Source organism: Knoellia sinensis KCTC 19936 (assembly GCF_000768705.1).
GTDB classification, from domain to species: domain Bacteria; phylum Actinomycetota; class Actinomycetes; order Actinomycetales; family Dermatophilaceae; genus Knoellia; species Knoellia sinensis.
Genome location: NZ_AVPJ01000003.1, coordinates 56329 through 167992 on the forward strand (window position 1 = coordinate 56329; position 111664 = coordinate 167992).

General features: G+C 67.5%; 120 protein-coding genes (1 of these 120 cut by a window edge). 38 read left to right on the forward strand and 82 right to left on the reverse strand.

From position 1 onward, the window contains the following. The first annotated feature begins 30 nt into the window (after positions 1-30). The 8 genes from N802_RS04900 (at position 31) to N802_RS04935 (ending at position 7823) form a co-directional block, all read left to right on the forward strand. Complete coding sequence (locus N802_RS04900) at positions 31-1698, forward strand: ABC transporter substrate-binding protein (protein WP_035913143.1); 1668 nt, start codon at positions 31-33, stop codon at positions 1696-1698. Between the two features lie 87 nt (positions 1699-1785). Next, positions 1786-2796: an ABC transporter permease gene (locus N802_RS04905; RefSeq protein ID WP_035913144.1), complete on the forward strand. Its 1011-nt coding sequence runs from the start codon at positions 1786-1788 to the stop codon at positions 2794-2796. A 5-nt stretch (positions 2797-2801) separates the two neighbouring features. Beyond that, a complete protein-coding gene (locus N802_RS04910; protein WP_052109449.1) occupies positions 2802-3806 on the forward strand; it encodes an ABC transporter permease in 1005 nt (334 codons plus the stop codon). A 7-nt stretch (positions 3807-3813) separates the two neighbouring features. Further along, positions 3814-4896 (forward strand): ABC transporter ATP-binding protein, encoded by a 1083-nt coding sequence (locus tag N802_RS04915; protein WP_245613838.1) that lies wholly within the window; start codon positions 3814-3816, stop codon positions 4894-4896. Then, positions 4893-6017 carry an ABC transporter ATP-binding protein gene (locus N802_RS04920; RefSeq protein WP_035913148.1) on the forward strand — a complete coding sequence of 375 codons (1125 nt, stop codon included), beginning with the start codon at positions 4893-4895 and terminating at the stop codon, positions 6015-6017. Before N802_RS04915 ends, N802_RS04920 begins: the two co-directional genes overlap by 4 nt. A gap of 78 nt (positions 6018-6095) precedes the next feature. Beyond that, positions 6096-6404 carry a 4a-hydroxytetrahydrobiopterin dehydratase gene (locus tag N802_RS04925; protein WP_035913150.1) on the forward strand — a complete coding sequence of 103 codons (309 nt, stop codon included), beginning with the start codon at positions 6096-6098 and terminating at the stop codon, positions 6402-6404. Beyond that, positions 6397-7128, forward strand: a complete 732-nt coding sequence (locus N802_RS04930) for a VIT1/CCC1 transporter family protein (protein ID WP_052109450.1) — start codon at positions 6397-6399, stop codon at positions 7126-7128. Before N802_RS04925 ends, N802_RS04930 begins: the two co-directional genes overlap by 8 nt. Further along, positions 7128-7823, forward strand: coding sequence for a type 1 glutamine amidotransferase (locus tag N802_RS04935; protein WP_035913151.1), 696 nt, complete (start codon positions 7128-7130; stop codon positions 7821-7823). Before N802_RS04930 ends, N802_RS04935 begins: the two co-directional genes overlap by 1 nt. A gap of 178 nt (positions 7824-8001) precedes the next feature. Here the strand turns inward: N802_RS04935 and malQ are convergent, their stop codons facing one another. The 3 genes from malQ to N802_RS19855 all read right to left on the reverse strand — a co-directional run bounded on the left by malQ (position 8002) and on the right by N802_RS19855 (position 12243). Further along, the gene (gene malQ, locus N802_RS04940; protein ID WP_035913153.1) at positions 8002-10134 is read right to left on the reverse strand and encodes a 4-alpha-glucanotransferase; all 2133 of its coding nucleotides are present in this window, start codon (positions 10132-10134) and stop codon (positions 8002-8004) included. A gap of 88 nt (positions 10135-10222) precedes the next feature. Further along, complete coding sequence (gene mctP, locus N802_RS04945) at positions 10223-11869, reverse strand: monocarboxylate uptake permease MctP (protein ID WP_035913156.1); 1647 nt, start codon at positions 11867-11869, stop codon at positions 10223-10225. Beyond that, entirely contained in the window at positions 11866-12243 is a 378-nt protein-coding gene (locus tag N802_RS19855; RefSeq protein WP_211254343.1) for a DUF3311 domain-containing protein, read from the reverse strand. Before N802_RS19855 ends, mctP begins: the two co-directional genes overlap by 4 nt. A 156-nt stretch (positions 12244-12399) precedes the next feature. Here N802_RS19855 and N802_RS04955 point away from each other — a divergent pair, with 156 nt between their 5' ends. Next, on the forward strand, positions 12400-12630 hold the full coding sequence (locus N802_RS04955; protein ID WP_035913158.1) for a hypothetical protein: 231 nt from the start codon (positions 12400-12402) through the stop codon (positions 12628-12630). 29 nt (positions 12631-12659) lie between these two features. On the opposite strand, the gene N802_RS04960 is transcribed toward N802_RS04955, so the two are convergent. Then, entirely contained in the window at positions 12660-13106 is a 447-nt protein-coding gene (locus N802_RS04960; RefSeq protein ID WP_035913803.1) for a CHRD domain-containing protein, read from the reverse strand. A 118-nt stretch (positions 13107-13224) separates the two neighbouring features. Here N802_RS04960 and N802_RS04965 point away from each other — a divergent pair, with 118 nt between their 5' ends. After that, entirely contained in the window at positions 13225-13569 is a 345-nt protein-coding gene (locus tag N802_RS04965; RefSeq protein ID WP_035913161.1) for a VOC family protein, read from the forward strand. A gap of 39 nt (positions 13570-13608) precedes the next feature. Here N802_RS04965 and N802_RS04970 read toward each other — a convergent pair whose 3' ends face one another. The 4 genes from N802_RS04970 to N802_RS04985 form a co-directional block, all read right to left on the reverse strand. After that, positions 13609-15240 (reverse strand): WXG100 family type VII secretion target, encoded by a 1632-nt coding sequence (locus tag N802_RS04970; RefSeq protein WP_035913163.1) that lies wholly within the window; start codon positions 15238-15240, stop codon positions 13609-13611. Positions 15241-15374: 134 nt separating this feature from the next. Further along, complete coding sequence (ychF, locus tag N802_RS04975; RefSeq protein ID WP_035913168.1) at positions 15375-16466, reverse strand: redox-regulated ATPase YchF; 1092 nt, start codon at positions 16464-16466, stop codon at positions 15375-15377. A 12-nt stretch (positions 16467-16478) separates the two neighbouring features. Then, complete coding sequence (locus N802_RS04980; RefSeq protein ID WP_035913171.1) at positions 16479-16703, reverse strand: hypothetical protein; 225 nt, start codon at positions 16701-16703, stop codon at positions 16479-16481. Then, a complete protein-coding gene (locus N802_RS04985; RefSeq protein ID WP_035913174.1) occupies positions 16700-17233 on the reverse strand; it encodes an NUDIX domain-containing protein in 534 nt (177 codons plus the stop codon). The genes N802_RS04980 and N802_RS04985 overlap by 4 nt, the downstream gene beginning before the upstream one ends. Positions 17234-17287: 54 nt before the next feature. Between N802_RS04985 and N802_RS04990 the strand changes: the two genes are divergently transcribed. The 3 genes from N802_RS04990 to N802_RS05000 are packed head-to-tail and all read left to right on the forward strand — an operon-like array spanning position 17288 to position 19165. Then, entirely contained in the window at positions 17288-18493 is a 1206-nt protein-coding gene (locus N802_RS04990) for a DNA recombination protein RmuC (protein WP_035913177.1), read from the forward strand. Positions 18494-18524: 31 nt separating this feature from the next. Continuing rightward, the gene (locus N802_RS04995; RefSeq protein WP_035913804.1) at positions 18525-18752 is read left to right on the forward strand and encodes a hypothetical protein; all 228 of its coding nucleotides are present in this window, start codon (positions 18525-18527) and stop codon (positions 18750-18752) included. Beyond that, positions 18749-19165: a type II toxin-antitoxin system VapC family toxin gene (locus tag N802_RS05000; RefSeq protein ID WP_035913180.1), complete on the forward strand. Its 417-nt coding sequence runs from the start codon at positions 18749-18751 to the stop codon at positions 19163-19165. Before N802_RS04995 ends, N802_RS05000 begins: the two co-directional genes overlap by 4 nt. A gap of 74 nt (positions 19166-19239) precedes the next feature. Here N802_RS05000 and N802_RS05005 read toward each other — a convergent pair whose 3' ends face one another. Next, entirely contained in the window at positions 19240-19650 is a 411-nt protein-coding gene (locus N802_RS05005; protein WP_035913183.1) for a VOC family protein, read from the reverse strand. 73 nt (positions 19651-19723) lie between these two features. Between N802_RS05005 and N802_RS05010 the strand changes: the two genes are divergently transcribed. Together N802_RS05010 and N802_RS05015 are read left to right on the forward strand one after the other, a co-directional pair. Next, positions 19724-20509 (forward strand): TetR/AcrR family transcriptional regulator, encoded by a 786-nt coding sequence (locus tag N802_RS05010; protein ID WP_245613839.1) that lies wholly within the window; start codon positions 19724-19726, stop codon positions 20507-20509. Positions 20510-20659: 150 nt separating this feature from the next. Next, positions 20660-21376: a DsbA family oxidoreductase gene (locus N802_RS05015; RefSeq protein ID WP_035913185.1), complete on the forward strand. Its 717-nt coding sequence runs from the start codon at positions 20660-20662 to the stop codon at positions 21374-21376. 63 nt (positions 21377-21439) lie between these two features. On the opposite strand, the gene N802_RS05020 is transcribed toward N802_RS05015, so the two are convergent. Further along, positions 21440-22483, reverse strand: a complete 1044-nt coding sequence (locus N802_RS05020) for a 4-hydroxy-3-methylbut-2-enyl diphosphate reductase (RefSeq protein ID WP_052109452.1) — start codon at positions 22481-22483, stop codon at positions 21440-21442. 73 nt (positions 22484-22556) lie between these two features. On the opposite strand from N802_RS05020, the gene xseA reads away from it, so the two are divergent. Both xseA and N802_RS21000 read left to right on the forward strand, forming a co-directional pair. After that, positions 22557-23789, forward strand: a complete 1233-nt coding sequence (xseA, locus tag N802_RS05025) for an exodeoxyribonuclease VII large subunit (protein WP_035913188.1) — start codon at positions 22557-22559, stop codon at positions 23787-23789. Positions 23790-23798: 9 nt separating this feature from the next. Next, positions 23799-24056 carry an exodeoxyribonuclease VII small subunit gene (locus tag N802_RS21000; RefSeq protein WP_052109453.1) on the forward strand — a complete coding sequence of 86 codons (258 nt, stop codon included), beginning with the start codon at positions 23799-23801 and terminating at the stop codon, positions 24054-24056. Positions 24057-24068: 12 nt separating this feature from the next. On the opposite strand, the gene N802_RS05035 is transcribed toward N802_RS21000, so the two are convergent. After that, a complete protein-coding gene (locus N802_RS05035; protein ID WP_035913191.1) occupies positions 24069-24653 on the reverse strand; it encodes a DUF4245 domain-containing protein in 585 nt (194 codons plus the stop codon). Between the two features lie 156 nt (positions 24654-24809). Between N802_RS05035 and glpX the strand changes: the two genes are divergently transcribed. From glpX to N802_RS05060, 5 genes are all read left to right on the forward strand, one after another. Continuing rightward, a complete protein-coding gene (glpX, locus tag N802_RS05040; RefSeq protein ID WP_035913195.1) occupies positions 24810-25808 on the forward strand; it encodes a class II fructose-bisphosphatase in 999 nt (332 codons plus the stop codon). Between the two features lies 1 nt (position 25809). Continuing rightward, positions 25810-26760 (forward strand): PfkB family carbohydrate kinase, encoded by a 951-nt coding sequence (locus N802_RS05045; protein ID WP_035913199.1) that lies wholly within the window; start codon positions 25810-25812, stop codon positions 26758-26760. Beyond that, complete coding sequence (locus tag N802_RS05050; RefSeq protein WP_035913202.1) at positions 26753-28480, forward strand: fumarate hydratase; 1728 nt, start codon at positions 26753-26755, stop codon at positions 28478-28480. The genes N802_RS05045 and N802_RS05050 overlap by 8 nt, the downstream gene beginning before the upstream one ends. Continuing rightward, the gene (locus tag N802_RS05055) at positions 28477-28992 is read left to right on the forward strand and encodes a beta-class carbonic anhydrase (RefSeq protein WP_035913207.1); all 516 of its coding nucleotides are present in this window, start codon (positions 28477-28479) and stop codon (positions 28990-28992) included. The genes N802_RS05050 and N802_RS05055 overlap by 4 nt, the downstream gene beginning before the upstream one ends. 119 nt (positions 28993-29111) lie before the next feature. Then, positions 29112-29960, forward strand: a complete 849-nt coding sequence (locus N802_RS05060; RefSeq protein ID WP_035913210.1) for an MOSC domain-containing protein — start codon at positions 29112-29114, stop codon at positions 29958-29960. A 6-nt stretch (positions 29961-29966) separates the two neighbouring features. Here N802_RS05060 and N802_RS05065 read toward each other — a convergent pair whose 3' ends face one another. Both N802_RS05065 and N802_RS05070 read right to left on the reverse strand, forming a co-directional pair. Then, on the reverse strand, positions 29967-30629 hold the full coding sequence (locus N802_RS05065; protein ID WP_035913211.1) for an SDR family oxidoreductase: 663 nt from the start codon (positions 30627-30629) through the stop codon (positions 29967-29969). 2 nt (positions 30630-30631) lie between these two features. Next, positions 30632-31060 (reverse strand): Ohr family peroxiredoxin, encoded by a 429-nt coding sequence (locus N802_RS05070; protein ID WP_035913808.1) that lies wholly within the window; start codon positions 31058-31060, stop codon positions 30632-30634. Between the two features lie 46 nt (positions 31061-31106). On the opposite strand from N802_RS05070, the gene N802_RS05075 reads away from it, so the two are divergent. The 4 genes from N802_RS05075 (at position 31107) to N802_RS05090 (ending at position 35270) form a co-directional block, all read left to right on the forward strand. Then, positions 31107-32474 carry a GH1 family beta-glucosidase gene (locus N802_RS05075; protein WP_035913214.1) on the forward strand — a complete coding sequence of 456 codons (1368 nt, stop codon included), beginning with the start codon at positions 31107-31109 and terminating at the stop codon, positions 32472-32474. Positions 32475-32633: 159 nt separating this feature from the next. Further along, complete coding sequence (locus N802_RS05080; protein ID WP_052109454.1) at positions 32634-33467, forward strand: ABC transporter substrate-binding protein; 834 nt, start codon at positions 32634-32636, stop codon at positions 33465-33467. Between the two features lie 97 nt (positions 33468-33564). Next, positions 33565-34392: an amino acid ABC transporter permease gene (locus N802_RS05085; RefSeq protein WP_035913217.1), complete on the forward strand. Its 828-nt coding sequence runs from the start codon at positions 33565-33567 to the stop codon at positions 34390-34392. A 2-nt stretch (positions 34393-34394) separates the two neighbouring features. Further along, entirely contained in the window at positions 34395-35270 is an 876-nt protein-coding gene (locus N802_RS05090) for an amino acid ABC transporter ATP-binding protein (RefSeq protein ID WP_052109455.1), read from the forward strand. A gap of 77 nt (positions 35271-35347) precedes the next feature. On the opposite strand, the gene glmM is transcribed toward N802_RS05090, so the two are convergent. From glmM to rplM, 3 genes are all read right to left on the reverse strand, one after another. Beyond that, positions 35348-36697 (reverse strand): phosphoglucosamine mutase, encoded by a 1350-nt coding sequence (gene glmM, locus N802_RS05095; protein WP_035913220.1) that lies wholly within the window; start codon positions 36695-36697, stop codon positions 35348-35350. A 191-nt stretch (positions 36698-36888) separates the two neighbouring features. After that, positions 36889-37410 carry a 30S ribosomal protein S9 gene (gene rpsI / locus N802_RS05100; protein WP_035913223.1) on the reverse strand — a complete coding sequence of 174 codons (522 nt, stop codon included), beginning with the start codon at positions 37408-37410 and terminating at the stop codon, positions 36889-36891. Next, positions 37410-37853: a 50S ribosomal protein L13 gene (gene rplM, locus N802_RS05105; protein ID WP_035913226.1), complete on the reverse strand. Its 444-nt coding sequence runs from the start codon at positions 37851-37853 to the stop codon at positions 37410-37412. Before rplM ends, rpsI begins: the two co-directional genes overlap by 1 nt. A 294-nt stretch (positions 37854-38147) precedes the next feature. Here rplM and N802_RS05110 point away from each other — a divergent pair, with 294 nt between their 5' ends. From N802_RS05110 to N802_RS05125, 4 genes are read left to right on the forward strand one after another with little or no spacing between them, the layout of a single operon-like run. After that, positions 38148-38759 (forward strand): ArsR/SmtB family transcription factor, encoded by a 612-nt coding sequence (locus tag N802_RS05110; RefSeq protein ID WP_035913229.1) that lies wholly within the window; start codon positions 38148-38150, stop codon positions 38757-38759. Next, entirely contained in the window at positions 38756-40045 is a 1290-nt protein-coding gene (locus N802_RS05115; protein WP_035913231.1) for an MFS transporter, read from the forward strand. The genes N802_RS05110 and N802_RS05115 overlap by 4 nt, the downstream gene beginning before the upstream one ends. A gap of 44 nt (positions 40046-40089) precedes the next feature. Then, complete coding sequence (locus tag N802_RS05120) at positions 40090-40686, forward strand: dihydrofolate reductase family protein (protein WP_035913233.1); 597 nt, start codon at positions 40090-40092, stop codon at positions 40684-40686. A 55-nt stretch (positions 40687-40741) separates the two neighbouring features. Beyond that, the gene (locus N802_RS05125) at positions 40742-42115 is read left to right on the forward strand and encodes an NAD(P)-binding protein (RefSeq protein WP_035913812.1); all 1374 of its coding nucleotides are present in this window, start codon (positions 40742-40744) and stop codon (positions 42113-42115) included. Positions 42116-42131: 16 nt separating this feature from the next. Here the strand turns inward: N802_RS05125 and N802_RS05130 are convergent, their stop codons facing one another. Next, positions 42132-45224: a pullulanase X25 domain-containing protein gene (locus N802_RS05130; protein ID WP_035913813.1), complete on the reverse strand. Its 3093-nt coding sequence runs from the start codon at positions 45222-45224 to the stop codon at positions 42132-42134. Between the two features lie 193 nt (positions 45225-45417). On the opposite strand from N802_RS05130, the gene N802_RS05135 reads away from it, so the two are divergent. Together N802_RS05135 and N802_RS19335 are read left to right on the forward strand one after the other, a co-directional pair. Continuing rightward, the gene (locus tag N802_RS05135) at positions 45418-46080 is read left to right on the forward strand and encodes an LmeA family phospholipid-binding protein (RefSeq protein ID WP_052109456.1); all 663 of its coding nucleotides are present in this window, start codon (positions 45418-45420) and stop codon (positions 46078-46080) included. Positions 46081-46219: 139 nt separating this feature from the next. Further along, positions 46220-48163 (forward strand): cell wall-binding repeat-containing protein, encoded by a 1944-nt coding sequence (locus N802_RS19335; protein ID WP_084071892.1) that lies wholly within the window; start codon positions 46220-46222, stop codon positions 48161-48163. Between the two features lie 43 nt (positions 48164-48206). Here the strand turns inward: N802_RS19335 and truA are convergent, their stop codons facing one another. Further along, on the reverse strand, positions 48207-49052 hold the full coding sequence (truA, locus tag N802_RS05145) for a tRNA pseudouridine(38-40) synthase TruA (protein ID WP_035913238.1): 846 nt from the start codon (positions 49050-49052) through the stop codon (positions 48207-48209). An 80-nt stretch (positions 49053-49132) separates the two neighbouring features. Between truA and N802_RS05150 the strand changes: the two genes are divergently transcribed. Further along, the gene (locus N802_RS05150; protein ID WP_035913240.1) at positions 49133-49435 is read left to right on the forward strand and encodes a DUF2087 domain-containing protein; all 303 of its coding nucleotides are present in this window, start codon (positions 49133-49135) and stop codon (positions 49433-49435) included. Here N802_RS05150 and N802_RS05155 read toward each other — a convergent pair. The 11 genes from N802_RS05155 to infA all read right to left on the reverse strand — a co-directional run bounded on the left by N802_RS05155 (position 49399) and on the right by infA (position 58503). Continuing rightward, on the reverse strand, positions 49399-51951 hold the full coding sequence (locus N802_RS05155; protein WP_052109458.1) for a glycoside hydrolase family 65 protein: 2553 nt from the start codon (positions 51949-51951) through the stop codon (positions 49399-49401). The genes N802_RS05150 and N802_RS05155 overlap by 37 nt on opposite strands. Further along, positions 51948-52661 carry an HAD family hydrolase gene (locus N802_RS05160; protein WP_035913242.1) on the reverse strand — a complete coding sequence of 238 codons (714 nt, stop codon included), beginning with the start codon at positions 52659-52661 and terminating at the stop codon, positions 51948-51950. The genes N802_RS05155 and N802_RS05160 overlap by 4 nt, the downstream gene beginning before the upstream one ends. A gap of 87 nt (positions 52662-52748) precedes the next feature. Further along, a complete protein-coding gene (locus N802_RS05165; RefSeq protein ID WP_035913246.1) occupies positions 52749-53486 on the reverse strand; it encodes a hypothetical protein in 738 nt (245 codons plus the stop codon). Further along, complete coding sequence (locus tag N802_RS05170) at positions 53483-54178, reverse strand: excisionase family DNA-binding protein (protein WP_035913247.1); 696 nt, start codon at positions 54176-54178, stop codon at positions 53483-53485. Before N802_RS05170 ends, N802_RS05165 begins: the two co-directional genes overlap by 4 nt. Before the next feature lie 277 nt (positions 54179-54455). Further along, complete coding sequence (gene rplQ / locus N802_RS05175; RefSeq protein WP_035913250.1) at positions 54456-55205, reverse strand: 50S ribosomal protein L17, sunset domain variant; 750 nt, start codon at positions 55203-55205, stop codon at positions 54456-54458. A 27-nt stretch (positions 55206-55232) separates the two neighbouring features. After that, positions 55233-56273: a DNA-directed RNA polymerase subunit alpha gene (locus N802_RS05180; protein WP_035913252.1), complete on the reverse strand. Its 1041-nt coding sequence runs from the start codon at positions 56271-56273 to the stop codon at positions 55233-55235. A 155-nt stretch (positions 56274-56428) separates the two neighbouring features. Next, on the reverse strand, positions 56429-57037 hold the full coding sequence (gene rpsD / locus N802_RS05185) for a 30S ribosomal protein S4 (protein WP_035913254.1): 609 nt from the start codon (positions 57035-57037) through the stop codon (positions 56429-56431). A 32-nt stretch (positions 57038-57069) separates the two neighbouring features. Further along, positions 57070-57474: a 30S ribosomal protein S11 gene (gene rpsK / locus N802_RS05190; RefSeq protein WP_035902483.1), complete on the reverse strand. Its 405-nt coding sequence runs from the start codon at positions 57472-57474 to the stop codon at positions 57070-57072. After that, positions 57474-57851, reverse strand: coding sequence for a 30S ribosomal protein S13 (rpsM, locus tag N802_RS05195; RefSeq protein ID WP_035913820.1), 378 nt, complete (start codon positions 57849-57851; stop codon positions 57474-57476). Before rpsM ends, rpsK begins: the two co-directional genes overlap by 1 nt. Positions 57852-58073: 222 nt before the next feature. After that, on the reverse strand, positions 58074-58187 hold the full coding sequence (gene rpmJ, locus N802_RS05200; RefSeq protein WP_009775928.1) for a 50S ribosomal protein L36: 114 nt from the start codon (positions 58185-58187) through the stop codon (positions 58074-58076). Between the two features lie 94 nt (positions 58188-58281). Then, positions 58282-58503, reverse strand: a complete 222-nt coding sequence (gene infA / locus N802_RS05205; RefSeq protein WP_006946284.1) for a translation initiation factor IF-1 — start codon at positions 58501-58503, stop codon at positions 58282-58284. A gap of 296 nt (positions 58504-58799) precedes the next feature. Here infA and N802_RS20590 point away from each other — a divergent pair, with 296 nt between their 5' ends. Both N802_RS20590 and N802_RS05215 read left to right on the forward strand, forming a co-directional pair. Further along, positions 58800-59072 (forward strand): hypothetical protein, encoded by a 273-nt coding sequence (locus tag N802_RS20590; RefSeq protein ID WP_052109459.1) that lies wholly within the window; start codon positions 58800-58802, stop codon positions 59070-59072. After that, positions 59069-59482, forward strand: coding sequence for a type II toxin-antitoxin system VapC family toxin (locus N802_RS05215; protein ID WP_035913257.1), 414 nt, complete (start codon positions 59069-59071; stop codon positions 59480-59482). Before N802_RS20590 ends, N802_RS05215 begins: the two co-directional genes overlap by 4 nt. A 24-nt stretch (positions 59483-59506) precedes the next feature. Here the strand turns inward: N802_RS05215 and N802_RS05220 are convergent, their stop codons facing one another. Further along, complete coding sequence (locus N802_RS05220; RefSeq protein WP_035913261.1) at positions 59507-59713, reverse strand: hypothetical protein; 207 nt, start codon at positions 59711-59713, stop codon at positions 59507-59509. Between the two features lie 175 nt (positions 59714-59888). Here N802_RS05220 and N802_RS05225 point away from each other — a divergent pair, with 175 nt between their 5' ends. After that, the gene (locus tag N802_RS05225) at positions 59889-61142 is read left to right on the forward strand and encodes a CPBP family intramembrane glutamic endopeptidase (RefSeq protein ID WP_052109460.1); all 1254 of its coding nucleotides are present in this window, start codon (positions 59889-59891) and stop codon (positions 61140-61142) included. Positions 61143-61214: 72 nt separating this feature from the next. Here the strand turns inward: N802_RS05225 and meaB are convergent, their stop codons facing one another. Genes meaB through N802_RS05240 form a run of 3 tightly spaced genes read right to left on the reverse strand, consistent with a single transcriptional unit; the run spans position 61215 to position 66138 of the window. Next, positions 61215-62192 (reverse strand): methylmalonyl Co-A mutase-associated GTPase MeaB, encoded by a 978-nt coding sequence (gene meaB / locus N802_RS05230; RefSeq protein ID WP_035913264.1) that lies wholly within the window; start codon positions 62190-62192, stop codon positions 61215-61217. Further along, on the reverse strand, positions 62189-64423 hold the full coding sequence (gene scpA / locus N802_RS05235) for a methylmalonyl-CoA mutase (protein WP_035913267.1): 2235 nt from the start codon (positions 64421-64423) through the stop codon (positions 62189-62191). The genes meaB and scpA overlap by 4 nt, the downstream gene beginning before the upstream one ends. Continuing rightward, the gene (locus N802_RS05240; protein ID WP_035913269.1) at positions 64420-66138 is read right to left on the reverse strand and encodes a methylmalonyl-CoA mutase subunit beta; all 1719 of its coding nucleotides are present in this window, start codon (positions 66136-66138) and stop codon (positions 64420-64422) included. Before N802_RS05240 ends, scpA begins: the two co-directional genes overlap by 4 nt. 246 nt (positions 66139-66384) lie before the next feature. Here N802_RS05240 and N802_RS05245 point away from each other — a divergent pair, with 246 nt between their 5' ends. Together N802_RS05245 and N802_RS05250 are read left to right on the forward strand one after the other, a co-directional pair. Next, a complete protein-coding gene (locus N802_RS05245; protein WP_035913272.1) occupies positions 66385-67032 on the forward strand; it encodes a dihydrofolate reductase family protein in 648 nt (215 codons plus the stop codon). Further along, complete coding sequence (locus N802_RS05250; RefSeq protein WP_035913276.1) at positions 67032-67595, forward strand: dihydrofolate reductase family protein; 564 nt, start codon at positions 67032-67034, stop codon at positions 67593-67595. The genes N802_RS05245 and N802_RS05250 overlap by 1 nt, the downstream gene beginning before the upstream one ends. 19 nt (positions 67596-67614) lie before the next feature. Here the strand turns inward: N802_RS05250 and N802_RS05255 are convergent, their stop codons facing one another. The 49 genes from N802_RS05255 to N802_RS05495 form a co-directional block, all read right to left on the reverse strand. Continuing rightward, the gene (locus N802_RS05255) at positions 67615-68637 is read right to left on the reverse strand and encodes an LLM class flavin-dependent oxidoreductase (protein WP_035913280.1); all 1023 of its coding nucleotides are present in this window, start codon (positions 68635-68637) and stop codon (positions 67615-67617) included. 72 nt (positions 68638-68709) lie between these two features. After that, positions 68710-69558, reverse strand: a complete 849-nt coding sequence (gene map / locus N802_RS05260; protein WP_035913284.1) for a type I methionyl aminopeptidase — start codon at positions 69556-69558, stop codon at positions 68710-68712. Positions 69559-69688: 130 nt separating this feature from the next. Further along, a complete protein-coding gene (locus N802_RS05265; RefSeq protein ID WP_035913285.1) occupies positions 69689-70246 on the reverse strand; it encodes an NADPH-dependent FMN reductase in 558 nt (185 codons plus the stop codon). Positions 70247-70412: 166 nt separating this feature from the next. Further along, on the reverse strand, positions 70413-71387 hold the full coding sequence (locus tag N802_RS19340; RefSeq protein ID WP_052109461.1) for a hypothetical protein: 975 nt from the start codon (positions 71385-71387) through the stop codon (positions 70413-70415). Between the two features lie 134 nt (positions 71388-71521). Beyond that, complete coding sequence (locus N802_RS05275; protein ID WP_035913286.1) at positions 71522-72082, reverse strand: adenylate kinase; 561 nt, start codon at positions 72080-72082, stop codon at positions 71522-71524. 1 nt (position 72083) lies between these two features. Further along, entirely contained in the window at positions 72084-73400 is a 1317-nt protein-coding gene (secY, locus tag N802_RS05280) for a preprotein translocase subunit SecY (protein ID WP_035913288.1), read from the reverse strand. 193 nt (positions 73401-73593) lie between these two features. After that, on the reverse strand, positions 73594-74070 hold the full coding sequence (gene rplO / locus N802_RS05285) for a 50S ribosomal protein L15 (RefSeq protein ID WP_035913290.1): 477 nt from the start codon (positions 74068-74070) through the stop codon (positions 73594-73596). A gap of 2 nt (positions 74071-74072) precedes the next feature. Then, entirely contained in the window at positions 74073-74255 is a 183-nt protein-coding gene (rpmD, locus tag N802_RS05290) for a 50S ribosomal protein L30 (RefSeq protein ID WP_035902503.1), read from the reverse strand. Further along, positions 74255-74929 (reverse strand): 30S ribosomal protein S5, encoded by a 675-nt coding sequence (rpsE, locus tag N802_RS05295; RefSeq protein WP_035913293.1) that lies wholly within the window; start codon positions 74927-74929, stop codon positions 74255-74257. The genes rpmD and rpsE overlap by 1 nt, the downstream gene beginning before the upstream one ends. Before the next feature lie 43 nt (positions 74930-74972). Continuing rightward, positions 74973-75347: a 50S ribosomal protein L18 gene (gene rplR, locus N802_RS05300; RefSeq protein WP_035913295.1), complete on the reverse strand. Its 375-nt coding sequence runs from the start codon at positions 75345-75347 to the stop codon at positions 74973-74975. Positions 75348-75350: 3 nt separating this feature from the next. Beyond that, positions 75351-75887 carry a 50S ribosomal protein L6 gene (gene rplF / locus N802_RS05305; protein WP_035913300.1) on the reverse strand — a complete coding sequence of 179 codons (537 nt, stop codon included), beginning with the start codon at positions 75885-75887 and terminating at the stop codon, positions 75351-75353. Between the two features lie 11 nt (positions 75888-75898). Next, positions 75899-76297 carry a 30S ribosomal protein S8 gene (rpsH, locus tag N802_RS05310; RefSeq protein WP_035913303.1) on the reverse strand — a complete coding sequence of 133 codons (399 nt, stop codon included), beginning with the start codon at positions 76295-76297 and terminating at the stop codon, positions 75899-75901. A 162-nt stretch (positions 76298-76459) separates the two neighbouring features. After that, the gene (locus N802_RS05315) at positions 76460-76645 is read right to left on the reverse strand and encodes a type Z 30S ribosomal protein S14 (protein WP_035902511.1); all 186 of its coding nucleotides are present in this window, start codon (positions 76643-76645) and stop codon (positions 76460-76462) included. Position 76646: 1 nt separating this feature from the next. Further along, positions 76647-77210 carry a 50S ribosomal protein L5 gene (gene rplE, locus N802_RS05320; RefSeq protein ID WP_035913307.1) on the reverse strand — a complete coding sequence of 188 codons (564 nt, stop codon included), beginning with the start codon at positions 77208-77210 and terminating at the stop codon, positions 76647-76649. 5 nt (positions 77211-77215) lie between these two features. Further along, positions 77216-77563, reverse strand: a complete 348-nt coding sequence (rplX, locus tag N802_RS05325; RefSeq protein ID WP_035913310.1) for a 50S ribosomal protein L24 — start codon at positions 77561-77563, stop codon at positions 77216-77218. 2 nt (positions 77564-77565) lie between these two features. Then, positions 77566-77934, reverse strand: coding sequence for a 50S ribosomal protein L14 (rplN, locus tag N802_RS05330; RefSeq protein WP_035913313.1), 369 nt, complete (start codon positions 77932-77934; stop codon positions 77566-77568). A gap of 104 nt (positions 77935-78038) precedes the next feature. Then, positions 78039-78329, reverse strand: coding sequence for a 30S ribosomal protein S17 (gene rpsQ / locus N802_RS05335; RefSeq protein ID WP_035913317.1), 291 nt, complete (start codon positions 78327-78329; stop codon positions 78039-78041). Further along, positions 78326-78583: a 50S ribosomal protein L29 gene (rpmC, locus tag N802_RS05340; RefSeq protein ID WP_035913320.1), complete on the reverse strand. Its 258-nt coding sequence runs from the start codon at positions 78581-78583 to the stop codon at positions 78326-78328. The genes rpsQ and rpmC overlap by 4 nt, the downstream gene beginning before the upstream one ends. Next, positions 78583-79002: a 50S ribosomal protein L16 gene (gene rplP, locus N802_RS05345; RefSeq protein WP_009775958.1), complete on the reverse strand. Its 420-nt coding sequence runs from the start codon at positions 79000-79002 to the stop codon at positions 78583-78585. Before rplP ends, rpmC begins: the two co-directional genes overlap by 1 nt. Then, on the reverse strand, positions 79002-79811 hold the full coding sequence (gene rpsC / locus N802_RS05350) for a 30S ribosomal protein S3 (RefSeq protein ID WP_035913324.1): 810 nt from the start codon (positions 79809-79811) through the stop codon (positions 79002-79004). Before rpsC ends, rplP begins: the two co-directional genes overlap by 1 nt. Next, positions 79811-80179 (reverse strand): 50S ribosomal protein L22, encoded by a 369-nt coding sequence (gene rplV / locus N802_RS05355; protein WP_035913830.1) that lies wholly within the window; start codon positions 80177-80179, stop codon positions 79811-79813. Before rplV ends, rpsC begins: the two co-directional genes overlap by 1 nt. 29 nt (positions 80180-80208) lie before the next feature. Continuing rightward, positions 80209-80490, reverse strand: coding sequence for a 30S ribosomal protein S19 (rpsS, locus tag N802_RS05360; RefSeq protein WP_009775961.1), 282 nt, complete (start codon positions 80488-80490; stop codon positions 80209-80211). Positions 80491-80508: 18 nt separating this feature from the next. Next, positions 80509-81345, reverse strand: a complete 837-nt coding sequence (gene rplB, locus N802_RS05365) for a 50S ribosomal protein L2 (protein ID WP_035913329.1) — start codon at positions 81343-81345, stop codon at positions 80509-80511. Positions 81346-81376: 31 nt separating this feature from the next. After that, entirely contained in the window at positions 81377-81685 is a 309-nt protein-coding gene (gene rplW, locus N802_RS05370; RefSeq protein ID WP_035913332.1) for a 50S ribosomal protein L23, read from the reverse strand. After that, complete coding sequence (gene rplD, locus N802_RS05375) at positions 81682-82698, reverse strand: 50S ribosomal protein L4, sunset domain variant (RefSeq protein ID WP_035913831.1); 1017 nt, start codon at positions 82696-82698, stop codon at positions 81682-81684. The genes rplW and rplD overlap by 4 nt, the downstream gene beginning before the upstream one ends. Positions 82699-82703: 5 nt before the next feature. After that, on the reverse strand, positions 82704-83360 hold the full coding sequence (gene rplC / locus N802_RS05380) for a 50S ribosomal protein L3 (RefSeq protein WP_035913333.1): 657 nt from the start codon (positions 83358-83360) through the stop codon (positions 82704-82706). Between the two features lie 10 nt (positions 83361-83370). Further along, on the reverse strand, positions 83371-83679 hold the full coding sequence (rpsJ, locus tag N802_RS05385; RefSeq protein ID WP_009775966.1) for a 30S ribosomal protein S10: 309 nt from the start codon (positions 83677-83679) through the stop codon (positions 83371-83373). Positions 83680-84162: 483 nt separating this feature from the next. Continuing rightward, a complete protein-coding gene (locus N802_RS05390) occupies positions 84163-84489 on the reverse strand; it encodes a hypothetical protein (protein ID WP_035913336.1) in 327 nt (108 codons plus the stop codon). Positions 84490-84968: 479 nt separating this feature from the next. After that, positions 84969-86165, reverse strand: a complete 1197-nt coding sequence (tuf, locus tag N802_RS05395) for an elongation factor Tu (protein ID WP_035913337.1) — start codon at positions 86163-86165, stop codon at positions 84969-84971. 137 nt (positions 86166-86302) lie between these two features. Next, positions 86303-88420 carry an elongation factor G gene (gene fusA / locus N802_RS05400; protein WP_035913338.1) on the reverse strand — a complete coding sequence of 706 codons (2118 nt, stop codon included), beginning with the start codon at positions 88418-88420 and terminating at the stop codon, positions 86303-86305. Between the two features lie 153 nt (positions 88421-88573). Continuing rightward, complete coding sequence (gene rpsG / locus N802_RS05405) at positions 88574-89044, reverse strand: 30S ribosomal protein S7 (RefSeq protein ID WP_035913340.1); 471 nt, start codon at positions 89042-89044, stop codon at positions 88574-88576. Next, positions 89044-89418, reverse strand: coding sequence for a 30S ribosomal protein S12 (gene rpsL / locus N802_RS05410; RefSeq protein ID WP_035913344.1), 375 nt, complete (start codon positions 89416-89418; stop codon positions 89044-89046). Before rpsL ends, rpsG begins: the two co-directional genes overlap by 1 nt. Positions 89419-89816: 398 nt before the next feature. Then, the gene (locus tag N802_RS05415) at positions 89817-90350 is read right to left on the reverse strand and encodes a GNAT family N-acetyltransferase (protein ID WP_156971293.1); all 534 of its coding nucleotides are present in this window, start codon (positions 90348-90350) and stop codon (positions 89817-89819) included. 166 nt (positions 90351-90516) lie between these two features. Continuing rightward, on the reverse strand, positions 90517-94407 hold the full coding sequence (locus N802_RS05420) for a DNA-directed RNA polymerase subunit beta' (RefSeq protein WP_035913346.1): 3891 nt from the start codon (positions 94405-94407) through the stop codon (positions 90517-90519). A 113-nt stretch (positions 94408-94520) separates the two neighbouring features. After that, positions 94521-98009 (reverse strand): DNA-directed RNA polymerase subunit beta, encoded by a 3489-nt coding sequence (gene rpoB, locus N802_RS05425; RefSeq protein ID WP_035913349.1) that lies wholly within the window; start codon positions 98007-98009, stop codon positions 94521-94523. Between the two features lie 529 nt (positions 98010-98538). After that, complete coding sequence (gene rplL, locus N802_RS05430) at positions 98539-98928, reverse strand: 50S ribosomal protein L7/L12 (RefSeq protein ID WP_035913351.1); 390 nt, start codon at positions 98926-98928, stop codon at positions 98539-98541. Between the two features lie 74 nt (positions 98929-99002). After that, a complete protein-coding gene (rplJ, locus tag N802_RS05435) occupies positions 99003-99629 on the reverse strand; it encodes a 50S ribosomal protein L10 (protein ID WP_035913354.1) in 627 nt (208 codons plus the stop codon). A 316-nt stretch (positions 99630-99945) separates the two neighbouring features. Beyond that, entirely contained in the window at positions 99946-100728 is a 783-nt protein-coding gene (locus tag N802_RS05440) for a hypothetical protein (RefSeq protein ID WP_035913357.1), read from the reverse strand. A 111-nt stretch (positions 100729-100839) separates the two neighbouring features. Continuing rightward, positions 100840-101331 (reverse strand): hypothetical protein, encoded by a 492-nt coding sequence (locus N802_RS05445; protein WP_156971294.1) that lies wholly within the window; start codon positions 101329-101331, stop codon positions 100840-100842. Positions 101332-101572: 241 nt separating this feature from the next. Next, a complete protein-coding gene (locus N802_RS05450; protein WP_035913361.1) occupies positions 101573-102064 on the reverse strand; it encodes a hypothetical protein in 492 nt (163 codons plus the stop codon). After that, positions 102061-103332, reverse strand: coding sequence for an MCE family protein (locus tag N802_RS05455; protein ID WP_035913364.1), 1272 nt, complete (start codon positions 103330-103332; stop codon positions 102061-102063). Before N802_RS05455 ends, N802_RS05450 begins: the two co-directional genes overlap by 4 nt. Continuing rightward, entirely contained in the window at positions 103329-104558 is a 1230-nt protein-coding gene (locus N802_RS05460) for an MCE family protein (protein ID WP_035913368.1), read from the reverse strand. The genes N802_RS05455 and N802_RS05460 overlap by 4 nt, the downstream gene beginning before the upstream one ends. Continuing rightward, positions 104555-105823 carry an MCE family protein gene (locus tag N802_RS05465; protein ID WP_035913371.1) on the reverse strand — a complete coding sequence of 423 codons (1269 nt, stop codon included), beginning with the start codon at positions 105821-105823 and terminating at the stop codon, positions 104555-104557. The genes N802_RS05460 and N802_RS05465 overlap by 4 nt, the downstream gene beginning before the upstream one ends. Beyond that, the gene (locus N802_RS05470) at positions 105820-106791 is read right to left on the reverse strand and encodes an MCE family protein (RefSeq protein ID WP_035913373.1); all 972 of its coding nucleotides are present in this window, start codon (positions 106789-106791) and stop codon (positions 105820-105822) included. The genes N802_RS05465 and N802_RS05470 overlap by 4 nt, the downstream gene beginning before the upstream one ends. After that, positions 106788-107816, reverse strand: coding sequence for an MCE family protein (locus N802_RS05475; protein WP_035913376.1), 1029 nt, complete (start codon positions 107814-107816; stop codon positions 106788-106790). The genes N802_RS05470 and N802_RS05475 overlap by 4 nt, the downstream gene beginning before the upstream one ends. After that, positions 107813-109123 (reverse strand): MCE family protein, encoded by a 1311-nt coding sequence (locus tag N802_RS05480; RefSeq protein WP_035913379.1) that lies wholly within the window; start codon positions 109121-109123, stop codon positions 107813-107815. Before N802_RS05480 ends, N802_RS05475 begins: the two co-directional genes overlap by 4 nt. Positions 109124-109125: 2 nt before the next feature. Further along, the gene (locus N802_RS05485; protein ID WP_035913384.1) at positions 109126-109953 is read right to left on the reverse strand and encodes an MlaE family ABC transporter permease; all 828 of its coding nucleotides are present in this window, start codon (positions 109951-109953) and stop codon (positions 109126-109128) included. 14 nt (positions 109954-109967) lie between these two features. Further along, positions 109968-110735, reverse strand: a complete 768-nt coding sequence (locus N802_RS05490; RefSeq protein WP_035913387.1) for an MlaE family ABC transporter permease — start codon at positions 110733-110735, stop codon at positions 109968-109970. Then, on the reverse strand, positions 110732-111664 hold the 3' portion of the coding sequence (locus tag N802_RS05495; protein WP_035913390.1) for an ABC transporter ATP-binding protein. It continues 63 nt past the right edge of the window; the window shows 933 of its 996 coding nt (coding positions 64-996); the start codon falls outside the window, past its right edge; its stop codon occupies positions 110732-110734. Before N802_RS05495 ends, N802_RS05490 begins: the two co-directional genes overlap by 4 nt.

Genomic DNA, 111664 nt, shown 5'->3' on the forward strand with positions numbered 1-111664 from the left:
CGAGGTTCGCACTTCCAAGCGAGGTTTTCGATGACGTTCAAGCGCAAGGCGACGCCGCTCGCCGTGCTCACGGTTGCCGCGCTGGCCCTCACGGCCTGCGCGCAGTCCGATCGTGACGACTCCGGGTCAGACACTGGCTCGGCCGCCGGCACGTCCACCTTCACCTTCGGCGCCGCCGGCGCTCCCAAGGTGATGGACCCCTTCTACGCCACCGACGGTGAGACGTTCCGCGTCACGCGTCAGATGTTCGAGGGCCTTGTCGGCATCAAGGCCGGCACCGCCGAGATCGAGCCTGAGCTCGCCGAGTCGTGGGAGCCCGACGCCTCCGGCACCAACTGGACGTTCAACCTCAAGACCGGGGTGAAGTTCCACGACGGCGAGCCGTTCAACGCCGAGGCCGTCTGCAAGAACTTCGAGCGCATGTTCGACCAGAACAAGGACGGCCAGGTCGCCGCCGAGTACTGGGCGGGCACGTTCGGCGCGTTCAAGGACAAGGCCGCGACGTCGCTCTACAAGGGCTGCGAGGCCAAGGACGAGAAGACCGTGGTCCTCTCGGTGAACCGTCCGACCTCGGGCTTCCCGACGTTCCTCTCGCTCGACGCGCTGTCGATGCAGTCGCCGAAGGCCATGGAGACCGGCAAGGCCAACGAGGTCAAGGCTCAGGGTGAGGGCTTCATCTACCCCGAGTATTCCAAGGCTGGCGTCGGCACGGGCCCCTACAAGCTCGAGAAGTACGACGAGGCCAACAAGACGGTCACGCTCGTCCGCAACGACGACTACTGGGGCGAGAAGGCCAAGAACGCCAAGGTCGTCTTCAAGATCGTCCCCGACGAGACCACCCGCCGCCAGGAGCTCGAGGCCAAGAGCATCAACGGCTACGACCTCCCGAACCCGGCCGACTGGAAGGGCCTCGAGAGCGCGGGCAACAAGGTCGAGATCCGACCGGCGTTCAACGTGTTCTACCTGGGCCTCAACCCCATCAAGAACCCGAAGCTCGCCGACGTCAAGATCCGCAAGGCCATCTACCAGGCCCTCAACCGCGAGGAGCTCGTCAAGACCCAGCTCCCCGAGGGCGCCAAGGTCGCGACGCAGATGATGCCCGACACCGTGAGCGGCTACAACAAGTCGCTCGAGGCCGTGAAGTACGACCCCGCAGCGGCCAAGGCGGCCATCGCGGCAGCCGGTGGGCTGACGCTCGAGTTCGCGTACCCGTCCGAGGTCACGCGTCCGTACATGCCGAACCCGCAGAAGCTGCACCAGGCGATGGCGGCTGACCTCGAGGCCGCTGGCATCACGGTCAAGGTCACGACGAAGCCGTGGAACGGTGGCTACCTCGACGGAGTCGACGCCAACGCGTTCGACGCCTTCCTCCTTGGTTGGACCGGCGACTACGACTCGGCGCACAACTTCATCGGCACCTTCTTCGGCAGCCTTGACGCCAACAACTTCGGTCTCACGAAGCACTCGTTCGGTGCCACCCTCGCGGGTGACCTGGCGAAGGCGGACGCGATCGTCGACGAGGCGCAGCGCACGGCGGCCTACGAGAAGATCAACCAGCAGATCCAGGAGGAGTACCTCCCGGCTCTCGCGATCAGCCACTCCCCGCCGGCGCTCGTCGTCGGTGAGGGCGTCGAGGGTGTCGTTGCCTCGCCGCTCACCGCGGAGGAGTTCAGTGGCGTGACCGTCGGCGGCAAGTGACCCCACTGGTTCACAACCGTTGACGCAGGTGGCCGTCCCGGCGAAGGATCGCCGGGGCGGCCACCGCCATGATCGAAGGAGGTTCGCGTGCTGAGGTTCATCGTCAGGCGCTTGGTACAGATGGTCGGCGTGATGGTCGTCCTGTCGTTGTTGTTGTTCCTGTGGCTGCGTGCCCTCCCCGGCGGGACCGTCTCGGCGATCCTGGGTGAGCGGGCGACTCCCGCATCGCGGGCCGCCATGGAGGAGGCCTTCGGCCTGGACCAGCCGGTCCACATCCAGTACTTCAAGTTCGTCGGTCGCGTCCTCCAGGGCGACTTCGGCCCGTCCACGAGCGTGCTCCCCGGCACGGATGCGCTGGACATCTTCCTCCAGCGCTTCCCCGCGACGATCGAGCTCAGCTTCTTTGCCATGGTCATCGCCATCGCCCTCGGCATCCCGCTCGGCTACTTCGCGGCACGCCGCCGGGCCACGTTCTTCGACAACGCGTCGGTGATCGTCTCGCTCGTGGGCGTTGCCGTTCCCGTCTTCTTCCTCGGGTTCCTCCTCAAGTACATCTTCGCGATCAAGCTCGGATGGCTCCCCGTCTCGGGGCGTCAGGACGGACAGCTCGAAGCGACTCGCGTCACCGGGTTCTTCGTCCTCGACGGGCTTCTCACGCGGGAGTTCGACGCCTCCTGGGACGCGCTCAAGCACCTCGTCCTCCCCTCGATCACGCTCGCGAGCGTCCCGTTTGCGGTGATCTTCCGGATCACCCGTGCAGCGGTTCTCGAGGTGCTCGACGAGGACTACATCCGCACCGCGGAGTCCAAGGGGCTCACCGCCAAGGTCATCCGCGGACGCCACATCCTGCGCAACGCCATGCTGCCCGTCACGACGACGATCGGTCTCCAGCTCGGGGCCCTGCTCGCCGGAGCCGTCCTCACCGAGCGAGTCTTCTCGTGGGGTGGTCTGGGCGAGGCGTTGGCGCTGTCGTTCGAGCGTCGCGACTACCCCGTGCTCCAAGTGGTCATCCTCGCCGCCGCAATGATCTATGTCATCGTCAACCTGCTGGTCGACATCATGTACGCCGTGATCGACCCCCGAGTCCGGACGAGGTGAGCGCGATGACCCCCTCCCCCATGGATCCGCGGCCGAGCTCCAAGAAGGACCGCATCGACGCGCTCGCGAGCACTGCCGGTACCGGCACCGCCGTGGCGGACGTCCACGTCAGTGCTGCCGGCAAGGTCAAGGACACCGGTGGCGTCTCGCTCATCGCGAGCGCCTGGGCCCGGCTGCGCCGCGACCCGGTGTTCCTCCTCGGTGCCGTCATCACGATCCTGTTCGTCGTCCTCGCCCTCCTGTCGCCGTGGATCGCCCCGAACGACCCCACCAAGCGGATGCCCGAACTGCTCAAGGACCTCACCCCCGGCAACATCCCGGGCGCGGCCCCGGGCTTCCCGCTCGGGTCCGACGAGTTCGGACGCGACCTCCTGTCACGACTGATCGGCGGCGCGCGCCAGACGCTCATCGTCGGTGTCTTCGCCACCCTCTTCGGCCTCGCCGGGGGGATCACCCTCGGCACCCTGGCCGGCGCCTTCGGCGGCTGGATCGACTCGCTCGTGATGCGCATCGTCGACGTCATGCTCTCGATCCCCTCGCTGCTGCTCGCCGTGTCGATCGCGGCGCTGGCACCGGAGCCGTCCCAATGGACCGTCATCATCGCCATCGCCACCGTGCAGGTGCCGATCTTCGCCCGACTCCTGCGTGGGTCGATGCTGGCCCAGCGGGCGAGCGACCACGTTCTCGCGGCGCGTGCCCTCGGCGTGACGCAGGGCGCGATCGTCTTCCGTCACATGCTGCCGAACTCGCTCGGCCCGGTCATCGTCCAGTCCACGCTCGTCCTCGCGACCTCGATCCTCGACGCAGCCGCCCTGTCGTTCCTCGGCCTCGGCAACCCGGATGACCGGCAGCCCGAGTGGGGCGCCATGCTCGGTACCGCCACGCGCTACATCCAGGACTATCCCCACCTCGCGTTCTATCCGGCGGCGTGCATCATCGTCGTCGCCCTCGGGTTCACCCTCATGGGTGAGTCCCTGCGCGAGGCCCTCGACCCCAAGAGCCGGAGGTGACCCGCTCATGACCACCACCACTCCCAGGGACACGAACCCCATGGATGCGACCCCCACGGACACGAGCAACGTCGCGGACCGCGACAAGGCGAGGCGCTGGCAACAGGGCGGCAGCGAGCCGCTCCTCAAGGTCCGCGACCTGCGCGTCACGTTCCAGCGACAGGGCCAGGAGCCCTTCGAGGCCGTGCAGGGCGTGTCCTTCGACGTCCACCCCGGCCAGACCGTCGGGCTCGTCGGGGAGTCCGGGTGCGGCAAGTCGGTGACCTCGCTCGCGATCATGGGCCTGCTCCCTGCGCGCGGCAACAAGGTCACCGGCACGGTCGACTACGAGGGCACGAACCTGCTCGACCTGTCCGACCAGCAGATGCGCGACAAGCGGGGCAAGGACATCGCGATGGTCTTCCAGGACCCGCTGTCCTCGCTCAACCCGGTCATCCCCATCGGCCTCCAGGTCACCGAGGTCCTCGAGCGGCACCGCGGCATGTCCCGCAAGGCCGCCACCCCCGTGGCCCGCGACCTGCTCGACCGGGTCGGGATCCCCGACCCGGACCGTCGGCTCAAGGACTACCCGCACCAGCTGTCCGGTGGCATGCGCCAGCGCGCTCTGATCGCGATCGCCCTCGCCTGCCAGCCACGACTCCTCATCGCCGACGAGCCGACGACTGCTCTCGACGTGACGATCCAGGCGCAGATCCTCGCGCTGCTCAAGGAACTCGTCGAGGACACAGGCACGGCGCTCGTCATGATCACGCACGACCTCGGCGTCGTCGCCGGGCTCTGCGACGAGGTCAATGTCCTCTACGGCGGTCGGATCGTCGAGCGTGGCGAACGGCACGACCTCTTCGCGCAGCCGCGTCACCCCTACACGCACGGCCTGCTCGCGTCGATCCCCCGCCTCGATGCTCCCAGGGGTCAGCGGCTCAACCCGATCCCCGGCTCGGTGTCCGACAATCTGCCCTGGACCAGCGCGTGCGCCTTCGCACCGCGCTGCTCGCAGCCGATCGAGGTCTGCACCCAGAAGATGCCCGAACTCGTCGAGCAGCACCAGCGAGCCCTGCGCTGCTTCAACCCCGTGGAGGCCAACCGATGACCGACAACACTGACGTCCTCGTCGACGCTCAGGGCGTCAAGGTCCACTTTCCGATCCGACGGGGCGTGATCTTCGACAAGACGATCGGGCATGTCTACGCCGTCGACGGCGTGGACCTGCAGATCCGGCGCGGCGAGACCTACGGCCTCGTGGGTGAATCCGGGTGCGGCAAGTCGACGCTCGGACGCGCCATCCTCAACCTCGAGCCCCCGACCGAGGGTTCGGTGACCTTCGACGGGGTGGACATCGCCGCGCTCAAGGGCGAGGCGCTGCGCAAGAAGCGCCAGGACATCCAGATGGTCTTCCAGGACCCGCTGTCGAGCCTCGACCCGCGCCAGTCGGTGGAGTCACTGCTCTTCGAGGGCATGAAGGCTCACGGTCTGGCCAAGAACGCCAAGGAAGCACGGCCGCGCCTCGTGGAACTGCTCAACGCGGTGGGCCTCCCCGAGGCGGCACTCCTGAAATACCCGCACGAGTTCTCCGGCGGCCAGCGGCAGCGCATCGGCATCGCCCGAGCCCTCTCGGTCAACCCCAAGCTCATCGTCGCCGACGAGCCCGTCTCCGCCCTGGACGTGTCGGTGCAGGCGCAGGTGGTCAACCTCCTCGAGGACCTCCAGGAGGAGTTCGGCCTGACCTACCTCGTCGTCGCCCACGACCTCGCCGTGGTCCGGCACATCAGTGATCGGATCGGTGTGATGTACCTCGGGGCGATCGCCGAGGAGGCAGCCGCCGACGACCTCTACGCCACTCCTCTCCACCCCTACACGCGGGCACTCATGTCCGCTGTCCCGGTGCCGGACCCCGTCGTCGAGGACCGGCGCGAGCAGATCCTGCTCACCGGAGACCTGCCCTCACCGTCGCGGCCTCCCGCGGGGTGCCGCTTCCACACCCGGTGCCCGTGGCGTCAGGAGACGAAGTGCGACACCGAGCGCCCGGTGCTGCGGATCCCCGAGATCCCGGGTGTTGGGGAGGGCCACCGAGTGGCATGCCACTGGACCGAACAGATCCAGTCCGGCGAGATCCAGCCGCACGAGGTGGCGCCGACGATCACCGACGCCTCGGACCTCGGCGCGGTCGACGAATCACTCATGGGTCCGGCCTCGATCTCCGAGGCTCTCTGACCCCGTATGCCGGGTGCGCACCCGTCCAGTAGGCACGCCTTGCTGGACGGGTCGCCGCCGCATTGGGAGGCTGGGGGCATGAGCCGACAGTTGACTGATGAGGAGATCGAGCGCCAGCTCGCCGAACTGACGTTGTGGACGCGCGAAGGTGACGCCATCGTCGCGGACATCGAGGCACCGGACTTCCCCTCGGCGATCCGCATCGTCGCCGAGGCGGCCGAGGTCGCCGAGGAGATGAACCACCATCCCGACATCGACATCCGCTGGCGCAAGACGCACTGGCTGCTGACGACGCACGATGCAGGCGGCCTCACCCAGCTCGACATCGAGCAGGCACACCGGATCACCGAGATCGCGAAACGCCACGGGGTCGTCGTCGATGGCTGAGGCCGCAGACCCCGCTGACCTCCTGGATCAGCACGACGAGCCACACACCGGCGGCTTCTACGAGCGGCTGAACTGGCTTCGAGCAGCGGTTCTGGGTGCCAACGACGGCATCATCTCGACGGCAGGAATCGTCATCGGTGTAGCAGCCGCGACGACCAGTCGCGCGAACATCGCGACCGCCGGATTCGCCGGACTGGCAGCCGGAGCGATGAGCATGGCCGTCGGTGAGTACGTATCCGTCAGCACCCAACGGGATGCCGAGGTAGCCCTGCTCGCGAAGGAAAAGCAGGAACTGGAGGAGGATCCCGTCGCCGAGCTCGAGGAACTCACTCAGCTCCTGGCCGACAAGGGCATCTCGGACGACCTCGCCCGGCAAGTGGCCGTCGAGCTCACTGAGAACGACCCCCTCACAGCCCATGCCGAGGTGGAGCTCGGCATCGACCCCGAGGCCCTGACGAAGCCGTGGCACGCGGCGTGGGCGTCGTTCTTCGCCTTCACGGCCGGAGCGATCCTGCCGCTCGTGGCAATCCTCCTCGTGGGAGTCACCGCCCGAGTCCCCGTGACCGTGGCCGCCGTCGTCCTCGCACTCATCGCCACCGGATGGATCAGCGCTCGCCTCGGCTCGGCTGAGATCTGGCCTGCGGTCCGTCGCAACGTCGTGGGTGGCCTGCTGGCGATGACGGTCACCTATGCGATCGGTTCCCTCGTCGGAACCCAGGTGTGATGCCGCGCTACCTCGTCATCCAGCACGAACCCGCAGCACCCGGCGGCTGGCTCGTCGAGCGCTGGTCCGAGCTCGGCAGCGCTGTCGAGACGATCCGCGGCGATCTCGGCGAGCCGATCCCGGCGCGTCTCACGCATGACGCCCTCGTGGTCCTCGGAGGGGCGATGAATGCCAACGAGGACGACCGCTACGCATGGCTCGCACCCACGAAGTCTCTGTTGCGCGCGGCGGTGGCGGACGGCATACCGACGCTTGGAGTCTGTCTCGGCCACCAGCTCCTCGCCGTCGCCCTCGGTGGCGAAGTCATCCGCAACCCGCACGGGCGCACGAGCGGACTGATTCCGTTGTCCCTCAACGCTGCTGGCGAGGCCGACCCATTGCTGAGCGGACTCTCAGGTCGCGAGGTCGTGCAATACAACGGCGACATCGTGAGTCGTCTGCCGGAGGGCGCCGAGTCGCTCGCGACCGCTCCAGACAGCTCTGTCCAGGCCGCCCGCTTCGGCCCCCGGGCGTGGGGCGTCCAGTTCCACCCGGAGACGACGCCCGAGATCTTCAAGGAATGGATGGCCAACTTCTCACCCGAGCCTCACGAGGCCGCCGACTCCCCCGCCCGCTGGCTCGCCGAGATGGAGTCCCGTCGCGACGTGGTCCGCTCCACCGGGTATGCCGTCGCCGACGCCTTCGCCCGCGCCTGACCCTCCCCAGCGGGTCGCCCGCGGGTGACCGTCGCCGCCCTCGCGTTGCACGGGACGCGCTAGCGATCCTCCAGCCTTCGCGCGCCCGTTCCGTCGTCGACGCGCCTCCCCGGTTTGGCGCGCTACGGCTTCGGACCGACGCACGTCCCGCACAACGCCACGTGCGCTCCTGCTTCCGTCAGTCGCCGGCGGTGGCGCGGAACAGGACTTCGGCGAGTTCGGACTTGGTCGCTTCCTCCAGGGAGAGCGGCGTGCCATCGGGTCCGGAGAGCGGGAGCCGCCAGTTCGGGTACTCGTCGTCGGTGCCCGGCTGGTTGATCGCGCGGCGATCGCCGACGACGTCGGACAGCGAGATCGCGCGCAGCACGCTGGGGGTGTGGCCCAACCACCGGTGCATCGCCTCGATGACCGAGGGGATGCCCGCGCCGGGCTCGAGCCAGCCGCGGCCGACGAGGGCGTCACGGACCTTGGCGATCGACTGCTCCTCGTGGGCGCGTTCCTCCTCGACCGGGCGGGTGAGCAGGTCGAGGCGTTCGCGGATGGCGACGTGCTCGAGCGAGAGGAAGCCCGCGGTCGGCGGCAGGTCGTGCGTCGTCACCGATGACAGGCAGAGTTCGCGATAGTTCTCGGGGGGCGTGGGTGCGTCGTCGGTGTTCTCGAACCACATGATGCTCGTGCCGAGGATGCCGCGCTCGAGGAGGTACTCACGAGCGATCTCGGGGACGACACCGAGGTCCTCGCCGATGACGACGGCGCCGGCGCGGTGGGCCTCGAGGCACAGGATGCCGATGAGCGCTTCGTGGTCATAGCGGACGTAGGTGCCGTCGGCGGGCGTGAGCCCCACCGGGATCCACCACAGGCGGAAGAGTCCGATGACGTGGTCGACGCGGATGCCTCCCGAGTCGCGCAGCACCGTGCGCACCATGTCGCGGAAGGGCTCGTAGCCACGCTCGGCCAGCCGCTCGGGGTGCCACGGCGGTTGCGACCAGTTCTGTCCGAGTTGGTTGAACTGGTCCGGCGGCGCGCCCACGGTGACGCCCTTGGTCAGCGCCTCGGCGAGACCCCACGAGTCGGCCCCTTCCGGATGCACGCCTACAGCAAGGTCGTGCACGATGCCGAGCGACATGCCTGCCGCCTTGGTCTCGCGTTGGAGTTCGCCCAACTGCCCTTCGAGCAGCCACTGCAGCCACATGTGGAAGTGCACCCGATCAGCCTGGGTCCGGGTGAACTCGGCGACGGCCGGGCTGGCGGGGTCGTGGTACTCGGCCGGCCACTGCGTCCAGGTCGACCCGTGGCGTTCGGCCAGCGCGCACCAGGTGGCGAAGGTCGCCAACCCCTCCCCCTCCCGCTGCCGGAAGCGGTCGAACTCTCGAGCGCGGTGGCCGTCGAGTCCGACGTCGTGGATGAGGTCGAGTGCTGCCTTCTTGGCGGTCCACGCCGCATCGCGATCGATGGTGTCGGCGCTGTTGAGGCGACGGGCGCCGGCCGCCAACTCGTCGAACTGGGCACGGGCAGCGACGCCCAGCCGGACGAGTTCGGGGATCCCCTCGAGCCGCAGGTAGATCGGGTTGATGAAGCGCCGCGTCGTGGGGAGGTAGGGCGACTCCTCCATGGGGGCCACCGGTTCGGCGGCGTGCACGGGGTTGATGAGGACGAACTCTGCTCCCAGGTCGGCAGCGGCCCACGACGCGAGGTCCCACAGGTCACCCAGGTCGCCGACGCCCCACGAGGTGACCGAGCGCACCTGGTAGAGCTGCGTCATCAGCCCCGTGGCCCCTCCGTGCCGGAGCACCTCGGGGAGTTCCACGCGTGCCGGGGTCACGACGAGCGTCGACACGTCAGTGCCGGGGGTCACGGCCGGCTGATCGAGGTGGGCGACGATCCGGTGCCAGCCCAGGGGGAGGTCGCCGGGCAGCTCGAACGTGGCTTCACCGATCTGGACCCCGTCGATGTTCCTCGGTTGAACCCACCGATCGACCTGCGGCACCTCGCGCGTGCCTCCGCCCTCGAGCTCGACGGTGAGGCTGATGCCTCCCCCGTCGGGCACGTGCGCATGGATCCACGGAGTCCAGCCCTCACGGCATACGACGGTTGCGGGCAAGGTGCGCCGCCACGGACGGTTCTCCGCCTCGGCGAGCGCGGCAGCGACGGACTCCTCCGTGCCCGCGTCGACGCCCAGCGCGCCGAGGACGGTGCGCAGGGTGGCGTCGGAGATCAGGGTGTGGGTGCCCTTCCAGTCGTGGAAGTCGGTCGCCACGCCATGAGCGTGGGCGAGGGCGACAAGGGCGTCGGACGGCGCGGCCGGGGACATGGCTCCATCCTGCACGTCGTCGCCCCCGAAGTGCGGACAGGGCGCCGCCGCTGACGCGACGACGCCCTGTCCGTGGGGCAGGTGGGTCTCAGGGGCTGGCCGTGGTCTCGTGAGGTCCCACGTCGAGCTTCTCGACGCGCGGGTCACCGGCGTCGGCGAAGTAGTCGCCCTTGATGGTCTCGTCGTGCCCGTTGCTGACCTTCATCGCGTTGAACACGAGGCTGAGGACCGCGGCAATGACGAGGTTGATGACGAACGCGGTCATGGCGATGTAGCCCATCTGCGCGATGCCGGGGATGCTCGCGAGCGAACCGCCGAAGTGGTTGCCCGTGGCCGGGTTGACGACGTTGTAGGCCGTCACCGTGCCGTAGACCATTCCGACCGCCCAGCCGACGAGCAGGGCCCAGCGGTGGAACCACCGCGTGTAGAGCCCGAACACGATCGCGGGGAATGTCTGGAGGATCCAGATGCCGCCGAGGAGCTGGAAGTTGATCGCGTTCTGCTTGTCGAGGGCCAGCACGAAGATGAGCGCGAACCCCTTGACGACGAGCGAGACCAGCTTGGAGACCTTGGCCTCCTCCTTGGGGGTGGCGTTCGGCTTGATCCACTCCTTGTAGATGTTGCGCGTGAACGTGTTGGCGGCCGCGATCGACATGATCGCCGCGGGCACCAGGGCACCGATGGCGATGGCCGCGAACGCCACGCCGGCGAACCAGCTCGGGAACATGTCCTCGAAGAGCTGCGGGATGACGAGCTGCGCGTTCGGTTCGCCGTCGAGGCCGATCGGCTGGGTCCCGGCCGCGATCGCGACCCAGCCCAGCAGGGCGAGGAGTCCGAGGACGAACGAGTACGCCGGGAGGATCGAGGCGTTGCGCCGGATCGTGTTGCGACTGTTCGACGACAGGCTGGCGGTGATCGAGTGCGGGTACATGAAGAGGGCGAGGGCCGAGCCCAGCGCCAACGTCGCATAGGCCCACATCTGCTCGCTGCCGGGGACGAACGCGCCAGGAACCTTGCCGGTCGTCGGGTTGGGCGTCGTCATCTTCTCCTCGGCCGCGCCGAAGATCGCGTCCCAGCCACCGACCTTGGACGGCAGGTAGATGACCGCGACGATGATGACGAGATAGATCAGCGTGTCCTTGACGAACGCGATGACCGCCGGCGCCCGCAGACCGCTGCTGTAGGTGTAGGCCGCGAGCAGCGCGAACGCGATGAAGAGCGGTGCGTCCTTGACCAGCCAGTTGCTGCCGCCACCCAGGCCCACGACCTCGAGGACGGCCTGGATGCCCACGAGCTGCAGGGCGATGTAGGGCATCGTCGCGAGGAAGCCCGTGACCGCGACGGCGAGCGACAGCGGTCGGCTGTCATAGCGCCCCCGCACGAAGTCAGCCGTCGTGACATAGCCGTGGCGGTGGCTCACCGACCACAGTCGCGACATGAAGATGAAGATGATTGGGTAGAGCACGATCGTGTAGGGCACGGCAAAGAAGCCGGCGACCGAGCCGAGAGCGAACATCGCCGCCGGGACGGCCACGAACGTGTATGCCGTGTAGAGGTCACCTCCCAGCAGGAACCAGGTGATCCACGTGCCGAACGAGCGCCCACCGAGGCCCCACTCGTCGAGGGACTCCATGTCCGTCGGGCGGCGCCAGCGCGTCGCCATGAAGCCCATGACCGTGACGAGGCCGAAGAGGGCGATGAGGATGATCAGGGCGGTCCAGTTGATGCCGCTCATCGCTGGTCTCCATCCGCGTCGAAGGGGTTGCCGTCGTGGAGGTCGGCGTCGGTGGTGTCACCGATCGTCGCGCCCTTCTCATGGCGGCCGCGGTGCCGGCGGGGACGACGCTGGGCGTCACCCATCGGGCGGTGCGGACGGGCCTTGAGCACGAGCCGGTAGGCCGTGTAGGTCATCGCCGAACAGAGGAAGACCCACAGGAACTGGTACCAGATGAAGAAGGGGAACCCCCAGAGCTTCGGCTCGACCCTCGCGTAGGAACTCACCCACATGAGCGCGACGATGGGGATGAGCAGCAGGACCCCGGCCACCGCGAGCATCCCCTTGTTGGCGGGTGGGACCGTGTCATGGTCCACGACCTCGTGTTCTTCCACGAGTGCACCTCTCTCGTATGCGAGCTGTCCGCGGCATTGCGCACAGCGAGTCGAGACCCTAGATGGCGATGCGGCTCACACCACACCAACTCGCCACGCGTCGACCAGCGGTAACTCCTTTGCGCCGAGCGGCAGAGGTGCGCCACCCTTGCCACCATGCGTGCACCCGAGGGCTTCGAATGGGCCGAGCGCAAGGACGGCAGCGTCGCCATCACTCACCACGGCACGGTGGCGAGCGTCCTGCGGGGTCGACGGGCGCAGGACTTCATCGAGGACGTCGAGGCCGTTGGCGACGGAGGGGACCAGGAACTGATGGCCCGGATCACCGGCAACTACAAGCACGGCAACGAGCGCACCGCGAAGAATCACCCGCGCAACCGGCGCTGACCGGCATACGGGAATTGTTCGGGAATCGCCTACCCGAGCTGGGCGCGCACCGCTCCCGGCGGGAAGGGGGCGTTGTGGACGTTGATGTAGAAGTCGCCGGGGCTCTGGATCAGTTCCTTGGCGAGGGCGCGAGTCACATCGGCGCAGCCGCTCGAGGTCCCCGACGTGGGCGGATCGAGCGGGATGACCACAGGACCCGCGAGGGTCGTCGGCGCTCGGTGCACGTGCGCCGCGGTCGCCGGGGCGATGTTCTGCACCGTCAGCGTGTAGCAGACCCTGCCCTGCCCCGGATTGATCCTGAACGACGCGGTGCCGGAACCGTCCGGGTCACCGGGGCCGGGCCGCTCAGCGGCGCCGGTCATCTCAACGGTGATGGGTCGACCACCGTCTGCGGCCAGGGCGTTCGGGAGAGCAATGAGTCCGGTGGCACCTGCGGCGGCGGCCGACAGGGCGACGATCCTGAGGCGACGGGACATGACTTCCTCCAAGGTGTGGGGTGCCCGCGGCACGGCGAGCACCTTTCACCGTAGACCCGGGCGTTTGCGCCACGCCAGACCCGCATGGGGCAGAGCGGCCTGTGGTCGACTGGGCGCCATGGAGATCCAGCGCGTCGTCCCCATCCTCACCGTCACCGATCTGGCAGCGGCGGTGCGTTGCCACTCCGAGGTCCTTGGGCTGCGCACCGTCATGGACCTCGGCTGGGTCGTCACCCTCGCCGACGACTCGGGCCACCAGCTCAGCCTCATGACCACCGATGCCTCGGCGCCGGTCAATCCGGACGTCTCCGTCTTCGTCGATGACGTGGACGCCGCCCACGACGCCGCGGAGACTGCTCGCGTGGAGATCGTGCACCCGCTCACCGACGAACCGTGGGGCGTCAGGCGGTTCTTCTATCGGGATGGGTCGGGCCGCGTCGTCAACGTCGGGTCACATCGCTGACGAACTCGGGTGTGGCACACGCACCATCGCGCCTGACGGTCAGGGCTGACGGGCCCGCATCCCCTGGCCGACGACGTCGTCGGTCTTGACGTAGGTCGAACGACTGCCGTCGAGGAGGGTCACTGCCGCGTTCATCGCGGTGACGCCGGTCCGCAGGCTGTCGGCCGCGTTGGCGATCATCGTGTTCACCGTGGTCGCGAACGTGTTGGCGTGTGGCACGTCGCCGAATGCCGCTTGGGGGACCTTGGCTCCCCGCACGCTCTGGGTGAGCGTGATGAGTCGGCTCGCCGCATCGTCGACCAGCCCGCCTGCCTCCTTGAGGGTCGGCGGGTCGACCTCGAAGTCGCCCTTCAGACCCAGCTCCGACAAAGGGGTTCGCGTCATGTAGGGGTTGGCCCACAGGTCCCGGTAGTCGTCCACCCCCCACAACTTGCCGAGGTTCCACCCACTGGGACTGTCGAACTTCTCTGCGCCGGACTCGTAGGTCACGATCAGCTCACCGTCGACCTCCACGATGCCCTGCGACATGCTCGGCAGTTCGTAGGGACCGCTCCGGTTGCCGTCGAAGTCCTGGACGTAGAGCGAGCTGTTGTCCTGGTGCCGTGTGTATGACGTGCTGAAGACGTACTCGCCATCGCGGACGAGCACACCTTGGGTCTCGTTGGGCGTCGGGACCGTGCCGACCTTCACCCACTGACCGCCGGGACCCCGCTCGTAGACGTACATCCTGTCGTTCTCGAAGTCCCCCAAGTACAGCTTGTTGCCGTGCACCGCCGAGTAGGAACCGCCGTCAACCTTCGTCGGACCGTCGTTCGACTGCGGCACGGTCTCCCCGTGCCCGGCGCTCTGGATGGCCGTCATCGAGTAGGTGTACATCGCGCCGTTGTCGAACACGTAGACGTTGTCTCCGTCCACCGAGACACCGCCCGCGTGGTTGGGGCCCGGGGAACCACCGAGTTTCACCTCACCGATCTCCCTGCCCGACGTCTCGTCGATGAGCGCCAGGTAGGAGGGCCCACCGTCCTGGTAGTAGCCCTGCACGAGGGTCCCCGTCGCCGGGTCGTAGCCGAGACCCTGCGGAATGAGCCCACGGTCATCTCCGGTGGCAGCGGTGTTGGGGATCAGCGGACCGAGCAGGCTCTGGCTGTTCTTGAGCCACTCGTCGTTCTTGCCGAGTCCCTCCTCGACCCACTTGCGGGTCTCCTCGTCCAGTGCGTCGAGGTCGAGGTCCTGGCCTGTCAGTGCGGCATCGAGCACGGAGAGCTTCTTGCCAAAGGTCTTGCCGATGTTGACGATGGCTGCGTTGAGCACGACTGCGTAGATCGCTTCGAATGCCGGAACAAGGTCCGTCTCGCGGTTGCGCCACGTCTCGATGACGGCGTCCGCTTCCGTGACGGCGCTGGCGTATGCCGTCGCGGCAGTGTCGAGGGCATGGCGCGCCTGGACGACGGCACCACGAGTGACCCCGAGCCCTTGGTCGAGTCCGCCCACTCGCGTGACGAACGACTTCGCCGCGTCACCGGACCAGACCGGGACGGCGGCGGCTTCGGTGATGTCCTCCCGCGCGGTTCTGAGTTTGCGCGCCGCCGCTTCGAGGACGTCGGCCTCGGACCGGATCCTCGCCGCGTCCCCCGAGACGACCTTCTTGTACGCGATCTCCGGATCGACCATGCGTTCCCCCTCGTGTGTCATTCCGCGCGCCGTCGTGCGTGCGCTCGTGCGAACGCCACTCTCCCACCGTTGCCCGGCGAGCGCAGTGGGGAGCACTCCCCGCGGACGGGTTCGCTTGGCGATGCGAGGGCGCCTCAGACGTTGAAGCGGAACTCCACGACGTCGCCGTCGGCCATGACGTAGTCCTTGCCCTCGAGCCGCGCCTTGCCTCCGGCCTTGACGGCGCTCATCGACCCCAGTTCGTCGAGGTCGGCGAATGAGACGACCTCGGCCTTGATGAAGCCCTTCTCGAAGTCGGTGTGGATGACACCCGCAGCCTGGGGTGCGGTCCACCCCTGGCGGATCGTCCACGCGCGCGACTCCTTGGGCCCGGCCGTGAGATAGGTCTGCAGCCCCAGCGTGTGAAAACCGGTGCGCGCCAACTGGTTCAGCCCCGACTCAGTCGCGCCGAAGCCCTCAAGCATCTCCTGCGCGTCCTCCGGCGACATGTCCATGAGGTCCATCTCGAGCTTGGCGTTGAGGAACACCGCGTCGGCGGGTGCCACGAGCGCGCGCAACTTCTCGTGCAGTTCCGTGTCGGCGAGCTGGTCCTCATCGAGGTTGAACACGTAGATGAACGGCTTCGTCGTCAGCAGTCCCAGCGCCCGCGCCTCGGCCTCGTCGAGGTCGGCCGACCCGTCCTTCATCGCGGCATACAGGGTTTTGCCCTGCTCGAGCACCTTCTGGGCAGCCAGGGCGTTCTCGAGCAGCGGCTTGGACTCCTTCTTGATCCGCGACTCCTTCTCGAGGCGCACGACGGCCTTCTCGAGGGTCTGGAGGTCGGCGAGGATCAGCTCGGTGTGGATGGTCTCGATGTCGGACTCGGGCGAGACCTTGCCATCGACGTGCACGACGTCCCCGTCCTCGAACGCGCGCACGACCTGGCAGATCGCGTCGGCCTCGCGGATGTTGGCGAGGAACTTGTTGCCCAGGCCCTCACCTTCCGAGGCGCCACGCACGATCCCGGCGATGTCGACGAACGACACGGTCGCGGGCAGGATCTTCTCGGAGGAGAAGATTTCGGCGAGCCGGGTCAGGCGCGCGTCCGGGAGCGGGACGACGCCGACGTTGGGCTCGATGGTCGCGAACGGGTAGTTCGCGGCAAGGACGTTGTTCTTGGTCAGGGCGTTGAACATCGTCGACTTGCCGACGTTGGGGAGCCCGACGATTCCGATGGTGAGTGCCACGGGGACAGGAGTCTACTGGCGTTCGCGACGTGCCTTCGCCACGCGACGGGCGAACCAGCCGACGAAGACACCGACAGCGACACCGATCCCGGTGAACAGCGCATAGGTCGCTGCAGCGTCACCGTCCCCCTGAGTGAGGGCGTAGACGAACGCGGCGGCGCTCACGAAGACCCACACGAGGATCAGCGCCCCCACGAGCATGGCCAGGAGCACACCGAAGAACTTCGTGAACGTCACAGCATGCTCCCTGGCACGTCGCTGTTCTCGAAATACGGCAGGTATGCCGTCCGCTCACCTTCGAGGATCTGCTCCAGCATCCGCGCGGTGTAGGGCGCGACGTGGGCGCCGATGTCGGCCGGCGCAACCCAGTGCACGGCCTTGAGTTCGCGCCGCGACAGGGTGAGGCCCGCGGTGAAGTCTCCCGGGACTGTGCCCAGGTCGAAGAGGAAGAGCACCGCGTCGTCCCACCCGCGCCACGGCGGCAGCCAGTTGACGGCGACCAGACCCTCGACGTTCACGGCGGCGCCGAGTTCCTCGCTGATCTCACGCACGACGCAGGCGGCAGGCGATTCCATGGGGTCGACGACTCCCCCGGGCAGGTCCCACTCGGACTTGTAGGTCAGCTCGCACAGCAGGACGTCACCAGCCTCGTTGCGCAGCAGCCCCTGGGCGATGTTGCGCTTGCGCGGCAGCTTGGCGTTGAGGATGTGGATGAACGAGCGTCGGCCAGCCTCCGTCGACATGTCGGGGCGTACTCGATCGGCCATGGCCCGAGGCTAGCCTGCGGCCCCTTGTCGGTAGCTGGTGGCACCGTGTCGCCCATGAACCCGTGGATCGCTTTGGTGGGCGGCATCGTCATCGGTGCGCTGACGGCATACGTGCTTCTCAGGCAGTCGTATGCCGTCCGTGCGGCTTCCGTGGCGACCGAGCGTGACCTGCTGCGCGAGCGCGTCGTCGACCTGGAGGCCTCCTTGGCCGAGGACCTCGAAACGGCGTCCTTGCTGGCTCCGTTGCGTGACGCCCTCGGACGGGTCGAGCGTCAGGTGGGTGTGCTCGAGCGCGATCGGGTCGAGCAGTTCGGGGCGATCCGAGCGGTCATGGGTCGCGTCGAGTCCGAGGCGCAGGAGCTCGGTCGGCAGACGCAGTCGCTGGCTGGATCCCTGAGGTCCTCGTCCGTGCGCGGATCGTGGGGTGAAGTGCAGCTGCGACGCGTCCTCGAGGCGTCGGGCATGCTCGCGCGCTGCGACTTCGAGGAGCAGGTGCGCGCACGCAGTCGGCACGACCGAGAGGTGCGCCCCGACGTCGTCGTGCGGTTGCCCGGGGACCGCGCCCTCGTCATCGATGCCAAGGCGCCCATGTCCGCGTTCCTCGACGCCCAGACCGAGGGCATCCCCGAGGACGAGCGCGCTGAACTCCTGGGCGATCACGCACGCGCCCTGCGACAGCACGTCCACGCCCTCGCCGCCAAGGACTACTGGTCGGCCTTCGACGCAACGCCCGAGATGGTCGTGTGCTTCGTGCCCAGCGACGCCATGCTGGCAGCGGCGCTGGCCGCCGACCCCGGGATGCATGAGCGAGCGATGGCGTCGCGCGTGGTGCTGGTGGGCCCCGGCGCCCTCCTCGCCCTGCTGCGCACCGTGGCGTTCGGGTGGCAGCAGGACTCACTCTCGACGAGCGCGCGCGAGCTGCTGGCTCTGGGCCAGGAGCTCTATCGCCGGCTCGCCACTCTCGGCACCCACACCGCCAAGATGGGCCGCTCGCTGCACGCCACCGTGGAGAGCTACAACCAGTTCGTGGGTGCCCTGGAGTCACGCGTGCTCGTCACCGCCCGTCGGATGCAGGACCTCGAAATCGTGACCGACGACTTGCCAGCACTCGGTCCGCTCGAGACCGGCCCTCGTGTCCTGACGGCCATCGAACTGCTCGAAGCCGTGAGCGCCGAGGACACCCGCCGCGAACTGCTGCTCGATGCACTGCCCAGGGGCGACGGCGAAGCCGAGGCGACGAGCGCGCATCGTGCTGGTTGACGGAGTGTCGCTTCCGGCGCATGCTGAATGCATGTCAACCATGCAGATCCGCGGTGTCCCCGAGAGTGTGAGTCGCACCCTCAAGGGGCGGGCGGCCGCGGCGGGTATGTCTTTGAGCGAGTACCTCCTCGCCGAGGTGACCAAGATTGCGGAGCGCCCGAGCCTCGCCGAGCTGACCGACAGGCTTGAACGACGGCCCGTCAGGGCGCTGCCCGCGGTGGCGGATGTCTTGCGACACGAGCGCCGTGACGACGCATGACCCCACCCCGCCGTTGGGTCGTCGATGCATCCGCTGCCGTCGAGTTCCTCCTGCGCACTGAGCGCGGGGCGCGTGTCGCCGAAGGCTTCCGCGCGTCGAATTTCGCTCCCATCAACGCACCGCACCTCATGGTGACCGAGGCGATCTCCACCCTCCGAGGACTCTGTCGCACCCGGCACCTCGATGTGCCAGGCGCCGAACTCGCCCTGGGCGAACTGGCCGAACTGCCCTGCACCTTCTGGGACCCTCAGCCACTCACGAACCGGGTGTGGTCCATGCGCGACAACATGTCCGCGTACGACGCCACCTATGTGGCGCTGGCTGAAGCCCTTGACGCTTCATTGGTCACGTGCGATCGACGACTGGCGTCTGCCGCGGCGGCGGTGTCCCATGTTGTCGTGAAGGTCGCCTGACGCGAGGGCAGTCGGCCACACCCTGGGAGGCACGGCCTGCTGGCTGCGCCATTCGGGACACGGGGATGACCGATTCAGTGGGTCACCTGGGCGTACTGCGGGTCAGTCGGCTCGACCCACTGCACGAGCTGGTAGATGACGCCGTTGGGGTCGGCCATCTGGAAGAAGCGCTCACCCCAGGGCTCGGTCTCGATCGGGGTCACGACCTCGACACCGTCGGCGCTCAGCCGGTCGTAGTCCGAGTCGATGTCGTTGACGGTGAAGACGACGAGCAACCCGTCTGCCCGGCCGGCGGCCGACGCGGGCTTGAACGTCTCGAGTCCGGTCCGCAGGTAGATGACGTTCGTGCCGGACTGCTCGTGGTGCAACGAGCTGAAACCGTCAGCGGACATCGCCACCGTGAAGCCGAGGTGCTTCTGGACCCAAGCGGCGGAGGCCTCGACGTCCGGAACGTTGAGCGAGATGGCAAAGCTGGTGATGAGCATGAGGTCTCCTGACTGAGTGCGTGCCTTCATTATACAAAGTACGATGTATGTTGTACAACACAAGGATGGCAGGATGATTCCCGTGACCTCGATGAGCACCACCAGCACCGGCTCTGGCGAGCCCAGCCGCACGCTGGCCCTTCTGTGGGGTGACGCGTCAGCAGCCCCTCGCCGCAAGGGCCCCGGCCGATCCGTCACGGTCGAGCAGGTCGTCGACGCGGCACTGTCGCTCGCCGACGAAGAGGGCCTGGCCGCCGTAACGATGCGCGCCGTCGCGGAGCGAGTCGGCGTGTCCGCGATGTCGGTCTACACCTACGTCCCGGGCAAGGCAGAGCTCCTCGACCTCATGGTCGACACGCTCTATCGCCGCATGCCGCGCCCGGCCTGGCGGCGATCCGGATGGCGCCCCCGCCTGACCAAGGTGGCCGAGGCGAATCGACAACTCCTCACCGTGCACCCCTGGCTCACCGAGGTCGCCGCCCTCAGCCGCCCTCCCCTGGGTCCCGGTGTCATGGACAAGTACGAGCACGAACTCGCCGCCTTCGACGACACCGGCCTGTCCGACGTCGACACCGATGCCGCACTGACCTACCTGCTCGGCTTCGTCCAATCCCATGTGCGCTCGGCTCACGATGCACAACGAGCCACCACGGACACGGCCATGAGCGACGAGCAGTGGTGGGCTTCCAACCAACCCTTGCTCGAGCGAGCCCTCGACCCGGCGCACTACCCGCGCGCCGCGCGCATTGGATCGGCGGCCGGCGAGGCCCAGGGTTCCGCGTGGAGCGCCGACGCCGCCTGGAACTTCGGGCTCTGCTGCACTCTCGATGGCCTCGCCGCCCGCATCGAGCGGAAGTGAAGGGCGAAAGCGCGGAACGGGACGGGGAAGCCCAGGGCGGGCGGACGGCATACGCAATGTCAGCGTCAACGGTCCCCCAAACGACCATTGACGCTGACGTGGCGGCGAGTCGGGCGGAACATTTCCGACTGCGCAATAGTTGAAATTTCCATGAAGGTTGATATCTGGTCCGACATTGCCTGCCCGTGGTGCTACATCGGCAAGCGCCGCTTCGAGAGCGCCCTCGAGCAGTTCCCCCACAAGGACTCCGTGGAGGTGACGTGGCACAGCTACCAGCTCGACCCCTCGCTTCCCGAGCACTATGACGGCAGCGAGATCGACTATCTCGCGACCCGCAAGGGCATGCCGCGCGACCGGGTGAAGCAGATGTTCGACCACGTCACCGAGGTGGCGGCCGGCGAAGGTTTGGCCTACGACTTCGACTCCGTGGTCGTCGCCAACAGCCTCCGCGGGCATGAGCTCATCCACTTCGCGGCCACCAAGGGGCGTCAGGACGAGGCGAAGGAGGCCCTTCTCTCGGCCCACTTCGAGCACGGCGAGGACATCGGGGACGTCGACACGCTCGTGCGCATCGGCGAGTCCATCGGGCTCGACGCCGACGAGGTCCGTTCCGCCCTCGCTGCGGGAACCCACGCCCAGGCCGTCCAGGACGACATCGCCGCGGCCGGACGCTACGGCATCTCGGGCGTGCCCTTCTTCGTCATCGACGAGAAGTACGGCGTGAGCGGCGCACAGCCCGCCGAGGCGTTCACCCAGGTGCTCGACCAGGTCTGGCGAGAGACCCACCCCCTGACGATGGTCGGTGGGGGCGCTGGAGCGCAGGGCGCGGATGACGCGACGTGCGGGCCCGACGGCTGCGCCGTGTGACGGTCGCCCAGACAACAACGAGTGACGCCCCGGGACACTGTCCCGGGGCGTCGCTCGTGTGCGTCAGTGCAGGGAGCCCGCCTCGGCGAACGCGGCGTCGTGGCGCATCTTGTCCGACATCCCGGCGGCCTTGAGGTCGCGGCGGATCTCGTTGGGCAGCGAGAACATCAGTGACTCCTCGGCCGCGACGACGGGCTTCACGTCCTCGTAGCCGCGCTCGGCGAGGTAGTCGAGCACCCCGCGCACGAGGAGCTCCGGCACGGAGGCCCCGGACGTCACGCCGACCGTCGCGACCCCGTCGAGCCAGGACTCGTCGATCTCGTCGGCGTAGTCGACGAGATGCCCCGCCTTGGAGCCGTGCTCGAGCGCGACCTCCACGAGGCGGACCGAGTTCGAGGAGTTGCGGGAGCCGACGACGATCATGAGGTCGCAGTCGGGGGCCATGTGCTTGACCGCGAGCTGGCGATTCTGGGTGGCGTAGCAAATGTCGTCGCTGGGCGGATCCTGCAACGACGGGAACTTGTCACGCAGGCGACGCACGGTCTCCATCGTCTCGTCGACCGACAGCGTGGTCTGTGAGAGCCAGACGACCTTCTCGGGGTCGCGCACCTCGACGTTGTCGACATCGTCGGGACCGTCGACGAGGGTGATGTGCTCGGGCGCCTCACCCGCGGTGCCGACGACCTCCTCGTGCCCCTCGTGGCCGATGAGCAGAATGTCGAAGTCGTCGCTCGCGAAGCGGACGGCCTCACGGTGCACCTTGGTGACGAGCGGGCAGGTCGCATCGATCGTCTTGAGGCCAAGCGCCTTGGCCTCCTCGTGAACGACAGGGGCCACGCCGTGAGCGCTGAAGATGACGGTCGCACCCTCGGGCACCTCGTCGGTCTCCTCGACGAAGATCGCGCCGCGCTTCTCGAGCGTGGTCACGACGTGCTTGTTGTGGACGATCTCCTTGCGCACATAGACCGGAGCGCCATAGAGGTCGAGCGCCTTCTCGACCGTGACGACCGCCCGGTCGACGCCGGCACAGTAGCCGCGGGGAGCCGCCAGAAGGACGCGTTTGGTGGATTGGTCATTGCTGAGCGATGCGGCGGTCACGTTGACCATGGTACGTGCGCACCTGAATGCCTCCTGTATGCCGTTCCGCGGCTGAGTCGGACCACGCACCTACGCTGTGCCCATGTCTCCTGAGGCGCTTCCCGAGCGGGCGGCCGACACCACGGCCGAGTCGCCGTGGCCGGTGCGCCTGCTGTCGATGAAGATCGCCGACTACGTCGAGAAGATGTCGGTCGTCTGGGTCGAGGGACAGGTCGTCCAGCTCAACCGACGGCCCGGCGCACGGACCGCCTACCTCACGCTGCGCGACGCGGACGTCGACATGTCCCTCTCGGTCTCGATCCATGTCAACGCGCTCGACGCCATGGCCGCGCCGGTGAGCGAGGGCCTGCGGGTCGTCGTCCAGGCCAAGCCGTCCTTCTGGACGCAGCGCGGGACGTTGACCATGGATGGTCGCCAGATCCGGCCGGTCGGCGTGGGCGGGTTGCTGGCGCGGATCGAGTACCTCAAGCGCAACCTCGCGAGCGAAGGCCTCTTCGACGCCGACCGCAAGCGGCCACTCCCCTTCCTCCCCCGGCGGATCGGCCTCATCTGCGGCAGAGCGAGCGCGGCCGAGAAGGACGTCGTCGAGAACTCACGCCGGCGCTGGCCCACGGCGCAGTTCGAGATCCGCCAGGTGGCCGTCCAAGGGGCGAGCGCAGTCACCGAGGTGAGCGAGGCACTCAGGGAACTGGACGGCATACAGGATGTCGATGTCATCGTCATCGCGCGTGGCGGCGGCAACGTCGAGGACCTGCTGCCCTTCAGCAACGAAGCCCTCTTGCGGGCGGTCGCGGCGGCACACACCCCGGTCGTGAGCGCGATCGGCCACGACGTCGACACTCCCCTGCTGGATCTCGTCGCCGACCATCGCGCGTCCACCCCGACCGATGCGGCCAAGGCGATCGTCCCCGACGCCGATCGTGAGCACCAGATCATCGACGCCGGTCGGGCGCGCTCCCGACGCGCACTCGAGGGCCGGCTCCACCATGAGCGACGTCGACTCGTCGAGCTTCGGTCACGCCCGGTGTTGGCGGACCCCGGGGCCTTCGTCCGAGTGCAACGCGAGGTCGTGTCGGCGCTGCGCACCCGGGCACACCGCCGCACCGAGGCACTCGTGCACCGGCACCAGGACGGGATCGGGCACCTGCGCGCACAGGTCAGGACACTCTCGCCACAGTCGACCCTCGACCGTGGCTACGCGATCGTGCAGCGCGTGGACGGTGCGGTCGTCCACGACCCGGCTGACCTCGAGGTCTCCGAGTTGCTCCACGTCACCGTGGCTCGCGGCGACTTCGGTGTCCGCACCGAGGGTTAGGGTCAACGCATGGCCAAGGACATCCCGCAGCCCGAGACCGCCGACGCAGACGGCGCGGCCGTCGACGCCCCGGCGACCGACGCCAACGCTGACGTCGCGGAGATGAGCTACGAGGCCGCTCGCGACGAGCTGGTCGACATCGTCGCCCGGCTCGAGGGTGGTCAGGTCGGGCTCGAGGACAGCATGGGGCTTTGGCAGCGGGGCGAGGCACTGGCCGCGCACTGTGCCCAGTGGCTCGATGAGGCCGAGGCCAAGCTCAAGGACTGATCTGGGCCGGCGTCAGCGGGTGACGGGCTCGAGGTGCTCGGCGAAGAAGGCCATCTCCTCGAACGTGGCGGTGCCCGTGAGGAGCGTGGTCAACTCGCCCGGCTCGGTGCGACGATCCACGAGGCTGTTCTGCACCTTGGCCCCACGCTCGTACTTCACCCACGTGATGCCCGCAGCCTGCATTTCGCCGACCCGTCGCGCCCGGTTGATCTGGGCCTCGACCCACGCGCGCGTCGCGTCCTGCGTCTGCTCCACTGCGACGTAGTTGCCCGAGGGCGCCTGGTAGCCCGCGTGCCAGGTCATGAGTCCGTCGGTTCCCCTGACGTAGCGAGCGCTCGTCGTCTTCCACTCCTTCGGCAGGTCGACGGCCTCGGAGATGGGCCACCCGCTGTCCTCCGCCACACTCACGGCCGGACCGTGCACGTCGACCACGGGTCCGCCGAGGTTGTTGACGCGCGGAGTCATGAAGAAGATGAGCGCCATGAGCGCGCCGATGACCACGAGTGACCGCACCATGTTGGGGACCGAGCCCATCGAGTAGCGGCTCCGGGGTGGGGAGGCCGGCAGGTCGGTCGTGCTCTCGGGCGTGGTGCTCACCCCTCCATGGTCGCTGATGACCGTGCGAATCCCCCTATCGGGTCGGCGATAGAGTCAGGCCCGCAGGATCCCGCACGCACGCTGTGCCGGGTCCACCACGGTCCAGATCGGTCCGCGGGGGTCACACCCACCGCGCCAAAGGAAGACAGGTTCCTCATGCCCGACGCCCCGTCCGCGAACGTCCCCGATCGCAACCTTGCGCTCGAGCTCGTCCGGGTCACCGAGGCCGCTGCGATGGCTGGCGGCCGCTGGGTCGGGCGAGGTGACAAGAACCGCGCCGACGGCGCCGCCGTCGAGGCGATGCGCGCACTCATCTCCACCGTCGAGATGCGCGGCACGGTCGTCATCGGGGAGGGCGAGAAGGACAACGCGCCCATGCTCTTCAACGGCGAACTGGTCGGCGACGGGACCGGCCCCGAGGTCGACGTCGCGGTCGACCCGATCGACGGCACGACGCTGACCGCCAAGGGCATGCCCAACGCGATCGCCGTCATGGCCGTGAGCGACCGTGGCTCGATGTACGACCCCAGCGCCGTCTTCTACATGGACAAGCTCGTCGCGGGTCCCGAGGTCGCCGACGTGGTCGACATCCGGCTGCCTGCCGCCGAGAACGTCCGCCGGATCGCCAAGGCCAAGAAGCAGAGCACCGAAGACGTCACCGTCGTCATGCTCGACCGTCCCCGCCACGAAAAGCTCGCCCAGGAGGTCCGCGACAGCGGCGCCCGCATCAAGCTCATCTCCGACGGCGACGTCGCCGGCGCCATCTCCGCGGCGCGCGAGACGACCGGCATCGACCTCCTGCTCGGTGTCGGTGGCACCCCCGAGGGCATCATCACCGCCTGCGCCATCAAGTGCCTCGGCGGCGTCATCCAGGGACGTCTGTGGCCCCAGGACGACGACGAGCGCCAGAAGGCGATCGACGCCGGCCACGACCTCGACAAGGTCCTCACGACCGACGACCTCGTGACCTCCGACAACTGCTTCTTCGTCGGCACCGGCATCACCGACGGCGAGCTGCTCCAGGGCGTGCGCTACTCCCGAGGTAGGGCGACGACCAACTCCATCGTCATGCGCAGCAAGTCCGGCACCGTGCGGGTCATCGAGAGCCACCACGTCCTCGACCGCACCGCCGGCCTCCCCCAGGGCACCGCCTGAGATGACCACCGCCGGACGTGTCCTCGAGCCGCAGGTGCTGGTCGTCGGTGAGACGCTCATCGACATCGTTCACACCCCTGACGGTGCGGTCGAGGAGCACGTCGGGGGGTCACCGGCGAATGTCGCCATGGGCCTCGCCCGGCTCGACCACCACACAGTCCTCGCCACGACCTTGGGCGACGACTACCAAGGGCTGCACTGTCACGAATACCTGAAGTCCCATGGCGTCACCGTCGAGAACCTCGACGCGGGCAACAACCCGACCTCGACGGCGATCGCGACCCTGGACGACGCCGCGGCAGCGGTCTACAACTTCCACCTGGCGTGGGACCCGCGTCCGGTCCCGGCGCTGGACCGCGCGGGCCACGTGCACACAGGGTCGATCGCGGCGACCCTCGCCCCGGGTGCCGACGTTGTCACCCGAACCCTCACCGAGGCACGCACCCACGCGACGACGTCGTACGACCCCAACGTCCGTCCCACGATCATGGGCGACGTCGACGAGGTCCGCACCCGCGTGGAGGAGCTCGTCGGGCTCAGCGACGTCGTCAAGGCCAGCGAGGACGACGTGTCCTGGCTGTATGCCGGCGCGTCCCTTCCCGAGGTCCTCGCGCTCTGGTCCGGGCTGGGTCCCGGGCTGACCGTCATCACCCGGGCTGGCCACGGCGTGACGTGGCACCTCACCAGCACGGGTGACACGGTCGAGGCGCCCGCCACGGCCGACGCCGTGGTCGACACCGTGGGAGCGGGCGATTCGTTCATGGCTGGCCTCATCTCCGGCCTGCTCGACGCCGGCCTGCTCGGCGCCGAGGCGCGCGATCGCCTCGCGTCGGCGGCACGCGAGGACGTGGAGGGTGCCATCAGTCGGGCACTTGCAACGAGCGCGATCACTGTGGGGCACGCTGGCGCCTACGCACCAACCCGAGAGGACATCGACGAGGACCATGGCTGACTTCGCCTTCGAACACCTGTTGCCGGGAGCCGGCGGCAATGGCTCCCCCGACACACCCTGGCGGCAGTTGACCACCGAAGGGGTCGAAGTCGTCGACGGACCCGGGGGGCGCCAGTTCCTCCAGGTCGCTCCCGAGGCGCTCCGCCTCCTCAGTGAGACGGCGATGCATGACATCGCTCACTACCTGCGACCCGCCCACCTCCAGCAGTTGCGCAACATCCTCGACGACGACGAGGCGAGCAACAACGACAAGTTCGTGGCGCTCGACCTGCTCAAGAACGCCAACATCGCCGCGGGTGGTGTCCTCCCCATGTGCCAGGACACCGGCACTGCCATCGTCATCGGCAAGCGTGGCCAGCATGTGCTCACCGAGGGTGACGACGAGCGCGCCCTCTCCGAGGGCGTCCACGACGCCTACACCCGGCTCAATCTGCGCTACAGCCAGATGGCGCCGGTCACGATGTGGGAGGAAAAGAACACCGGGACCAACCTCCCGGCCCAGGTCGAGATGTACAGCGACACCGCCCCGGGCAACGAGACGGCATACAAGTTCCTCTTCATGGCCAAGGGAGGCGGTTCGGCCAACAAGTCGTTCCTCTTCCAGGAGACGAAGGCCGTCCTCAACCCCGAGTCGATGATGCGATTCCTCGACGAGAAGCTGCGTGGTCTGGGCACGGCCGCCTGCCCGCCCTACCACCTGGCCATCGTCATCGGCGGCACGAGCGCCGAGTACGCACTCAAGACCGCCAAGTACGCGAGCGCCAAGTACCTCGACGCCCTCCCGACCAGCGGCGACGCGGCCACCGGCCACGGATTCCGCGACACGGCACTCGAGGAGCAGGTGCTCGAACTGACGCGTGAGTTCGGCATCGGCGCCCAGTTCGGCGGCAAGTACTTCTGCCACGACGTGAGGGTCATCCGCCTCCCCCGGCACGGTGCGTCGCTCCCCATCGCCATCGCCGTCTCCTGCTCCGCCGACCGACAGGTCCTCGGCAAGATCACGCCCGAGGGCGTGTTCATCGAGCAGCTCGAGACGGACCCGGCGCGATTCCTCCCGGACACCACGCACGACGCCCTCGAGGCCCACGACGACGACGCGACCGGCGCCGGTTCCACCGGCCAGGGTGCCGTGGTCGAGGTCGACCTCAACCGGCCGATGGACGAGATCCTCGCCGAGCTGACCGCCTACCCCGTCAAGACGCGACTCTCGCTCACGGGACCGCTCGTCGTGGCCCGCGACATCGCCCACGCGAAGATCAAGGAGCGCCTCGACGCCGGCGAGGAGATGCCGGACTACCTGCGCGACCACCCCGTCTACTACGCCGGTCCGGCGAAGACCCCGGAAGGTATGCCGTCCGGTTCCTTTGGCCCGACCACGGCCGGTCGCATGGACTCCTATGTCGAGCAGTTCCAGGCGGCCGGTGGGTCCAAGGTCATGCTCGCCAAGGGCAATCGGAGCAAGCAGGTCACCGAGGCGTGCGCGTCTCACGGTGGCTTCTACCTCGGTTCAATCGGTGGACCCGCTGCACGTCTTGCCCAGGACTGCATCAAGAGTGTCGAGGTGCTCGAATACCCCGAGCTCGGCATGGAGGCGATCTGGAAGATCGAGGTCGAGGACTTCCCCGCCTTCATCGTCGTCGATGACAAGGGCAATGACTTCTTCGCCTCTGTCACCAAGCCGATGGCCATGACCATCCCGAAGAGACCAGGATTGCTGTGAACGACAACCCCACTGCCACAACCGAGTTCGACGATCTGCTCGCCGCCAACCGCACCTTCGCGCAGCAGTTCGATTTCGGCGGGTTCGACGGAATCGCCCATGCAGGTGTCGCCATCGTCACCTGCATGGACTCACGCATCGCCCCGCTCGGGATGCTCGGCCTCCAGCCCGGTGACGCCAAGATCTTCCGCAACCCCGGTGGCCGCGTCACCGCCGCTGCGCTCGAGGCGCTCGTCCTCGGCGTGCACCTGCTCAACGTTCAGCGGATCCTGGTCGTCCCGCACACCCGCTGCGCCATGACGAAGTTCTCCGAGGTGGAGCTGCGCGAGATCATCGGCGAGAAGGCCGGATCCGACGCGTCCTGGCAGGGCTTCCACGTGATCCCCGACCAGGAGGCCGCGCTCAAGGCCGACGTCATGGCCGTGCGCTCACACCCGCTCATCCCGGACACGATCTCGGTCGGCGGGTTCATCTACGACGTCGACTCTGGTCTGCTCGACCGTCGGGCTTGAGTCCTGCCGACCTCGTGAAGATCGGACACAATACGACGCGCGCTCAGTCGCTCCTTCGTCGCGAACGCACGCCTCGCACTGTGTTCGATCTTCCGCGCATTGCCGTGGGAGCCTGACCAGTGTCGTCACCGCGGGTTGTCGGGTTGAACGTGCATCCGGTCAAGAGCACGGCGATCCGGGCTGTTGAGTCGGTGTTCGTCGAACCTGCTGGGTTCGCGGGTGATCGCCGCTTCATGGTGGTCGACACCGATGGGCAGTTGGTGTCGGCACGCGAGGTGCACAGGTTGTTTGCCATCACCGCCGACGTCCCCGCGACCGACCCGACGCTCGCGGGCGGGCTCAGGCTGCGTGCCGACGGCGTGGACGACCTCCTCGTCGGGGACGCCGAGGGAGACGAGGTCCCGGTGCGGCTGCACCGGCACGACCTGACCGGGTTGCTCGTGTCGCGGAAGGCGGACGACTGGATCAGCGCAGTCGTCGGTCGGCCCGGGCTGCGGCTCGTGCGGTGCGTCGACCCCACTCGCCGGGCGCTCAACCCGGCGTTCAGCCGAGAAGGCGACCACACGGCATACGCGGATGGTTATCCGGTGACGCTCGCGAGCCTGCGCTCGCTCGCCCAGCTGAACGACTGGATCGCCGAGGGCGCGGTCGAACGCGGCGAGACGCAGCCCGACCCCATGCCCATCGAGCGGTTCCGCCCCAACGTCGTCATCGACGGCGACCTCGACGCCTTCGTCGAGGACTCGTGGGGCCGCGTCCGACTCGGCGACGTCGACTTCCGGGTCGCGAAGCCCGTGGATCGCTGCGTCATGACGACGATCGACCCCGTGACCCTGGCCACGTCCAAGGAGCCGATACGCACGCTGTCGCGCCACCGTCGCTGGGACGGCACGACATGGTTCGCGATCCAACTCATCCCCGACAACACCGGCGCGGTGCGCCTCGGGGATCGGGTCTTGGCCGACTGATCCAGGTCAGCGGAGGGAGTCGAGCGCTTCCGCGATCGGCGTCTCACCGTTGTTGAAGAGGATCGTCCTGCCCTCGAAACCCTGGTGCTCGATGACGTATGCCGCCACGCTCGCCACGTCGTCCCGAGTCACCTTCGCGCCCCTGACACCAGTGCCCTCGCCCCCGACCTCGATCCGGCCCGTGCCGGCCTCGTCGGAGAGAGTGCTCGGTCCGAGGATCGTCCAGGACAGGTCAGTCGAGCTCAGGTGGGCGTCGGCATCGGTCTTGGCCTGGGCGTAGGGGAAGAAGGCGTTGTCCTCGGGCACACCGTGATCCGGGCCGGCACCGAAGTAGGACACCATGACGTAGCGCGCCACGCCCGCTTCGAGGGCAGCCTCCATGGAGCGGATCGCCGCCTCGCGATCGACCGCCACCGTGCGCTCGGGGTTCCCGCCTCCTGCCCCCGCCGACCACACGACAACGTCGGCCCCGCGCAGTGCGTCCGACATCTCGTCGATGGACAGGAACTCGACGTCGAGGACCGCCGAGGCCGCGCCCGCGTCCCTGACGTCGCCAGCATGAGCCGCGTTGCGGATCCAGGAGGTGACCTTGTGTCCGCGCTCGGACAGCAGCCGCGCCAGGCGAAGCGCGATCTTGCCGTGCCCGCCGATGATCGTCACCGTGGCCATGATCAGACCGCCCGTCCGGTGACGGTCACGTCGATGTTGCCGGCGGTCGCCTTTGAGTAGGGGCACGCCTGGTGCGCGGCCGCGATGAGCGCCTGGGCCGTGTCCTCGTCCACGCCGGGGACGAGGGCCTCGAGCTCGACCGCAAGACCCACGCCCGTGTCCGTCTTGCCGAGGGTGACCTTCGCGGTCACCGTCGACTCGGTGGTGTCGAGGCCCTGGTGTCTCGCGATGCTGTTCAGTGCGTTGCCGAAGCAGGCCGCGAACCCGGCCGCGAACAAGCTCTCGGGGTTGGCCCGGGGGTTGGCCTTGCTCCCGGGCTTGCCGAGCGGGAGGTCGACCGCTCCGTCCTCGCTCGTGACATGGCCGGCGCGCCCGCCCTTGGCGGTCGCGGCGATCGTGTACAAGGTCTCGTTCACTGCTTCGTGGGGCATGGAGAACACCCTGCCCCACCCGCCCGGACAGGGCTAGCGTTGCGTCATGACGTTCCAGACGAGGTTTCCGGAGGGCTTCCTGTGGGGCGCAGCCACGGCGTCCTTCCAGATCGAAGGATCGACGACCGCGGACGGCCGCTCCCCCTCGATCTGGGACACGTTCTGCGAGATCGACGGCAAGGTCGCCAACAAGGACACGGGCGAGCCGGCGTGCGACCACTACCGACGGATGCCGCAGGACGTGGCGCTGATGAAGGAGTTGGGCCTCGACGCCTACCGGTTCTCAGTGGCGTGGCCCAGGGTCATACCCACGGGCACGGGCGCGATCAACCCGGCTGGGATCGACTTCTACTCCCGACTCGTGGACACGTTGCTGGACAATGGGATTCGCCCCTTCGTCACTCTCTATCACTGGGATCTCCCCCAAGTTCTCGATGACCGGGGTGGGTGGCTCAACCGCGACGTCAAGGACTGGTTCGCCGACTACGCGGCAGCCGTCGTCGGCGCCCTGGGCGATCGCGTGACCAACTGGACCACCCTCAACGAGCCCTGGTGTTCCTCGTTCCTGAGCTACTCGATCGGCCAGCACGCCCCCGGGCACACCGACCCGGTCGAGGGCCTCGTCTCCGCCCACCACCTCATGCTGGCCCACGGCACGGCGGTGCCGGTCATCCGTGAGAACTGTCCCGAGGCAGAAGTGTCGATCACCCTCAACCCGTCGCAGGTGTGGGGGCCGGACGAGCCCACGGAGGCCGACCTCGACGCCGTTCGCCGGGCCGACAACGCGTACAACGGCATCTTCTTCTCGCCCCTGTTCCACGGGACCTACCCGGACGGGATGCTCGAGGACACCTCGCACCTCACGGACCATGCCTTCATCCAGGACGGCGACCTCGAGACCATCAGTGCACCGCTCGACAACCTCGGGGTGAACAACTACTTCCCCACACGTGTGCGTCACGCCGAAGGTGCGAAGCACCTGCTCCCGGGGTGCGACGGAGTCGAGGACGTCGCCCCCCGCCCCCCGCTCACAGACATGGGTTGGGAGATCTCACCCCAGGGGCACCACGACATCATCATGCGCTCGGCCCAGGAGTCCGGCCTGCCCATCTACATCACCGAGAACGGGTCGGCCTGGCCCGATGTCGTCGAGACCGGCCCGGAAGGCAAGGCGGTCCACGACGGTGAGCGGACGGCATACCTGCATTCGCATCTGGACGCCGCGCGGCAGGCGATCGATGACGGCGCCGACGTCCGCGGCTACTTCGCCTGGTCGCTCATGGACAACTTCGAGTGGGCCTTCGGCTATGACAAGCGCTTCGGCATCGTCCACGTCGACTACGACACCCAGGAACGCACGGTCAAGGACTCGGGGAGGGAGTACGCGCGGATCATCAGTTCCCACCATTCCTGAAGGACACCTGAACGTGCCCTGAACGATGTCGGGGAGAAGGATCAGGTCACGGTTCGGGGGCTTTTCGGTGCCGTTTTCGCCGGTAGCCCGGGTGCGGTGGGTAGGGTCGGCGCCAGTCGCTCGTATGTCGACAACATCAACAGTCACCAAGGAGTACCCGTGAGCACCTCACGCACCCGCCGGGCCGGCACCTTCGCCGCCGTGGCCCTCGTCTCCGTCCTGGGCCTCGCGGCCTGTGGCTCCAACGACGGCGACGCAGAGCCCGCCGCCACCAACGCCAGCGGCGTCACCACCGTCGCCGACGGCAAGCTGACGGCCTGCACGCACCTCTCGTACAAGCCGTTCGAGCACAAGGAAGGCGCCGACGTCGTCGGCTTCGACGTCGACCTCACGGACCTCGTCGCCAAGAAGCTCGGCCTCGAGCAGGAAGTCGTCGACATCGAGTTCGCGACGATCACGTCCGGTGCCGCCTTCGCCGCCAAGAAGTGCGACATCGGCTACGGCGCGACGACGATCACGGACGAGCGCAAGAAGGCCGTCCTCTTCTCGGACCCCTACTTCGAGGCCACCCAGGCCCTCATCGTCAAGAAGGACTCCGGCATCAAGGACCTCGCCGGGCTCAAGGGCAAGAAGCTCGGTGTCCAGACCGACACCACGGGTCAGAGCTACGCCGAGGAGAACAAGGCCGCCAACGGCTACACCCCGGTGGTCTTCGAGGACCTCCCGACCCAGCTCGCCGGTGTCCTCGCCGGCCGCGTCGACGGCGCCGTGAACGACAACGGTCCCCTCCTCGACTACGTCAAGGACAACCCCACGACCGAGGTCGTCACCGAGTTCGAGACGGGCGAGCAGTACGGCCTGATGGTCAAGAAGGACGACCCGAACGCGCAGAAGATCATCGACGCCGCCAACGAGGCCCTCAAGGAAGCCAAGGCTGACGGCACCTACAACACGATCTACAAGAAGTGGTTCGGGGTCGACGCCCCGAAGTGACCCTTCCGCTACGTCGGGGGCGGCGGTACGGTTTCGACCGGCCCGCCGCCCTCGGCGTGTGCGCCCCGAGTCCACACGTCGGTCGGCAGGAGGACCCATGAGCACGACCATCACTGAAGAAGCACCCACCAAGAAGAAGCTGTCCCCGCGCAAACGCGCGCAACGCATCCGCTGGGCGCAGTACGCCCTTCTGGCGATCGTCCTGGTCGTCTTCGCGCTCACGGCGAACTGGGAGCAGATCCAGAGCGCCTTCTTCCGCACCGACATGATCAAACTGACCCTCACCGAGGGCCTGCCCAACGCGCTCAAGAACACGATCATCTACACCGCCGGTGCGTTCGTCATCGGCCTGATCCTCGGCACGATCCTCGCCCTCATGCGCCTGTCGTCGGTGGCCCCCTACCGGTGGATTGCGTCGACCTGGATCGAGTTCTTCCGGGGTTTGCCGGCCATCGTGGTCTTCATCGCCTTCAGCCTGTTGCCCCTGGCGTTCGAAGGCCTGCTCATCCCGTTCGACCCCTACGGCACCGTCTGGGTCGCCCTCGGTCTCGTCGCGTCGGCCTACATGGCCGAGACGATCCGCGCAGGCATCCAGGCCGTTCCCAAGGGCCAGATCGAAGCGGCGCGGTCCTTGGGTATGCCGTCCGGTGCCGCCACGCGCAAGATCGTCCTCCCCCAGGCGTTCCGGATCATCACCCCGCCGCTGACCAACGAGGTCATCCTCCTGGTCAAGGACTCCTCGCTCGTCTACGTCCTCGGCCTCTCGGCCAGTGGCTACGAGCTGACGAAGTACGGCCGCGACCTCTCGAGCTCGAACGTCAACCTCACGCCGCTCGTGGTCGCCGGCTTCTGCTACCTCATCATCACCCTCCCGCTGTCATATCTCGTGCGCCGGATGGAAGCCCGTCAGAAGAAGGAGCGCTGAGCATGACCGCATCCAGCACCCGCACCGGGGCCGCGATCGTCGAGGTCACGGACCTCCACAAGTCGTTCGGCAGCAACCACGTCCTCCAGGGGCTCAACGCGACCATCAAGCAGGGCGAGGTCGTCTGTGTCATCGGCCCGTCCGGCTCGGGCAAGTCGACCTTCCTGCGCTGCATCAACCTGCTCGAGGAGCCGACGAGCGGCTCCATCAAGGTCGGCGGTGACGAGGTCACGGATCCGGACTGCGACATCGACGCCATCCGCCGCAACATGGGCATGGTCTTCCAGCAGTTCAACCTCTTCCCGCACCTCTCCGTCCTCGGCAACTGCACCATGGCGCAGATGACCGTGCTCAAGCGGAGCAAGGCCGAGGCAGAGGCCAAGGCGCGCGAGAACCTCGAAAAGGTTGGGCTGTCCGAGAAGGCCGACGCCTACCCCGCTCAGCTCTCCGGTGGCCAGCAGCAGCGGGTCGCCATCGCGCGCGCCCTGTCGATGGACCCCAAGCTCATGCTCTTCGACGAGCCGACGTCAGCCCTCGACCCCGAGCTCGTCGGTGACGTCCTCTCGGTCATGCGGCGCCTGGCCAACGACGGCATGACGATGTTCGTCGTCACCCACGAGATGGCGTTCGCGCGAGAAGTCGCCGACCGCGTGATCTTCATGGACGGTGGGGTCATCGTCGAGGAGGGCGACCCGGAGCAGGTCATCGGCGACCCGCAGGAGGAGCGCACCAAGACCTTCCTGCAGCGGGTGCTCGACCCGACGCACGTCGACGCGGGAGCCGAGGACGCGGCATACGCCAAGCGCCACGTCGGCGAGGTCGCAGCCGACAACTTCGTCAAGCCCGCCGACACCCACGGCCACTACAGCGGCGGCTGACCGGCCAACCGTCGAGAGTAGACAAAGTCCCGCCCCCGGCGAACGGGGGCGGGACTTTGTCTACTCTCGAGTCGCGGTCAGGCCAGGGTGAGGCGGTCCTTGACGACCGTGACGAGGCGGTCGGCGACCTCCTGGGCCTCTTCTGCGGACGCAGCCTCGACCATGACGCGCACCACCGGCTCGGTGCCCGACTTGCGCAAGAGCACCCGTCCGGTCCCGTCGAGCTGCTGGCCTGCCTCGGCGACCGCCGCCTGGACGCCCTCGTCGGTCTCGACGCGGGCCTTGTCGACGCCCTTGACGTTGATGAGCACCTGCGGAAGTCGGGTCATGACGGTGCCGAGCTCGGCGATGGTCTTGCCGGTCGCGACCATGCGGGCCGCGAGCATGAGCCCGGTGAGCACGCCGTCGCCGGTCGTGCCGTGCTCGAGCAGGATGACGTGGCCGGACTGCTCCCCGCCCAGGGTGTGCGACGACGCGCGCATCTCCTCGAGGACGTAGCGGTCACCCACGCCCGTCTGCTTGACCTTGATGCCCTCGCGCTCCATCGCCTGGATGAGGCCGAGGTTGCTCATGACCGTGGCCACGAGGGTGTCCTCGTGGAGCGCGCCCCGCGACTTCATGTCGACGGCGAGGATGCCCATGATCTGGTCCCCGTCGATCTCGTTGCCCTCGGCGTCGACGGCCAGGCAGCGGTCGGCGTCGCCGTCGTGCGCGATGCCGATGTCGGCCCCCTTGGCGACGACGGCGTCCTTGAGGTGCTGGAGGTGGGTGGACCCGTAGCCGTCGTTGATGTTGAGCCCGTCGGGCTCGGTGCCGATCTCGATCACCTCGGCGCCGGCGAGGCGGAAGACCTCGGGCGACACCGACGAAGCCGCGCCGTGCGCGCCGTCGATGACGACGGTGAGTCCGTCGAGGTTGTTCGGGATGGACTCGAGCAGGTGCGCCACATAGCGCGCCTGCCCGGCACGGTTCTGGTGGACCCGGCCGACCTGGGCGCCCGTGGGGCGCTCCCACACGCGATCGAGCCCCGCAGCGATCTCGTCCTCGACCGCGTCGGGGAGCTTGTGCCCACCGGCGGCGAAGAACTTGATGCCGTTGTCGGGCATGGCGTTGTGCGACGCCGAGAGCATGACCCCGAAGTGGGCGTCCATGTCGGAGGTGAGGAAAGCGACGGCGGGAGTCGGCAACACGCCGACGTTGTGCACGTCGACGCCCGCAGACGCCAGACCGGCGACGACCGCCGCACCGAGGAACTCGCCCGACGCACGCGGGTCGCGCCCCACGACGGCCTTGGGCTTGCGGCCGGCCGCCCGCGCCTCGGCGCCCAGGACATGCGCCGCCGACACCGCGAGTTGCATGGCCAGCTCGGCCGTGATGTCGACGTTCGCGAGTCCTCGGACCCCGTCGGTCCCGAACAGTCGTGCCATGGGTATGCCGTGCCTTTCGTCGTGCTTTCAGCTCACCGGCCCGAAAGGGACCGACGAGACAACCTACCCCCGCAAGGGGTGCGGACGGCATACCGGCAAAGCAGTCGAGAGTAGACAAAGTCCCGCGCGCGAACTCGCGACACGGGACTTTGTCTACTGTCGACGGCTGGTGAGCCGCCGCAGCGCCAGGATCAGCGCTTGGAGTACTGAGGCGCCTTGCGGGCCTTCTTGAGACCGGCCTTCTTGCGCTCCGGGACGCGGGCGTCACGGGTGAGGAAGCCAGCCTTCTTGAGTGCGGGACGGTTCAGCTCTTCGTCAACACCGTTGAGCGAGCGAGCAACACCGAGGCGCACGGCACCGGCCTGGCCGGAGGGGCCACCGCCGTGGACGCGCACGAGCACGTCGTAGGCGCCGTCGAGCTCGAGCACCTTGAGGGGCTCGTTGACGATCTGCTGGTGGACCTTGTTGGGGAAGTAGGCCTCGAGGGTGCGGCCGTTGATCTTCCACTCACCGGTGCCGGGGACGATGCGCACGCGGGCCACGGCCTGCTTGCGACGACCGGTCGCGGCGCCGGGGGCGGACGCGGACGGGCGGCGGGCCGGCTCAGCGGCGACGTCCTCGGAGGACTCCGAGGTGTACTCGGTGATCTCCTGGTCGTCAGCGTCGGTGCCGAAGTCAGCCTCGGTCGTGTCGAGGTTGGTGTTCTCGGTCATTACTGGGCCACCTGGGTGATCTCGAAGGGCTTGGGCTGCTGGGCGGAGTGGGGGTGCTCGGAGCCGGCGTAGACCTTGAGCTTCGTGAGCTGCTGACGGCCCAGCGAGGTGCGCGGGAGCATGCCGCGGACGGCCTTCTCGATGGCCTTCTCGGGGAACTTGTCGAGCATCTCGACGTAGTTGCGGCTGCGCAGACCACCCGGGAAGCCGGAGTGGCGGTAGGCCTTCTTCTGCTCGGCCTTGGCGCCGGTGAGGGCCACCTTGTCGGCATTGATGATGATGACGAAGTCGCCCATGTCCATGTGGGGGGCGAAGGTGGCCTTGTGCTTGCCACGGAGGAGCGTCGCGGTCTGGCTCGCGAGGCGACCGAGCACGACGTCAGTGGCGTCAATGACGTGCCACTGGCGCGAGATGTCGCCCGGCTTCGGGGAGAAGGTACGCACGGTGTTACCTAACGTGTGGATGGAACGGGAAACCTGCGGTCGCGCTCGGGTCGAGTTCACGACTTCAGGGGTATGCCGTGTGCTCCCGCCAGGGTCGAACCTCGCGGTTCGCTCTCTCGGGCCACCCTGAGAAGGGCGCACGGCACAACAGTTCTCAAGTTTACGGATCCCTCCCCCCTCGCCCAAATCGACCGCGAAGGGACCCAAAACAAGGGCTGACCTGCGCAAACACCGGATTGGCAACGGCATACAGAATAGTTGTGCAAACACAGTGTGCATAGGTATTGTGCATGCATGAGTTCTGATCTACCCGAAACGAACACCAGCCTGACCGGCCTACGGCTCGACGCCAGGTCACTCAAGGTGCTCGCCCACCCCCTGCGGTCGCGGCTCCTTTCCGCGTTGCGGCGCGGCGGGCCAGCCACCGCGACCGCCCTCGCGAGTGCGCTGGGCACCAACTCGGGCGCGACGAGCTATCACTTGCGCAAACTCGAGTCCGTCGGTCTCGTCGCCGACACCGGTGAGGGCGAGGGCAAGCGGCGCCTGTGGCGAGCAGCCACCGAGAGCCACCAGTACGAGCCGAGCGACTTCGCAGGCGATGAGGACTCCGAGACGGCACTCAACTGGCTCGTGCGCGACTACACGCGCCATTTCGCCGAGCAGTTCGAGAAGTGGCTCGACGTCGAGGCCGCCTGGCCCAGCGCCTGGCGCGACGCCGCGGGGATGAGCGACTCCTATGTCATCGCGACACCCGACCAGCTCCAAGCGATGAGGACCGAGATCTACGCCGTCATCGACCGCTATCGCCGTGTGGGACAGGGCAATCCGGCCGCACGTCGGCTGGCGGTCTACAACGTGACGTATCCGCTCGACCTCGACCGTATCCCCCGCGGCGAGGACTCATGAGCACCTCACTCTCCCCCGCGGCAGCGAAGCGCGTCTTCTACCTTCTCTCGACGACGCGTTGGCTCCCCGTGGGCTTCGTCGTCGGGATCTTCGCCCTCGTCGCCCTCGAGCGCGGGCTCTCGATCGAGCAGATCACGCTCTTCATGACCGCGCAGGGCCTCATGGTCCTGCTGCTCGAACTTCCGACGAGCGGCTTCGCCGACGTCCTGGGACGCAAACCTGTGCTGCTCGCCGCCGGGGTCGTCAACATCGTCGCCGGAATCGCCTACCTGTTCGCGCAGTCGTTCTGGCAGTTCGCGCTCGCCGCCGGACTCATGGGGGTCTACCGCGCCCTTGATTCCGGTCCGCTGGAGGCGTGGTACGTCGACACCGTCCACGAACGCGACCCCGGCAGCGACGTGCACGGGGCGATGTCGATCCAGGGCGTGCTGGTGGGCGTCGGCATGGGCGGTGGCGCCCTCGTGTCGGGGGCACTGGTCGCGTGGCATCCCTTCAAGGACTCCAGTGCGCTCCTGCTGCCGATCCAGGTCTTCGTCGCGCTGTGCGTCGTCCATCTCGTCGCCACGATGGCCCTCCTGCGCGAGACGCCTCGCAGTGAGGGGCGCCTCCGAGCGCGTCTCGGCTCGTCGGTGCGCGACACCCCCGGGGCCGTCCGCGACGGCCTGAGCCTGCTGCGCTCCAACAGGGTGCTCCGCAACCTCGTCCTCGTCGAGGTGTTCTGGGTGACGGGGATGATGGCCTACGAGACGCTCATGCCGCTGCGGCTGGCCGAACTCCTCGGCTCCGAGGCTCGTGCGGGTGTCTGGATGGGGCCGGCCGCCGCCGGTGGGTGGGCCCTGTTCTCCTTCGGCTCCTGGCTGGGTGGACGCCTCGCCGATCGCCTCGGACTGGTCCGAGCCGCCATCCTCGGACGCGTCATCAACGGACTCGGGGTCGTCGCCATGGGTTTGGCACTCGGGCCCGCGGCACTCCTGATCGCCTACCTCTTCACCTACACCATGCATGGCGCCGCGAGTCCTGCCTACATGGGACTCATGCACCGCGAGGCGTCGTCGAAGAACCGCGCGACCGTCCTGTCGATGAGCTCCCTCGTGATGCAGGCCGGCGGCGCCATCGCTGGCCCAATGCTCGGCCTCCTCGCCGCGCGCACCTCGATCTCCACCGCGATGATCGTCGCCGGCGTGGTGAGCACCCTCGGCTTCGCCTGCTTCCTGCCTGCCCGCCGTCGCGAACGCTCGTCCACGGAGCGGGTCGCGAACGCAGAGGTGACTCCGACCCAGACGTGAGCGGACGGCATACGGTGAATTGACGACAACCCAAGGAGCACATCGTGCGCAAGGTCATCGTCAGCGAAATCGTCTCTCTCGACGGGCACTTCAGCGGGCCGGGCGGCAACGTCATGGTGATGCCGTTCGATGCCGGGTTCAGCGAGAACAACGCCGAACTGCTGCGCGGCGCGAGCACGCTGCTTCTCGGTGGAACGAGCTATCGGGGATTCGTGGACTACTGGCCCGGCATCAAGGACGACGCCGACCAACCGGAACTCGAGCGAGAGATCTCAACGCTCAACTCGGCGATGGAGAAGGTCGTCGTCTCCGACACCCTCACGTCCGATGAGACCGGTCCCTGGGCCGACTCGACCCGGATCGTCCCGCGCGCGGAGGCGCACGAGGTCGTGCGTGCGTTGCGCGCTGAGGAGGACGGCGGCGACATCGTCATCTTCGGGAGCCACGTGCTCTGGAACGACCTGTTGGCACACGGCCTCGTCGACGAGCTCCACCTCATGTTCGGTCCCGGGATCGTTGGCGCCGGGGGCGTCCCGGCGTTCGAGGCCGCCGGGCCAGCTCGATTCCGGCTGCTCGACACCCACCGATGGGAGGGCTCCGACCTCGTCCGCCTGCGGTACGCCGTCAACCCAGAAGCCTGACGCCGACGCGACCTCCCTCATTGACCGAGTGGCGGCCGAGGAAGAGCATGGCTCTGTGGTGCAACGGCTGGAGGCCGACTACCTCGTCGTCGGCGCTGGTGCGACGGGCATGGCGTTCACGGACGCCCTGACCGAGCACTCCGACGCCTCCGTGGTCATCATCGACCGCCGACACGGCCCCGGAGGGCACTGGCTCGACGCCTATCCCTTCGTCCGACTCCACCAGGCGTCGGCCTTCTATGGCGTGGCCTCGACCCTGCTCGGCGGCGGGCGGTTGCAGAGCGACGGCCCCGAGGCCGGGCTGGCCGAGCGCGCGAGTGCCCCGGAGGTCTGTGCGTACTACGACCGCGTGCTGCGCGAGCGGTTGCAGTCCTCCGGCCAGGTGTCGTTCATGCCGGCCTGTGACTATCGGGGCGAGGGCCGGTTCGTCTCGTTGCTGTCGGGTCGGGAGTACGTGGTCCGCGGTCGCGTGGTCAACGCTCACCACCTCTCCCCCACGATCCCCGCACGGACCGAGCCACCCTTCCGAGTGGGCGACGGAGTTCGCGTGGTGGCCGTCAACGAGTTGGCTTCCCTCGGCGAGGCCGCCTCTCAGTACGTCATCGTCGGCGCCGGGAAGACCGCAACCGACGCCTGCGTCTGGTTGCTCGGCAACGGGGTCGACCCGGACGCCATCCGCTGGGTCCGATCGCGCGACCCCTGGATGCTCAACCGTGCGAAGGTCCAGCCCGACCCGGTGATCTTCTGGGGGTTGGGAGCGGACGTCTTCGAGGCGGCTTCGCTCGCGAGTTCGCCAACCGACCTCTTCCTGCGGATGGAAGCAGCGGGCGTGATGCTTCGGATCGACCCGTCGGTCATGCCCACGATGGCCAAGACGCCCACACTCGCCCAGTGGGAACTCGACGAACTCCGCACCATCGAGGACGTCATCCGGCTCGGACACGTCCGTGGCGTCGAATCCGGACGACTCTCGCTCGAGGACGGCGACGCCGCCATCGCTCGCGACGCCGTCGTCGTGCACTGCGCTGCATCAGGACTCCAGTACTCACCTCTCGTGCCGATCTGGGGCAGTGCGGAGATCACGCTCCAGCCGATCCGAACCGGGTTCCCCTGCTTCGGCGCGGCCCTGGCCGGCTATGCGGAGGCCACCATCGACTCGGATGAGGAGAAGAACCGGCTCTGCCCGCCTTCGCCGTACTCCAACACGATGGAGGACTGGCCGCGGATGAACGTGCTCGGCACCCTCGCGTCACTCGCCTTCACCTCCGCCCCCGATCTGCGGACGTGGTCCAACGAGGTCCCGCTGAATCCCGCCGCTGTCTCAGCAGCGCGGCAGGTGTCGCCGGAGCTGTCCGCGACACAGGAACGGTTCCGACAGTTCATGGAGCCGGGGTTGGCCCGGATGCGGCAACTGGCCGGGATGGACTAGCGGCACGAAACGCCGTTCACGGACTGGTGCTCGTCACCGTGGTGCGATGCGTCGACGAGTCGTAGGCGAAGTTCGTCCTTGCCCCGTCACTCGGCACGGTCACGGTGAGGTTGCCGCCGTTCGGGACACCGCCGTCGCCGTAGTTCTCATCCCACGAGAGCCCATGGGCGACCTTGAAGGTCCACGAGCCCGCGGGGATCCTCGTCGTCGCCCAGGTGAAGACACCATCGCCGTCCTTGTCCTGCAGCCACGGGCGCATGCAGTCCGGGGACCAGTCGGCCGGGCAGCCGAGTTCGGACTGGAACGACCCCGGCGCCGTGACGATGTCGGTCTCCTCGTCCGACGTCGCCCAGTGCGTCGTCGGGTCGTAGTAGAACGACACGGTGCCGTCGGTCTCGTAGGAGATGTTGGCGCCGTCACGCACACCCCTCTCGCCGTAGTTCTCGGTCCAGGCGCGGTCGAGAGCGGCCTTGTAGGAGTACGGTCCGGCCGGCACCGTGAACGACTTCTTCCAGATCTGGTCGTCCGCGTCGAGCGTGAGCTGGGCGTTGTCGCACCACGGCTCCCAGTCCGCCGGGCAGCCCATCTCGGAGTTGTGGGTTCCGGCCACCGCGACGGCACCCGGCTGGGTCGCCGACGGGTCCCCGATCTCGCCCTCTGTCGAGCCACCGGTGGACTCGGTGACGACCGAGGCCCACGTCGAGTCGGCGGCCACGCGCCCGGCCGCGTCACGCACGACCGCGCGGTACTCGAGCACCGAGCCCACCGGCATACCGGCAACGTCGTGGAACACCCGGAAGGGTGCGTTGTCGTCGGTCCCGATCGTGCGCCACTGCGTGGTTCCCAGCGGCCGGTAGAGGAAGGTCGTCTGCGCGAAGGTGCTCGCCGCGACGTCCGCCGCGACTTCGGCACGACCGGCCACCGTGTTGGCATCACCAATCGACAGCTCGATCGTCGGAGCCGCACCGGCGGTCGAGATCGGCTTGTTGGCCCGCCACACGCTCACGGTGAGCGGTGGCACCGTGACCGACAAGGAGCCGTCGGCTGCGGGCTTCACAGCAGTGTCCGTGCCGGACACGGGAGTGAAGACCACACCCTTGCCCTTGCTCCACGTCGGGAACGACGCTGTCCGAGCCGACGTCGCGTTGTTGGCGGCCACGACGTACTCCACCTTGTTGCCCGCGTCCACCCGAGACACCGCGAAGATGCCGGCCCCGTCGGCGGCGTGGCGCAGGACCTGGGCACCGTCGGCGAGGGCCGGATGCTTGGCTCGCACCGAGGCGAGCGCCCGGATGTGCTCATACAGCGGGTGGTCGGTCGCGTAGCGGTCGCGTGACCCCTCCGGCCCGGCGAGCACGTCCTCGGTGTTGTAGATGTCGACCTGGCTGGCGAACATGTCCTCGCGCGCCAGTTGGTCGCCGCCGGTGCCGATGAAGCCCTGCTCGTCTCCGTAGTAGGTCACTGGCTGGCCGCGCGTCGCGAACATGAGCGACTCGGCGAACTTCACGCGGGCGAGGTGCTCCGCCTCGTCCCCGCTCACCTCCTTGAGGAACATCGCCGCGCGGCCCATGTCGTGGTTCCCGAGGAAGGTCGGCAGCTGGTAGGCGTTGCTGTCCGCGTCGGTGTACCAGTCGTCCTTGGCGAAGAAGTCGGCGAGGACATTGGCGGAGTTGCCCTTGGCGAAGTCGACGCCCTGCTGCTGGAAGCCGAAGTCGAGGGTGGCCTGGAGCTTGCCGCGGGTCGTGTACTCGGACATCACCGCCGGGTTGCCGTCGAACACCTCACCGAAGGCGAAGAAGTCCTCGTTGCTCTTGGCTGCGTGCCCCAGCAGATCGGGCATGAACTTCTGCCAGAACTCCATGTTGACGTGTTTGACCGTGTCGATGCGGAAGCCGTCGATGCCGAGGTCGACCCACGTCTTGTAGATCTCGCCCATGCCCTCGACGACCTCGGGGCGCTCGGTGAAGAGGTCGTCGAGCCCGATGAAGTCGCCGTAGGTCGAGGACTCGCCGGCGAACGTCGAGTCGCCGCGGTTGTGGTACATCAGCGGGTCGTTGAGCCACGCCGGCGTCTTGGCGTCCTCGTCACCCTCGTGGAAGAACGGCGTGTACGGGAACGACGTCGCCGGGTCCATCTCGGGGAACGTCTCGTTCACGTAGTCGCGGTCGTCGAAGACGGTGCCGTCGGCCATCTTGTAGGGCGCGCTCCGCTTCGACCGGTAGGTGTACTGCTGCTCCTCGTAGTCGATGACGTCGGCCGTGTGGTTGGTGATGATGTCGAAGAAGACCTTCATGCCCTTCTTGTGCGCCGCCGCGATGAGGGCCTTCATCTCCGCGTTGGTGCCGAGGTGAGGGTCGATCTGGGTGAAGTCGGTGATCCAGTAGCCGTGGTAGCCGGCGCTCTCCTCACCCGGCTTCCCCTGGACAGGCTTGTTCTTGAAGCTCGGCGTGAGCCAGATGGCCGTCGTGCCCAGTCCCTTGATGTAGTCGAGCTTGCTCATCACGCCGGCGAGGTCGCCGCCGTGGTAGAAGCCCTTGTGCGTCGGGTCGAACCCGGTCTGGAGCGGGCCCCCGGTCAGCCCACCGCGGTCGTTGTCGGTGCGACCGTTGGCGAACCTGTCGGCCATGAGGAAGTAGAACCGTTCGCGGGTGAGCGGCGACCTCAGCGAGTCCTTCGCGAGCGCTGCGTCGGCGGCCGTGGTGCCGCCACCCACGCCCTCCGCCGTGAGACTCACGACGTGCGAGACGTCGTCGTAGGTGAACTTCAGCGTTGCCGGACCCTCGAGGACGAGCGGGAGGTTGGCACCGTCCAGGGCACCGCCCGCGCCGTAGTTGACGTCCCACGAGTCGTTGAGGGCGACCTTGTATTCGTAGGTCCCAGCGGGGACCGTGAACGACTTCGTGTATGCCGTGGTGTCGCCGACGCGCGCCAGGTCCGTGGCGTTGCAGTCCGGCTGCCAGTCGTCGGGGCACCCGAGCTCGGACTGAAGCGATCCCACGAGGGCGACGGACACGGTCTCGGCTGCCGCGGGAACAACGGCTCCCACGAGGGGTGCGGCGATGAGAGCGGCACCAGCAGCGACGGCAGACAGACGGCGTGGACTGGGCATCGTTGCTCCTCCAAAGTCGCCGCGACACCACCGTTGGTGCCCGGGCGTAGTTCTCATGGGACCGACGGCGCAGTCACAAAGAACTGGGAGGAGGCTATCTGCGTAAACGCTTTACCTCAACCCCAAACCTCGCCTTGCGTGCCCCAGCGCGAGCCAGCGGCCGCACTGGGCCACACAAGGCAGGATGTCGGGGGTGAAGCAGTTCGTGCTGGGCGCCGCCACCACCCTCGTGGCCATCGTCGTCGCTGCCCTTGTCCTGGTGTGGTCCGTGGGCAGCCCCGGGTCTGGGTCTGACGTCCGCGTCCCGTCCGCGAGTCCTACCGCCCGCCCATCAGCTCCCACCGACCTTGGCAAGGGCGAGACGTGGCTCGGGGACGTTCGGCTCACGAGCGCCCAGGTCGTCACCGGAGACGGGGGGCTCGAGGACGTCACCGCCGTCGGCACGGGGATCACGCTCACGGAGGACGGCCTGCGCGCCACTCGTCTCGACATCGACGCGGCGCTGCCGTTCGAGACTGCTGCGTCGCAAATCGGAGACGGCGTGGAGCTGTACGCCGCCGACGACGGGCTCACCGGGCTGCGTCGCACCGTGAGCGCGCTGGGCCGCGACATTCAGGTGCGCGCCACCGGACGGGTTCGAGCCGAGGGTGGCCAGCTGGTCATCACGCCCCAAACCATCGACCTCGACGGCCCCGACTGGCTCGACAGCGCCGCGTCCGCCATCGTCCGCCAGCTCGTGACGATTCGGCACACGGTGCAAGGAGTCCCGGACGGCATGGCTCTCACTTCGGTGTCGGTCCGCCCTGACGGATTCCAGGCCCACTTGCGCGGAAATGACGTGCACATCTCCCGCTGAGTCGGGCGGAATTTCCCGAACGGTGAATCGGGCGGTCCAGACCCGCCTATAGTTCCCTCCGAGCGCGCACGACGGGGTGACGAGCAGGGAACCGTCGCTGCTCGTGTGCGGGCCCGAAAGCTTGCGAGGAGACCGTCTGATGAGCCGTGCCCGACGACGCGTGGGAGTGGTCGGAGCCGGTGCGCTGAGCCTGGCACTGGCCGCCGGAGCCACCGCCGCCTCCGCTGCGCCCTCCGCTGCACGGGCCACGACCGCCGCGGCGCCGGCCGCGACGTCCTCGGAGAACCGCTCCGCCGGCCACCTCTACGTCGCAGGTGGCCCACTCGTGGTCTCGCAGAACGCTTCCCAGGAGGTCGCGCACGCGACCGACCGCGTCGAGACGCGGATCGCCGGTCAGAGCCGCTACGCCACAGCGGCTGCCGTGGCCAGCACAGGCTGGCCGTCCGGCGCCGATGAGGTCCTGATCGCGACCGGTGAGAACTTCCCCGACGGGTTGGCCGCCTCGGCAGTCGCCGGTGGGCGCGAGGCTCCCCTGCTGCTGACCGCATCGCAGTCGCTGCCCCTCCCCACTCAGGACGAGCTCATCAGGCTCGAACCGACCACCGTCCACGTCATCGGCGGCCCGGGCGCCGTCTCCGAAGGTGTGGTTCTGCAGATCCAGGAGATCCTGCCTCAGGCCAGCGTGCTGCGCATTGCCGGTGGCAGCCGCTACGAGACGGCGGCTGCCGTCTCACGCCTGACCCCGGAGAGCTCCGACAACGCCTTCGTCGCCACCGGTGCGAACTTCCCCGACGCCCTCAGCGCCGGTCCGGCAGCAGCCCGACTCGGAGCCCCGCTGCTGCTCACGGCAGGCACCGACCTCTCGGCCCCCACCGCCGCCGAGCTGCGCCAGCGCAAGCCGGCCCGCACCTTCGTCGTGGGCGGTCCGGGCGTGGTGAGCGACCGAGTCGTGAGCCAGATCCGGCAGGCGACCGGTGGCACCGTCGAGCGGCTGTCCGGCACGAGCCGCTTCGACACCGCGGCCGCGGTGAGCAACCGCGTCTTCGCGCCCACCACCCCAGCACTCGTGCTCGCGACCGGCAAGAACTTCCCGGACGCCCTCGCGGCCGGCGCGCTTGCGGGTGCGCAGCGGAGCCCGTTGCTGCTCGATGGCGGCGGCAGCTCCGCGCCTCGTGCCACCGTCGACTCGGGGCGTCGCGTCTCTTGGTGGACACCGGAATCCGGTCGGGTGCTGCGCTACAACGTCATCGTGCACCCGGACGACGAGATGTCGTCCATCTCGGTGGCCCGGCCCGATCCCGGCCGCTACGACGTCTTCATCGTCCTGACCCGCGGCGAGACCACGATCGCGTGCAACGGCAAGCCCGTCTCGAACCCGTGGTCGCACCTCGAGTACGTCCCCCAACCGCAGCCGATCGGCACCCTGTACTCGAACAAGTGTCGCCAGCAGCGACTCGACAGCTGGGTCCAGCACCTCACGAAGTCGGGCCTGGCCGAGACTCCACGCTTCGTCCGCCGCAAGGGCGTCCCCGTGACGTTCGACGGTCGGCTCCTCCCGACACCCACGCACAAGAGTGAGAACCTGACGACCGCGACAGCCGACTACTTCGACGTGGCAGTGGGCGCCAACAGTGCACTCATCGCGTTCGACATGGGCAGCATCGCCCCTGATGAGGTCCTGTGGGCGTTGGAGAACGTTCGGCTGCAGCGCGCCGCCCTCTTCCCCACGGCCCTTGAGGGGGACGTCGTCGTGGGCGGCTACTACAACGCCACCGGCACCGGTTCGCAATACACGAACAGCGATCACCGCACCGTGCACCGAGTCGTCAGCACCACGGACCTCGGCCTGCCCGGAAGCCAGTACGCACCCGTCGGCCACTCCGCGCCGGGTCGCGCCTTCGGGGACTGGGTCGACCGCTACTGCGCGCACATGTGCCACCCCAACGCGACCAATGAATACCGAGGCCCCGTCGGTACCTTCCAGTGGTCCTACGGCTGGTTGGGCAAGGGCCAGTGGGCCAGCGGCACCATGGATGTCGGTGCAGGCTTCTCTCGCTACCAGTCCTTCGCGAAGTGGTTCTGACACAACGCAATTCCCAGTCCGGGAAGGGGTGCCCCCGCCAACCTCAGTCGTCGAGGGTCCGGGTAGCTCGCGCCTCCTCGGCCCGCGCGGCCAGATCCGCGTCGCGCGGGTAGGTGACCTCCTCGAGCGACAGTCCGTGCGCCGGCATGACCTTGACGCGCGGGTCGCGCGACCGGGCAACCAGCACCTCACGCGGGAAGTCGACTCCCTCTCGCCCCAGCCCCACGGGCACGACGGAACCCACGAGCGCGCGAACCATGCTGTGGCAGAAGGCATCCGCCACGACTGTTGCCGCCAGGGTGCCGTCGCCGAGTCGCTCCCAGCGATAGTCGAGCAGGGTCCGGACCGTTGTCGCACCGTCCCGCTTCTTGCAGAACGCCGCGAAGTCGTTCAGCCCGACGAGGTGGTGTGCGGCGCGATCCATCCCATCCACGTCCAGCGGGTCCTTGAGCACGACCGTGTCGTGCCGGCGCAGCGGGTCGAGCGATCCGGTGCGATCGCACAGCCGATAGAGATATCGCCGCTGCACAGCCGAGAACCGCGCGTCGAACCCCTCGGGCGCCCGGCGCACCTCCCGCACGACGATGTCGGACGGCAGTATGCCGGCCAGTCGGGTTCGCGCTGCCTCCTCCGGTGAGCGGGACGACCGACCGGGCAAGACGGCATACAAGGTCTCATCGACGTCGGCGTGAACGACCTGACCACGAGCATGCACTCCGGCGTCCGTCCGTCCGGCGACGGTGAGCCGCACCGGTTCCGGAGACCTGAGCAACGTGGTGAGCGCCGTGGACAACTCCCCCTCGACGGTCCGCCGACCCGGCTGTGCAGCCCAGCCGGAGAAGTCGGTCCCGTCATAGGCCAGATCGATCCGCAGCCTCACCGACGTCATGACCCGCAGCCTAGGACACCGCCGGGTCGCTCCGAAGAACGCGCTGGCGTCGGACCCAGCCGCTGTCTAGGTTCGACTCCATGCACCGTCCCAGCCTCACCGAAGCCCTTGCCCATCGTGACGCCGTCCTGCGCGCCTTCGTCGGGGCAGACGGACGACTCTCATCGATCCCGACGAAGATCGCCAAGCGGCTCGTCGTCCTCGACCTCATCGCCCAGGACTTCGGGCTGGGCGAGATCTACCCGGAGGCTGACGTCAACACCATCCTCCAGCGACGCCACCCCGACCACGCGGCGCTCCGCCGCTATCTCGTCGAAGAGGGATTCCTCGACCGCCGCGACGGGGTCTACTGGCGCGCCGGCGGGACGGTCGAACTCGACTGAGCCGACGCCTGCGCGGCAGCCTCCTCGGCCAGGGTCTCGGGGTCGGTCGGCACTCCGACGGTGATGACGGACCCGTCCGGGCGCACGACAGGTTCCGGGGTGCGGGGCACGAGGTGCGTGAGCCGTGGCCCTTGGTCCGCGAGCGCCACCCGCACGGGGTGCCCAGGCGTCAGCGCGACCTCAGCCTCACGAACGAAGACCGAAACGGCTTCACCTCCGTCGAGCGTGAAGGTGATCGAGTCCTGCTCGACTTCGACTCGAATTCGACTGTCTCGCACGCGGATCGGGAACGACAAGCGCGGCCAGCCGGACGGCATACGAGGATCGAAGTGCAGTCCCTCACCGTAGTCGCGCATTCCCGCGAAGCCGTAGACGAGTGCATTCCAGACCCCACCGGCCGAGGCGATGTGCACCCCGTCCGAGGTGTTGCCGTGGAGGTCTGCCAGGTCGACGAAGAGCCCGGACAGGAAGTAGTGCATGGCCAGCTGGTGGTGCCCCACCTCCGCCGCGATGATCGACTGGACGACAGCACTCAAGGACGAGTCGCCGGTCGTGATGGGGTCGTAGTACTCGAAGTTGCGGCGCTTCTCCTCCTGCGTGAACCGGTCACCCTGGAGCAACAGGGCGAGCACGACGTCGGCCTGCTTGAGCACCTGGAACCGATAGATCACGAGCGGGTGGTAGTTGAGGAGCAGAGGTCGCTTGTCCGGCGGTGTGTGCGAGAGGTCCCACATCTCGCGATCGAGGAAGTTCTCGTCCTGCGGGTGGATGCCGAGGTCGTCGTCGAAGGGGATCGCCATCCCCGCCGCGCAGTCCTCCCATTCCGTGATCTCCTCCTCGCGCAGTTGGAGCCGGGACGAAAGTCGGGCGTATGCCGTCGGGTCGCCCTCGCGCAGCTGCTTCACCGCCGCCGCGGCTCGCTCGAGGTTGAACCGCGCCATGACATTGGTGAACAGGTTGTTGTTGACGACGGTGGTGTATTCGTCGGGTCCGGTGACGCCGTGGATGTGGAACGTGCGCCCGCCGTCCTCGCGCCAGAACCCGAGGTCCGCCCACATGCGCGCGGTCTCGACGAGGATCTCGGCCCCGTCGCGGCTGAGGAAGTCGGAGTCCCCCGTGGCATCCCCGTAGCGCGCCACGGCGTAGGCCACGTCGGCATCGATGTGGTACTGCGCGGTCCCGGCGGCGTAGTAGGCCGAGGCCTCGAGCCCGTTGATCGTGCGCCACGGGAAGAGGGCGCCGCGCTGGGCGAGCTCCCGGGCACGTTGGCGTGCGTGGTCGAGGAGGTTGACCCGGAAGCGCAAGAGATTCTTGGCAGCCGTGGGGAAGGTGTATGAGAGGAACGGCACGACATAGATCTCGGTGTCCCAGAAGTAGTGACCCTCATAGCCGCTCCCGCTGACCCCCTTGGCGGCCACGCCGAGCTGGTCGGCGCGGGCGGCCGCCTGGGCGATCTGGAAGAGGTTCCACCGGATGGCCTGCTGGAGTTCGGGGTGACCGTCCACCCGGACATCGGCGTTGCGCCAGTACTCCCCCACCCACTCGCGCTGCTGCTCGACCTGCGCCGCGACGCCGTCGCGCCGGACGCGATCCAGGGTGCGGCGGCACCGGTCGAACAGCTCACGGGCCGGCACGCCGCGGGACGAGTGGTAGGCCACTGCCTTGGTGACACGGATCGTGCGTCCCTCTGTTGCATCGACCCGATAGACCTTCTTGCCCAGGTCCGGTTCGGTGTCGAGGAGCTCCTCGACGACGTTGTCGGTCTCGATCGCGTGGTCCGCGCCGACCGCGAGGGTCATGCCCGAGCGGGCGCACTTGTAGCCGAGGATCATGCGACGGTCGCTGTGCCAGTCTCCCTGCGGCTCAAGGACTCTGGACGTGAAGGCGCCAGCCTTGCGAGGGTCCCACCCTGCGTCCTTCTTGGCCATGGCGTCGCGGTCCTGATATTCGTCCGCGCCGTCCTGGCGGTTGAGGATTTGGCTCGAGATGACGACCGGCGCGTCGCCGGAGAGCATCGTCACCTCGATCGTCAGGATCGCCAGGTGCCGCTCAGTGAACGAGATCATCCGGCTCGTGTCGACCCGGACGACCTTGCCCGACGGCGTCCGCCACACGAGGTGACGCCGAAGGACACCGTCGCGGAAGTCAATGGATCGTTCGTACTCGACCAGGTCGGCCGTCGACAGCAGCAGCGGCTCGTCGTCGACATAGAGCTTCATGACCTTGCTGTCGGGGACGTTGACGATCGTCTGCCCGGTGTGCGCGAACCCGAACGCCTGCTCGGCGTGGTGGATGTCCCAGGTCTCGTGGAAGCCGTTGACGAACGTGCCGTGCGTAGCAGACGGTCGCCCCTCGGGCGGGTTGCCGCGCATGCCGAGGTAGCCGTTGCCGATCGCGAAGAGCGTCTCTGTCAGACCGAGGTCGTTGTCGCTCGGGAAGGTCTCGACCAGCCGCCACTCGTCCGCGGGGAAACGTTGGCGGTCCAGCGGGTCGGTCCCGTCGAAGTCGAGCCTCACGGAACCAGCTCCTGGAGGTCCTGGACGACGAGATCCGCTCCAGCTTCGGTCAGTCCGTCGGCTCCGGCGCCCCGGTCCACCCCGATCACGAGTCCGAAGTCACCGTCGCGCCCTGCGCGAACTCCCGACGTCGCGTCCTCGAGCACGACGGATCGCTCCTTGCTCACCCCCAGCTCCTGCGCCGCGTGGAGGAAGGTGTCCGGTGCCGGCTTGCCCGGCAGCCCCAGCTCCGCGGCGACCGCCCCCGACACGACCACGGGGAAGCGGTCGGCGATCCCGGCCGCCTCGAGCACCGCCGGTGCGTTCTTCGACGAGGAGACCACGGCCATCTTCGTTCCGCGCTCGGCGAGGGCATCGAGCAGAGCCAGCGACCCGGCATACGCCTCCACACCGTCCCGCTCGAGGACCGCGTTGAAGGCGTCGTTCTTGCGGTTACCCAGCCCGCTCACGGTCTCCTCCTCCGGACTGTCCGAGGGGTCTCCATCAGGAAGCTCGATCCCGCGCGACTCGAGGAACGCGCGGACGCCGTCGTAGCGCGGGCGCCCGTCGACGTGGGCGAAGTAGTCCTCGTCCGTGTAGGGCTCGTCGATGCCCTTGGATGTCAGGTAGGCGTTGAACATCTCGTCCCAGGCGCGCATGTGCACCTCGGCCGTCGGGGTCAGGACCCCGTCGAGATCGAACAGGGCAGCGTCATAGGCATTCCAGTCCATGGCGTCACCCTACGGAGGTGTCACCTTCCGTGGCGACCCAAACCGCCGTCCCGTATGCCGTCCGCCCCTGTCCGCGCGCACGTCGGCTCACCCCGAAGAGAGCACCGCGAAGGCCAGTTGTCCTTGCGTTCGGATCCCTGTTGGGACGAGAGGCCACGCCGGGTGCCGCGCATCCATGAGCGCGACCGCCGAGCGAATGCGCTGGCGATCCTTCCTCGTGAACCCGGCAGCCATGCTGAACGGATCATCGATCAGGGCACACAGCAGGGCGAGATCTCGGTAGTGCCGAGCCGGACTCGGAAGTGAAACTGCCGCCGCCTTGCCCACGATGGCTGCGGTCAGATTTGGTCGTCGGATCACTCCGCTCCGGCCCTCATGCTCGACGGCGATCTCCTCGGTTCGCTCCAGCGCCTGAGTCCCACCAGGCATTTCGAGCGTGCGACCGGGCGGCGTCGTCGTCAGATCTGCCCTCCGACCCACACCCTCAGGGGCGAGCACATCAACGACGACCCGACTCCCGTCCGACTCGTGCACGTAGCGATGCGCCAGGCCCTCTGCGCTGATTCCGTCCACGTCGAAGCCCATGTGACCGAGGGTCCCAACCAGCTCGTTCAGAGCGCGCTTGTCTGCCCTGATGTCGGCCACGATGTCGCCGTCCTGGCTGATCTGCGGCGGGACCTGACCGTGCTCGAGAGCGTGGAGCAGCACCATCTGCCCACCCACCAGTGACCACGGCACGGTGGATCGCTCAGAGAGGTCGAGCAACGCGTGCCAGAGGCGATCGACAGGCGTTGCCAGAGGCGGCAGGACGATCGTCACGCTCACAGCACTGCCTCCCGAATGAGCTGCTGCAGGGCTTCGGCCCCTGCGCTGACTTCACGCGGCTCCAGGGCGTCCAAGAGGTCTGCGGCGAGGAAGGAATCAGGCACGCCATCTCTCCCATCGAAGGGCCAGACGCCGTGCGGCACCAACAAGTCGAGATTGCCACCCACCCGCACCTCCCGGAGTGCGAGCTGAACTGCCAGTTCCTTCCACCGGGACGGATGCACGTAGAACTGGTCGACTGCACCGTCGGACAGCACAAGATCGAATCCACGCTCGACCGCCAGGCCGAGTCCGGCCCGCCGGGCAACGTCGCCATCCGCCAGTCGCCTGACAGCAGCCGGGTGGGCGTCGAAATGCAATATCTGACTGCGCCCACGGAGCGCGGCCCGAAGGCGATCTGCATCAGCCTCCTGCATCCGACGCATGGATGCCCGCACCTGGCTACGAGCTGAGGATCGCAGCCACGGCGCGTCGCCCCCAGCGGCGAGGTCGAGAAGGGCCCAGGCGCGAAGCGGCCCGAGGGGACGTCCGGCTGAGCGACGACGCTGCTCAAGCCGGGCGACGTCACTGTCTGCAATGAGCCAGACGCGACCCATGCGTTCAGCACGCAGGTCCCCGGAGTGGATCAACTGACGCACCCGCTGTTCGTTGACGCCGAGTCGTCCGGCCGCCTCGTGGACCGACATGGACATGATGAACCTCCCGTTTCGTAAATGATAGTGATATCACCATGATTTAAGCAACGGGCAGCGATCCGGTCGACATGCGGGACCGTCGGTACCGGCTCCTCTGCTCCACGGGAGGGTCACGCGGACCTGCAGTGGCGGCTTTGGCTCCTGGTCCTCAGCATGACGAGGTCAACGATCGCCGCCACTGCATGTCCGTGGGTCCACCCCCGGGGAATGCACGAGGGCCGCCCACCTCGCGATGAGGTGAGCGGCCCTTGTGCGTATGCCGTGTGGCGGCAGATCAGGCGTCGTCGCCCTCGACCTGCTGCTTGGCCTCGCCACCGGCCGGCTCGAAGCCGGCAGCCTTGGCGTCGTCGGCCGAGGCGAACCAGAACTCGGCCTCGGTGATGTCGTACCACTGCGAGCCCGGGACGTGGTACTTGCCCGAGTCCGAGTTGCCCTTGACCAGGTGACCCTCGGGAGCGGAGCCGTCCTCGTTGGAGGCGACGGCGCCCTTGGGCAGCTCGACGGCGGCCGCAGCCTCGGTGGCCGGAGCCTCCGTGGTGTCGGCCTCGACGACCTCGGTGGCCTCGGTCGCCGGAGCCTCGGCCTCAGCAGCCTTGGCCTTCTTGGCGTCCTTGGCGGCACGCTTGGTCGCGCCCTCGGCCTCCTTGACGGTGGCCTTCTTGGCGACGGGCTCGCGGACGAGCTCGATGACCGCCATGGGGGCGTTGTCGCCCTTGCGGGGACCGATCTTCGTGATGCGGGTGTAGCCACCCTGGCGCTCGGCCATGTCGGGGGCGACCTCGACGAAGAGGCGGTGCACGACGCCCTTGTCACGAACGACCGTCATGACCCGGCGACGGGCGTGCAGGTCTCCGCGCTTGGCGAACGTGATGAGGCGCTCGGCGAGGGGGCGAAGGCGCTTGGCCTTGGACTCCGTCGTCGTGATCGAGTCGTGCTCGAACAGCGAGGTCACGAGGTTGGCCAGGATGAGCCGCTCGTGAGCCGGGCCGCCTCCGAGGCGGGGACCCTTGGTGGGCGTAGGCATGTCTTTACTCCTTGATGTGGGTCAGCGTCAGAGCTGCTCGTCCTCGGCGAACGACGCGTCCTCTGCGTCGTCGGCGTCGGAGAAGCTGAACTCGTCGTCGTAGGAAGAGATCTGGCTCGGGTCGAAGCCTGCGGGGCTGTCCTTGAGCGCCAGGCCCATGCCGTGCAGCTTGGCCTTGACCTCGTCGATGGACTTCTGACCGAAGTTGCGGATGTCGAGCAGGTCCGCCTCGCTGCGACCGACGAGCTCACCCACGGAGTGGATGCCCTCGCGCTTGAGGCAGTTGTAGGAACGCACCGTGAGGTCGAGGTCCTCGATCGGAAGGGCCAGGTCAGCGGCAAGCGCGGCGTCCGTCGGCGACGGGCCCATGTCGATGCCCTCGGCCTCGACGTTGAGCTCACGGGCGAGGCCGAAGAGCTCGACGAGGGTCTTGCCGGCGGAGGCGAGCGCGTCACGCGGGGTGACGGCCTGCTTGGTCTCGACGTCGAGGACGAGGCTGTTGAAGTCGGTGCGCTGCTCGACTCGGGTCAGCTCGACCTTGTAGGTGACGTTGAGGACCGGGCTGTAGATGGAGTCGACCGGGATGCGGCCGATCTCCTGGTCACCGGACTTGTTCTGGGCGGCGGAGACGTAGCCGCGACCGCGCTCGACGGTCAGCTCCATCTCGATGCTGCCCTTGTCGTTGAGCGTCGCGATGTGCAGGTCGGGGTTGATGACCTCGACACCGGCGGGCGGAGCGATGTCCGCGGCGGTGACGGCGCCAGCACCCTGCTTGCGGAGGTACATGACCACGGGCTCGTCGTGCTCCGAGGAGACGACCAGGCCCTTGATGTTGAGGATGATCTCCGTGACGTCTTCCTTGACCCCGGGGATCGTGGAGAACTCGTGGAGCACGCCGTCGATGCGGATGCTCGTCACGGCCGCACCGGGGATGCTCGAGAGCAGGGTGCGACGGAGGCTGTTGCCGAGCGTGTAGCCGAAGCCAGGCTCCAGCGGCTCGATGACGAAACGGCTCCGGTTCTCGGAGATGACGTCCTCAGAGAGGAGTGGACGCTGTGCGATGAGCACGGTGATTTCCTTCCCACGGGCGACCGCTATATGACGCCTCGTGAAGACCGAGCCACAAGGGCTCGACAGCCCAGCTCACCTCTGTCTGTGACCTGGACAAACACTGTGGTATGCCGTGTGCGCAAGGCGCGCACACGGCATACCAAAGCTGTGAATCAGTTCTTCGAGTAGAACTCGACGATGAGCTGCTCGGTCAGGATCGAGTCGATCTGCGCGCGAACGGGCAGCGAGTGGATCAGGATCTGCAGCGAACCCGGGACGACCTGCAGCCAGGCCGGGGTCGGGCGCTCGCCGTAGGTCTCACGCGCCACCTGGATCGGGAGCTTCTCCACCGACTGCTTGCGCACGGTGATGATGTCGTACTGCTCCACGCGGTAGGACGGAACGTCCACGCGCTTGCCGTTGACCTCGAAGTGACCGTGCGTCACGAGCTGACGAGCGGCACGACGGGTGCGGGCCAGGCCCGCGCGGTAGATGACGTTGTCGAGACGGGACTCGAGGATCGTCAGGATGTTCTCACCGGTCTTGCCGGGGCGGTTCGCCGCTTCCTTGTAGTAGCGGCGGAACTGCTTCTCCATGACGCCGTAGGTGAAGCGAGCCTTCTGCTTCTCCTGCAGCTGGGTGAGGTACTCCTTCTCCTGCATCCGGCGACGGCCGTGCTGGCCGGGCGGGAAGGGACGGAGGTCGAAGTTCTTGTCGCCGCCGACGAGGTCGACCTTGAGGCGACGCGACTTCTTGGTGATGGGGCCGGTGTAACGAGCCATGTTTCTAGTTCTCTTTCCGTCTTCTCAGGCGCTCAGACGCGGCGGCGCTTGGGCGGGCGGACACCGTTGTGCGGCGAGGGCGTGACGTCCTGGATCGAGCCGACCTCGAGACCGGCAGCGGTCAGGGAGCGGATCGCGGTCTCGCGGCCGGAGCCGGGACCCTTGACGAAGACGTCGACCTTGCGCATGCCGTGGTCCATCGCGCGACGGGCAGCAGCCTCAGCGGCGGTCTGCGCGGCGAACGGGGTGGACTTGCGCGAGCCCTTGAAGCCGACCTGGCCGGCCGAGGCCCAGCTGATGACGGCACCGGTGGGGTCGGTGATCGAGATGATCGTGTTGTTGAACGTCGACTTGATGTGGGCCTGGCCCACGGCGATGTTCTTCTTCTCCTTGCGGCGCACCTTCTTGGCGCCGGCCAAACGGCCCTTGGGAGGCATTACTTACCAACCTTCTTCTTGCCGGCGACAGTGCGCTTCGGGCCCTTGCGGGTGCGCGCATTGGTCTTGGTCCGCTGACCGCGGACGGGGAGGCCGCGACGGTGGCGCAGGCCCTCGTACGAACCGATCTCGACCTTGCGGCGGATGTCGGCCTGGACCTCACGGCGGAGGTCACCCTCGACCTTGAGGTTCTCGTCGATCCAGTCACGCAGGGCGACGAGGTCGGCCTCGGTGAGGTCCTTGACGCGGGTGCTGGCGTCGACGCCGGTGGCGGCGAGAGCCTTCTGCGAGCTGGAGCGGCCCACACCGAAGATGTAGGTCAGTGCGATCTCGACGCGCTTCTCACGCGGCAGATCGACTCCTTGGAGACGTGCCATCTTGTGATGGTTCCTGTTCTGTGTTCCGGAGGTCTGGTGCAGTCGCCGGTCCGGCATTCGTGTCCGGTCCTCGGCCTCCGGGCCGAGGGTGACGTCCCTTGCTCACCTCTTCAGGTGACGACCAAGGGGGTCGGGCGCTGCGTTCTCAACATTCACTTGTGCGTGTGCTCGAAGCTGTGGCTTCGTGCAGGGTCCTCGCCGGGGCGGGGATGGGTTCTGTGATCAGCCCTGGCGCTGCTTGTGGCGCGGGTTCTCGCAGATGACCATGACCCGACCGTTGCGGCGGATCACCTTGCACTTGTCACAGATCTTCTTGACGCTCGGCTGAACCTTCATTGCCTCTGCTGTCTTGTCGATCCTCCCGACACGGCGGAAGCCGAGCGGGTCGTTCTGGGTGTTGCGGGTGCTACTGCGTGCGGGATGACCCCGGTCAGCGGTAGCGGAAGACGATGCGGCCTCGGGTCAGGTCGTAGGGGCTGAGCTCCACCACCACGCGGTCCTCGGGGAGGATCCGGATGTAGTGCTGGCGCATCTTGCCCGAGATGTGGGCGAGCACCTTGTGCCCGTTGGTGAGCTCCACGCGGAACATCGCGTTGGGGAGCGCCTCAACGATGGTGCCCTCGATCTCGATGACGCCGTCCTTCTTGGCCATACCCTCTCAATCCGTTGCTGGCCCCACCCTGGGTGCGGCCGGAGGCCACCAGTGAAACCATGGGAATGTGGCCGCGCATGCGTGAGCACACGAGACCGACGCTCCATCCTACGGGAGGGTGCGCTGAGCACGAAATCGACCGTATGCCGTCCGCCCACCTCCCACTCCCGCTCCGACTTTGTGCCCGATTGGGACGGCGAGCGCCAGCGAGTTGTCCCAATCGGGCACAAAGTCGCATCGCATCGTCAGCGCGAAAGATGCATATGCGCAGGTGCATGTGCAGGTATTCTGGATGCATGAGCGCGCTCGAACGTCGGCTCCACATCCTGTTGGACGAGGCCCGCTACGCCCGGCTCGAGGCCGAGGCCAAGGAGCGGGGTTCCTCCGTTGCGTCCGTCGTCCGGTTGGCGATCGACCACCACTTCGACGAGGAGCGCGATCAGGCCCGCCGCGCGGAGGCCGCCCGCAAGCTCCTGTCGTATCCCCCTGACGAGGGGCCGGCCGAGACGTGGGACGAGATGCTGGCCATCCAGGAAGCCGAGATCGCTCGGATGGCCGGCGACGCATGACCCCGCTCTTCCTCGACACCTCCGTGGTGCTGGACGCACTCGGGGCGGTAGGCCCGCTGCGCGACGCGAGTCGGCACGTCATGGACCACGCCCAATCCGGGCGCGTGCGACTTCACCTGGCAGCGGAGTCTGTCCAGGAAGTGCTGTTCCACCGCATGCGGAGGGTCGACCGACCCCTCGCACTGGAACAGACGGAGGTCATCCGCGCCCTCTGCGTCGTGCACCGTCTCGACGATGTCGTCATCGATCGCGCGATGGACCTGGTCGCATCCACGAGGGCGCGGGGACGCGAGGCCTTCATTGCCGCGACCGCCTTGGAGGCGGGGTTCGACACGGTCGTCACGACCGACGAGCGTTTCGTCGCCGTTCCCGGACTCCGCCCGCTACACCCGCGAGACGTCGCCACCTGAGCGCACGCACAGCCTCGCTGGCGACTAGTGCGTGGGCTCGCCGTCCTCTCGAGGCTTGGACTTCTCCCAGTAGGACGTCGCGGCGATGGGCCCGACGAGCGGTGACAGGATCAGCACGAGCCAACGCTGGTGGTGGCCTTCAATCACGTCGGCCCTCTCCAACGTGATGAGCGACATCACGGTGAACACCACCGCCAGAGCGCCCACCACACCCGCCATGAGGACACGCACCACTGGATCCTTCCCCCCGAGCGTTCAGTCCCGACACAGGCGAGACTACCGACGACCTCACGACGAGGTCACAGGGTTGGCCACGACTGCTCCACCGCCGCGCGACCAAAGTCGTAGGCCCTCCGCTCCCCCGGGTTGACGCCGACACCGAGCCGACGTTGCGAGACTGTGCGCCATGACCGTTCGCATCGCCGCCGTCGGAAACCCCGGCAACCCCGCCCATCAAGAGGCCCTCGGCCGGGCACGCTCCCTTTCACAGGGCACGGCCCCCGACCTCGAGTGGTGGCCGCTGACCTTGGCCGAGGCCGACGAGCAGCGCCTTCTGGCCTTCGACGGTGTCTGGTTCATGGCGTGGCCCGAGTCCGCTGACGCCGAGCCGGTGCGCCGCGCCGGCTGGGCCGTCCAGCACCAGGGCATCCCCGTCGTCGTTTCCCCGACCGAGCCGCCCGGGTGGTTCGTCGGGCAGGGACGGGCGCGGGCGGCATACCGAATCCGTGGTGAGGCCGAGCGGCAGCGCATCGCGGCACTCGAGGAGGGCGAGCGCGAGCCGCGGACCTATGTCCACCAGATGCGCGGGCCTCGCTACCGCTGGTGGCGCCCGCTCCTCGCGCTCGCCGTCGCCATGGTCGTCATGTTGGTCGCGGTCGTGGTGACGATCGTGCCCCTCGGTCTGTTCGGGGATGTCGATGTCGAGAACCTCGACGCCTTCGTCCTCGACCCGCTGGGGATGCTCTCCAACAACCTGCTGCTCGCATCCCTCATCCCCGCAACCCTCATCGGCCTGTGGGTCGGGTTCCGACGCAGCCCGTGGCGGGTGTTCTCGGTGGAGGGGCGCATGCGATGGGGATGGCTGGGCTGGTGCCTCCTGGTCGTGACCCCGTTGTGGCTGGTCTATCTCGCGGTGACGTGGTTCGTCTTCGAGCAGGGGGTGCTCGACCGTCCCGAGCACTGGGTCGCCCTGCTCGTCATCACCCTCCTGACCACGCCGCTCCAAGCGGCTGGTGAGGAAGTGGCGTTCCGCGGCGGCCTCGTGCAGGGCGTCGGCGCGTGGTTCCGCTCGCCGATGCTCGGTCTGATCGTGACCATGGTGCTCTCGACTGCTCTGTTCGCAGCGGCGCACGGATCGGCGGACCCGTGGATCATCATCGAGCTCGGGTCGTTCGCCGTGGCCGGGTGCTGGCTCGCCTGGCGCACCGGCGGGCTTGAGGCCGCCATCGCCCTGCACGTCGTCAACAACCTGCTCATCATGGGGTCAGGGCTGCTGCTGGGCGGGCTCGAGGAGTCGTTCGTCGACGGCGCGAGCGCGGGGTCGCCGGTGTCCGCCGGCATGAACGTCGTGGCGACGGCCACCGTGACGGCGGCGATGCTGTGGCTGGCCCGACGTCGAGGGATCGCACCCGCCGGCTGGCGCACCCCCGCCCTCGGCTGAACGTCCGACTGATTGCCCCGCGTTGCACGGCGAGCGCAGCGAGCGCGTGCAGTGTCGGGCAGTGTCGGGCAATCAGTCGGAGGAGCCCAGGAAGAGGTCGAGGATCTGGGCTGCCGCATCGACGGCGCTCAGCTCGCCGGAGCGCACCGCCGCCTCGATCTGCGCGCGCCGTTCCTTGACGGCCGGTGTCGAGCGAACGGCCTCCTCGAGGTGCGACTCGACGAGCGCCCACATCCAGTCCTGCTGCTGCTGTGCCCGCCGGGCGTCGAGCGAGCCCTCCGACTCGAGGTGCGCCCGGTGCTCCAGCACGGCCGCCCACACCTCGTCGAGTCCCGCACCGGTCTGCGCAGAGCAGGTCAGGACTGGCGGGCGTCGCACATCGGCGCCGGGGAGCATGAGCCGCATCGCGGCAGTGAGGTCCTTGGCCGCGGCCTTCGCCGGGACCTCCCCATCGCCGTCGGCCTTGTTGACGGCGATGACGTCGGCGAGCTCAAGGATGCCGCGTTTGATGCCCTGGAGCTGGTCGCCGGACCGCGCCAGGGTCAGCAGCAGGAACGTGTCGACCATCTCGGAGACGGCGATCTCGTTCTGCCCGACACCGACGGTCTCGACGATGACGACGTCGTATCCCGCCGCCTCGAGGACGAGCATCGACTCGCGCGTTGCCCGCGCCACTCCCCCGAGGTGGCGTCCACTCGGGCTCGGGCGCACGAAGGCCTGGTCGCTCGCGCTGAGCTCGGCCATACGCGTGCGGTCACCGAGGATCGACCCACCGGTGCGCCGCGAGCTCGGGTCGACGGCGACCACCGCAACCTTGTGTCCCGCCTCGATGAGGCGCAGACCCAAGGCGTTCGTGAACGTCGACTTCCCGGCTCCCGGCACACCCGAGATGCCCACCCGCACAGCCGAACCCGTGTATGCCGTGAGCTCGGTCAGCAGGACCCGTGCCCTCTCGCGGTGGTCGGGTCGGGAGGACTCGACCAGCGTGATCGCTCGGGCGATGGCGGCGCGGTTGCCCGCGCGGATGCCGTCGAAGAGCTCGTCGGTCACGCGCCACTCGTGGCGTTGGCCTGGTTGCCCGCGGCGGTCTCGGCCGTCGGCGTTGCGTCCGCCTCGCCGCCATGCAGCCGCGAGCGCAGGTCACCGATGAGGTCGATGGCCGCCGACGAGATGACCGTGCCGGGCGGATAGATCGCGTCGGCGCCGGCGGCCCGGAGGTCGTCGAAGTCCTGGGTCGGGATGACCCCGCCGACGACGATCATCAGGTCCTCACGGCCGAGGGCGTCGAGTTCCTTGCGGAGTGCGGGCACGAGCGTGAGGTGACCGGCCGCCAGCGACGAGACCCCGACGACGTGCACGTCGGACTCGACGGCCTGACGGGCGACCTCGCCCGGCGTCTGGAAGAGCGGGCCCACGTCGACGTCGAAGCCGAGGTCGGCGAAGGCGGTCGAGATGACCTTCTGGCCGCGGTCGTGACCGTCCTGGCCCATCTTGGCGACGAGGATGCGGGGGCGGCGGCCCTCGGCCTCCTCGAACTCGTCGACGAGCTGCTGAGCCTTGCGCACGTTGGCGTCGGAGCCTGCCTCGTCGGAGTACACGCCACCGATCGTACGGATCTCGGCGGTGTAGCGGCCGAAGGCCTCCTCCATCGCCTGCGACATCTCGCCGACAGTGGCCTTTGCGCGAGCAGCATCGATGGCGAGGGCCAGGAGGTTGGTCTCGAGGGAACCGTCCGAACCGGCCTTGGCGGCCTCGCTCAAACGCGCCAGAGCGGCCCGAGTCTCGGACTCGTCGCGCTCGGCGCGGAGGCGCTCGAGCTTCGCGATCTGCGAAGCCCGCACGGCCGCGTTGTCGACCTTGAGGACCTCGATCGGCTCATCCTGCTCAGGGATGTAGCGGTTGACGCCGATCACCGGCTGCTGACCCGAGTCGATCCGCGCCTGGGTGCGGGCGGCCGCCTCCTCGATGCGCATCTTGGGGATGCCGGCCTCGATGGCCTTGGCCATGCCGCCGGCTGCCTCGACCTCCTGGATGTGCGCCCAGGCGCGCTCGGCGATGTCGTGGGTGAGCCGCTCGACGTAGGCCGATCCGGCCCACGGGTCGATGGTGCGGGTCGTGCCCGACTCCTGCTGGATGACGAGCTGGGTGTTGCGGGCGATGCGCGCACTGAAGTCGGTCGGCAGCGCGATCGCCTCGTCGAGCGCGTTGGTGTGCAGGCTCTGCGTGTGGCCCTGCGTCGCGGCCATGGCCTCGATGCAGGTGCGGATGACGTTGTTGAAGACGTCCTGCGCGGTGAGCGACCAGCCACTCGTCTGGCAGTGGGTGCGCAGGCTGAGGGACTTGGCGTTCTTGGCGCCCTGCTCCTCCACCAGTCGGGCCCACAGCAGGCGGGCCGCGCGCATCTTGGCGACCTCCATGAAGAAGTTCATGCCGATGGCCCAGAAGAAGCTGAGGCGCGGCGCGAAGCGGTCCACGTCGAGGCCCACGGCCTTGCCTGCGCGGAGGTACTCGACGCCGTCGGCGAGGGTGTAGGCGAGCTCGAGGTCCTGCGTCGCCCCGGCCTCCTGCATGTGATAGCCGGAGATCGAGATCGAGTTGAAGCGCGGCATCTTCTCCGACGTGAACGCGAAGATGTCGCTGATGATCCGCATCGACGGCTCGGGCGGATAGATGTAGGTGTTGCGGACCATGAACTCCTTGAGGATGTCGTTCTGGATGGTCCCGGAGAGCTGTTCGGGCGTGACGCCCTGCTCCTCCGCAGCGACGACGAAGAGCGCGAGGATCGGGATGACCGCGCCGTTCATCGTCATCGACACCGACATCTGGTCGAGCGGGATGCCGTCGAAGAGGGTGCGCATGTCATAGATCGAGTCGATCGCGACTCCGGCCATGCCGACGTCACCCTCGACGCGCGGGTGGTCGCTGTCGTAGCCACGGTGGGTCGCGAGGTCGAACGCGACGCTCAGGCCCTTCTGACCGGCGGCGAGGTTGCGCCGATAGAACGCGTTGGACTCCTCCGCGGTGGAGAACCCGGCGTACTGGCGGATCGTCCACGGCTGGTTGACGTACATCGTCGGGTAGGGGCCGCGCAGGTAGGGCGGCGCGCCCGGGATCGTCTCGAGGAAGTCGAGGCCCTCGAGGTCGGCCTCGGTGTAGAGCGGCGCGACCTCGATCTGCTCGGGCGTCACCCAGGCCTGACCTTCGACGGTGCGGACCTCTGCGTCACCACTCGGGCGACCGTCGCCGAGATCGACCTGGCTGAAGTCGGGGATCGTGCTCATGCGGGGGCTCCCGTCTGGTCAAGGAGGGCGGAGAGGAAGGCGACCACGTCCATGTCCTTGGTGACGCCCTCGTAGCCCTTGTCGGTGGCACCGAGTGCCACCGTGCCGCCGTCGCCGTCAGGCTCGACGGCCTCGATGCCGGCGACGGTGAGGAGGTTGACCGCGTCGATGCGACGATCGGCTGCTCGGGGCACGTCGAGGGTCGGGACCGCGACGCGCGGTGCGTGACCGTGCTCTGCTGCGTAGGCCGCTGAGCGGTCGCGGAGCGCCTCGAAAACAGCCGAATCCCGGTGCGGCACAAGGGCATTGGCACCGACCGGCAACTCTGCGCGGGAGGCGCGCTCGAGCGGCTGCTCGCCTGCCAGCGGGAACATGCTCACGCCGGTGATGGGCTGGGTGCGCGTGGCGAGAGCTCCGTCGCGCTCGGTAACGGCCGTGGAGATGCGTTGTGCGACAACGCCATTCGCCAAAGCCTCGACCATTCCACCAGCCCGCTCGATCTCCTGGAATGCGGTCCACGCGGCCTGCGCCACGTCGTCGGTCAGCGCCTCGACGGCCCACGCACCGCCCGCGGGGTCGGTGACACGCGCGACGTTGGACTCCTCCGAGAGGAGGATCTGGGTGTTGCGGGCGATGCGGCGCGAGAAGGCCGTCGGCAGACCAGCCACCGTGTCGAAGGGCAGCACCGTGATGGCGTCGGCACCGCCAATGCTGGCACCGAAGGTGGCCAAGGTGCTCCGCAGGATGTTGGTCCAGGCGTCGTCACGCGTGAACATCCGACCGGCCGTCACAGCGTGCGTGAACGCACCGCGCGACTGCTCCGGGACGCCGATGCTTTCGCCGACCCGGGCCCACGTGCGGCGCAGCGCTCGCAGGGCAGCAGCAGTCAGGAACTGGTCCGCGCCCGCCGTCACGCGGAAGTCGATGTGACGGAACGCCTCCGCCGCGTCGACGCCCTCGGACTCGAGGTGGCGCAGGTAGGCCACCCCGGTCGCCAGAGCGAACGCGACCTCGTCAGGCACCGTCGCGCCAGCATCGGCGAACACGCGGGTGTCGACGGTGATGGCCCGGATTTCGCCGTTGCCATTGACGCGGCGCACGAAGTCCGCGATCGGAGCGAGGTCCGGAGTTGCGCCGGTGCGGGCTCCAGCCCCCAATGGGTCGAGCCCGAGGTTGCCGGACGCGGCAGCGGAACCGGACAGGACGGCATACAGGGCTTCGGCGGCGGCGACCTGGTCGTCCCACGAGGAGACGACGACGGGCGCGAGGTCGAGGCGGACGTCTGCGAGCGCCTCAACGACGTCGGACGCGGCGAGACCGTCGGCACCGACGTGCAGCCAGACCGAGGTCACGCCGTTCTCGAGGTCGCCCAGAACGGCTTTGCGGGTGGCTGCGGCGTCCGGGTCGTCGTGCAGTTGGCGCACGTCCCACGGCACGTCGGCGTCACGCAGCGTGCGGCCGCGAGTGAACGGCATGGCACCGGGCATGCCCAGAGGCGCGGGGTCGGCGGGGCGGGTGTAGAGCGGGTCGACGTCGAGGCCGCCCACGAGGTGGCTGCGCATCGATGCGACCGCGTCGTCGGCGCTGAGGAGCTGGTCCTCGGACCGCCCCTTGTTGACCACTGCGGCGGCGAGGTCTCGCCACTCCGCCTCCGTACGCTCCGGGAAGTGTGCCGCCAGCGTCATCGCCGCAGGCCGCTTCGGGGCCACCGTCATGCACTTGCTCCTTGTGATTCGCCGGGTCGGCCCGCACCTCACGAGGTCTGCGAACCTCTCGTCACACTACCCGCGGCGCGGAGGGTGACAGACGAGAGTTTGCGCACATCAGCGTCACTTCTCGGTGTTGTTCGACACCACTTCTTCGTATGCCGTCCGCCGCCTTTCGCTCGCTCAGTGAGCCTGCCGCGGGTCTAGCGTCATGGGTGGTTGCGAATCGCAAGCACTCATGTGAAGGAGTCCACCATGTCCATCGTTCGCGTCGCGGCGTTCAGCATCTCCCTCGACGGTTTTGGCACTGGCGAGCCACAGACCTTGGAGGAGCCCTTCGGCCACGCGGGTCAGCGGCTTCATGACTGGCTGTTCCCGCCCGAGACCGGCGGCGAGACCCGCGTGCGCTACGGCCTCGACGGGGCCCTGTCCATGGCCAGCTACGACGACGGCACCGTCGGCGCCGAGATCATGGGGCGTCGCAAGTACTGGCCCTACCCCGGCCCCTGGACGGACGAGAGCTGGAAGGGCTGGTGGGGTGACAACCCGCCGTTCCACACGCCGGTCTTCGTCATGACCCATCACCCCCACGAGTCGATCGAGATGGAGGGCGGGACGACTTTCCACTTCACCGACGGCACCCCCGCAGAGGTCCTTGCCAAGGCCCGTGAGGCTGCCGGCGACAAGGACGTCCGCATCGGTGGCGGCCCGACGATCGTCCGCGAGTTCCTCAAGGCTGGACTCGTCGACCATCTCCACCTCGTCGTCGCCCCCATCGTCCTGGGGCGCGGTGAATCCCTCTGGGAAGGGCTGGAGGGCATCGAGTCCCAGTTCGACATCTCGGCCACGAGCTCCGATCGGCCCGGCTTCGTCCACCAGTTCTGGCAGCGCAGGGTCGCGTGATGGGACGCCTCCGCTACGGCATGATCACCTCGCTCGACGGCTACGCCCGCGATGCGTCGGGGTCCTTCGAATGGGCGACGCCGGACGACGACCTCCACGCCTTCGTCAACGACCACGAGCGCGGAGTGCGCACCTACGTCTACGGCCGTGGCCTCTGGGAGACGATGCGCTATTGGCAGGACCCACCGGCCGGGGACCTGACTGCGCCGGAGCACCGCGAGTTCGCTGCCCTGTGGCAGGAGATCGACAAGATCATCGTGTCGTCGACCCTGTCTCCGCCGACGGAACCCCGCGCCGAGCTCTGGCCGACGCTCGACCTCGACCGGCTCGCAACGCTGGTGCGGGAGAGCCCGACTGACGTGAGCATCGGCGGGCCGACCCTGGCCGCAGCGGCACTGGAGGCGGGACTCGTCGACGAGATCACGGCATACGTCATGCCCCACATCGCCGGCGGCGGCCTCCCCTGGTTGCCATCCGGTCTCACGACCGGACTCTCCCTGCGCGAGCAGCGGGCCTTCCGGGGAGGCGCCGTCGCACTCATCTACGACGTTTCGAAAGGCTGACCCGGAGCCCGGACTCCCGTCAGTCGCGCCAGCCCAGCGCGGGGGCCACGTGGGTGAGGATGCTCTCCAGAAGGTGGGCGTTGTAGTCGACACCGAGGGTGTTGGGGATCGTCAGCAGCAGCGTGTCGGCGGCGGCGATGGCCTCGTCCTCGGCGAGCTGGCGCACCAACTCGTCCGGTTCGGCGGCATACGACTTCCCGAACCGCGCAAGCGAGCCATCGATCATGCCGACCTGGTCACTGCTGCGCCGGTCCGCACCGAAATAGGCGTGGTCCTGCGCCGTCACCAGCGGGAAGATGCTGCGGCTCACCGACGTCCGTGGGGTGCGGTCGTGGCCGGCCTCACGCCACGCGTCGTGGAACATCTGGATCTGCTCGGCCTGCAGCTGGTGGAAGGGCACCCCGGTGTCCTCGGTGAGCAGCGTCGAACTCATGAGGTTCATGCCCTGCTCCGCGGTCCAGACGGCCGTCGCGCGCGTGCCGGCACCCCACCAGATGCGGTCCCGAAGACCGTCCGAGTGTGGCTCGAGGCGCAGCAGGCCGGGCGGGTTGGGGAACATCGGGCGGGGGCTGGGCTCGGCGAACCCCTCGCCCTCCAAGAGGGTGAGGAACTGCGCCGTATGCCGTCGCGCCATGTCCGCGTCCGACTCGCCTTCGCGAGGTTCGTGACCGAAATGGCGGTAGCCCTCGATGACCTGCTCGGGCGATCCTCGGCTGATGCCCAACTGGAGGCGCCCCTGCGCGATGAGGTCGGCGGCCCCGGCGTCCTCGGCCATGTAGTGGGGGTTCTCGTAGCGCATGTCGATGACGCCTGTGCCGAGCTCGATCCGGCTCGTCCTCGCTCCGGCGGCGGCGAGCAGCGGGAAGGGCGATGCGAGCTGTTGGGCAAAGTGGTGCACCCGGAAGTACGCCCCGTCTGCCCCCACCTCCTCGGCCGCCACCGCCAGCTCGATCGACTGGAGCAACACGTCGGAGGCTGATCGGACAGCCGACTGCGGGTGGGGGTTCCAGTGGCCGAACGACAGGAATCCGATGTGCTTCATACCTGCATTCAACACCGCAGGTCGACGCCCATTCCTTGCATCGAACTCCGACCTCCGGATCCTGCCTGCGGGTCAGTCGAGTGGAGCGTAGGTCGCGCCGAGCTCGCGCAACATGGCCTCGCCACCGTCGATGGCGGTGAGAACCCAGAGACCCTGCGAGGTCGCCGCCACGGTGTTCTCCCAGTGGGCCGCGCGGGAGCCGTCGTTCGTCACGACCGTCCAGTCGTCCTCGAGGACGCGGTTGGCCTCGTCGCCCAGGGTCACCATCGGCTCGATCGCGATGGTCGTGGCGTCGACGACCTTGGGGCCCTTGCCGCTCACGCGGTAGTTCGGCACCTGCGGGTCCATGTGCATCGACGTGCCGATGCCGTGCCCGACGTAGTCCTCGACGATGCCGTACTCCCGACCGCGCCGCTCCCCCGCCGCGGTGATGCTGTCCTCGACAGCCGCGCCCACGGCATACAGGCTTTCGCCCACGGCGAGGGCGGCGATGCCCGCCCACATCGAGGCCTCGGTGTCATCGATGAGTTCGAGGTCCTCCGGTCGACCCGCCTCACGACCGCCGACGATGAGCGAGATCGCCGCGTCACCGTGCCAGCCCTCGACGATGGCGCCGCAGTCGATGGAGAGGAGGTCACCCTCCTGCAGGACACGGGATCCGGGGATGCCATGGACGACCTCCTCGTTGACCGACGTGCAGAGCGTGCCGGTGAAGCCGTGATAGCCCAGGAAGCTCGGGATACCGCCGCCGTCGCGGATGTGGGCCTCGGCGAGCGCGTCGAGTTCCTTGGTCGTCATGCCGGGCTTCACCGAAGCGCGCATGAGCTCGAGCGTCTGGCCGACGAGCAACCCGGCGGCGCGCATGAGCAGCACCTGGTCGTGGGTCTTGGCCTCGATGCGCTCACGTCCGAACAATCCCATGGGGGGCAACCTACCGGCGGCGACGCCCCTCCCCCAATCCGTCGACAGTAGACAAAGTCCCGCCTCGCGTATCGCGAGGCGGGACTTTGTCTACTCTCGACTGCTTGGGTCGGAGTTGAGGGGTGTTGGGTCAGGACTGGGCGGGGACCTCGTCGAGGTCGAGCACCTTGCTGTGCAGACCATCGAGCAGGCTCTTGAGTTCGTCAGTCGCACGGCCGGCGGCGACAACGTCACCCTCGACGGTGAGCTGCTCGGGGAAGCTCAGCCCGAGGTCGCCGACGACGTCCGCCTTGACGTGGCCGAGCACCTTGGCCAGGTCGGCGCGGGCGTCACCGGCTCCGCTCCAGCCGTAGCCCACGATGCCGATCGGCTTGCGGTCCCACTCGGCGAAGAGGTAGTCGACAGCGTTCTTGATCGGAGCCGGGAAGCTGCGGTTGTACTGCGGCGTCACGACGACGATGGCGTCGGACTCGAAGATCGCGCTCGCCCAGGCCTGAGTGTGCGGCTTGGCGTAGTTGCCGTTCATCGGCATGTCCTCCTCGTCGAAGAACGGGAGGTTGATTTCGGCGAGGTCGAGGACCTTGACCTGCCACTGCTCGGGGTTCGCCTGCTGACTCACCCACTCGGTGACCTTGTGGCCAATGCGGCCCGGACGCGTGCTGGAAACGACGATGCTGAGGTTGTTCACAATTCAACTAACGGGACCGCTCGCCAGTCCATTCCCGGATCCCGACGATGTGGCTCAGTGCACACAAGGCAGCCAGGCGTCCACCCCTCCAGCACGTGTCGAGAGTAGGCAAACTCCCGGGTCGCAGGCGTCCGAGCGGGACTTTGGCTACTCTCGACTGGCTGGTTCAGGCGATCATCAGGTCGCGCGGATCGAGATCCAGCGCGCGGGCGACGAACTCGAGGGTGTCGATGCGCCGCGGTGCTCGGAACACGTCGTCGGCGAAAAGTTCGCGGACGGTGTGATCCAGGGATTCGAGCAGCCGCCGTTTGGCCTCATCGGCGCTGCGTGCCTTGATATCGGCGTGCACGCTCCCCTGGTATTCCGCGGCAACCCGCTTCGCGCGCCAGAGAAGGTCCGCCTCGGCCACGTACTCCCCTGCCTCGTCCAGCACGATTCCGTTGACCTCGGGTTCGGGGAAACCTGCTCGAACGAACATCAGTCGAGACCTCGACTCCATGGGCGACTTCACGCGGGGCCGGATGAGGGTCAGCGCTTCGGTGAGCATGACCTTGCCCCGGGGTCGCACGCGTCGCCCGAGCGCGGCGTGCAAGGCCCGCACGCCGGGTGACGTCCTCGAACCGGCCCGGATCGTGACCTCCGAGCGGGCGTCGAGCCGGGCCACGATGGCGTCGCCCATCACGACGAAGTCATCCACCGTCAGCCGACCGCGTCCCAACTCCCCCAGATCGCACCACGTGTCAGCCAGCCCGATCAGGCTCAGTCCTCCCACTTCCTCGACCTCACGGATCTCCAGCCCACGATGTCCCCGGCACCCTTCCCGCGCCACCTGCCCACCACGTGTGGGGGCCATGACGTCGAGGGGGCCGTGACGGCCTTCGTCCTCGAGGAAGTGAGGGAGGGGTAGATCGCGCAGGACCGCACAGGTGACGTGCGAGAACGCGCGGGCGGACGGCATACCCATGGCGAAAGCGGCGGCTCGCTCCTCCACGGTGACCGGCGCGCGCAAGGAATGGGCGCCGTGCGTCGGATGGACGAGATCACCGCGATGGAGGCGCATGCGCGGCAGCCCGAGTTCGCGAGCGCGGGCCGTGGAGAACGGCCCGCCGGCGAGCTCCTCGGGAAGCGGCTGCGGTCGCATGAACCGAGCATGGCCGAGATCCGGAAACCCTCCGCGCGGTCATCCACAGGCCCGGTCGAGAGTAGTCAAAGTCCCGCCTCCCGGAGCGGGAGGCGGGACTTTGACTACTCTCGACTGCTTGGGTCGGAGGGGGTTCAGCTCAGGGCGGTGACGATTCGTTCGGTGACCTCGTCCATCGCGCCCAGACCGTCGACCTCAACGAGGAGTCCACGCTCGCCATAGACCTCGACGAGCGGGGCCGTCTCGCGGCGGTAGATCGCCTGGCGCTCGCGGATGACGTCCTCAGTGTCGTCGACGCGGCCCTCGATCTCGGCCCGCTTGAGCAGACGCTCGACCACCGCGTCCTCGTCGACCGTCAGCGCGAGCACCTTGTCGAGTCCGAGATCGCTCTTGGCGAGCATCGCGTCGAGCGCGGCAACCTGACCGGTGGTGCGGGGGTAGCCGTCGAGGAGGAAGCCCTCGGCTGCGTCGTCCTGGGCCAGACGGTCCTCGACGATCGCATTGGTGATGTCGTCGGAGACGTAGCCACCAGAGGCCGTGATCTCCTGGACCTGCTTGCCGAGCTCGGTGCCGTTCTTGATGTTGGCGCGGAAGATGTCGCCGGTGGAGATGGCGGGGATGCCGAAGTGCTCGGCGATGCGGGCAGCCTGCGTGCCCTTACCGGCCCCGGGGGGACCAAGGATGATCAGACGCATGTCAGCGGAGGAACCCTTCGTAATTGCGTGTTTCGAGCTGAGCCTGGATCTGCTTCACCGTCTCGAGGCCGACGCCGACGATGATGAGGATCGAGGTGCCGCCGAAGGGGAAGTTCTGGTTGGCCCCGACGAGGACAAGCGCGACCAGCGGGATGAGCGAGACAAGCGCGAGGTAGATCGCCCCAGGGACCGTGATGCGGGTGAGGACGTACTGGAGGTGCGCGACGGTGGGTGCACCAGCCCGGATTCCGGGGATGAAGCCGCCGTACTTCTTCATGTTGCCGGCGACCTCCTCCGGGTTGAACGTGATCGACACGTAGAAGAACGTGAAGAAGAGGATGAGGACGGTGTAGGTGAGGGCGTACTCCCACGTGTCACCGGCGGCGAAGTTGGCGTCGATCCACTCCACCCAGCCGGGGCTCGTCCCGTCGGCCCGGCGGTTGAACTGCGCGAGCAAGGTCGGGAGCGCCAGCAGCGAGCTGGCGAAGATCACCGGGATGACACCGGCCATGTTGACCTTGAGCGGGATGTAGGTCGACGTGCCGCCGTACTCCTTGCGGCCGACCACGCGCTTGGCGTACTGGACCGGGATGCGCCGCTGGCTCTGCTCGACGAACACCACGAGGGCGATGATGAAGAAGCCCATGAGGATGACGCCGAGGAAGATGTCCCAGCGACCCTCACGCTGCTGGATCGCCCAGAGCGCACCGGGGAAGGTGGCGGCGATCGAGGTGAAGATGAGGATGGACATGCCGTTGCCGATGCCCTTGTCGGTCACGAGCTCACCCATCCACATGACCACGCCGGTGCCGGCCGTCATGGTGAGGACCATGATCAGGATCGTGACCGTCGAGTCGTCCGTGAGGATGTTGGTGCACGCCGGGTTCGCGAAGAGCTGCGAGGGGTTCTGCGCGAAGGTGATGAACGTGGCCGACTGGAGGACCGCGAGTCCGATCGTCAGATAACGCGTGTACTGCGTCATCTTCGCCTGGCCGGCCTGCCCCTCCTTCTTGAGGGTCTCGAACTTGGGGATGACGACCGTCAGCAGCTGGACGATGATGCTCGCCGTGATGTACGGCATGATCCCGAGCGCGAAGATCGACAGCTGGAGCAGTGCCCCACCGCTGAAGAGGTTCGCCAGTCCAAGCAGGTCGTTGGCGTCACCCGCACCCTCCTGGCACGCCTGGATGAGCGAGTAGCTCACGCCGGGCGTCGGCACGTGGGCGCCGAGCCGGTAGATCGCGATGACCGCGAGGGTGAACAGGATCTTCCTGCGCAGGTCGGGCGTCTTGAACGCGCGGCCGAAAGCGGTGAGCACAGGTCCTCCAGGTGGGCGGCCAGAGCCGCGTCAAAGTGTGGTGATCGTGGTGATCGACGAACAAAGATACCCCGCGACGAGCCACGGTCGACGACCATGGTCGGTGCAAGGGGTCAAACGACGGATGCCGCAAGGCGAGTTCCCGGAGTGCCTCCGGGAACCGCGCCCTGCGGCATACGCACTGTGGTGAAGCTCAGGCCTGCGTGGCCGAGCCGCCTGCGGCCTCGATCTTCTCCTTGGCGGAGGACGAGAACGCGTTGGCGGTCACGTTGACCGCGACGGTGATCTCGCCGGTGCCGAGCACCTTGACGAGCTGGCCACCGCGGACCGCACCCTTGGACACGAGGTCCTCGATCGTCACGTCGCCACCCTCGGGGAAGAGGGAGGAGAGCTTGTCGAGGTTCACGACCTGGTACTCGGTCTTGAACGGGTTCTTGAAGCCGCGCAGCTTCGGGAGACGCATGTGGAGGGGGGTCGAGCCACCCTCGAAGCGCTCCGGAACCTGGTAGCGAGCCTTCGTACCCTTGGTACCGCGACCAGCGGTCTTACCCTTGGAGCCCTCACCACGACCGACACGGGTCTTGGCGGTCTTGGCACCGGGGGCAGGACGCAGGTGGTGGACCTTGAGCGCCGAAGCCTGGGTTTCGGTGGCCTTCTTGGAGTCAGCCATGATCAGTCAACCTCCTCGACGGCAACGAGGTGCGTCACCGTCTTGACCATCCCGCGGATCTCGGGACGGTCCTCCTTGACGACGACGTCGCCAATGCGCTTGAGACCGAGGCTGCGCAGCGTGTCACGCTGGTTCTGCTTGCCGCCGATCTCCGAACGGGTCTGGGTCACCTTGAGGCGAGCCATCACGCACCTGCCTTCGCGGCGTCGCGAGCCTCGGCGATACCAGCAGCCTGGGCGCGAAGCATCGCAGCCGGGGCAACCTGGTCCACCGGGAGGCCACGACGGGCCGCCACGGACTCCGGACGCTCAAGCTCCTTGAGGGCCTGAACCGTCGCGTGGACGATGTTGATCGCGTTGTCCGAGCCGAGGCTCTTGGACAGCACGTCGTGGATGCCTGCGCACTCGAGCACCGCACGGACCGGGCCACCGGCGATGACACCGGTACCGGGGCTGGCGGGGCGGAGCATGACGACGCCGGCAGCGGCCTCACCCTGGACGGGGTGCGGGATCGTGCCCTGGATGCGCGGGACCTTGAAGAACTCCTTCTTGGCCTCCTCGACACCCTTGGCGATCGCGGCAGGAACTTCCTTCGCCTTGCCGTAGCCGACGCCCACGGTGCCGTCACCGTCACCGACGACGACGAGCGCGGTGAAGCTGAAGCGACGACCACCCTTGACGACCTTGGAGACGCGGTTGATGGTCACAACCCGCTCAAGGTACTGACTCTTCTCGGCCTCGCGGCCGCCACCACGGCGGTCGTCGCCACGGCCACCGCGACGGTCGCCGCCACGGTTGTCACTGCGGTTGTCGCCGGTGGACGACGCGGGACCGGTGCCTCGACGCTGGGGTCCTGGCATCAGATGTTCCTCATTTCAACACTGGACTGGGAGAGCATGTGGGTCACAGCGACAGCCCACCCTCGCGGGCGCCATCGGCGATGGCCGCAACGCGACCGTGGTACTTGTTGCCACCACGGTCGAAGACAACAGCCTCGACACCGGCCGCCTTGGCACGCTCGGCGACGAGCTCGCCGACCTTCTTGGCCTTGGCGGTCTTGTCGCCGTCGAACGAACGGAGGTCAGCCTCCATCGTCGACGCCGAAGCGACGGTCTTGCCGGCCACGTCGTCGACAACCTGGACGAAGACGTGACGCGACGAGCGCGAGACGACGAGACGGGGCCGTGCTGCCGTTCCCGAGACGTGCTTGCGGACGCGGATGTGGCGACGGCCGCGTGCAGCGACCTTGCCCTTGGCGCGCTTGATGATCATTGCCATGGCTTACTTACCAGCCTTTCCGACCTTGCGGCGGATGTGCTCGCCGGCGTAGCGCACGCCCTTGCCCTTGTAGGGGTCGGGCTTGCGGAGCTTGCGAATGTTGGCGGCAACCTCACCGACGAGCTGCTTGTCGATGCCCTCGACCTGGAACCGCGTGGGGTTCTCGACGGTGAAGGTGATGCCCTTCGGTGCGTCGATGGTGATCGAGTGCGAGTAGCCGAGCGCGAACTCGAGCGAGCCGCCCTTGTTCTGCACGCGGTAACCCGTGCCGTGGATCTCGAGCTTCTTGACGTAGCCCTCGGTGACACCGAGAACCATGTTGTTGATGAGCGAGCGGGTCAGGCCGTGGAGCGAACGCGACTCGCGCTCGTCGTTGGGCCGGGACACCTGGACCTCGCCGTCGGTCTTCTCGACCGTGATGGGCTGCGCCACCGTGTGTGCGAGTTCGCCCTTGGGACCCTTGACCTTGACGGTCTGGCCCTCGACGCTGACCTCGACACCCGCGGGGATGGCAACCGGAAGACGTCCGATGCGCGACATGTCAGATCCCCTTACCAGATGTAGGCGAGGACTTCCCCACCCACACCCTTGTTGGCGGCCTGCCGGTCGGTCAGAAGACCGGAGGAGGTCGAGATGATGGCGACGCCGAGTCCACCGAGCACCTTGGGAAGGTTGGTCGACTTGGCGTACACGCGCAGTCCGGGCTTGGACACGCGGCGCACACCCGCGATGGAACGCTCGCGGTTGGGGCCGTACTTGAGGTTGACGGTCAAGGTCTTGCCGACCTCGGCGTCCTCGACGGTCCAGCCGGCGATGTAACCCTCGGCCTCGAGGATCTCCGCGATGTGCGACTTGAGCTTGCTGAACGGCATGGAGACCGTGTCCTTGTGCGCCGAGTTGGCGTTCCGGACGCGGGTCAGCATGTCCGCAATCGGGTCAGTCATTGTCATTGGGCTTCTCCGCCCTCTCTCACCGTGGTTTCATCCGGGGCTGTTGCTCCGGCTGACCTTCGATGTAGATGGTCTTGGGGTATGCCGCGTGAGCGGCGGGGTGAGGTAGGCGCTGGACTGTGCCCAGCGGCATACCTCGTGGTCTTGTTCAGTTCTGGAAGGTCACCAGGACGACTTGGTCACGCCGGGGAGCTCACCGCGGTGGGCCATCTCCCGGAGGCAGATCCGGCACAGGCCGAACTTGCGGTAGACCGAGTGGGGACGGCCGCAGCGCTGGCAGCGCGTGTAGCCGCGCACCTTGAACTTCGGCTTCTTGTTCGCCTTGTTGACAAGAGCGGTCTTGGCCATGTCACTTCTCCTTGAACGGGAAGCCGAGCGCCTTGAGCAGCGCGCGTCCCTCGTCGTCGTTCGTCGCGGTGGTGACGATGGTGATGTCCATGCCCCGGACGCGGTCGATCTTGTCCTGGTCGATCTCGTGGAACATCGACTGCTCCGTGAGGCCGAACGTGTAGTTGCCGCGGCCGTCGAACTGGGTCGGGCTCATGCCACGGAAGTCGCGGATGCGGGGAAGCGCGACCGAGATGAGTCGGTCGAGGAACTCCCACATGCGGTCGCCGCGCAGCGTGGTGTGCGTGCCGATCGGCATGCCCTCACGCAGCTTGAACTGGGCGATGGACTTGCGCGCCTTGGTAACGACCGGCTTCTGACCGGTGATCGCCGTGAGGTCGCGAACCGCGCCCTCGATGAGCTTGCTGTCCTTCGCCGCGTCGCCGACACCCATGTTGACGACGACCTTGACGACGCCGGGAACCTGCATGACGTTGGCGTAGCCGAACTGCTCGTGCAGGTTGGCCTTGATCTCGTCGGTGTAGCGCTCCTTCAGGCGGGGGCGCACAGCGGTGGTCTCAGTCATCTGGCTCACAGGTCCTTGCCCGAGCGCACGCCAACGCGGGTGCGGGTCGCCTTCTGGCGGCCGTCGCGCTCAACGGTCTCGACGCGGGTCTTGGTACGGGTCGGCTTCTTGTCCTCGGGGTCGACGACCTGCACGTTGCTCACGTGGATCGGCGCCTCCTGGACGATGAGGCCACCGGTCTGGCTGCCACGGGCAGTCTGGCCGGCCTTGGTGTGACGGGTGACGCGGTTGACACCCTCGACGAGGACGCGGCTCTTCTCGCGGTCGACGGAGATGACCTTGCCGGTCGTGCCCTTGTCCTTGCCGGCGAGCACCTGGACGGTGTCGCCCTTCTTGATGCGGAACTTCGACATGGTCAGAGCACCTCCGGGGCCAGCGAGATGATCTTCATGAACTTCTTGTCGCGCAGCTCACGACCCACCGGGCCGAAGATGCGGGTACCACGGGGGTCACCGTCGGTCTTGAGGATCACTGCGGCGTTCTCATCGAACTTGATGTAGGAACCGTCGGCGCGACGGCGCTCCTTCTTGGTGCGGACGATGACCGCCTTGACGACGTCGCCCTTCTTGACGTTGCCGCCGGGGATGGCGTCCTTCACCGTGGCGACGATCGTGTCGCCAATACCGGCATACCGGCGACCCGAGCCACCGAGAACACGGATGCACAAGATCTCCTTGGCACCAGTGTTGTCGGCGACGCGCACTCGCGACTCCTGCTGGATCACTTATCTGTCTCCTATACGTCGTGCTGGTTCTCTGCTTGGCCGCGGGGCGGCAGAGCCTGGCCGAACTTCGGGGGGCGCGGGGGGCCGAAGCCCCCCGCAAAGTTTTACTTGGCCTTCTCGAGGATCTCGACCACGCGCCAGCGCTTGGTCGCCGAGAGGGGGCGGGTCTCCATGATGAGGACGCGGTCACCGATGCCGGCAACGTTCTCCTCGTCGTGCGCCTTGACCTTGCTGGAGCGACGCAGCACCTTGCCGTAGAGCGCGTGCTTCACGCGGTCCTCGACCTCGACAACGACGGTCTTGTCCATCTTGTCGCTGACGACGTAGCCCTGGCGGGTCTTGCGGTAGTTGCGTGCCTCGGCAGCCACGGTCTCGTCCTTCACGTTCTCACTCACTTGCTCTCCTCCGACTCGGCCGACTCGGCGGGAGCGGAACCAATGCCAAGCTCGCGCTCACGCATCTCGGTGTAGATCCGGGCGATGTCCTTGCGGACGGCGCGGAGACGACCGTGGTTGTCGAGCTGTCCCGTTGCGGACTGGAACCGCAGGTTGAACAGCTCTTCCTTGGCCTTGCGCAGCTCGTCGACGAGACGGTCGTCGTCGAATCCACGCAGCTCCTTGGAGATCAGGTCCTTGGAACCGACTGCCATCAGAAGTCACCACCCTCACGCTGGACGAAGCGGCACTTCATCGGCAGCTTGTGCATGGCCAGGCGCATGGCTTCGCGCGCGACCTCTTCGGACACACCGGAGATCTCGAACATGATGCGTCCGGGCTTGACGTTGGCGATCCACCACTCGGGCGAACCCTTACCGGAACCCATGCGGGTCTCAGCCGGCTTCTTGGTCAGCGGGCGGTCGGGGTAGATGTTGATCCACACCTTTCCTCCACGCTTCATGTAGCGAGTCATCGCAATACGAGCGGACTCGATCTGGCGGTTGGTGACGTATGCCGGCTCGAGAGCCTGGAGGCCGTAGTCACCGAACGCGATGGTCGTCCCACCCTTGGCAGCGCCGGAACGACCCGGGTGGTGCTGCTTGCGGTGCTTGACGCGACGGGGAATCAACATCAGTTGGACGCTCCCTCAGTGCTCTCCGCCGGGGCGGCGGCGGGGGCCTCGGTGGCCTGGCCTGCGTCCTGGCGGTCGCCGCGACGAGCGCGGGCAGGACGGTCGGCACCATCGCGACGCGGGCCGCGGCCCTGGCGCGGCGCGGTGGCCTGCTGGGCAGCGAGCTCACGCGCGGTGAGGTCACCCTTGTAGATCCAGACCTTCACGCCGATGCGGCCGAAGGTGGTGCGGGCCTCGTAGAAGCCCACGTCGATGTTCGCGCGAAGCGTGTGCAGCGGCACGCGACCCTCGCGGTAGAACTCGGTGCGCGACATCTCGGCGCCGCCGAGACGGCCGGAGACCTGGACGCGGATGCCCCTGGCACCGGCGCGGGTCGCCGACTGCATGCTCTTGCGCATGGCGCGACGGAACGAGACGCGAGCAGAGAGCTGCTCGGCGACGCCCTGGGCGACGAGCTGAGCATCGGTCTCGGGGTTCTTGACCTCGAGGATGTTCAGCTGGACCTGCTTGCCCGTGAGCTTCTCGAGCTCGCCGCGGATGCGGTCGGCCTCGGCGCCACGGCGACCGATGACGATGCCGGGACGTGCCGTGTGGATGTCCACGCGGACGCGGTCACGGGTGCGCTCGATCTCGACCTTGGAGATGCCGGCGCGCTCCATGCCCTCGGACATGAGCTTGCGGATGGCGACGTCTTCCTTGACGTAGTCGCGGTAGCGCTGACCCTCCTTGGTGGAGTCAGCGAACCAGCGGCTGCGGTGCTCGGACGTGATACCCAGACGGAAGCCGTGCGGGTTGACCTTCTGACCCATTAGCGGTTGCCTCCCTTGCTGGGCTTGGGCGCGACGACCACGGTGATGTGGCTCGTGCGCTTGTTGATACGCGAGGCGCGACCCTGCGCACGCGGACGGAAACGCTTCATCGTGGCGCCCTCGTCGACGAAGGCGGACGTGATGACGAGCTCGCGCTCGTCGAAACGCTCGGCGGTCTTGTCGGCCTTGACCCGCGCGTTGGCGATGGCGCTCTCGAGCACCTTCAGGATCGGGTCGGACGCACCCTGCGGGGCGAAGCGCAGCGTGGCGATGGCCTCGCTGGCGTTCTTGCCGCGGATGAGGTCGATGACGCGACGCGCCTTCTGCGGGGTCACCCGGACGTGGCGGGCCTGGGCCCGGGCCTCCAGGGTGATCTCGGTGGTGGTGTTGGTGGCCATCAGCGGCGCCGGCCCTTCTTGTCGTCCTTCACGTGACCCTTGAAGGTGCGCGTGGGTGCGAACTCGCCGAGCTTGTGGCCGACCATCGACTCGGTGACGAACACCGGGACGTGCTTGCGGCCGTCGTGGACGGCGAGGGTGTGGCCGAGCATGTCCGGGCTGATGACCGAACGGCGCGACCAGGTCTTGATGACGTTCTTGGTGCCCGCTTCGTTCTGGACGTCCACCTTCTTCTGAAGGTGGTCGTCGATGAAGGGGCCCTTCTTCAAGCTACGAGGCATGTGTCAATGGCTCCTATGTCAGCGCTTCTTGCCGGTGCGGCGTCGGCGGACGATCATCTTGTCGCTCGGCTTGCCGGGGCGACGGGTGCGGCCCTCCGGCTTGCCCCAGGGGCTCACCGGGTGACGGCCACCGGAGGTGCGGCCTTCGCCACCACCGTGCGGGTGGTCGACCGGGTTCATGACGACACCACGGACGGTCGGGCGCTTGCCCTTCCAGCGCATGCGGCCGGCCTTGCCCCAGTTGATGTTGGACTGCTCGGCGTTGCCGACCTCGCCGATCGTCGCGCGGCAGCGCGCGTCGACGTTGCGGATCTCACCGGACGGCATACGCAGCTGGGCGTAGGGACCGTCCTTGGCGACGAGCTGGACCCGGACGCCGGCCGAACGCGCGATCTTCGCGCCGCCACCGGGGCGGAGCTCGACGGCGTGGATGACCGTACCCGTCGGGATGTTGCGCAGCGGCAGGCTGTTGCCGGGCTTGATGTCAGCGCCGGGGCCGTTCTCGATGTTGGCGCCCTGCTCCAGACCCTTGGGGGCCAGGATGTAGCGCTTCTCGCCGTCGGCGTAGTGCAGCAGCGCGATGCGGGCGGTGCGGTTGGGGTCGTACTCGATGTGAGCGACCTTGGCCGGGATGCCGTCCTTGTCGTGGCGACGGAAGTCGATGAGGCGGTAGGCGCGCTTGTGGCCACCACCGATGTGACGCGTCGTGATGCGGCCGTTGTTGTTGCGACCACCGCTCTTGGTGAGCGGGCGGACCAGCGACTTCTCAGGCGTGGTGCGCGTGATCTCGACGAAGTCGGCGACGCTTGAGCCGCGACGGCCAGGCGTCGTCGGCTTGTACTTGCGGATACCCATGTCGTGTTTCCTTAAGTTCCTCAGTCGTCTCTCAGGCGCCGGCGCTGCCGAAGATGTCGATCGTGCCCTCGCGGAGGGTGACGATCGCGCGCTTGGTGTCCTTGCGCTTGCCCAGGCCAAAGCGCGTACGACGCGTCTTGCCCTTGCGGTTCAGCGTGTGGACCGAGTCGACCTTGACGCCGAAGATGTTCTCCACGGCGATCTTGATCTCGGTCTTGTTGGCACGCGGGTCCACGATGAACGTGTACTTGCCCTCGTCGAGGAGTCCGTAGGACTTCTCGGAGACGACCGGTGCGATCAGGATGTCGCGGGGGTCCTTACCCGTGATTGCGGAGCTCACTTCTCCTCCTCGGAGATCTGCTGGGCGGCCTCGCCACCGGCGGGGACAAACCCGGCGGCCTTGGCGGCGTCCGCGCTGCGGAACCAGACCTCGGCCTCAGTGGCGTCGTACCAGCGCGAACCGGGCACGTGGTACTTCATCGAGTCCTTGTTGCCCTTGACGTCGAAGCCCTCGGGAGCGGAACCGTCCTCGAGCTTGGCGTGGCTGTCGGGGCCGAAGCCCTCAGCGGCGTCCTCGGCCGGAGCCTCGGTGACCTCGGCCTCGGCCTCGGCCTCGGCCTCGACGACCTTGGCCGGCTTCTCAGCCTTGGCCGGCTTCTCAGCCTTGTCGGCCTTCGGCGCCTTCGCGGCCTTGGCCGGCTTCTCGGCGGCGGCCTCGACAACCTCGACCTTGACGTCGGCGGCCTGGGTCTTGGCGACCGGACCGGCAACGAACGTGTCGAGCGCGGCCTGGGTGAAGACCACGTCGTCGGCGCAGAGGACGTCGTAGGTGTTGAGCTGGTCGACCGCGATGACGTGGACGTGGTCCAGGTTGCGAACCGACTTCATCGACACGACGTCGCTGCGGTCGAGCACGACCAGGAGGTTCGCGCGCTCGGTCAGACCCGAGAGCAGCGAAACGGCTTCCTTGGTCGAGGGGGCGTCACCCTGGACGAGCGAGGCCACGACGTGGATACGGCCGTGACGCGCCCGGTCGGAGAGGGCACCGCGCAGGGCGGCAGCCTTCATCTTCTTGGGGGTGCGCTGCGAGTAGTCACGCGGCGTGGGGCCGTGGACGACGCCACCGCCGGTCCAGTGCGGCGCGCGGGTCGAGCCCGCACGGGCGCGGCCGGTGCCTTTCTGGCGGTGCGGCTTGCGTCCACCACCGCGGACCTCGCCGCGGGACTTGGTCGAGTGCGTGCCCTGGCGCGCGGCGGCGAGCTGGGCGACGACGACCTGGTGGATGAGCGGGACGTTGGTCTGCACGTCGAAGATCTCGGCGGGCAGGTCGGCCTTGACGATCTGTGCGGTCATCGAGGTCACGCTCCCTTCACGGCGTTGCGAACGAGCACAACCGCACCGCGGGGACCGGGGACGGCGCCCTTGACGAGCAGCAGGCCCTTCTCGGCGTCCACGGCGTGGATCGTGAGGTTCTGGGTGGTCTGGCGCACGCCACCCATGCGGCCGGCCATGCGCATGCCCTTGAAGACACGACCCGGGGTGGCGCAGCCACCGATGGAGCCCGGCTTGCGGTGGTTCTTGTGTGCACCGTGGGAGGACGAGACGCCGTGGAAGCCGTGACGCTTCATGACACCGGCGAAGCCCTTGCCCTTGGTGGTGCCGGAGACGTCGACGGCCTGACCGGCCTCGAACGTCTCGGCGGTGAGCTCCTGACCCAGCGAGTACTCGGCAGCGTCCGCGGTGCGGAGCTCGACGAGGTGACGGCGCGGCGTGACGCCGGCCTTCTCGAAGTGGCCGGTGAGCGGCTTGGTCACCTTGCGCGGGTCGATCGCACCGAAGGCGATCTGCACGGCGCTGTAGCCATCGGTCTCGGCGTTGCGCACCTGCGTGACGACGCAGGGGCCGGCCTCGATGACGGTGACGGGGACGAGCCGGTTGTCGGCGTCCCACACCTGGGTCATGCCGAGCTTCTTGCCCAGCACACCCTTCACGGTCTTGGTAGCAATGTCAGTCATCAGTCAACCCTCAGAGCTTGATCTCGATGTTGACGTCAGCCGGCAGATCGAGTCGCATCAACGAGTCGACAGCCTTGGGCGTCGGGTCGATGATGTCGATGAGGCGCTTGTGGGTGCGCATCTCGAAGTGCTCGCGGCTGTCCTTGTACTTGTGCGGCGAACGGATGACCACGAAGACGTTCTTCTCCGTGGGCAGCGGCACAGGGCCGACCACCGTCGCGCCGGCACGGGTCACCGTGTCGACGATCTTCCGCGCCGAGTTGTCGATGACCTCGTGGTCATACGACTTCAAGCGGATGCGGATCTTCTGTCCCGCCATCTTGGCTTCCGTCTCTCTCTCGCCGTCTTCTTACTTCTGTCATGTGCCGGTCCCGGCTCCGACCCCCGAGGTCGGGCGTGTCGCGCCCGCTCCGCGGCCCGATGGCATACGCATTCCTGCGTCGTACCGTCGGATGGTTCGAAACTTCCGGTGAACCGGGTTTGCCTTGGGCCTGCCGTGTGTCGCCCCGGCGCCTGGCCGGTTCGGTGTGTTGTCACGAGCAGTGGCGGCCGCGCATCTCTCGAGAGGTCGAGGGGACGCACATCCGCACCAAGCAACCCGCCAAGTGTGCCAGAGCGGAGGGCGACCTACCAAATCGAGGTGGCGAGGCACGGCATACCGGCACAGATGGCGCGTCGCCGTGGCGAGTTTCCTGCCCAAAGCCGTGACGTATGCCGTCCGCTCACCTTCGCGCTTCCCCGCCCTTCGGCGGTCCTCCCGTTCGAATCGTGGCGTCTCCTGACCGAACCTGTCGTGGACCGGTCAGTCCGTTCCGCCGTCAGGCGAAGGCCGACGTGCCTGCGACAGGGCCCACTCGTCCCAGACGGTCAGTTGGTCACTCGGTTGGACCGCCGCCGCACCCGGCAACCGCTCGAGAACCCGGTCCACCAACGCATCTGGCCCGCCGACGAACGTTGCGACCAGGTCCGTGTCACCTCCCACGAGCCACTCGCGTGAGGTCGGCCAGAAGAGGTCGGGAGACAGGCCCCACCGCTGGTGGGGCACGTCCAGAACGTCCAGATCGTCGATGGTGGCCTCGAACAGCAGGTAGCCACGGTGAGGCAGCTGAAGTCGAGGCAGTTCCTCCACCTCTGGGGGAAGGCCGCAGGCACTGGCGACTGCTCGCCGGTGGCAAGATCGAAGGTCACGGCGCCCACGCCGAAGAGCCCGCCGTACCCCTCCCACAGGCCCGCCACGCACGGACCCGCATCGTCGCCGATGGCACCTCGCAGAGCCGAAGACAGCTGCCGCGGGAGATCTTCATCAGGCACGTCCCCAGGCTCGAGCGCGACGTGAGGAATGACGGCATACGCATCGAAGGTCTCGCCGACGACCGCGCCCACGGTCCCCCACGTGCCGAGCAAGGGCGCGATCCACTCCCCCTCGCGCGCGGACGCGGGCATGAGGTCACCCCAGGAACGGATCGGCATAGAGGCAGGATGCCGCACCTCGCCCCTGCGACGAGGCTGTGCACGGCTGGCACCAGCCGCGGCATGCGGAAGGGCCCCGCCTGCCGAAGCAGACGGGGCCCTTCTCGAGTGCGTCAGTGACGCAGTCGGTCAGTCAGATCACTTGGTGATCTTGGTGACGCGACCGGCGCCGACGGTCCGGCCACCCTCACGGATGGCGAACTTGAGGCCCTCTTCCATGGCGATCGGCTGGATGAGCTCGACCGACATCTCGGTGTTGTCACCGGGCATGACCATCTCGGTGCCCTCGGGCAGCGTGACGACGCCGGTGACGTCCGTGGTGCGGAAGTAGAACTGCGGGCGGTAGTTGTCGTAGAACGGCGTGTGACGGCCGCCCTCGTCCTTGGAGAGGATGACAACGTTGGCCTCGAAGTTCGTGTGCGGGGTGATCGAGCCCGGCTTGACGATGACCTGGCCACGCTCCACCTCCTCGCGCTTGATGCCACGGATGAGGAGGCCGACGTTCTCGCCAGCGCGACCCTCGTCGAGGAGCTTGCGGAACATCTCGATGCCGGTGACCGTGGTCTTGGTCGCGGGACCCTCGTGGATACCGACGATCTCGACGTCCTCGTTCACGTTGAGGACACCGCGCTCGATACGACCGGTGACAACGGTGCCACGACCGGTGATCGTGAAGACGTCCTCGACGGGCATGAGGAACGGCTTGTCGATGTCGCGCTCGGGCTCCGGGATCGACTCGTCGACCGCGTCCATGAGCTCGATGACCGTGTTGCCCCACTCGGCGTCGCCCTCGAGCGCCTTGAGCGCCGAGACCTTCACCACGGGGACGTCGTCGCCGGGGAACTCGTAGGTCGAGAGGAGCTCACGAACCTCCATCTCGACGAGCTCGAGGAGCTCCTCGTCCTCGACCATGTCGGCCTTGTTGAGCGCCACGACGATGTAGGGGACACCAACCTGGCGGGCCAGGATGATGTGCTCCTTCGTCTGCGGCATGGGGCCGTCGGTGGCGGCGACGACGAGAATCGCACCGTCCATCTGGGCCGCACCCGTGATCATGTTCTTCACGTAGTCCGCGTGACCGGGGCAGTCAACGTGCGCGTAGTGACGCTTCTCGGTCTGGTACTCGATGTGCGCGATGGAGATGGTGATACCGCGCTGCTTCTCCTCGGGCGCCTTGTCGATGTCGTCGAACGCGAACTGCGGGTTCAGGTCCGGGTACTTGTCGTGCAGGACCTTGGAGATCGCAGCCGTCAGCGTCGTCTTACCGTGGTCGATGTGACCAATGGTGCCGATGTTGACGTGCGGCTTGGTCCGCTCGAACTTTGCCTTCGCCACTTGATGTCCTCCTCAGGACTCTTCTTGGTGAAACGCTTCACGACCTGGCAGGACGTGGCGTCGTACTTGGGGTGTGGTTGGTCTGGAACTGTGGCTTGCGCCGTGTGCCAGACCCGGACCAGCGACCAGTCTAGCGGTCACTCGCCTCGGGTCTTGGCGATGATCTCTTCGGCCACGGACTTGGGAACCTCGGCGTAGGAGTCGAACTCCATCGAGTAGTTCGCCCGGCCCTGCGTCTTCGACCGGAGGTCGCCGACGTAACCGAACATCTCCGACAGCGGGACAAGGCCCTTGACGACCTTGGCACCGCTGATGTCCTCCATGGCCTGGATGTGGCCACGGCGCGAGTTGATGTCGCCGATGACGTCGCCCATGTACTCCTCGGGCGTACGCACCTCAACGGCCATCATCGGCTCGAGGAGCACGGGGTCGGCCTTGCGGACGGCCTCCTTGAGTGCCATCGAGCCAGCGATCTTGAACGCCATCTCCGAGGAGTCGACGTCGTGGTAGGCACCATCGAGCAGCGAGGCCTTGATGCCCACGAGCGGGTAGCCGGCGAGCACGCCGTACTGCATCGCGTCCTGGATACCGGCGTCGACCGACGGGATGTACTCGCGCGGGACGCGACCACCGGTGACCTTGTTGTCGAACTCGTAGAGCTCGCCACCCTCGGTGGTGTCGAGGGGCTCGAGGCTGATCTGCACCTTGGCGAACTGACCGGATCCACCGGTCTGCTTCTTGTGGGTGTAGTCGTGCTTCTCGACCGTGCGACGGATGGTCTCGCGGTAGGCGACCTGCGGCTTGCCGACGTTGGCCTCGACCTTGAACTCGCGCTTCATGCGGTCGACGAGGATGTCGAGGTGGAGCTCGCCCATGCCGGCGATGATCGTCTGGCCCGTGTCCTCGTCGAGGTGGACCTGGAAGGTCGGGTCCTCGGCCGAGAGCTTCTGGATGGCCGTGGAGAGCTTCTCCTGGTCACCCTTGGTCTTGGGCTCGATCGCGACCTGGATGACCGGGTCGGGGAACGACATCGACTCGAGGACGATCTGGTTGTCCGGGTCGCTCAGGGTGTCACCGGTGGTGGTGTCCTTGAGGCCGATCGCGGCGTAGATGTGACCCGCGAGGGCCTCCTCGACCGGGTTCTCCTTGTTGGCGTGCATCTGGAAGAGCTTGCCGACGCGCTCCTTGCGGCCCTTGGTCGTGTTGACGACCGGCGAGCCGGCGGCGATGCGACCGGAGTAGACGCGGATGAAGGTGAGCGTGCCGAAGAACGGGTGCGCGGCAACCTTGAACGCGAGGGCGGAGAAGGGCTCGTCCTTGGACGGCTTGCGGGTCATCTCGACCGTCTCGTCGCCGGCCTTGTGTCCCACCATGGCGGGAACGTCGAGCGGCGAGGGGAGGTAGTCGACGACCGCGTCGAGCATCGGCTGAACGCCACGGTTCTTGAACGCCGAGCCACAGAGGATCGGGTAGAGCTCCGAGGTGACGGTCAGCTGGCGGATGCCGGCCTTGATCTCGGCGACCGTGAGCTCCTCGCCGCTGAGGTACTTCTCCATGAGCTCGTCGTCGGACTCGGCGACACGCTCGATGAGGTGGTGGCGGTACTCCTCGGCCTTGGCCTGGAGGTCCGCGGGGATCTCCTGGACTTCGTACTTGGCGCCCATGGTCACGTCACCCTTGGCGTCGCCGGGCCACACGAGGGCGCGCATCTCGACGAGGTCGATGACGCCGATGAAGTCGTTCTCGGCACCGATGGGGAGCTGGATGACGAGCGGCTCCGCACCGAGGCGGTCCTTGATCGTCTGCACGGTGAAGTAGAAGTCCGCGCCGAGCTTGTCCATCTTGTTGACGAACGCGATGCGGGGGACGTCGTACTTGTCGGCCTGACGCCACACGGTCTCGGACTGGGGCTCGACGCCCTCCTTGCCGTCGAACACGGCAACGGCACCGTCGAGGACGCGCAGCGAGCGCTCAACCTCAACGGTGAAGTCGACGTGACCGGGGGTGTCGATGATGTTGACCTGGTTGTTGTTCCAGAAAGAGGTCACGGCGGCAGACGTGATCGTGATGCCGCGCTCCTTCTCCTGCTCCATCCAGTCGGTCGTGGAGGCGCCGTCGTGCGTCTCACCGATCTTGTGGTTGACGCCGGTGTAGAAGAGGATGCGCTCCGTCGTCGTCGTCTTGCCGGCGTCGATGTGCGCCATGATGCCGATGTTGCGGACCTTCGTCAGGTCCGTCAGGACGTCGAGTGCCACTCGGTTTCTCTCATCTCGCTCGTTGCGGAAGTTCTGCGGTGTGCAGCCCTGCAGTGGTGCAGTCCTGCGGTGGTGCTGTCATGCGGTGTGCGGTCTGAGGACCGCGGTTCGGTATGCCGGGTGCGCAAGGCGCGCACCCGGCATACCGGGAAATCACCAGCGGTAGTGCGCGAAGGCCCGGTTGGACTCGGCCATCTTGTGCGTGTCCTCGCGACGCTTGACAGCGGCGCCGAGGCCGTTGGAGGCGTCGAGGATCTCGTTCATGAGGCGCTCGGTCATCGTCTTCTCACGACGCTGACGCGAGTAGCCCACGAGCCAGCGCAGCGACAGCGTCACGGCGCGGTTGGGCTTGACCTCGATCGGGACCTGGTAGGTCGCACCGCCGACGCGGCGGGACTTGACCTCGAGGGTCGGCTTGATGTTGTCGAGCGCACGCTTGAGCGTGAGCACGGGGTCCGTGCCCGTCTTCTCGCGGCAGCCCTCGAGGGCGCCATAGACGATCGTCTCGGCGATGGACTTCTTGCCATCGAGGAGGATCTTGTTGACGAGCTGGGTCACGAGCGGGCTCTGGTAGACCGGGTCGATGACGAGGGGGCGCTTCGGAGCGGGGCCCTTACGAGGCATTACTTCTTCTCCTTCTTGGCGCCGTAGCGGCTGCGAGCCTGCTTGCGGTTCTTGACACCCTGGGTGTCGAGCGAGCCACGGATGATCTTGTAGCGGACGCCGGGAAGGTCCTTCACACGGCCACCACGGACGAGCACGATGGAGTGCTCCTGGAGGTTGTGGCCCTCACCGGGGATGTAGGCCGTGACCTCGATGCCGGAGGTGAGCTTGACGCGCGCGACCTTGCGGAGCGCGGAGTTCGGCTTCTTGGGGGTGGTGGTGTACACGCGCGTGCACACACCGCGGCGCTGCGGCGAGCCCTTGAGGGCAGGAGTGGAGACCTTGGAGGTCTTGTCCTGCCGGCCCTTGCGCACCAGCTGGTTGATGGTAGGCAACCTGGTTCCTTTGTCTGGTCGTTGTCACAGCGGATGCTGCAACTCCTTGAGGTGTCCGGCGCTCGACCCCCGCGGTCGGGTGTGTCGCACCGGTTGCTCGTCCCTGCACTCCCCTTTTACAGGCCTCATCGACGGTGTCGAATCAGTCGTGGTGTGGGGCGCCCGGCACGAGGTGGGCGGCCTGGCGCTCTCGCGCTCGGCACGTGTGTTCTGGTCCTAGCCAGACACGGTTCTCAACGATACCGGTATGCCGTGAGCGCACCAAATCGCGCCGACCTCACCTCCCAGCGCACCTGCGGACGACGCCGCCACCGTTCGGGGGCTGCGTGACGATTCGCCACCCCCAGGAAGCCCGACAGGTCACAGACCACCCGACAGACGGGCCCTGGTGACGTGGATCAATCGTCGAGGCGCTCGAACGCGGGTGCGTAGCGGAACGGCCCCGCCTGTTCGGGCCGCCACGCACGCAGGGTCTTGATCTGGAAGTACTTCGACTCCCACGAGCCGGGCGAGCCCACGCCCAGGGCGGCAGCCTCGACGAAGCCGAAGTAGCCGTAGTAGTCCGGGTCGCCCAGCAGGACGACGGCGGCATCGCCTCGCTGCTCCGCGGATGCGATGACCGATGCCATGAGGGCGGCTCCAATCCCCTGCCGTTGCAAGGTGGGGCGCACCGAGATCGGGCCCAGCCCCACCGAGGGCTCCTCCCCCATGGTCGCCAGGGAGCACATCACGTGGCCCACGACCTCACCGTCGAGTTCGGCAACGAACGTGAGCTCGTCGATGACGTCGCCGTCGCCCCGGAGCTCGTCGACGAGACCGGACTCGACCGAGCGTGCCGCGCCGTCGACCCGAGGGAACGCGTCGTCATGCAGGGCCGCGATCGCCGCGAAGTCTTCGGGGCGCTCACGCCGGATGATCATGTCGTCACGCATGCGCCCACCCTCTCACCCCCACTCGCAACGTCAGTGTCAACGGTCGTTCTAGCAGCCATTGACGCTGACGTTGCGAGGGAACTCGGGGACAGACGAAGGGCGGGTATGCCGTGTGGTGACCACACGGCATACCCGCCCTTGTCGTTCAGAGGCTCAGCTCAGAGCATCAGAGCCGGTCGAGACCGAGCTCGGTGTCGTCGAGCCGGACGGCCTCGCCCGAACCCGGGCCGAAGGCCGGGTAGGCGAACTCGTCGTAGTTCGGCATCGAGTACATCGCGGCCTTGGCCTCCTCGGTCGGCTCCACATTGATGTTGCGGTAGCGCGACAGCCCGGTCCCGGCAGGGATGAGCTTTCCGAGGATGACGTTCTCCTTGAGGCCGAGCAGCGAGTCGGACTTGCCCTCCATCGCGGCCTCGGTGAGGACGCGGGTGGTCTCCTGGAAGGAGGCCGCGGACAGCCAGGACTCGGTCGCGAGCGACGCCTTGGTGATACCCATGAGCTCGGGACGACCCGAGGCAGGGGTGCCACCCTCGGCGACGACGCGACGGTTCTCGTCCTCGAAGCGGCCACGCTCGGCGAGCATGCCCGGCAGGAGGTCGGCGTTGCCGGCCTCGATGATCGTGATCCGGCGGAGCATCTGCCGGACGATGACCTCGATGTGCTTGTCGTGGATCGACACACCCTGCTGGCGGTAGACGTGCTGGACCTCGTCGACCAGGTGGATCTGGACGGCGCGCGGGCCGAGGATGCGAAGGACCTGCTTGGGGTCGATCGAACCGACGGTCAGCTGGGTACCGACCTCGACGCTCTGGCCATCGGAGACGAGCAGACGCGCACGCTTGGTCACCGGGTAGGCGTGCTCCTCGGAGCCGTCGTCCGGCGTGAGCAGGATGCGACGAGCCTTGTCGGTCTCCTCGATCGTGATCCGGCCACTGGCCTCGGCGATCGGGGCGACACCCTTGGGGGTGCGAGCCTCGAAGAGCTCGACGACACGGGGCAGACCCTGCGTGATGTCGTCACCGGCCACACCACCGGTGTGGAAGGTACGCATCGTCAGCTGGGTACCGGGCTCACCGATCGACTGGGCCGCGATGATGCCGACGGCCTCGCCGATGTCGACGAGCTTGCCCGTGGCGAGCGAACGGCCGTAGCAGAGCGCACACGTGCCCACCTTGCTGTCGCAGGTGAGGACCGAGCGGACCTTGACGCTGTCGACGCCGGCGGCGAAGAGCGCGCCGATGACGAGGTCACCGAGGTCGATGCCGGCCTCTGCGAGCGTCTCGCCGTCCTTGACGACATCCTCGGCGAGCGTGCGGGCGTAGACCGAGGTCTCGACGTCGTCGTGGACCGTGCGGTTGCCCGTGCGCTCGTCGGTCGCGGCGATCGGCATGGGCAGGCCACGCTCGGTGCCACAGTCGTCCTCGCGGATGATGACGTCCTGCGACACGTCGACGAGACGACGCGTGAGGTATCCCGAGTCGGCCGTACGGAGAGCGGTGTCGGCCAGACCCTTGCGCGAACCGTGCGTCGAGATGAAGAACTCGAGCACGGACAGACCCTCGCGGAAGTTCGCGCGGATCGGTCGCGGGATGATGTCACCCTTCGGGTTGGACACGAGGCCACGCATACCGGCGATCTGGCGCAGCTGCATCCAGTTGCCTCGGGCACCGGAGGAGACCATGCGGAAGATGGTGTTGGTGGCCGGAATGTTGGCCTCCATCTCCTTGGCGACCTCGTTGGTGGCCTGAGTCCAGATCTCGATGAGCTCCTGGCGACGCTCGTCGTCGGTGATGAGACCGCGTTCGTACTGCGTCTGGACCTTGGTGGCCTTGGTCTCGTAGCCCTCGAGGATCTCGAGCTTGCGCGGCGGGGTCACGACATCGGAGATGGCGACCGTGGTGCCGGACCGGGTGGCCCAGTGGAAGCCGTACTCCTTGAGCGCGTCGAGCGAGGCCGCAACCTGCACCTTGCTGTAGCGCTCGGCGAGGTCGTTGACGATCGTCGAGAGACGCTTCTTGTCGACCTGGTCGTTGACGTAGGGGTAGTCCTCGGGGAGCGTCTCGTTGAAGAGCGCGCGACCCAGGGTCGTCTCCGGCAGCCAGGTCTCGATGAAGCCCTCGGCGTCGGCCTCGACACCCTCGGCCAACTCGGTCCCCGGGCTGGGGACGACGTGGCGCAGGCGGATCTTGACGGGCGTGCCCAGCTTGATCTCACCGGCGTCGAACGCCATGCGCGCCTCGGACACGGTCGAGAAGACCCGACCCTCGCCCTCGGAGCCCTCGACGTCGGACGTGAGGTGGTAGAGACCGATGATCATGTCCTGGGTGGGCATGGTCACGGGGCGGCCGTCGGCCGGCTTGAGGATGTTGTTGCTCGACAGCATGAGGATGCGGGCCTCGGCCTGCGCCTCCGCGGAGAGCGGCACGTGCACGGCCATCTGGTCACCGTCGAAGTCCGCGTTGAAGGCGGTGCAGACGAGCGGGTGGATCTGGATGGCCTTGCCCTCGACAAGCTGGGGCTCGAAGGCCTGGATGCCGAGGCGGTGCAGGGTGGGTGCGCGGTTGAGCAGCACGGGGTGCTCGGTGATGACCTCTTCGAGGACGTCCCACACGACGGAACGGTGACGCTCGACCATGCGCTTGGCCGACTTGATGTTCTGCGCGTGGTCGAGGTCGACGAGGCGCTTCATCACGAACGGCTTGAAGAGCTCGAGCGCCATCTGCTTGGGCAGACCGCACTGGTGCAGCTTGAGCTGCGGGCCGACGACGATGACCGAACGGCCGGAGTAGTCGACGCGCTTGCCGAGGAGGTTCTGACGGAACCGACCCTGCTTGCCCTTGAGCATGTCGGACAGCGACTTGAGCGGACGGTTGCCGGGGCCCGTGACCGGGCGACCACGACGGCCGTTGTCGAAGAGGCTGTCGACGGCCTCCTGCAGCATCCGCTTCTCGTTGTTGACGATGATCTCGGGCGCACCGAGGTCGAGCAGTCGCTTGAGGCGGTTGTTGCGGTTGATGACGCGACGGTAGAGGTCGTTGAGGTCCGACGTCGCGAAGCGGCCACCGTCGAGCTGCACCATCGGGCGCAGGTCCGGCGGGATGACCGGGACGGCGTCGAGAACCATGCCGGCCGGCTTGTTCGTCGTCGTCATGAAGGCGGAGACGACCTTGAGGCGCTTGAGCGCACGGGTCTTCTTCTGGCCCTTGCCGGTGGCGATGATCTCGCGCAGGAGCTCGGCCTCGGCCTCGAGGTCGAACGACTCCAGACGCTTCTGGATCGCCGCGGCACCCATGCCACCCTCGAAGTACAGACCGAAGCGGTCACGCATCTCGCGGTAGAGGATCTCGTCACCCTCGAGGTCCTGGACCTTGAGGTTCTTGAACCGGTCCCACACCTGCGCGAGACGCTCGACCTGAGCGTCGGCACGCTTGCGGATCTGGTTCATCTCACGCTCGGCGGAGTCACGGACCTTGCGCTTGGCGTCGGACTTGGCGCCCTCGGCCTCGAGCGCGGCGATGTCCTGCTCGAGCTTCTTGGCGCGCGTGTCCACGTCGGCGTCGCGACGGTTCTCGAGCTCCTTCTTCTCGACCTCGATCTGCGCCTCGAGCGAGGGCAGGTCAGCGTGACGCTGGTCCTCGTCGACGCTCGTGATCATGTAGGCGGCGAAGTAGATGACCTTCTCGAGGTCCTTCGGCGCGAGGTCGAGCAGGTAGCCCAGGCGCGACGGGACGCCCTTGAAGTACCAGATGTGGGTGACCGGGGCAGCCAGCTCGATGTGGCCCATCCGCTCACGGCGGACGGCCGCACGGGTCACCTCGACGCCACAGCGCTCACAGATGATGCCCTTGAAGCGGACGCGCTTGTACTTGCCACAGGCGCACTCCCAGTCCCGGGTCGGGCCGAAGATCTTCTCGCAGAAGAGGCCGTCCTTCTCGGGCTTGAGGGTGCGGTAGTTGATGGTCTCGGGCTTCTTCACCTCGCCGTGGCTCCACTCACGGATGGAGTCAGCGGTGGCGAGGCCAATGCGCAGTTCGTCGAAGAAGTTGACGTCGAGCACGTGGTTCCTTCTCTCGTGTCTCTTGCTAAATCAGAATGTGGGTCAGAAAAAGCTGGCGTATGCCGTGCGCTCACCGAGCGCTGCGTGCGTCAGGTGAGCGCACGGCATACGGATCAGACCTCTTCGACCGAACTGGGCTCGCGGCGCGACAGGTCGATGCCGAGCTCTTCCGCAGCGCGGAAGACGTCGTCCTCGGCCTCACGCATCTCGATCGCCTGGCCATCGCTGGACAGGACCTCGACGTTGAGGCAGAGGCTCTGCATCTCCTTGATGAGCACCTTGAAGGACTCGGGGATGCCGGGCTCGGGGATGTTGTCGCCCTTGACGATGGCCTCGTAGACCTTGACACGACCGTTGACGTCGTCCGACTTGATCGTGAGCAGCTCCTGCAGTGCGTAGGCCGCACCGTAGGCCTCGAGCGCCCAGACCTCCATCTCACCGAAGCGCTGGCCACCGAACTGGGCCTTACCGCCGAGCGGCTGCTGGGTGATCATCGAGTACGGACCCGTGCTGCGCGCGTGGATCTTGTCGTCCACGAGGTGGTGCAGCTTGAGGATGTACATGTAGCCGACCGACACGTGCTCGGGGTACGGCTCACCGGAGCGGCCGTCGAAGAGCTGGGTCTTGCCGGAGCTGTCGATGAGGCGGACACCGTCACGCGTCTTGCGCGTGCTGTCGAGGAGACCGACGATCTCGTTCTCGCGCACACCGTCGAAGACGGGGGACGCGACACGGGTGCCGGGCTCGGCGGCGCGAGCGTCGGCGGGGATGAGGTCGGCCCACTCGGGGTTGCCCTCGATCTCCCAACCGCGGCTCGCGGCCCAACCCAGGTGCAGCTCGAGGATCTGGCCGATGTTCATTCGACCGGGGACACCGAGCGGGTTGAGCACGACGTCGACCGGCGTGCCGTCCTCGAGGAACGGCATGTCCTCGACGGGCAGGATCTTGGAGATGACGCCCTTGTTGCCGTGGCGGCCGGCGAGCTTGTCACCATCGGTGATCTTGCGCTTGTTGGCCACGTAGACACGCACGAGCTGGTTGACGCCCGGGGGCAGCTCGTCGCCGTCGTCCTTGTCGAAGACCTTGACCGCGATGACCGTGCCGGTCTCACCGTGAGGGACCTTGAGCGAGGTGTCGCGCACCTCGCGGGCCTTCTCACCGAAGATGGCGCGGAGCAGGCGCTCCTCCGGGGTCAGCTCGGTCTCACCCTTGGGCGTGACCTTGCCGACGAGGAGGTCGCCGTCGCGGACCTCGGCACCGATGCGGATGATCCCGCGCTCGTCGAGGTCGGCGAGGACCTCGTCGGAGACGTTGGGGATGTCGCGGGTGATCTCCTCCGGGCCGAGCTTGGTGTCGCGGGCGTCGACCTCGTGCTCCTCGATGTGAATCGAGGAGAGGACGTCGTCCTGCACCAGACGCTGGCTGAGGATGATCGCGTCCTCGTAGTTGTGGCCTTCCCACGGCATGAACGCCACGAGGAGGTTGCGGCCGAGAGCCATCTCGCCACCGTCGGTCGCGGGACCGTCGGCGATGAGGCCACCCTTCTCGAGTCGGTCACCCTCGGCCACGACCACGCGCTGGTTGTAGCTGTTGCCCTGGTTGGAGCGGGTGAACTTGTCGATGCGGTAGGTCCGCGACGTGCCGTCGTCGGCGGCGACCGTCACGAGGTCAGCGGAGACCTCCGTGACGACACCGGCCTTCTCGGCCACGACGACGTCACCGGAGTCGACCGCGGCGCGGAACTCCATACCGGTGCCGACGAGCGGAGCCTCGGACTTCACGAGCGGCACGGCCTGACGCTGCATGTTGGAACCCATGAGCGCACGGTTGGCGTCGTCGTGCTCGAGGAACGGGATGAGCGCGGTTGCGGCCGAGACCATCTGGCGCGCGGAGACGTCGATGTAGTCGACCTCGTCGGCCGGGACGTACTCGACCTCGCCACCCTTGACGCGCACGAGGACGCGCTCGTGGGCGAAGCGCTCACCGGCTGCGTCGAGCGTCGCGTTCGCCTGGGCGATGACGTGCTCGTCCTCCTCATCCGCCGAGAGGTAGTGCACCTCGTCGGTGATGCGGCCCTTGACGACCTTGCGGTAGGGCGTCTCGATGAAGCCGAAGGCGTTGATGCGACCGTAGGACGCGAGCGAGCCGATCAGACCGATGTTGGGACCTTCAGGGGTCTCGATCGGGCACATGCGGCCGTAGTGCGACGGGTGGACGTCACGGACCTCCATGCCGGCGCGGTCACGGGAGAGACCACCCGGGCCGAGCGCGGACAGACGACGCTTGTGCGTCAGCCCGGACAGCGGGTTGTTCTGGTCCATGAACTGCGACAGCTGCGAGGTGCCGAAGAACTCCTTGATCGACGCCACCACCGGGCGGATGTTGATCAGGGTCTGCGGCGTGATCGCCTCGACGTCCTGGGTCGTCATGCGCTCGCGGACGACGCGCTCCATCCGGGACAGGCCGGTGCGGACCTGGTTCTGGATGAGCTCGCCGACGTTGCGCAGGCGACGGTTGCCGAAGTGGTCGATGTCGTCGGTCTCGACGCGGATGTCGATGGCCTCGCCCTTGCGGCTGCCGGGCAGGGTCTCGTCACCGTTGTGCAGCGCCACGATGTACTTGATCGTCGCGACGATGTCGTCGATCGCGAGGGTCGAGTTCGTGAGCTCGCCGTCGAGGCCGAGCTTCTTGTTGATCTTGTAGCGACCCACCTTGGCGAGGTCGTAGCGCTTGCCGTTGAAGTAGAGGTTGTCGAGCAGGTTCTGCGCGGCCTCACGGGTCGGCGGTTCGCCCGGACGGAGCTTGCGGTAGATGTCGAGCAGCGCGTCGTCCTGGCCCTCGGTGTTGTCCTTGTCGAGGGTGAGCTCGATGGACTCGTAGCCGGCGAACTCCTCGCGGATCTGGGCCTCGGTCATGCCGAGGGCCTTGAGGAGGACGGTGACGGACTGCTTGCGCTTGCGGTCGACGCGGACGCCGACCATGTCGCGCTTGTCGATCTCGAACTCGAGCCAGGCGCCACGGCTCGGGATGATCTTGGCGGTGTAGATGTCCTTGTCGGACGTCTTGTCGGCCGTGCGCTCGAAGTAGACACCCGGGCTGCGGACGAGCTGGGAGACGACGACGCGCTCGGTGCCGTTGATGATGAAGGTGCCGCGCTCGGTCATGAGCGGGAAGTCGCCCATGAAGACCGTCTGGCTCTTGATCTCACCAGTGGTGTTGTTCATGAACTCCGCGGTGACGAACAGGGGCGCGGAGTAGGTCTGGTCGCGCTCCTTGCAGTCCTCGATGGAGTACTTGACATCTTCGAAGCGGTGGTCGCGGAACGACAGCGACATGGAGCCACTGAAGTCCTCGATGGGGGAGATCTCCTCGAAGATCTCCTCGAGTCCCGAACGCTCGGGGACGTCGTCGCGGCCGGCTTCGAGCGCCTCAGCGACGCGCTCCTGCCACCGCTCGTTGCCGAGGAGCCAGTCGAAGCTCTCGGTCTGCAGGGCGAGGAGGTCAGGGACCTCCAGGGGCTCACGGATCTTGCCGAACGAGAGACGGCCCGAAGCCGTCATTGCGGTGGTCACGGTCTTGGACGCGGTGCGCGAGGCAGCCAAGGATGGTCCTTCCACTGGCCATGTGTCTTTACGGTGGTCGCACGGCTCACGGCTCCCGACGGCTCGGCGTCGATCGGCACAGTGCGGGAGCCGGGTTGCGGCGGGGGCACAGCGGAGATCGCTCGACGAGAGCAGAAGGAGGTCATGGGCAGGGCAAAGCAACAGTCTAGACAAAAAGGGCGCAACAGTCCAGCCCTGTCAATCTCGCCGCTGGGCGGGACTCGGGTCAGGTCAGCCGTCGTGCGCGAGAAGCACACGGTGTGACCCGCAAAGAATGACTCCCCCACGGGCGCACGTCAAGCGTTGCACCCGGCATACGCGCAGGTTTCTGCCGAGTCGAGCCCCACTTTCCCGCCCCATGAGGGAAGGTGCGGGGCCCGGAGGCCGAAGAAGCCTCCGGACCCCGAAGGTGCTCTCATGGGGAGCAAAAGTTCCTTCGCACCAGGGTGCCGCATGCGGAACGGGCGGGACGGATCCGTGGATCCGTCCCGCCCGTTCGCGGAGTGGTTGAGCCTCTAGGAGGCTCGGCTCACTTGAGCTCGACCGTGGCGCCTGCGCCCTCGAGCTGCTCCTTGGCCTTCTCGGCCGCAGCCTTGTCGACCTTCTCGAGGACGGGCTTCGGGGCGCCGTCGACGAGGTCCTTGGCCTCCTTGAGACCGAGGGAGGTCAGCGCGCGGACCTCCTTGATGACGGCGATCTTCTTGTCGCCGGCCGCGGCGAGGATGACGTCGAACTCGTCCTGCTCCTCGGCAGCGGCAGCGTCGCCGCCACCGGCGGCGGCAGCGACACCGGCAACCGCGACGGGCGCGGCGGCGGTGACGTTGAAGGTGTCCTCGAACTGCTTGACGAACTCGGAGAGCTCGATGAGGGTCATCTCCTTGAAGGCCTCAAGGAGCTCGTCGGTGCTGAGCTTGGCCATGATGGCGCCTTTCTACTGTGTGTATGCCGTGAGTGGCGGTGGTGTTTTCCTGGACTCAACCGGATGGCTGGGTCTCAGGCGTCGTCGCCACCCGTGGCGACGTCTTCGGTGGCCTCGGCCGGTGCGGCCTCGGCGGGGGTCTCCTCAACAGCGGTCTCGGCCGCGGGAGCGGCGACAGCCGGACCCTCGGTCTCGACCTTGGCGCGCAGCGCGTCGACGACCCGAGCGGTCTGCGACAGCGGCGCGGCGAAGAGGTAGACAGCCTGGCTGAGCGACGCGTTCATGGCGCCGGCCAGCTTGGCAAGAAGCACCTCGCGGGACTCGAGGTCCGCGAGCTTCGTGATCTCCGCGGCCGAGAGGGCCTTGCCCTCGAGCAGGCCGCTCTTGATCACGAGGAGGGGGTTTGCCTTGGCGAAGTCACGCAGACCCTTGGCAGCCTCGACCGGGTCACCCTCAACGAAGGCGATGGCCGACGGTCCCACGAGCTGGCCGTCGAAGGCCGTGACTCCGGCCTCCTTGGCGGCAAGCTCGGTCAGCGTGTTCTTGACCACGGCGTAGGTCGCGTTGCCACGAAGGGCGCCACGAAGCTCGGTGATCTGAGCCACCGAGAGCCCGCGGTACTCCGTGAGAACAGCGGCGTTGGAGCTACGGAACTTCTCCGCGAGCTCGGCGATCGCCGCGGACTTGTCTGCACGAGACATTCGGGCCTCCTTCCGTCGGTACGACCTCCGGCGAAGACCCGCGTGAAACAGATCGAGCCCCGGCGCAGGGCGCGGGGCTCAGGCAATGCGATCTCACACGTCGCACTGATCGAAACTCGGGCCTGCGCTGGTTGCCCGCTCTCGCGGAACCTTCGGTCTGGTGCGGGTGCACCGGACAACCGGCGGTCTTTGGTCGAGGGCAACCTTAGGTGAGCGGACGGCATACGACCAAATCGGCCACCCTCTGATCGACTTCGTGCCCCGTTGGGACAACTCGCCGAAGCTCGTCGTCCCAACGGGGCACGAAGCCGATGTCTCAGCTGGCGCCGGAGGGGAAGCTCATCGGCCCGACCTGGTCGGCGGGCGGCTCGGTGATGTCGACCTTCTTGCCCCAGTCGCTGTAGGCCACCTTGATCTCCTGGCCACCGGCCATGGTCGAGATGGTGACGGGGCGGTCCTCCTTGTCGAGGACGTAGGTGATCGTGAACTTCGTCTGCGCGGGTGCGCTGGCCGAGGGGCTTGGACTCGGCGAGGCGGTGGCGCCCAGGGCCTTCGCGGCCTCGACCTCGAACTCGTAGGTCGTGTTGTCGCCGTCCTTGGACTTCACCTTCGCCTCGGTGCCCTTGAGGTTGCCGGCCATCTTGGCCGGGTCGCTCACGCCGCCCTCGGCCATGTTCTTGAACATCTGGCTGATCGGGTCGGAGGCCTTCGGGTCGATCTTGACCCACGGCTTGGCCTGCCCGGGAAGACCCTTGAGGTAGACGAAGTCACCGATGGCGATGATCTCCATGGCCTGGCCCTGGACCGGGACGTTGGTGTGCTGCTCGAGCTTGCCGTCGACGTAGCGGAAGTCGCCCTTGGCGCTCTCCCCGCCGGTCTCCATGGCCATCGTGCCGCTTCCGGCCTTCTGCATGGCAGTGGCCATCCGCTTGGCGAGGTCCCCGGCGTCGATCGTGTCGCCGGAGGCGGCCTTCTCGGAGGTGCTGGTGGACGTGTCCTTGTCGCCGGATCCGGTGTCGGACGAGCCGCACGCACCGAGTGCGAGCAGGCCGGCGAGGGCAAGTGCAGCACCACTGGAGCGGCGCAGGGTGATCTTCATGGTTCCTCCACGTTGGGTCCCTCGAGGGTAACCGCGTTCCCGCGACGGCCGTTCACGCCGCCGGGACGTGGACCCGCCCGGCTCGCCGGCCGGGGCCGGGAGCCGAGGGGATCAGTAGGCCTTGAGCGAGGAGATGAGCCACCGGTTGCCGACGCGCTCCATCGTCGCGATGACACGGTTCTGGTCGATCGAGGGTTCCTTCTGCGCATCGCTGGTGCGGGCCTGGTTGACGAACGCTTGGATGGTCACGCTGTCGTCGGTCTGCGACATCACCCCGACCTCGTAGGCGCGGGCCTTGACCACGGTGTTGTCCTTCTGGGCGAGCGGGACGATGGTCTTGGTCATCGTCTCGCCGAACTCCTTCTTGAAGCCGCCGGTGAGGAGCGCCTGGCTCGCGGGGAGCTGCTCGGTCATCGTTGCGTGGTTGTAGCTGAGGACCTGCTCCAGCGAAGAACGCGCTGTCGCACTGGCCGCGGAGGCTTCGCGGTTGCGGGCCTCCGGGTCCTCGCGGGTCACCATCAGGACCGTCGCCAGCAGGGCGAGCGCCACGGCAAGCGCGATCCCGGGGACGAGGAGCGCCCTGCGACCTGCCCCTCTGTCCACCTCCCCTACCGGGCCGTCAGTGCTGTGATCGCGACCCTTCCGGCCCGGTAGGTCGGATGCTTCGGCGTCGGCCGGCTCAACGACCGGGGCTTCCTCCCCGGCTACGGCACGGTCGTCCTCTGCACCTACCGGGCCGTCAGTGCTGTGATCGCGACCCTTCCCGCCCGGTAGGTCGGGGGTCTGGTCAGGGGAATGTTCGCGTGAGGGGCGCCGGCGCTCGCCAGCGACGCGGGGGCGACGATTAGCCGACGAACTCAAGGCGCTCCACCTTCCACTGCTCGCCCACTCGGCGGAGGCCGAGCTTGGTGCGATAGGTCTTCTTCTCCCCTTGTGGCACAACGGTATTGGTCGTCGGCGCGATGATTCCGACGATCACGGTCGCCGAGTCACGGTCACCGTCGACAAGGGCGGCCTCGGACCGCTCGACGCTGCTCACCGACTTGTTCTCGACGATGACCTTCTTGAGGTCTTCGAGCTGCTGGGAGTAGCTCGTGAGGAACTCACCCGTCGCGCCCGCCTTGACTCGACCGGTGTCCTGGTCGACCTTGCGGTAGTCGATCGTCGCGAAGTTCACGGCGAGCTGGCGCCCCGCGGCCAGGGCCTCGGTCTGGGCCTGCTCGGTCTGCCGGGTGTCCCACCAGGCTCGGCCGCGTGTGGCCGCGAGGGCGACCGTGGCGACGAGTGCGAGCACCGTGAAGGCCCACATCATCCGGACGGTTGTCGTACGGCTCATCGAGCTGCCTCCTGCATCATCCACGACCATGAATCTGCGCCCGCTGCACCGCCGGTGGGCGCGAGGGGTGCGGAGATCTGCGGGCTGCCCTCGGCGAACGCGTCGTTCCCGAGCGGGAGCAACTGACCACCCATGGCGAGCGGGTGCGAGGACGCAACACCACTCCGGGGTCGGGGTGCGTTCTGTGCGCCACGCACGTTGGACGCCGACCCACGGGGCAGGGTGCACCCAGCCGAGGCGTTGACCGGCGGAAGGTTCTGGGTCTGGTTGGGGTCGATCTTCTTGGTCCCTTCATAGCCACGGGTGCAGGCGGCTGGCTGCATCCCGGTCTGGAGCCCGAAGTGGGCGGTGCCGTCACCCGGGACGACGGTGAAGCTGCCGGCCACGGCCTCCGGATAGGTCACGAACATCTGCTCGATGCCGTCGATCCGCGAGGTGGTCACCTGACCCACGGTGATGAGGTTGGCGATGAGCACGCCGAGGTTGGCCTCGTTGTCCTTGATGAGGGTCTCGAGCTCCTTCGACGCCACCACGCCTCGATCGAGGATGAGCCGGAGGTCCGCGTCGGACTTCTGCAGCGTCTCCGACAGGTTGGCGAAGTCGGTGGCGAAGTTCTTGATCTCCGGCGCCGTCTCCCGCTGGGTGTCGAGGACGGTCTTGCTCTGCTGGAGCAGACGCACGGTCTCGGGCAGCGCGTCGATGGCGGCCTGGGTGAGCAGGTCCCCGTTGTCGATGAGTCGTCCCAGATCAGGGCCGGAGCCTTCGAATCCGGTCCCGAGTTCGTCGATCACGGTGCGCAGGTCCTCTTGGTCCACCGACTTCACCGTCTTGTCGACGTGCAGCAGGAGTTCGTCGACTCGGATCGGGTATGCCGTGTCCTTGCGTGGGATGACATCTCCCGTTGCGAGGACGGGGCCTCCGAAGGACCGGGGCTGGAGGTCGAGGTACTGCTCGCCGACCGCCGAGCGGTTCTCGACGACGGCCTTGGTGTCCTTGGGGACTTCGGCGCCGCGGTCGAGCTGGGCCTGCACGAGGACGCCGTCCTTCTCGAGCTCGAGGCCTGTCACCCTGCCGACCTTGACGCCACGGTAGGTGACCTCGGAGCCGACGAAGATGCCTCCGGACTGGGCGAAGCTCGCGGAGAACTCCGCTCCTCCGCCGAGCAACCGCTGGGTGAGGCCCACGTAGTTCGCCGACAGGATCGAGACACCGACGATGGTGATGAGCAGGAAGGCAGCAAGCTGCGCCTTGGTCAGGGTGCGGATCATGCGGCACCGCCTCCGTAGAGCGTGGTCCACGATCGGTCGGCACCGGCCGAGCCACCGGTGCACAGCGGCGGACACAGCGGGTTGCGCGGTGGCGTCGTGCCCGTCGGCCGGGGAGTGCTCGTCGGAACGTTCGGGACGGGAACGGGGGCTGACGGCATCGGGACCGGTGGCACGGGCAGAGTCGGCCCCTTCGGCAGCGTGAGTCCGGGGATGGGGCTGCCGGGAACCCCGTTCTCGAGGAGCTTGAACTCGCGCAGGTCGAGGTCTGCAGTGACTCCGAGGTTGACGTAGTCACCCTTGATCGCCTCGAGCGTCTTGTCGGGGAAGGGGTACGTCAGCAGCAGCTGGAGCGACTGCGGGAGGGCATCGCCGGCCTTGTTGAGCTGCGTGAGGATCGGCGCCAGCGCCTTGAGGTTGGCCAGCGTGTCCTCCTTGGACCCCTGAATGACCGTGGTGCCGACGGCCCCGAGGCGACTCAGCGCCTGAAGCATCTGGGTCAGCTGGACGCGCTGGTCGGCGAGGACCTTGAGCCCCTTGGGGATCTCCTGAAGCGTTGTGGCGATGAGTTCCTTCTGCTCGGCGAGGCGGGCGGCCAGTTTGTCGACCATCTCGATCGCGCGCACGATCTCGGCCTTCTGGTCCTCAAGTCCCCCGATGAAGGTGTTGAGCTCGCCGATGAGGTGCTTGATCTCGTGGGTGTTGCCCCGCAGCGCGTTGTTGAGCTCGCGCTCGATGACACCGAGCTGTGCGATGCCGCCGCCGTTGAGCAGCAACGACATCGCCGAGAGGACCTCTTCGACCTCGGGGTTGCGGTTGGTGCGCTCGAGCGGAATCAGGTCACCCTCGGAGAGGGTTCCCTCGGCCTTGCCGCGCACCGGCCCGGACAGCGCGATGTATTTCTCACCGAGCAGCGAGGACTGCTTGAGCTCGGCGGTGGCGTTGTCCGGCAGCTTGCTCGACTCGGGGATCGAGAGCGTGACTCGGGCAGTCCACCCGTTGAGCTCGATCTTCTCGACCTGGCCGACGGCCACCTCGTTGATCTTCACCGCGGACTTGGGCACCAGGTCGAGGACGTCGGCGAAATCGACCTTGACGGTCATCGACGGACCTTCGCCCTTGGCCCCTCCGGGAAGGGGTAGGTCGAATGCACCCTGGCACGAGGACAGAACCAGTGCGCTGGCCACGGCGATGGTGACGGCGCGAGCCGAGCGGACGGCATACGTCATGGCTTGTCCTCCTTGGGAAGGAGGCCGCCGAGCGTGGCGTCGGCACCTCGAATGGTGACGTCCACGGTCTCGGCCGTCGGCTTCTCCGGCGATGCCGCGGCAGCGCTGGGGGCCAGGGTCGCTGCGACCCCGGGGACGGTGAACGCGGCAGGAAGTGCGGACAGGCCGGGCAGGTTGAGCACTCCGGGCACCGGAAGACCGCCCTTGGGGATGGTTCGCTGCAGGAGAGTGCAGAGGTTGGGGTTCGCGTTCCCCGTGCCAGTCGGCCCCGTGAGCAGTGAGCACAGGATCAGGGCCGGGTCGTCGAGGCCCTCGATGTTGCTGCGGGTGTCGAGCGTGCCCGACGCCGGGTTGTAGGCGAGTTGCAGGTTCGAGAGGGCCCCTGGAGCGTTGTCGAGCGTCTTGGCCAGGGCGTCGCGCTTGGACGCCACCGCAGTGGTGAGGCCCGTGAGCTGCTCGACGTCCTTGGTGAGCACGGTGCGGTTGTCCTTGACGAAGCTCGAGATCTCGTTGAGCGCCACGGCGAGGTTCTTGAGCGCCGCCTCGAGGTCGTCACGTTCGCCGTCGAGCTGGTCCGAGACCTTGGACAGGTCGGTGTTGAGTCGCCGGACCTGTTCGTCGTTCTTGGCGAGCATCCCGGTGAAGGTCTCGAGGTTCTTGACCGTGGCGAACAGGTCACCACGACCTTCCGCGAACGTCTGGACCGCCTGTGAGAGACCGCGATTCATGTCGTTGAGGTTCTGGCCGTTGCCCTTGAGGTTGCGGGCACTCGTGTCGAGCATCCGGGTGAGAGCACCCTCCTTGTTGGCTCCCTCGGGGCCCAGGGCGACCATCAACTCGTCGAGGGTCTGCGAGATCCGGTCCAGCTCCACGGGAACGGCGGTGCGCTCTCGGGGAATGGTCGCTCCGTCCTTCATGACCGCGCCGCTCGTGTAGGCCGGGAGCAGCTGCACGTAGCGGTCACTCACCAGCGAGGGTGCGACAACGGCCGCCTTCGCGTCGGCGGGCACCTTGACGTCCTCGTCGACCTCGAAGGTGACCCGGACCGTCTCGCCTCGCGGCTCGACCTCGGTGACCTGGCCGACGTGGACTCCGAGGACCCGAACGTCCGATCCGGGGAAGAGGCCCACCGCGCGCGAGAAGTCGCCGGTCACGGTGACCTTGTCGCCTCGGGGCCACCAGACGAACGCGGCCGCCACGAGGCCCACGACGACGAGGGCCGCGATGACCTTGGGCAGGATGCTCGGCTTCTGTCCGTGCTTCATCGGCTCACCGTCCCGACGGGAACCGTGAGGTTCTGGATGTAGGTGTCGAACCACTGACCCGTACCCAGTGCACTCGCGAAGACCCGCGTGAACGGGACCATGGCGTCGATGGTCTTGGTGAGGTCGGCTTCGTGTTTGCGCAGCGTCTCGAGGACCTTGTTGAGTTCCGCGAGCGCGGGCCCCAGCGCTGCACGGTTGTCGCGCACGAGCCCGGTGATCTGCACGGCCATCGCGCTCGTGTTGGTGAACAGCGTGTGGATGGCTTCGCGGCGCTCATAGAGCTCGGCCAGGAGCAGGTCGGCGTCGACGATGATCTTCTCGATGACCTTGTTCTGGTCCGCCAACGTGCCCGACACCGAGTTGCTCGCCTTGAGCAGCGCCTTGAGTTCGGTGTCCCGGCTGGCGATGGTGCGTGAGAGTCGGGTCAGTCCGTCGAGCGCGAGCCTGACGTTCTCGGGGGTGCCGGAGAACTCGGTCGCGAGGGTGTCGAGGGAGTCCGCCAACTGCTCGGTGTCGATGCTCTCGGTGGTCTCGGTGAGGTCGGAGAACGCATCGATGATGTCGTAGCTCGACACCGTGCGCGATGTCGGGATCGTCGCGCCCTCCGGCATCTGGCCCCGGCCCTTGGGCTCGAGTGAGACGTACTTCTGGCCGAGCAGGGTCTTCATCCGGATCGAGGCGCCTGACTCCGGGCCGAAGGACACGTCCTCGGTGATGCGGAAGTCGACGTCGACCTTGTTGCCCGCAAGGCGCACGTCGGTGACCTTGCCGACTCGGACGCCGGCGATGCGGACGTCGTCCCCCACTCGGAGTCCGCCTGCTTCGGTGAACGACGCGACATAGGAGTCACCACCGCCGATGATGGGGAGCTTCGAGGCGTTGAACGCGGCGAAGAGGACGAGACCGATGGCGATGAGGCCCGCGATCCCGATCGGCAATGGGTCTCGCGAACGGAACGGCGTGTTCATCGGCACCTCGCAGCAGCGACGTTGTAGCCCAGCCCACCCGGGGTCGGTCCGGTGGGCAGGAGCAGGTTCTCGACGTCGAACCGGCAGAGATAGAAGTTGAACCAGGACCCGTAGGTCGTCGTCCGCGTGATCGTGGCGATCTTCTCCGGCGACCCGGTGATGAACTTCTCGTACAGAGCCGTGTTGGCGGGCTCGTTGAGGTTCTTGGCCAACGCACCGAGCTGGGCGATGTCGGTCTTGAGGTCCGGTCGGCCGGCGGCCAGCAACTGCGCGGTCTCGTCGGCCACGGAGTTGATGTTGGTGAGCGACTCGCCGATGGCCTTGCGGTCAGCCGCCAGCCCGGAGACGAAGCGCTGCAACTGGATGAGCAGCTCGCCGAGTGCGCTGTCGTGCCGCTCGACGGTGGTGAGCACGGTCGTGAGGTTGGTGATGACGCGGCCGATGACCTCGTCTCGATCCGCCAACGTCCCGGTGAGCGAGGCGGTCTGGCCGAGCAGCGTGTTGATGTTGCCGCCCTCACCCTGGAGCACCGAGATGATCTGCGCCGAGAGCTCGTTGACGTCCTTCGGGGACAGGGCCGCGAACAGCGGCTTGAACCCGTTGAAGAGGACGGTGAGATCGAGCGCGGGGTGGGTGCGTTCCAGGGGGATGGTGTCACCGTCCTTGAGCGCAGTGGCCTCCCCCGGTCCCTGCGTCAGGGCGATGTAGCGCTCGCCGACGAGGTTGCGGTACTTGATCGTCGCGACCGTTCCACGAGTCAGAGTGCTGCTGGAGAGGACGTCGAACGTGACGTCCGCATGGGTGCGATCACCCGCGACCTTGATGTCCTTGACCGTGCCGACACGCACGCCGGCGATGCGGACCTCGTGGCCCTTGGCCAGTCCCGTGACGTCGGTGAACACCGCCTTGAACGCGTTGCGATCGCCGGGCTGGATGTTGGCGATCGTTGCCGCGAGGGTGCCCGTGGCGAGAATCGTCACGAGGGCGAAGATCAGGAACTTCACCAGACTCGGGGTCGTCTTCACTGGTTCACCACCATTCCCCGCAGCATCGGCCCGGCGAGCAGAGTTGCCAGCGAGGCATCCTCCCCCTGCTTCACACCGACCAGCGCGCCCACGACCTTCTGCTCCTCGATCGTCCCGGCAACGCCTGCGTCCACCGCGGGGATCCGAGCAGCCCCGGGCGCGAGGAACGCCTGCGGCAACGTCGACATGGATGCCCCAGTCGTGGCCCCATCGGTGCCGTCATCGAACTTGGTCGCGCCGGCCGGATTGGCCTGGCTCCCCCTCGTGTTGTTGGGCAGGCCATGGCAGTTGGGTGCGCGCTTCTCGCCCCACGCCGGCTCCTCGCCCGGGTGGTACGGCTCCCGCTGTGGCGCCATCTCGAGGGTGATGTGGAAGACACCGTCGCGCACGATGCCCTCCGCGCGAGGGAGGAACCTGACGAGGCCCTGCGTGAAGCACGGATAGATCGGCGAGTGCTTCGCCAGCACCTGGAGGGTAGGCCGCTGGACCCGACCCACCTGGATGATCCGGTTCTGGTTCGTCTCCAGGAACCCCGCGGTCGTGTTGGCGAAGCCGGCCGTGCCGGCGAGGAAGCCCGAGAGCTCCTTCTGCTTCTCGACAATGGTGGCATTGGTCGTGAGCAGCGCCTTCGCCGCGCGGAGCAGCTCGGGTGCCGCCACGGCATACGTGCTTGCCAGATCGGCCAAACCGGAGATGTCGGCCTGGATCGTCGGCATGTGCGGGTTGAGCTGGGTGAAGTACTCGTCGACGAGGACGAGGTTCTTGCCGAGCTTCGTCCCCCGCCCGTCGAGCGCCGTCGCGAGAGCGTTGAGGGTGGCTGCGAGCTTCGCCGGCTCGATCGAGCGCAGCAGCGGCAGGAGGTCCTCGAAGACCTGCTCCAGTTCGATGGCCACCGTCGTGCGGTCCTGGGGGATCACGTCACCCGCGCGGATCGCCCGCCCGGGCTCCCCCGCGGGTGCCACCAGGTCGACATAGCGCTCACCGAAGAGGGTCTTGGGCAACAGGCGGGCGCTCACCTTGGCCGGGATGAGGGGGACCATCTCCGGCTTGAGGGCCAGGTGCAGCGTCGCCCCTGCAGGCGTGGAGTCGATGCTGCGCACCTCCCCGACGATCAGTCCGCGGATCTTGACGTCCGATGCGGCCTGCATCTGGCTGCCGATGCGGTCGGTGTTGAGGGTCACCTCCACGACGTCCGTGAACACCTTCTTGAAGGATGCAATGGAGAGGCTGAGGAGGAGGGCGATGACGAGTAGGAACGCCACGCCATAGGTGCGGTGACCGAGTCGTCCGAGAGTGGAATTGGCCATGGCTAACCCGCGATCCTCACGGTGGTTGTCGCGCCCCACACCGCGAGCGAGAAGAAGAAGTCGACGACGTTCACGGCGACGATCGAGGTCCGCACGGCCTTGCCGACGGCCACGCCCACACCTGCGGGACCACCGCTGGCGTTGTAGCCGTAGTAGCAGTGGATCAGGATGATGATCACGGCGAAGACGAGCACCTTGAGGAACGAATAGAGGATGTCTATCGGCGGTAAGAACAGATGGAAGTAGTGGTCATAGGTGCCCTTGGACTGCCCGAAGTAGTCGGTGACGATGAAGCGCGTCGCGGCATAGGACGACAGCAGACCAATGACATAGAGCGGGATGACGGCGATGAAGCCCGCGATCATTCGCGTCGTCACGAGGAACGGCAGTGACGGAATGCCCATGACCTCGAGGGCGTCGACCTCCTCCGAGATCCGCATCGCGCCGAGTTGGGCGGTGAAGCCACAACCCACCGTGGCAGCGAGGGCGAGTCCGGCGACGAGGGGCGCGATCTCACGGGTGTTGAGGTAGGCCGCGAGGAAGCCGGCGAAGGCACCGGTGCCGAGTTGGTTCAGGGACGAGTAGCCCTGGAGGCCGACCTGGCTTCCGGTGAAGAACGCCATGAAGGTGAGCACGCCGACCGTGCCACCGATGACGCTCAGGGCGCCCGTGCCGAGGGAGACCTCGGCGAGAAGCCGCAAGATCTCCTTCTTGTAGCGGCGGATCGTGCGCGGGCTCCAGGACAGGGAGCGCACGTAGAAGTGCATCTGGTCGCTCAGGCCGTCGAGCGTCTTGCCCGGGAGCGCGGCGAGGTCCTTGGTACGGGTCATCGTTGATCCACCCCTCAGACCTTCTGCGGAACGATTTGGAAGTAGATGGCCGAGACGACGAAGTTGATGACGAAGAGCAGCATGAAGGTGATGACGACCGCTTGGTTCACGGCGTCACCCACGCCCTTCGGGCCTCCGCCGGCCGTCAGACCCTTGTAGGACGCGACGATGGCCGCCACGGCCCCGAACAGGAGGGCTTTGATCTCCGACGTCCACAGGTCGGCCAGCTGGGCCAACGCCGTGAACGACGCGAGATAGGCACCAGGGGTGCCGCCCTGGATGATGACGTTGAAGAAGTAGCCACCGGCGACGCCCACGACGGACACGAGCCCGTTGAGCAGCACCGCGACGAGCATGCAGGCCAGCACCCGGGGCACGACCAGGCGCTGGATCGGACTGATCCCGAGCACCTCCATCGCGTCGATCTCATCGCGGATCTTGCGTGAGCCGAGGTCGGCACAGATCGCCGAACCACCGGCACCGGCCACCAGCAGGGCGGTGACGATCGGGGACGCCTCGCGAACGACGGCGAGAACGCTCGCCGCGCCGGTGAACGACTGCGCGCCGAGCTGGCGGGTCAGCGTGCCGAGCTGCAGCGCGATGACCGCGCCGAACGGGATGGAAACCAGCGCCGTTGGGACGATGGTCACGGACGCGATGAACCAGCACTGCTGGATGAACTCCTTGGTCTGGAACGGCCGCTTCGGCAGCGCCACCAGGATGTCGAGCGTCATCGCGAAGAGCGCGCCGGCCTGCTTGACGGGGCCGGTGATGACGTTCATGTCGCCGCACCCAGCGCCGTGGACACCTCGACCGACTGTGAGACGCCGGGCACCCCGGCATTGCCCGACAGGAAGGACCCGGGCGGTGGCGTGACGCCGTGGGCGCGGCACCACTCCCCCGCCGGCTTCGCCGCCCGACGGGGCCTGCCGTCGCTCGTGCCGAGTTGGAGCGGGATCGGGGGAAGCGGCGGCAGCTCCTGACCGGACTCGGCAGCAAGCTCGTCGGCGTCCTTCTCCTCGGACATCCCGATCGGGCCGATCGTCTGGGCGTTGAGGAACTGACGCACCACCGGCTCCTCCGAGCTGAGCAGCATCTCGCGCGGCCCGAACATCGCGAGGTGCTTGTGATAGAGCAGGCCGATGTTGTCCGGCACCGTCCGGGTCGAGTTGATGTCGTGCGTGACGATGAGGAAGGTCGCGTCGATCTGCGCGTTGAGGTCGATGAAGAGCTGGTTGATGTAGGACGTGCGCACAGGGTCCAGACCCGAATCCGGCTCGTCGATGAGGAGGATCTCGGGGTCGAGCACGAGGGCCCGCGCCAGGCCCGCACGCTTGCGCATGCCACCCGAGATCTCACCCGGGAGCTTGTCCTCGGCGCCGGACAGGCCGACGAGGTCCATCTTCTCGAGGACGATGCGGCGCACCTCGGACTCCGACTTCTTCGTGTGCTCCCGCAGCGGGAAGGCCACGTTGTCGTAGAGGTTCATCGAGCCGAAGAGTGCGCCGTCCTGGAACAGGACACCGAAGAGCTTGCGCACCTCGTAGAGGTCGTGCTCCTTGAGCGTCACGAGGTCGTCGCCATTGATGACGATCGAGCCCGCGTCGGGCTTGAGCAGACCAACCAAGGTCTTGAGGAAGACCGACTTGCCCGTGCCTGACGGGCCGAGCATCACGGAGATCTCCCCCGCGGGGAGGGTCAGGGTGACGTC

Excerpts from the sequence above, each read along its gene's own strand:
- rplF (WP_035913300.1), bottom strand. The coding sequence starts at position 75,887 with ATGTCGCGCATCGGACGTCTTCCGGTTGCCATCCCCGCGGGTGTCGAG.
- rpsD (WP_035913254.1), bottom strand. The coding sequence starts at position 57,037 with ATGGCTCGTTACACCGGCCCCATCACCAAGAAGTCGCGTCGCCTCAAG.
- N802_RS04990 (WP_035913177.1), top strand. The coding sequence starts at position 17,288 with ATGAACCCGTGGATCGCTTTGGTGGGCGGCATCGTCATCGGTGCGCTG.
- rplD (WP_035913831.1), bottom strand. The coding sequence starts at position 82,698 with ATGACCGCACAGATCGTCAAGGCCGACCTGCCCGCCGAGATCTTCGAC.
- rpsS (WP_009775961.1), bottom strand. The coding sequence starts at position 80,490 with ATGCCTCGTAGCTTGAAGAAGGGCCCCTTCATCGACGACCACCTTCAG.
- rplX (WP_035913310.1), bottom strand. The coding sequence starts at position 77,563 with ATGTCGAAGTTCCGCATCAAGAAGGGCGACACCGTCCAGGTGCTCGCC.
- rpsH (WP_035913303.1), bottom strand. The coding sequence starts at position 76,297 with ATGACAATGACTGACCCGATTGCGGACATGCTGACCCGCGTCCGGAAC.
- rpsM (WP_035913820.1), bottom strand. The coding sequence starts at position 57,851 with ATGGCACGTCTCCAAGGAGTCGATCTGCCGCGTGAGAAGCGCGTCGAG.
- N802_RS05240 (WP_035913269.1), bottom strand. The coding sequence starts at position 66,138 with ATGACGGTGGCCCCGAAGCGGCCTGCGGCGATGACGCTGGCGGCACAC.
- N802_RS05490 (WP_035913387.1), bottom strand. The coding sequence starts at position 110,735 with ATGAACGTCATCACCGGCCCCGTCAAGCAGGCCGGCGCGCTCTTCGCG.
- N802_RS19340 (WP_052109461.1), bottom strand. The coding sequence starts at position 71,387 with ATGCGACCGCAGCCGCTTCCCGAGGAGCTCGCCGGCGGGCCGTTCTCC.
- rplQ (WP_035913250.1), bottom strand. The coding sequence starts at position 55,205 with ATGCCTACGCCCACCAAGGGTCCCCGCCTCGGAGGCGGCCCGGCTCAC.
- N802_RS05460 (WP_035913368.1), bottom strand. The coding sequence starts at position 104,558 with ATGACGTATGCCGTCCGCTCGGCTCGCGCCGTCACCATCGCCGTGGCC.
- N802_RS05075 (WP_035913214.1), top strand. The coding sequence starts at position 31,107 with ATGACGTTCCAGACGAGGTTTCCGGAGGGCTTCCTGTGGGGCGCAGCC.
- N802_RS04925 (WP_035913150.1), top strand. The coding sequence starts at position 6,096 with ATGAGCCGACAGTTGACTGATGAGGAGATCGAGCGCCAGCTCGCCGAA.
- N802_RS04930 (WP_052109450.1), top strand. The coding sequence starts at position 6,397 with ATGGCTGAGGCCGCAGACCCCGCTGACCTCCTGGATCAGCACGACGAG.
- rpsI (WP_035913223.1), bottom strand. The coding sequence starts at position 37,410 with ATGACCGAGAACACCAACCTCGACACGACCGAGGCTGACTTCGGCACC.
- infA (WP_006946284.1), bottom strand. The coding sequence starts at position 58,503 with ATGGCCAAGAAGGACGGCGTCATCGAGATCGAGGGCACCATCGTTGAG.
- scpA (WP_035913267.1), bottom strand. The coding sequence starts at position 64,423 with ATGAGCACGATCCCCGACTTCAGCCAGGTCGATCTCGGCGACGGTCGC.
- N802_RS20590 (WP_052109459.1), top strand. The coding sequence starts at position 58,800 with ATGAGCGCGCTCGAACGTCGGCTCCACATCCTGTTGGACGAGGCCCGC.
- N802_RS05225 (WP_052109460.1), top strand. The coding sequence starts at position 59,889 with ATGACCGTTCGCATCGCCGCCGTCGGAAACCCCGGCAACCCCGCCCAT.
- N802_RS04900 (WP_035913143.1), top strand. The coding sequence starts at position 31 with ATGACGTTCAAGCGCAAGGCGACGCCGCTCGCCGTGCTCACGGTTGCC.
- rpmC (WP_035913320.1), bottom strand. The coding sequence starts at position 78,583 with ATGGCAGTCGGTTCCAAGGACCTGATCTCCAAGGAGCTGCGTGGATTC.
- N802_RS05130 (WP_035913813.1), bottom strand. The coding sequence starts at position 45,224 with ATGCCCAGTCCACGCCGTCTGTCTGCCGTCGCTGCTGGTGCCGCTCTC.
- N802_RS05090 (WP_052109455.1), top strand. The coding sequence starts at position 34,395 with ATGACCGCATCCAGCACCCGCACCGGGGCCGCGATCGTCGAGGTCACG.
- rplJ (WP_035913354.1), bottom strand. The coding sequence starts at position 99,629 with ATGTCTCGTGCAGACAAGTCCGCGGCGATCGCCGAGCTCGCGGAGAAG.
- N802_RS05005 (WP_035913183.1), bottom strand. The coding sequence starts at position 19,650 with ATGCTCATCACCAGCTTTGCCATCTCGCTCAACGTTCCGGACGTCGAG.
- N802_RS05450 (WP_035913361.1), bottom strand. The coding sequence starts at position 102,064 with ATGAGCCGTACGACAACCGTCCGGATGATGTGGGCCTTCACGGTGCTC.
- rplR (WP_035913295.1), bottom strand. The coding sequence starts at position 75,347 with ATGGCAATGATCATCAAGCGCGCCAAGGGCAAGGTCGCTGCACGCGGC.
- N802_RS05215 (WP_035913257.1), top strand. The coding sequence starts at position 59,069 with ATGACCCCGCTCTTCCTCGACACCTCCGTGGTGCTGGACGCACTCGGG.
- rplL (WP_035913351.1), bottom strand. The coding sequence starts at position 98,928 with ATGGCCAAGCTCAGCACCGACGAGCTCCTTGAGGCCTTCAAGGAGATG.
- N802_RS05315 (WP_035902511.1), bottom strand. The coding sequence starts at position 76,645 with ATGGCCAAGACCGCTCTTGTCAACAAGGCGAACAAGAAGCCGAAGTTC.
- N802_RS04970 (WP_035913163.1), bottom strand. The coding sequence starts at position 15,240 with ATGGTCGATCCGGAGATCGCGTACAAGAAGGTCGTCTCGGGGGACGCG.
- N802_RS04915 (WP_245613838.1), top strand. The coding sequence starts at position 3,814 with ATGACCACCACCACTCCCAGGGACACGAACCCCATGGATGCGACCCCC.
- rplP (WP_009775958.1), bottom strand. The coding sequence starts at position 79,002 with ATGTTGATTCCCCGTCGCGTCAAGCACCGCAAGCAGCACCACCCGGGT.
- N802_RS04960 (WP_035913803.1), bottom strand. The coding sequence starts at position 13,106 with ATGTCCCGTCGCCTCAGGATCGTCGCCCTGTCGGCCGCCGCCGCAGGT.
- N802_RS05045 (WP_035913199.1), top strand. The coding sequence starts at position 25,810 with ATGACCACCGCCGGACGTGTCCTCGAGCCGCAGGTGCTGGTCGTCGGT.
- N802_RS05245 (WP_035913272.1), top strand. The coding sequence starts at position 66,385 with ATGTCCATCGTTCGCGTCGCGGCGTTCAGCATCTCCCTCGACGGTTTT.
- N802_RS04910 (WP_052109449.1), top strand. The coding sequence starts at position 2,802 with ATGACCCCCTCCCCCATGGATCCGCGGCCGAGCTCCAAGAAGGACCGC.
- N802_RS05465 (WP_035913371.1), bottom strand. The coding sequence starts at position 105,823 with ATGAAGCACGGACAGAAGCCGAGCATCCTGCCCAAGGTCATCGCGGCC.
- N802_RS04985 (WP_035913174.1), bottom strand. The coding sequence starts at position 17,233 with ATGGCCGATCGAGTACGCCCCGACATGTCGACGGAGGCTGGCCGACGC.
- map (WP_035913284.1), bottom strand. The coding sequence starts at position 69,558 with ATGGGATTGTTCGGACGTGAGCGCATCGAGGCCAAGACCCACGACCAG.
- N802_RS05000 (WP_035913180.1), top strand. The coding sequence starts at position 18,749 with ATGACCCCACCCCGCCGTTGGGTCGTCGATGCATCCGCTGCCGTCGAG.
- rplO (WP_035913290.1), bottom strand. The coding sequence starts at position 74,070 with ATGGCTGACTCCAAGAAGGCCACCGAAACCCAGGCTTCGGCGCTCAAG.
- rpsC (WP_035913324.1), bottom strand. The coding sequence starts at position 79,811 with ATGGGTCAGAAGGTCAACCCGCACGGCTTCCGTCTGGGTATCACGTCC.
- glpX (WP_035913195.1), top strand. The coding sequence starts at position 24,810 with ATGCCCGACGCCCCGTCCGCGAACGTCCCCGATCGCAACCTTGCGCTC.
- N802_RS05440 (WP_035913357.1), bottom strand. The coding sequence starts at position 100,728 with ATGAAGATCACCCTGCGCCGCTCCAGTGGTGCTGCACTTGCCCTCGCC.
- N802_RS05010 (WP_245613839.1), top strand. The coding sequence starts at position 19,724 with ATGATTCCCGTGACCTCGATGAGCACCACCAGCACCGGCTCTGGCGAG.
- N802_RS05415 (WP_156971293.1), bottom strand. The coding sequence starts at position 90,350 with ATGCGTGACGACATGATCATCCGGCGTGAGCGCCCCGAAGACTTCGCG.
- N802_RS05050 (WP_035913202.1), top strand. The coding sequence starts at position 26,753 with ATGGCTGACTTCGCCTTCGAACACCTGTTGCCGGGAGCCGGCGGCAAT.
- rplC (WP_035913333.1), bottom strand. The coding sequence starts at position 83,360 with ATGACTGACATTGCTACCAAGACCGTGAAGGGTGTGCTGGGCAAGAAG.
- N802_RS05115 (WP_035913231.1), top strand. The coding sequence starts at position 38,756 with ATGAGCACCTCACTCTCCCCCGCGGCAGCGAAGCGCGTCTTCTACCTT.
- N802_RS19335 (WP_084071892.1), top strand. The coding sequence starts at position 46,220 with ATGAGCCGTGCCCGACGACGCGTGGGAGTGGTCGGAGCCGGTGCGCTG.
- rplB (WP_035913329.1), bottom strand. The coding sequence starts at position 81,345 with ATGGGTATCCGCAAGTACAAGCCGACGACGCCTGGCCGTCGCGGCTCA.
- rpmJ (WP_009775928.1), bottom strand. The coding sequence starts at position 58,187 with ATGAAGGTTCAGCCGAGCGTCAAGAAGATCTGTGACAAGTGCAAGGTG.
- N802_RS04965 (WP_035913161.1), top strand. The coding sequence starts at position 13,225 with ATGGAGATCCAGCGCGTCGTCCCCATCCTCACCGTCACCGATCTGGCA.
- N802_RS05485 (WP_035913384.1), bottom strand. The coding sequence starts at position 109,953 with ATGACCCGTACCAAGGACCTCGCCGCGCTCCCGGGCAAGACGCTCGAC.
- rpsK (WP_035902483.1), bottom strand. The coding sequence starts at position 57,474 with ATGCCTCCCAAGGGCCGTTTGGCCGGCGCCAAGAAGGTGCGCCGCAAG.
- rpsE (WP_035913293.1), bottom strand. The coding sequence starts at position 74,929 with ATGCCAGGACCCCAGCGTCGAGGCACCGGTCCCGCGTCGTCCACCGGC.
- N802_RS04995 (WP_035913804.1), top strand. The coding sequence starts at position 18,525 with ATGTCAACCATGCAGATCCGCGGTGTCCCCGAGAGTGTGAGTCGCACC.
- N802_RS05150 (WP_035913240.1), top strand. The coding sequence starts at position 49,133 with ATGCACCGTCCCAGCCTCACCGAAGCCCTTGCCCATCGTGACGCCGTC.
- N802_RS05110 (WP_035913229.1), top strand. The coding sequence starts at position 38,148 with ATGAGTTCTGATCTACCCGAAACGAACACCAGCCTGACCGGCCTACGG.
- mctP (WP_035913156.1), bottom strand. The coding sequence starts at position 11,869 with ATGAGCGGCATCAACTGGACCGCCCTGATCATCCTCATCGCCCTCTTC.
- xseA (WP_035913188.1), top strand. The coding sequence starts at position 22,557 with ATGTCTCCTGAGGCGCTTCCCGAGCGGGCGGCCGACACCACGGCCGAG.
- N802_RS04935 (WP_035913151.1), top strand. The coding sequence starts at position 7,128 with ATGCCGCGCTACCTCGTCATCCAGCACGAACCCGCAGCACCCGGCGGC.
- N802_RS05455 (WP_035913364.1), bottom strand. The coding sequence starts at position 103,332 with ATGATCCGCACCCTGACCAAGGCGCAGCTTGCTGCCTTCCTGCTCATC.
- N802_RS05065 (WP_035913211.1), bottom strand. The coding sequence starts at position 30,629 with ATGGCCACGGTGACGATCATCGGCGGGCACGGCAAGATCGCGCTTCGC.
- glmM (WP_035913220.1), bottom strand. The coding sequence starts at position 36,697 with ATGGCACGACTGTTCGGGACCGACGGGGTCCGAGGACTCGCGAACGTC.
- N802_RS05170 (WP_035913247.1), bottom strand. The coding sequence starts at position 54,178 with ATGTCCATGTCGGTCCACGAGGCGGCCGGACGACTCGGCGTCAACGAA.
- N802_RS05275 (WP_035913286.1), bottom strand. The coding sequence starts at position 72,082 with ATGCGTCTGATCATCCTTGGTCCCCCCGGGGCCGGTAAGGGCACGCAG.
- N802_RS05480 (WP_035913379.1), bottom strand. The coding sequence starts at position 109,123 with ATGGCCAATTCCACTCTCGGACGACTCGGTCACCGCACCTATGGCGTG.
- rpsJ (WP_009775966.1), bottom strand. The coding sequence starts at position 83,679 with ATGGCGGGACAGAAGATCCGCATCCGCTTGAAGTCGTATGACCACGAG.
- N802_RS05250 (WP_035913276.1), top strand. The coding sequence starts at position 67,032 with ATGGGACGCCTCCGCTACGGCATGATCACCTCGCTCGACGGCTACGCC.
- N802_RS05470 (WP_035913373.1), bottom strand. The coding sequence starts at position 106,791 with ATGAACACGCCGTTCCGTTCGCGAGACCCATTGCCGATCGGGATCGCG.
- malQ (WP_035913153.1), bottom strand. The coding sequence starts at position 10,134 with ATGTCCCCGGCCGCGCCGTCCGACGCCCTTGTCGCCCTCGCCCACGCT.
- N802_RS05160 (WP_035913242.1), bottom strand. The coding sequence starts at position 52,661 with ATGGACTGGAATGCCTATGACGCTGCCCTGTTCGATCTCGACGGGGTC.
- N802_RS05020 (WP_052109452.1), bottom strand. The coding sequence starts at position 22,483 with ATGGTCAACGTGACCGCCGCATCGCTCAGCAATGACCAATCCACCAAA.
- N802_RS05085 (WP_035913217.1), top strand. The coding sequence starts at position 33,565 with ATGAGCACGACCATCACTGAAGAAGCACCCACCAAGAAGAAGCTGTCC.
- rpmD (WP_035902503.1), bottom strand. The coding sequence starts at position 74,255 with ATGGCTCGCCTCAAGGTGACCCAGACCCGTTCGGAGATCGGCGGCAAG.
- N802_RS04920 (WP_035913148.1), top strand. The coding sequence starts at position 4,893 with ATGACCGACAACACTGACGTCCTCGTCGACGCTCAGGGCGTCAAGGTC.
- N802_RS05255 (WP_035913280.1), bottom strand. The coding sequence starts at position 68,637 with ATGAAGCACATCGGATTCCTGTCGTTCGGCCACTGGAACCCCCACCCG.
- N802_RS21000 (WP_052109453.1), top strand. The coding sequence starts at position 23,799 with ATGGCCAAGGACATCCCGCAGCCCGAGACCGCCGACGCAGACGGCGCG.
- N802_RS05015 (WP_035913185.1), top strand. The coding sequence starts at position 20,660 with ATGAAGGTTGATATCTGGTCCGACATTGCCTGCCCGTGGTGCTACATC.
- rpsG (WP_035913340.1), bottom strand. The coding sequence starts at position 89,044 with ATGCCTCGTAAGGGCCCCGCTCCGAAGCGCCCCCTCGTCATCGACCCG.
- truA (WP_035913238.1), bottom strand. The coding sequence starts at position 49,052 with ATGACGTCGGTGAGGCTGCGGATCGATCTGGCCTATGACGGGACCGAC.
- rplE (WP_035913307.1), bottom strand. The coding sequence starts at position 77,210 with ATGACTGAGACCACCGCTGTGCGCCCCCGCCTGAAGGAGCGCTACACC.
- N802_RS05070 (WP_035913808.1), bottom strand. The coding sequence starts at position 31,060 with ATGCCCCACGAAGCAGTGAACGAGACCTTGTACACGATCGCCGCGACC.
- N802_RS04955 (WP_035913158.1), top strand. The coding sequence starts at position 12,400 with ATGCGTGCACCCGAGGGCTTCGAATGGGCCGAGCGCAAGGACGGCAGC.